105 protein-coding genes, 2 tRNA genes and 1 pseudogene (1 of these 108 running past the window's edge) are annotated in these 115,343 nt (G+C 48.1%); 58 read left to right on the forward strand and 50 right to left on the reverse strand.

The window, feature by feature from the left end:
• Positions 1–486: 486 nt before the first annotated feature.
• Complete coding sequence (locus tag KME11_18695) at positions 487–654, reverse strand: hypothetical protein (GenBank protein ID MBW4517240.1); 168 nt, start codon at positions 652–654, stop codon at positions 487–489.
• 351 nt (positions 655–1,005) lie between these two features.
• Here KME11_18695 and KME11_18700 point away from each other — a divergent pair, with 351 nt between their 5' ends.
• Positions 1,006–1,827 carry a D-alanyl-D-alanine carboxypeptidase family protein gene (locus tag KME11_18700; protein ID MBW4517241.1) on the forward strand — a complete coding sequence of 274 codons (822 nt, stop codon included), beginning with the start codon at positions 1,006–1,008 and terminating at the stop codon, positions 1,825–1,827.
• A complete protein-coding gene (locus tag KME11_18705) occupies positions 1,824–2,516 on the forward strand; it encodes an ATP-dependent Zn protease (GenBank protein ID MBW4517242.1) in 693 nt (230 codons plus the stop codon). The genes KME11_18700 and KME11_18705 overlap by 4 nt, the downstream gene beginning before the upstream one ends.
• A 91-nt stretch (positions 2,517–2,607) precedes the next feature.
• Here KME11_18705 and KME11_18710 read toward each other — a convergent pair whose 3' ends face one another.
• Positions 2,608–3,093: an allophycocyanin gene (locus KME11_18710; protein ID MBW4517243.1), complete on the reverse strand. Its 486-nt coding sequence runs from the start codon at positions 3,091–3,093 to the stop codon at positions 2,608–2,610.
• 317 nt (positions 3,094–3,410) lie between these two features.
• On the opposite strand from KME11_18710, the gene miaB reads away from it, so the two are divergent.
• Both miaB and KME11_18720 read left to right on the forward strand, forming a co-directional pair.
• Positions 3,411–4,769: a tRNA (N6-isopentenyl adenosine(37)-C2)-methylthiotransferase MiaB gene (miaB, locus tag KME11_18715; GenBank protein ID MBW4517244.1), complete on the forward strand. Its 1,359-nt coding sequence runs from the start codon at positions 3,411–3,413 to the stop codon at positions 4,767–4,769.
• A 113-nt stretch (positions 4,770–4,882) separates the two neighbouring features.
• Positions 4,883–5,122 carry a hypothetical protein gene (locus KME11_18720; protein ID MBW4517245.1) on the forward strand — a complete coding sequence of 80 codons (240 nt, stop codon included), beginning with the start codon at positions 4,883–4,885 and terminating at the stop codon, positions 5,120–5,122.
• 63 nt (positions 5,123–5,185) lie between these two features.
• On the opposite strand, the gene KME11_18725 is transcribed toward KME11_18720, so the two are convergent.
• A complete protein-coding gene (locus KME11_18725) occupies positions 5,186–6,004 on the reverse strand; it encodes a nuclear transport factor 2 family protein (GenBank protein MBW4517246.1) in 819 nt (272 codons plus the stop codon).
• Positions 6,005–6,216: 212 nt separating this feature from the next.
• On the opposite strand from KME11_18725, the gene murG reads away from it, so the two are divergent.
• Both murG and KME11_18735 read left to right on the forward strand, forming a co-directional pair.
• On the forward strand, positions 6,217–7,344 hold the full coding sequence (murG, locus tag KME11_18730) for an undecaprenyldiphospho-muramoylpentapeptide beta-N-acetylglucosaminyltransferase (GenBank protein MBW4517247.1): 1,128 nt from the start codon (positions 6,217–6,219) through the stop codon (positions 7,342–7,344).
• Positions 7,345–7,955: 611 nt separating this feature from the next.
• Positions 7,956–9,443, forward strand: a complete 1,488-nt coding sequence (locus tag KME11_18735; GenBank protein MBW4517248.1) for a CoA-acylating methylmalonate-semialdehyde dehydrogenase — start codon at positions 7,956–7,958, stop codon at positions 9,441–9,443.
• 188 nt (positions 9,444–9,631) lie between these two features.
• Here KME11_18735 and KME11_18740 read toward each other — a convergent pair whose 3' ends face one another.
• On the reverse strand, positions 9,632–11,437 hold the full coding sequence (locus KME11_18740; GenBank protein MBW4517249.1) for a polysaccharide deacetylase family protein: 1,806 nt from the start codon (positions 11,435–11,437) through the stop codon (positions 9,632–9,634).
• Between the two features lie 180 nt (positions 11,438–11,617).
• On the opposite strand from KME11_18740, the gene KME11_18745 reads away from it, so the two are divergent.
• The gene (locus KME11_18745) at positions 11,618–14,857 is read left to right on the forward strand and encodes a glycoside hydrolase family 15 protein (GenBank protein ID MBW4517250.1); all 3,240 of its coding nucleotides are present in this window, start codon (positions 11,618–11,620) and stop codon (positions 14,855–14,857) included.
• 20 nt (positions 14,858–14,877) lie between these two features.
• Here KME11_18745 and KME11_18750 read toward each other — a convergent pair whose 3' ends face one another.
• The 5 genes from KME11_18750 to KME11_18770 form a co-directional block, all read right to left on the reverse strand.
• The gene (locus KME11_18750; protein MBW4517251.1) at positions 14,878–15,684 is read right to left on the reverse strand and encodes a cyanophycinase; all 807 of its coding nucleotides are present in this window, start codon (positions 15,682–15,684) and stop codon (positions 14,878–14,880) included.
• Between the two features lie 36 nt (positions 15,685–15,720).
• Complete coding sequence (locus tag KME11_18755) at positions 15,721–16,155, reverse strand: Uma2 family endonuclease (GenBank protein MBW4517252.1); 435 nt, start codon at positions 16,153–16,155, stop codon at positions 15,721–15,723.
• 105 nt (positions 16,156–16,260) lie between these two features.
• The gene (locus KME11_18760; GenBank protein MBW4517253.1) at positions 16,261–16,488 is read right to left on the reverse strand and encodes a hypothetical protein; all 228 of its coding nucleotides are present in this window, start codon (positions 16,486–16,488) and stop codon (positions 16,261–16,263) included.
• Between the two features lie 255 nt (positions 16,489–16,743).
• Positions 16,744–18,081, reverse strand: a complete 1,338-nt coding sequence (locus tag KME11_18765; GenBank protein MBW4517254.1) for a DEAD/DEAH box helicase — start codon at positions 18,079–18,081, stop codon at positions 16,744–16,746.
• Positions 18,082–18,285: 204 nt separating this feature from the next.
• Complete coding sequence (locus KME11_18770) at positions 18,286–18,777, reverse strand: hypothetical protein (protein MBW4517255.1); 492 nt, start codon at positions 18,775–18,777, stop codon at positions 18,286–18,288.
• Between the two features lie 59 nt (positions 18,778–18,836).
• Between KME11_18770 and aroA the strand changes: the two genes are divergently transcribed.
• From aroA to KME11_18785, 3 genes are all read left to right on the forward strand, one after another.
• The gene (aroA, locus tag KME11_18775; GenBank protein ID MBW4517256.1) at positions 18,837–20,180 is read left to right on the forward strand and encodes a 3-phosphoshikimate 1-carboxyvinyltransferase; all 1,344 of its coding nucleotides are present in this window, start codon (positions 18,837–18,839) and stop codon (positions 20,178–20,180) included.
• Positions 20,181–20,293: 113 nt separating this feature from the next.
• The gene (locus tag KME11_18780; GenBank protein MBW4517257.1) at positions 20,294–20,866 is read left to right on the forward strand and encodes a hypothetical protein; all 573 of its coding nucleotides are present in this window, start codon (positions 20,294–20,296) and stop codon (positions 20,864–20,866) included.
• A 171-nt stretch (positions 20,867–21,037) separates the two neighbouring features.
• Complete coding sequence (locus tag KME11_18785) at positions 21,038–21,715, forward strand: (2Fe-2S) ferredoxin domain-containing protein (GenBank protein ID MBW4517258.1); 678 nt, start codon at positions 21,038–21,040, stop codon at positions 21,713–21,715.
• Between the two features lie 111 nt (positions 21,716–21,826).
• Here KME11_18785 and KME11_18790 read toward each other — a convergent pair whose 3' ends face one another.
• The 3 genes from KME11_18790 to rsmI form a co-directional block, all read right to left on the reverse strand.
• Positions 21,827–22,033, reverse strand: coding sequence for a DUF1049 domain-containing protein (locus KME11_18790; protein MBW4517259.1), 207 nt, complete (start codon positions 22,031–22,033; stop codon positions 21,827–21,829).
• 5 nt (positions 22,034–22,038) lie between these two features.
• On the reverse strand, positions 22,039–22,872 hold the full coding sequence (locus KME11_18795) for a hypothetical protein (protein ID MBW4517260.1): 834 nt from the start codon (positions 22,870–22,872) through the stop codon (positions 22,039–22,041).
• Positions 22,873–22,957: 85 nt separating this feature from the next.
• Positions 22,958–23,830, reverse strand: coding sequence for a 16S rRNA (cytidine(1402)-2'-O)-methyltransferase (gene rsmI, locus KME11_18800; GenBank protein ID MBW4517261.1), 873 nt, complete (start codon positions 23,828–23,830; stop codon positions 22,958–22,960).
• Between the two features lie 346 nt (positions 23,831–24,176).
• Here rsmI and KME11_18805 point away from each other — a divergent pair, with 346 nt between their 5' ends.
• The 3 genes from KME11_18805 to KME11_18815 all read left to right on the forward strand — a co-directional run bounded on the left by KME11_18805 (position 24,177) and on the right by KME11_18815 (position 26,843).
• Positions 24,177–24,872, forward strand: coding sequence for a sugar transferase (locus KME11_18805; protein ID MBW4517262.1), 696 nt, complete (start codon positions 24,177–24,179; stop codon positions 24,870–24,872).
• A gap of 102 nt (positions 24,873–24,974) precedes the next feature.
• On the forward strand, positions 24,975–25,826 hold the full coding sequence (locus KME11_18810; protein ID MBW4517263.1) for a sugar kinase: 852 nt from the start codon (positions 24,975–24,977) through the stop codon (positions 25,824–25,826).
• A 144-nt stretch (positions 25,827–25,970) separates the two neighbouring features.
• On the forward strand, positions 25,971–26,843 hold the full coding sequence (locus KME11_18815; GenBank protein MBW4517264.1) for a 3'(2'),5'-bisphosphate nucleotidase CysQ: 873 nt from the start codon (positions 25,971–25,973) through the stop codon (positions 26,841–26,843).
• Between the two features lie 104 nt (positions 26,844–26,947).
• On the opposite strand, the gene KME11_18820 is transcribed toward KME11_18815, so the two are convergent.
• The gene (locus KME11_18820) at positions 26,948–27,412 is read right to left on the reverse strand and encodes a hypothetical protein (GenBank protein ID MBW4517265.1); all 465 of its coding nucleotides are present in this window, start codon (positions 27,410–27,412) and stop codon (positions 26,948–26,950) included.
• A 376-nt stretch (positions 27,413–27,788) separates the two neighbouring features.
• Between KME11_18820 and KME11_18825 the strand changes: the two genes are divergently transcribed.
• Positions 27,789–28,568: a PEP-CTERM sorting domain-containing protein gene (locus tag KME11_18825; protein ID MBW4517266.1), complete on the forward strand. Its 780-nt coding sequence runs from the start codon at positions 27,789–27,791 to the stop codon at positions 28,566–28,568.
• A 118-nt stretch (positions 28,569–28,686) separates the two neighbouring features.
• Here KME11_18825 and KME11_18830 read toward each other — a convergent pair whose 3' ends face one another.
• The gene (locus KME11_18830) at positions 28,687–29,145 is read right to left on the reverse strand and encodes a hypothetical protein (protein MBW4517267.1); all 459 of its coding nucleotides are present in this window, start codon (positions 29,143–29,145) and stop codon (positions 28,687–28,689) included.
• 126 nt (positions 29,146–29,271) lie between these two features.
• Positions 29,272–30,972 carry a VCBS repeat-containing protein gene (locus tag KME11_18835; GenBank protein ID MBW4517268.1) on the reverse strand — a complete coding sequence of 567 codons (1,701 nt, stop codon included), beginning with the start codon at positions 30,970–30,972 and terminating at the stop codon, positions 29,272–29,274.
• A gap of 491 nt (positions 30,973–31,463) precedes the next feature.
• On the opposite strand from KME11_18835, the gene KME11_18840 reads away from it, so the two are divergent.
• Entirely contained in the window at positions 31,464–31,838 is a 375-nt protein-coding gene (locus tag KME11_18840; GenBank protein MBW4517269.1) for a DUF2358 domain-containing protein, read from the forward strand.
• A gap of 20 nt (positions 31,839–31,858) precedes the next feature.
• On the opposite strand, the gene KME11_18845 is transcribed toward KME11_18840, so the two are convergent.
• Complete coding sequence (locus tag KME11_18845) at positions 31,859–33,424, reverse strand: FAD-dependent oxidoreductase (protein ID MBW4517270.1); 1,566 nt, start codon at positions 33,422–33,424, stop codon at positions 31,859–31,861.
• Between the two features lie 243 nt (positions 33,425–33,667).
• Here KME11_18845 and modA point away from each other — a divergent pair, with 243 nt between their 5' ends.
• The 3 genes from modA (at position 33,668) to KME11_18860 (ending at position 37,222) form a co-directional block, all read left to right on the forward strand.
• A complete protein-coding gene (modA, locus tag KME11_18850; GenBank protein ID MBW4517271.1) occupies positions 33,668–34,462 on the forward strand; it encodes a molybdate ABC transporter substrate-binding protein in 795 nt (264 codons plus the stop codon).
• A gap of 12 nt (positions 34,463–34,474) precedes the next feature.
• Complete coding sequence (modB, locus tag KME11_18855; protein MBW4517272.1) at positions 34,475–36,292, forward strand: molybdate ABC transporter permease subunit; 1,818 nt, start codon at positions 34,475–34,477, stop codon at positions 36,290–36,292.
• Between the two features lie 90 nt (positions 36,293–36,382).
• On the forward strand, positions 36,383–37,222 hold the full coding sequence (locus tag KME11_18860) for a HAMP domain-containing histidine kinase (protein MBW4517273.1): 840 nt from the start codon (positions 36,383–36,385) through the stop codon (positions 37,220–37,222).
• On the opposite strand, the gene KME11_18865 is transcribed toward KME11_18860, so the two are convergent.
• Positions 37,219–38,919: an FAD-dependent oxidoreductase gene (locus KME11_18865; GenBank protein ID MBW4517274.1), complete on the reverse strand. Its 1,701-nt coding sequence runs from the start codon at positions 38,917–38,919 to the stop codon at positions 37,219–37,221. The genes KME11_18860 and KME11_18865 overlap by 4 nt on opposite strands.
• A 267-nt stretch (positions 38,920–39,186) precedes the next feature.
• Here KME11_18865 and der point away from each other — a divergent pair, with 267 nt between their 5' ends.
• The 14 genes from der to KME11_18935 all read left to right on the forward strand — a co-directional run bounded on the left by der (position 39,187) and on the right by KME11_18935 (position 54,955).
• Positions 39,187–40,551 carry a ribosome biogenesis GTPase Der gene (der, locus tag KME11_18870; GenBank protein ID MBW4517275.1) on the forward strand — a complete coding sequence of 455 codons (1,365 nt, stop codon included), beginning with the start codon at positions 39,187–39,189 and terminating at the stop codon, positions 40,549–40,551.
• 9 nt (positions 40,552–40,560) lie between these two features.
• Positions 40,561–41,490 (forward strand): CbiQ family ECF transporter T component, encoded by a 930-nt coding sequence (locus KME11_18875; protein MBW4517276.1) that lies wholly within the window; start codon positions 40,561–40,563, stop codon positions 41,488–41,490.
• Between the two features lie 314 nt (positions 41,491–41,804).
• A complete protein-coding gene (locus KME11_18880) occupies positions 41,805–42,077 on the forward strand; it encodes a PipX family protein (GenBank protein MBW4517277.1) in 273 nt (90 codons plus the stop codon).
• A 6-nt stretch (positions 42,078–42,083) separates the two neighbouring features.
• The gene (locus tag KME11_18885) at positions 42,084–42,779 is read left to right on the forward strand and encodes a YggS family pyridoxal phosphate-dependent enzyme (protein MBW4517278.1); all 696 of its coding nucleotides are present in this window, start codon (positions 42,084–42,086) and stop codon (positions 42,777–42,779) included.
• A gap of 885 nt (positions 42,780–43,664) precedes the next feature.
• A complete protein-coding gene (locus tag KME11_18890; protein ID MBW4517279.1) occupies positions 43,665–44,198 on the forward strand; it encodes a cell division protein SepF in 534 nt (177 codons plus the stop codon).
• Between the two features lie 183 nt (positions 44,199–44,381).
• Entirely contained in the window at positions 44,382–45,182 is an 801-nt protein-coding gene (gene proC, locus KME11_18895) for a pyrroline-5-carboxylate reductase (GenBank protein MBW4517280.1), read from the forward strand.
• A gap of 93 nt (positions 45,183–45,275) precedes the next feature.
• On the forward strand, positions 45,276–46,700 hold the full coding sequence (locus KME11_18900; GenBank protein MBW4517281.1) for a BCD family MFS transporter: 1,425 nt from the start codon (positions 45,276–45,278) through the stop codon (positions 46,698–46,700).
• Positions 46,701–46,718: 18 nt separating this feature from the next.
• Positions 46,719–47,555 (forward strand): inositol monophosphatase family protein, encoded by an 837-nt coding sequence (locus tag KME11_18905; protein MBW4517282.1) that lies wholly within the window; start codon positions 46,719–46,721, stop codon positions 47,553–47,555.
• Positions 47,530–47,946 (forward strand): DUF4168 domain-containing protein, encoded by a 417-nt coding sequence (locus KME11_18910; GenBank protein ID MBW4517283.1) that lies wholly within the window; start codon positions 47,530–47,532, stop codon positions 47,944–47,946. The genes KME11_18905 and KME11_18910 overlap by 26 nt, the downstream gene beginning before the upstream one ends.
• Positions 47,947–48,018: 72 nt before the next feature.
• On the forward strand, positions 48,019–48,993 hold the full coding sequence (locus tag KME11_18915) for a carbohydrate kinase (GenBank protein MBW4517284.1): 975 nt from the start codon (positions 48,019–48,021) through the stop codon (positions 48,991–48,993).
• Positions 48,994–49,021: 28 nt separating this feature from the next.
• Positions 49,022–51,037 carry an FAD-dependent oxidoreductase gene (locus KME11_18920; protein MBW4517285.1) on the forward strand — a complete coding sequence of 672 codons (2,016 nt, stop codon included), beginning with the start codon at positions 49,022–49,024 and terminating at the stop codon, positions 51,035–51,037.
• Positions 51,038–51,722: 685 nt separating this feature from the next.
• A complete protein-coding gene (locus KME11_18925; protein ID MBW4517286.1) occupies positions 51,723–51,920 on the forward strand; it encodes a hypothetical protein in 198 nt (65 codons plus the stop codon).
• Between the two features lie 504 nt (positions 51,921–52,424).
• Positions 52,425–53,336, forward strand: coding sequence for a heterocyst differentiation master regulator HetR (hetR, locus tag KME11_18930; protein ID MBW4517287.1), 912 nt, complete (start codon positions 52,425–52,427; stop codon positions 53,334–53,336).
• Between the two features lie 338 nt (positions 53,337–53,674).
• On the forward strand, positions 53,675–54,955 hold the full coding sequence (locus KME11_18935) for a S41 family peptidase (GenBank protein MBW4517288.1): 1,281 nt from the start codon (positions 53,675–53,677) through the stop codon (positions 54,953–54,955).
• Between the two features lie 314 nt (positions 54,956–55,269).
• Here KME11_18935 and KME11_18940 read toward each other — a convergent pair whose 3' ends face one another.
• The 4 genes from KME11_18940 to gyrB form a co-directional block, all read right to left on the reverse strand.
• Complete coding sequence (locus KME11_18940; protein ID MBW4517289.1) at positions 55,270–56,847, reverse strand: NAD(P)H-quinone oxidoreductase subunit 4; 1,578 nt, start codon at positions 56,845–56,847, stop codon at positions 55,270–55,272.
• Between the two features lie 35 nt (positions 56,848–56,882).
• Positions 56,883–58,955, reverse strand: a complete 2,073-nt coding sequence (locus KME11_18945; protein MBW4517290.1) for an NAD(P)H-quinone oxidoreductase subunit 5 — start codon at positions 58,953–58,955, stop codon at positions 56,883–56,885.
• A gap of 289 nt (positions 58,956–59,244) precedes the next feature.
• On the reverse strand, positions 59,245–59,397 hold the full coding sequence (locus KME11_18950; GenBank protein ID MBW4517291.1) for a hypothetical protein: 153 nt from the start codon (positions 59,395–59,397) through the stop codon (positions 59,245–59,247).
• 1 nt (position 59,398) lies between these two features.
• On the reverse strand, positions 59,399–61,339 hold the full coding sequence (gene gyrB / locus KME11_18955; protein MBW4517292.1) for a DNA topoisomerase (ATP-hydrolyzing) subunit B: 1,941 nt from the start codon (positions 61,337–61,339) through the stop codon (positions 59,399–59,401).
• A gap of 229 nt (positions 61,340–61,568) precedes the next feature.
• On the opposite strand from gyrB, the gene miaA reads away from it, so the two are divergent.
• The gene (gene miaA / locus KME11_18960; GenBank protein MBW4517293.1) at positions 61,569–62,489 is read left to right on the forward strand and encodes a tRNA (adenosine(37)-N6)-dimethylallyltransferase MiaA; all 921 of its coding nucleotides are present in this window, start codon (positions 61,569–61,571) and stop codon (positions 62,487–62,489) included.
• A gap of 112 nt (positions 62,490–62,601) precedes the next feature.
• On the opposite strand, the gene KME11_18965 is transcribed toward miaA, so the two are convergent.
• Positions 62,602–64,335, reverse strand: a complete 1,734-nt coding sequence (locus tag KME11_18965) for a mechanosensitive ion channel (protein ID MBW4517294.1) — start codon at positions 64,333–64,335, stop codon at positions 62,602–62,604.
• Positions 64,336–65,001: 666 nt separating this feature from the next.
• Between KME11_18965 and KME11_18970 the strand changes: the two genes are divergently transcribed.
• Entirely contained in the window at positions 65,002–65,466 is a 465-nt protein-coding gene (locus KME11_18970) for an SRPBCC family protein (protein ID MBW4517295.1), read from the forward strand.
• A gap of 33 nt (positions 65,467–65,499) precedes the next feature.
• Here KME11_18970 and KME11_18975 read toward each other — a convergent pair whose 3' ends face one another.
• Together KME11_18975 and KME11_18980 are read right to left on the reverse strand one after the other, a co-directional pair.
• Positions 65,500–67,302 (reverse strand): aspartate kinase, encoded by a 1,803-nt coding sequence (locus tag KME11_18975; protein ID MBW4517296.1) that lies wholly within the window; start codon positions 67,300–67,302, stop codon positions 65,500–65,502.
• Positions 67,303–67,575: 273 nt separating this feature from the next.
• Entirely contained in the window at positions 67,576–68,706 is a 1,131-nt protein-coding gene (locus tag KME11_18980) for a Gfo/Idh/MocA family oxidoreductase (GenBank protein ID MBW4517297.1), read from the reverse strand.
• Between the two features lie 197 nt (positions 68,707–68,903).
• Here KME11_18980 and sbcD point away from each other — a divergent pair, with 197 nt between their 5' ends.
• The 3 genes from sbcD to KME11_18995 all read left to right on the forward strand — a co-directional run bounded on the left by sbcD (position 68,904) and on the right by KME11_18995 (position 73,897).
• Positions 68,904–70,223, forward strand: coding sequence for an exonuclease subunit SbcD (sbcD, locus tag KME11_18985; protein ID MBW4517298.1), 1,320 nt, complete (start codon positions 68,904–68,906; stop codon positions 70,221–70,223).
• A 522-nt stretch (positions 70,224–70,745) separates the two neighbouring features.
• Positions 70,746–71,975, forward strand: a complete 1,230-nt coding sequence (locus KME11_18990; protein ID MBW4517299.1) for a septal ring lytic transglycosylase RlpA family protein — start codon at positions 70,746–70,748, stop codon at positions 71,973–71,975.
• A gap of 323 nt (positions 71,976–72,298) precedes the next feature.
• The gene (locus KME11_18995; GenBank protein MBW4517300.1) at positions 72,299–73,897 is read left to right on the forward strand and encodes a serine/threonine protein kinase; all 1,599 of its coding nucleotides are present in this window, start codon (positions 72,299–72,301) and stop codon (positions 73,895–73,897) included.
• A gap of 10 nt (positions 73,898–73,907) precedes the next feature.
• Here the strand turns inward: KME11_18995 and KME11_19000 are convergent, their stop codons facing one another.
• From KME11_19000 to ruvB, 3 genes are all read right to left on the reverse strand, one after another.
• A complete protein-coding gene (locus tag KME11_19000; GenBank protein MBW4517301.1) occupies positions 73,908–74,780 on the reverse strand; it encodes a universal stress protein in 873 nt (290 codons plus the stop codon).
• Positions 74,781–74,966: 186 nt separating this feature from the next.
• The gene (locus KME11_19005; GenBank protein ID MBW4517302.1) at positions 74,967–75,164 is read right to left on the reverse strand and encodes an NblA/ycf18 family protein; all 198 of its coding nucleotides are present in this window, start codon (positions 75,162–75,164) and stop codon (positions 74,967–74,969) included.
• Between the two features lie 349 nt (positions 75,165–75,513).
• Complete coding sequence (ruvB, locus tag KME11_19010) at positions 75,514–76,617, reverse strand: Holliday junction branch migration DNA helicase RuvB (GenBank protein MBW4517303.1); 1,104 nt, start codon at positions 76,615–76,617, stop codon at positions 75,514–75,516.
• A 443-nt stretch (positions 76,618–77,060) separates the two neighbouring features.
• On the opposite strand from ruvB, the gene KME11_19015 reads away from it, so the two are divergent.
• Together KME11_19015 and KME11_19020 are read left to right on the forward strand one after the other, a co-directional pair.
• The gene (locus tag KME11_19015) at positions 77,061–77,306 is read left to right on the forward strand and encodes a hypothetical protein (GenBank protein MBW4517304.1); all 246 of its coding nucleotides are present in this window, start codon (positions 77,061–77,063) and stop codon (positions 77,304–77,306) included.
• Positions 77,307–77,394: 88 nt separating this feature from the next.
• Positions 77,395–77,904, forward strand: a complete 510-nt coding sequence (locus tag KME11_19020; protein MBW4517305.1) for a hypothetical protein — start codon at positions 77,395–77,397, stop codon at positions 77,902–77,904.
• Positions 77,905–77,991: 87 nt separating this feature from the next.
• On the opposite strand, the gene KME11_19025 is transcribed toward KME11_19020, so the two are convergent.
• The 3 genes from KME11_19025 to KME11_19035 form a co-directional block, all read right to left on the reverse strand.
• Positions 77,992–79,269, reverse strand: coding sequence for an O-antigen ligase family protein (locus tag KME11_19025; protein MBW4517306.1), 1,278 nt, complete (start codon positions 79,267–79,269; stop codon positions 77,992–77,994).
• A gap of 5 nt (positions 79,270–79,274) precedes the next feature.
• Entirely contained in the window at positions 79,275–80,717 is a 1,443-nt protein-coding gene (wbaP, locus tag KME11_19030) for an undecaprenyl-phosphate galactose phosphotransferase WbaP (GenBank protein MBW4517307.1), read from the reverse strand.
• 125 nt (positions 80,718–80,842) lie between these two features.
• A complete protein-coding gene (locus KME11_19035) occupies positions 80,843–81,964 on the reverse strand; it encodes a glycosyltransferase family 4 protein (GenBank protein MBW4517308.1) in 1,122 nt (373 codons plus the stop codon).
• 291 nt (positions 81,965–82,255) lie between these two features.
• Here KME11_19035 and KME11_19040 point away from each other — a divergent pair, with 291 nt between their 5' ends.
• The 11 genes from KME11_19040 (at position 82,256) to KME11_19090 (ending at position 93,908) form a co-directional block, all read left to right on the forward strand.
• On the forward strand, positions 82,256–83,077 hold the full coding sequence (locus KME11_19040) for an ABC transporter permease (protein MBW4517309.1): 822 nt from the start codon (positions 82,256–82,258) through the stop codon (positions 83,075–83,077).
• Entirely contained in the window at positions 83,074–83,916 is an 843-nt protein-coding gene (locus KME11_19045) for an ABC transporter ATP-binding protein (GenBank protein MBW4517310.1), read from the forward strand. Before KME11_19040 ends, KME11_19045 begins: the two co-directional genes overlap by 4 nt.
• Before the next feature lie 4 nt (positions 83,917–83,920).
• Complete coding sequence (locus KME11_19050; protein ID MBW4517311.1) at positions 83,921–85,687, forward strand: sulfotransferase family protein; 1,767 nt, start codon at positions 83,921–83,923, stop codon at positions 85,685–85,687.
• Between the two features lie 32 nt (positions 85,688–85,719).
• Positions 85,720–87,501 carry a sulfotransferase family 2 domain-containing protein gene (locus KME11_19055; GenBank protein ID MBW4517312.1) on the forward strand — a complete coding sequence of 594 codons (1,782 nt, stop codon included), beginning with the start codon at positions 85,720–85,722 and terminating at the stop codon, positions 87,499–87,501.
• Positions 87,502–87,538: 37 nt separating this feature from the next.
• Positions 87,539–89,293, forward strand: coding sequence for a sulfotransferase family protein (locus KME11_19060; protein ID MBW4517313.1), 1,755 nt, complete (start codon positions 87,539–87,541; stop codon positions 89,291–89,293).
• A complete protein-coding gene (locus KME11_19065) occupies positions 89,283–90,377 on the forward strand; it encodes a glycosyltransferase family 4 protein (GenBank protein MBW4517314.1) in 1,095 nt (364 codons plus the stop codon). The genes KME11_19060 and KME11_19065 overlap by 11 nt, the downstream gene beginning before the upstream one ends.
• 37 nt (positions 90,378–90,414) lie before the next feature.
• Positions 90,415–90,864: a hypothetical protein gene (locus KME11_19070; GenBank protein ID MBW4517315.1), complete on the forward strand. Its 450-nt coding sequence runs from the start codon at positions 90,415–90,417 to the stop codon at positions 90,862–90,864.
• Between the two features lie 42 nt (positions 90,865–90,906).
• On the forward strand, positions 90,907–91,365 hold the full coding sequence (locus tag KME11_19075) for an NUDIX domain-containing protein (GenBank protein ID MBW4517316.1): 459 nt from the start codon (positions 90,907–90,909) through the stop codon (positions 91,363–91,365).
• A gap of 36 nt (positions 91,366–91,401) precedes the next feature.
• On the forward strand, positions 91,402–92,064 hold the full coding sequence (locus KME11_19080) for a hypothetical protein (GenBank protein ID MBW4517317.1): 663 nt from the start codon (positions 91,402–91,404) through the stop codon (positions 92,062–92,064).
• Positions 92,065–92,191: 127 nt separating this feature from the next.
• Positions 92,192–93,364 (forward strand): amidohydrolase, encoded by a 1,173-nt coding sequence (locus tag KME11_19085; GenBank protein ID MBW4517318.1) that lies wholly within the window; start codon positions 92,192–92,194, stop codon positions 93,362–93,364.
• A gap of 37 nt (positions 93,365–93,401) precedes the next feature.
• Positions 93,402–93,908, forward strand: a complete 507-nt coding sequence (locus KME11_19090) for a DUF4079 domain-containing protein (protein MBW4517319.1) — start codon at positions 93,402–93,404, stop codon at positions 93,906–93,908.
• A gap of 50 nt (positions 93,909–93,958) precedes the next feature.
• Here KME11_19090 and KME11_19095 read toward each other — a convergent pair whose 3' ends face one another.
• From KME11_19095 to KME11_19110, 4 genes are all read right to left on the reverse strand, one after another.
• A complete protein-coding gene (locus KME11_19095; GenBank protein MBW4517320.1) occupies positions 93,959–94,927 on the reverse strand; it encodes a GNAT family N-acetyltransferase in 969 nt (322 codons plus the stop codon).
• Between the two features lie 79 nt (positions 94,928–95,006).
• Positions 95,007–95,186, reverse strand: coding sequence for a hypothetical protein (locus KME11_19100; GenBank protein ID MBW4517321.1), 180 nt, complete (start codon positions 95,184–95,186; stop codon positions 95,007–95,009).
• A 348-nt stretch (positions 95,187–95,534) separates the two neighbouring features.
• A complete protein-coding gene (locus KME11_19105; GenBank protein ID MBW4517322.1) occupies positions 95,535–95,921 on the reverse strand; it encodes a hypothetical protein in 387 nt (128 codons plus the stop codon).
• A 124-nt stretch (positions 95,922–96,045) separates the two neighbouring features.
• Positions 96,046–96,330, reverse strand: a complete 285-nt coding sequence (locus KME11_19110) for a hypothetical protein (GenBank protein ID MBW4517323.1) — start codon at positions 96,328–96,330, stop codon at positions 96,046–96,048.
• Positions 96,331–96,455: 125 nt separating this feature from the next.
• On the opposite strand from KME11_19110, the gene KME11_19115 reads away from it, so the two are divergent.
• Complete coding sequence (locus KME11_19115; protein MBW4517324.1) at positions 96,456–96,788, forward strand: hypothetical protein; 333 nt, start codon at positions 96,456–96,458, stop codon at positions 96,786–96,788.
• 58 nt (positions 96,789–96,846) lie between these two features.
• Positions 96,847–97,380, forward strand: coding sequence for a prepilin-type N-terminal cleavage/methylation domain-containing protein (locus KME11_19120; protein ID MBW4517325.1), 534 nt, complete (start codon positions 96,847–96,849; stop codon positions 97,378–97,380).
• Between the two features lie 36 nt (positions 97,381–97,416).
• Here KME11_19120 and lipA read toward each other — a convergent pair whose 3' ends face one another.
• Positions 97,417–98,388, reverse strand: a complete 972-nt coding sequence (gene lipA / locus KME11_19125; GenBank protein ID MBW4517326.1) for a lipoyl synthase — start codon at positions 98,386–98,388, stop codon at positions 97,417–97,419.
• Positions 98,389–98,634: 246 nt separating this feature from the next.
• Here lipA and KME11_19130 point away from each other — a divergent pair, with 246 nt between their 5' ends.
• Positions 98,635–99,192: a response regulator gene (locus KME11_19130; protein ID MBW4517327.1), complete on the forward strand. Its 558-nt coding sequence runs from the start codon at positions 98,635–98,637 to the stop codon at positions 99,190–99,192.
• Between the two features lie 91 nt (positions 99,193–99,283).
• On the opposite strand, the gene KME11_19135 is transcribed toward KME11_19130, so the two are convergent.
• The 3 genes and pseudogenes from KME11_19135 to KME11_19145 form a co-directional block, all read right to left on the reverse strand.
• Positions 99,284–100,663, reverse strand: coding sequence for a DUF697 domain-containing protein (locus KME11_19135; GenBank protein ID MBW4517328.1), 1,380 nt, complete (start codon positions 100,661–100,663; stop codon positions 99,284–99,286).
• A 115-nt stretch (positions 100,664–100,778) separates the two neighbouring features.
• Positions 100,779–101,450 (reverse strand): annotated as a pseudogene (locus KME11_19140) (Uma2 family endonuclease).
• Between the two features lie 220 nt (positions 101,451–101,670).
• Positions 101,671–103,164, reverse strand: a complete 1,494-nt coding sequence (locus KME11_19145; protein ID MBW4517329.1) for an SUMF1/EgtB/PvdO family nonheme iron enzyme — start codon at positions 103,162–103,164, stop codon at positions 101,671–101,673.
• A 343-nt stretch (positions 103,165–103,507) separates the two neighbouring features.
• Here KME11_19145 and KME11_19150 point away from each other — a divergent pair, with 343 nt between their 5' ends.
• Positions 103,508–103,651 carry an Rpn family recombination-promoting nuclease/putative transposase gene (locus tag KME11_19150; protein MBW4517330.1) on the forward strand — a complete coding sequence of 48 codons (144 nt, stop codon included), beginning with the start codon at positions 103,508–103,510 and terminating at the stop codon, positions 103,649–103,651.
• A 258-nt stretch (positions 103,652–103,909) separates the two neighbouring features.
• On the opposite strand, the gene KME11_19155 is transcribed toward KME11_19150, so the two are convergent.
• Both KME11_19155 and acsF read right to left on the reverse strand, forming a co-directional pair.
• Positions 103,910–103,986: transfer RNA gene (locus KME11_19155), tRNA-Met, on the reverse strand.
• Between the two features lie 124 nt (positions 103,987–104,110).
• Complete coding sequence (gene acsF, locus KME11_19160; protein MBW4517331.1) at positions 104,111–105,187, reverse strand: magnesium-protoporphyrin IX monomethyl ester (oxidative) cyclase; 1,077 nt, start codon at positions 105,185–105,187, stop codon at positions 104,111–104,113.
• Positions 105,188–105,538: 351 nt separating this feature from the next.
• Here acsF and KME11_19165 point away from each other — a divergent pair, with 351 nt between their 5' ends.
• The gene (locus KME11_19165) at positions 105,539–107,479 is read left to right on the forward strand and encodes an N-acetylmuramoyl-L-alanine amidase (GenBank protein ID MBW4517332.1); all 1,941 of its coding nucleotides are present in this window, start codon (positions 105,539–105,541) and stop codon (positions 107,477–107,479) included.
• Between the two features lie 80 nt (positions 107,480–107,559).
• On the opposite strand, the gene ychF is transcribed toward KME11_19165, so the two are convergent.
• The 3 genes from ychF to KME11_19180 all read right to left on the reverse strand — a co-directional run bounded on the left by ychF (position 107,560) and on the right by KME11_19180 (position 109,506).
• Complete coding sequence (gene ychF / locus KME11_19170) at positions 107,560–108,654, reverse strand: redox-regulated ATPase YchF (protein ID MBW4517333.1); 1,095 nt, start codon at positions 108,652–108,654, stop codon at positions 107,560–107,562.
• Between the two features lie 74 nt (positions 108,655–108,728).
• On the reverse strand, positions 108,729–109,334 hold the full coding sequence (locus KME11_19175; protein MBW4517334.1) for a MarC family protein: 606 nt from the start codon (positions 109,332–109,334) through the stop codon (positions 108,729–108,731).
• A gap of 4 nt (positions 109,335–109,338) precedes the next feature.
• Positions 109,339–109,506, reverse strand: coding sequence for a hypothetical protein (locus tag KME11_19180; protein ID MBW4517335.1), 168 nt, complete (start codon positions 109,504–109,506; stop codon positions 109,339–109,341).
• Between the two features lie 90 nt (positions 109,507–109,596).
• Here KME11_19180 and KME11_19185 point away from each other — a divergent pair, with 90 nt between their 5' ends.
• Positions 109,597–109,794, forward strand: coding sequence for a hypothetical protein (locus tag KME11_19185; protein MBW4517336.1), 198 nt, complete (start codon positions 109,597–109,599; stop codon positions 109,792–109,794).
• A gap of 59 nt (positions 109,795–109,853) precedes the next feature.
• Here KME11_19185 and KME11_19190 read toward each other — a convergent pair.
• The 5 genes from KME11_19190 to KME11_19210 form a co-directional block, all read right to left on the reverse strand.
• Positions 109,854–109,927, reverse strand: a tRNA-Pro gene (locus tag KME11_19190).
• Between the two features lie 62 nt (positions 109,928–109,989).
• Positions 109,990–110,355 (reverse strand): DUF1818 family protein, encoded by a 366-nt coding sequence (locus KME11_19195; GenBank protein ID MBW4517337.1) that lies wholly within the window; start codon positions 110,353–110,355, stop codon positions 109,990–109,992.
• A gap of 9 nt (positions 110,356–110,364) precedes the next feature.
• Entirely contained in the window at positions 110,365–110,883 is a 519-nt protein-coding gene (locus KME11_19200) for a hypothetical protein (protein ID MBW4517338.1), read from the reverse strand.
• A gap of 187 nt (positions 110,884–111,070) precedes the next feature.
• Positions 111,071–111,346, reverse strand: a complete 276-nt coding sequence (locus KME11_19205) for a DNA-directed RNA polymerase subunit omega (protein MBW4517339.1) — start codon at positions 111,344–111,346, stop codon at positions 111,071–111,073.
• 30 nt (positions 111,347–111,376) lie between these two features.
• Complete coding sequence (locus KME11_19210; GenBank protein ID MBW4517340.1) at positions 111,377–113,512, reverse strand: flavin-dependent dehydrogenase; 2,136 nt, start codon at positions 113,510–113,512, stop codon at positions 111,377–111,379.
• Positions 113,513–113,690: 178 nt separating this feature from the next.
• Between KME11_19210 and KME11_19215 the strand changes: the two genes are divergently transcribed.
• Positions 113,691–113,924 (forward strand): hypothetical protein, encoded by a 234-nt coding sequence (locus KME11_19215; protein ID MBW4517341.1) that lies wholly within the window; start codon positions 113,691–113,693, stop codon positions 113,922–113,924.
• A gap of 12 nt (positions 113,925–113,936) precedes the next feature.
• On the opposite strand, the gene KME11_19220 is transcribed toward KME11_19215, so the two are convergent.
• Positions 113,937–114,290 (reverse strand): hypothetical protein, encoded by a 354-nt coding sequence (locus KME11_19220; GenBank protein ID MBW4517342.1) that lies wholly within the window; start codon positions 114,288–114,290, stop codon positions 113,937–113,939.
• Complete coding sequence (locus KME11_19225) at positions 114,291–114,530, reverse strand: TIGR02450 family Trp-rich protein (protein MBW4517343.1); 240 nt, start codon at positions 114,528–114,530, stop codon at positions 114,291–114,293.
• A 655-nt stretch (positions 114,531–115,185) separates the two neighbouring features.
• On the opposite strand from KME11_19225, the gene rpoD reads away from it, so the two are divergent.
• Positions 115,186–115,343: the 5' portion of an RNA polymerase sigma factor RpoD gene (gene rpoD, locus KME11_19230; GenBank protein ID MBW4517344.1), read on the forward strand. Its footprint extends 979 nt past the window's final position; only the first 158 of its 1,137 coding nucleotides appear in the window; it begins with the start codon at positions 115,186–115,188; the stop codon falls past the right edge of the window.

The raw sequence follows: 115,343 nt of genomic DNA on the forward strand, positions 1-115,343 counted from the left end.
TCCAGTAGTCAGATTGCTGGGATATGCTTTACTCATATTGCTTTCTCGGTGCTGCGTGCTTTCTATTCGCAGCTTACACTGAGAGAGCTTTTTTACCGACTAGCTGACTTTTCAAACATCCTCTTAAGCGTCCTTACAAATATCTCAATGAAGTTCTCTTGCTGCTGGACGGACAAAAGTAACTTAAATACTATCTTGAGTTTCACTGACCTGTTTTAATCAGCAGACAGCAAACCTGTTAGGAATTCTGTCCAAAATTGAGCAAAGATTGATAGCGAGATTAAGATCAAAGGGAAGTCGTTGCTGCAAGAGGTTGGCGAAAAGATTAGTGAAAAGCTAAGGTTTGTAGAAAAGAAGACGGCAGGATCTGGGCGCATTCCTCCAAATTTGATGTAGCAGACATCGTTGACTGCCTCGCTGCTTGCCCCCTATGACAAACTGCAAGTCCTGCCAAATCTGTTTTATCCCCCAGCAAAATAGTATCCCCTAAACTTTGCTCCTCAACGCAACAATCTCACGCGATACATCTAGCCCAGCATAGATAGCATTCGTCAGTTCAGCACATGCCTTAAGACATTGCGATCGCTGCTGGGGGTTTTGAGAGGATTTTGTTGCTCGCAAGTCTTGCTGATGTGGCTGAATTGGTTTTGCCATGATGAAGGTGAGGAAACGTGGGTAGAACCCAAATTTCTGATAGAGTGCGTGGTGCTTTCGGCTGTTGGGAAAAGTAAACAACCCTATCTGCCACGTCCCCCTTTGCGCAAATTGAGCCATCTACTCAAAGCTCCCTTCCTTCAGGAGAGAAATTGGGGCAGAGATCTATCTACCTGCGTTGCCGCCCCAACCTAATCCCTAGCTCCTTTTCTGCGAGGGCAGGGGAACCGGGTTTTCATACTACAATTCAGCAACGTCAATTTTTATACGGTAATGTGGGATTTGGTTGTCCTTGTTGCAAATCTAGTATCCTGAGAAGGGTCTTTGTCGCGCAGGTTGGAGGATAGCTTTGTGGATGATGCAGGTTTACCAAAAGTACCTAAGCGCTTGTCGGAATACTCTGCCTCACAGCATGATGACTTGCCTGAAGCTTATCGAGAATTGCGTGATGAGCCTCGGAAGTCTAAAAAATCGTTGAAGTTCATTGGGTTGGCGATCGCCGCTTTTCTTTTAGTCATCCTACCTTTTATCTGGTTCAACCTCCGTCCTCAACCGACTGCTCTAAGCGCAAATTCTACAGAGCAGCGATCGGGTCAGCCATCGGGAGCCGTTATCTCATCTTCTACTACAGTTCCGTTACCGTCTTCCAGCAGTGCCACCGCCTCCCCCGACCAAGTCTTGGGGCATTACCGCTATGCCGAAGTGCCTTTATCTGACCTAGAGCCAGTTGCCAATGACATTAAGATGCATAAAGCGGCTGCCCCTAAGTTTCTGGCAATGGTGGATGCCGCCCAAGCAGAGGGTGTTAGCCTAACTATCCTTTCAGGGTTTCGCTCGGTGGAAGAGCAGACGCATTTATTTTTTGATGTCAAAGCCGAACGGGGACAAAATACCGATACTCGCGCCGATGTCAGCGCTCCTCCAGGCTACAGCGAACACCACACCGGATATTCTGCCGACATTGGCGATGCTAATGAACCTGGAACTCATTTGAGCCAAAGTTTTGAGCAAACTGCTGCCTTTAAGTGGCTTCAGCAAAATGCGGCATACTATAGTTTTGAACTGTCTTTTGCCAAAGGCAATCCCGAAAAGGTAAGCTACGAACCGTGGCATTGGCGCTATGTGGGCGATCGCAAAAGCCTAGAAATATTCTACAGAACCAGAAAAAAGTGAATCAAGCCTCTCTTAACCTCGTCGCTATCACTCTTTTTTCGTTAGTCATGATGAGCCTACTTGGGCCCATTCTGCATTTGTCGCCGACTGTTCCAGCGATCGCCACTTTCGCCATCCTCAGCTTTATGGCGGTTGATACCTTTGGGTTGCAAGGACGGTTTGGGGCGATCGTCATTGATGGTTTTGCCCGCCTATCGCCAGAGCATCGGGCGCGGGTCATTTGCCATGAAGCTGGGCATTTTTTGGTGGCGCATCTGTCGGGTATTCCTATTACGGGCTATACCCTAACGGCTTGGGAAGCATTTCGCCAAGGGCAACGCGGTCAAGGTGGCGTTAGCTTTGACACACAGGAGTTAGACCAAGAGTTAAAGCAGGGCATCTTATCGAATCAACTGATCGATCGCTACTGCACTGTTTGGATGGCGGGAACTGCTGCCGAAACCTTGATCTATGGCAATGCTGAGGGCGGCGCAGACGATCGCCAAAAGTTCCGGACGCTGTGGTTTCAGCTTAAACGTACTAATGCTGAGGGAGCGCTGAAAGAGAAAGGAGCAATTTTCCAGGCGAAGTCATTAATTCAAGGGCAGATGCAGGCGTTTGAAGCATTAGTTGCGGCAATGGAGCAACGTGCCCCTGTTGAAGATTGTTGTCGGGCGATCGATGAGCAGCAGACACCTCAAGCAACATAGACACCCCAAACAACCTAGCTCTTGCTTTTTCAGCAAAAAGCCCCGCTGTCCACATAACAATGACAACGGGGCTTTTGATGACACTCTAATCTTAAGACATGGACTGAATGATGTAGTCGAAGTAAGGAGCCGCTTCAGCCGCATCTTCGTCATTCAAGAGTGCTAAAGATGAAGCCTTGAGGCAACGAATGGATTCCACCATGCCAGGAACCGGAACGCCGAGAGAGTTGTACATTTCTCGCACACCCACTAGACCAATGCTTTCAATCGGGTCTTTGTCGCCTGCCAAAACGCCATAGGTCACTAGGCGAAGATACCAGCCATAGTCACGGAGACAGAGGGCACGTTGGCGATCGCCGTAGGCATTTCCGCCCGGAGCGATAAAATCTGGACGCTTCTGCCAAAGCTGCTTGCTGGCAGCTTGAACAATTTTCTTTTCGTTATCGGCTAAGGTCGCCGCGATGCGAGTTCGCTTCTCGCCGGTTTTTAAAAAAGCTTGAATACTCTGCAACTCGCCACTGCTGGGGTAGCGAAGTTCTTCGTCGGCATTAAGAATGACTTGGCTAACTACACTCATAAATGGTTGGGATGATTATTGAGATGGTTTGGCTAATGCTTGTATCTTACCGAGATTAGGGGACGGAAGGAAAGAGAAAATTATTAAACTCATAGAAACTGCCTATCAATGAATCTTTAAAGAGTTTATAAACTTTAATATTTGAGTTAACTTCAGCAGATTCGTTAAGGAGACGTTTCGATCGCCTACTCTAATATCGTGTTTTTGATGATATTTCAAAATATTTCAAAGACATTAGTTAGCCTGCGTTAGGGATTTTTTTGCTCATCCTCCTGAACCCGATAAAATAAGAGACTATCCTCTTTCCATTTCTTCCCATGTCTTCTTCTCCCAAGCTATATCACATCACCACCTTCGGCTGCCAAATGAACAAAGCCGACTCCGAGCGGATGGCTGGCATTTTGGAGGACATGGGTTTTCGCTGGTCGGAAGATCCCAATCAAGCCGATCTCATTCTCTACAACACCTGCACCATTCGGGACAACGCCGAGCAGAGGGTTTATTCGCACCTTGGCAAACAGGCAAGACGCAAGCACGAAAAGCCTGACCTGACTCTGATTCTTGCCGGATGTGTGGCGCAACAGGAAGGTGAAGCTCTACTGCGGCGAGTGCCCGAACTAGATTTAGTGATGGGCCCGCAGCACGCCAATCGTTTGCAGGATCTGCTAGAGCAAGTGTTTAACGGCAACCAGGTTGTTGCTACTGAGTCGGTTCATATTTTAGAAGACATTACTCAACCGCGTCGGGATAGTCACATTACCGCTTGGGTTAACGTCATTTATGGCTGTAACGAACGCTGTACCTATTGCGTTGTGCCTAATGTGCGAGGCGTAGAGCAGTCGCGTACACCGGAAGCCATTCGGGCAGAAATAGAAGAATTGGGTCGGCAGGGTTTTAAGGAAATCACGCTGTTAGGGCAAAACATTGATGCCTACGGACGCGATTTGCCAGGATCTACTGCTGAGGGTCGCCATCAGCATACGCTGACTGATTTGCTGTACTTTGTCCACGATGTTCCTGGTGTTGAGCGTATCCGGTTTGCCACTAGCCACCCTCGCTATTTTACCGAGCGGTTGATTCGGGCTTGTGCCGAGTTGCCCAAGGTGTGTGAGCATTTCCATATTCCCTTTCAGTCGGGCGATAACGAGGTGTTGAAAGCCATGTCGCGCGGCTACACTCACGAGAAGTATCGGCGGATTATCGACATGGTGCGCTACTATATGCCCGATGCTTCCATTAGTGCGGATGCGATCGCCGGGTTTCCGGGTGAAACCGAGGAACAGTTTGCCAATACGCTCAAACTGATGGAAGACACTGAGTTTGATATGGTCAACACTGCCGCTTACTCTCCCCGTCCTGGCACTCCTGCGGCACTGTGGGAAAACCAGTTGAGTGAAGAAATTAAGAGCGATCGCCTCCAACGCCTGAACCATGTGGTCAACACCTCAGCCGCCGAGCGATCGCAGCGCTACTTGGGGCGCACCGAGGAAATTTTAGTAGAAGCACAAAACCCCAAATTTCCAACCCAAGTAATGGGCAGAACTCGAGGCAACCGCCTCACCTTTTGCACCGGCGATATTCAGGAGCTACAGGGAAAAACCATCCGGGTTAACATCACCGAAGCCCGCTCCTTCAGCCTAACGGGACAAATGATGGTTCCCCTCTCTTGCGGATAAATGCTACACTTTCGCCAAGTTTCTCGCCAAACTTTAGCTGCCAGAATCCTGTGATTGCAACACTGTTCATTCTGTTTCTAGGTTTAACGCCCTCTCTGCTGTCCCTGTGGCTCATGCGGCAAGCCGATGCACGAGGGCAAGCACGCCTGCGTCTAGCCATGGATGCCTTTGCCACACGCGGGATGCCCTTACGGCTACAGCCTGATCAGCACTATGTTGAAGGCATCGGTTACATCATTGGAGACTTTACTTGTCGGTTCAATGCCCGCTCCAATCAAATTCGCTGTGCCATCAATCCCTTTGGGCCCTGTCAAGACTGTTCTCATTATCAGCAAAAACCCCTAGAGGATTAAGAGGAGTCGTAGACTCCTCTTAATCCTCTGCCGCTAACAATTTAGTACCATTCAACAATTTACTTACCGTCCAACAATCCGCATCCGTTGAGTCACTGCGGTCATACCATCGTTGCGAATGATTACTGCCGAAACCCAGCGATTCTCAGGAAGGAGCGGAGCACGCCCGATTTTGAAAAGCCCCCCGGATGACAGTAGCTCCAAGTTGATTGGAACTGCATTGAGGTAACCGCCAGCACTGATTGTTTCTTCCAGCGCTGCGCCTAACAGCAGACGATCGCCCAACGGCTCGGTAACAATGGCATCAAAAGCATAGCTGCGTCCGATGGTTATCTGTTCGGGCAAGTTAACCTGCACCGTGGGCGGCGTTTGACCCATCGTCACCTGGCTTTGCTCTGACAAAATTTCTTGCTGAACAATTTTTTGACCTTCAAATCGTTGCCGCGAAGCAATAGTCGCAGTCAAATTAATGGGGCGATCGGGCGTGGTCTGGGTGCCAGTAATGGTTGTTGTTGTCTCCACCACTAACGCACTGCCCTCTGCCTTCCAAGAATTAATCTCAGTTTTGTAGACCATGCCGGGGTAACGCTTCCAAAACTTTGACAATGCGTCTTGAAAAGAGCGGTAGGTCAACCCATCAGAATTTGTGAATTGAGGGTCATAGAACGCCATAACAGCGGGCAAATTACCCCCACTAGCCGCCGCGTCAATTTGAGCTAGGGTCTGGGTCAAAATGGCAGGAGCCGGACGCACAGCAGGCGCGGCAGCAGGCGCTTGAGCAAGGGCTTGATCTGTCCAGCCAGTTATCCCTAGGCTAAAGGGCGCAATTCCTAAGGCCCAAATTAGGGCACAGCTAGACCAGGAGGTAAAACAATAACGCATGGAAATTCGCTCAAAATGAGTGGAACAAGGTGACGCAAAATAGCAACTTAGCCCTAATATTAATTGTGCTTCTTTGCCCCAAAAGTGGAACGAGCATCTGCAAATGATTCTAGGGTATCTTGATTCGTCTCCTAGCGAACAGTAAAAAGGTTTCAGAAAAAGGTTTCAGGTTCTCACCTCAGGTTCTCAATAATAGCCAGTCAGGTAAAGTTATGTCGGTCGCTACCTCTGCAAAAATGTCTCAAGAATTATCAGAAGAACTGCCTCAACGGCTGTTAATTGCAGCCAGCGGCACGGGTGGACATTTATTCCCAGCGATCGCCACTGCCGAGCAACTCCCCCAGACTAAGATTGAATGGCTAGGCGTGCCCGATCGCCTCGAAACCCAGCTTGTGCCTGCAACCTATCCGCTTCACACCATTGACGTTGGGGGCTTTCAGCAAAAATTTGGACTAGGCACCCTGCGCATTTTTACCAAACTGCTGCTGTCGGTGCTACAAGTGCGCAAGTTACTTAAAAAAGGTAAGTTTCAAGCGGTGCTAACCACAGGGGGCTACATTGCTGCCCCTGCTATTTTGGCGGCGCGTTCTTTGGGTTTGCCCGTGGTGCTGCACGAGTCTAATGCGCTACCTGGCAAGGTGACTCGGTGGCTCAGCCCACTCTGTACGCGAGTGGCGATCGGCTTTGAATCGGCGGCGCAATACTTGCCCCGTGCCCAAACGATCTATGTCGGTACGCCTGTTCGGGCACAGTTCCGCACCCATCCACCGCTAGATCTAGCAATTTCCTCAGAGGCTCCCTTAATTGTGGTGGTGGGCGGCAGTCAGGGAGCCGTCAGCCTGAATCAAAAGGTACGGGAGTGTGCTCCCGCCTGGATCGATGCTGGAGCGTGGATCGTTCACCTGACTGGAGAAAGTGATCCTGAAGCTAATAGCTTTCGCCATCCCCATTATTTTGGGCTGCCGTTTTACAACAACATGGCAGCGCTACTTCATCGGGCAAATCTTGCCATTAGTCGAGCGGGTGCAGGTTCGATGACCGAGTTAGCGATGACTCAAACTCCTGCAATTCTCGTTCCCTACCCTTACGCCGCCGAAGATCATCAGACTTACAACGCCAGAGTATTTGCTGATGCAGGAGCCGCACTGCTATTTCCTCAAAACCTGCTCACAGCCGAAACTTTGCAAACGAAAGTGTTGGAATTATTACGATCGCCCGAAACCCTTCAAGAAATGGCAGCCGCAGCCGGAAGCTTGGCGGTTCCTAATAGCGCTGAATTGTTAGCAGCTTTGGTTAAAAATTTGATTGTTGAGAAGTTAGTTCAATTAAAGATCTATTAAGGCAGCCCTGTAAAGAATCATAGAGACAACTGAATTCTGAGGTGAATTCTTCTATGATGCAATTAGGCAGGTTAACTAGATTGAGGGAGCGTACCAGGTTAGGTGCGATCGCAGCATAAAATTCTCATCTGGTTTCTGTTCTTCCCTTCATCAACTTAAAGGTCATAATTATGAACATCATCCAAGCGATCGGCGTTGCGATTTCATATTTTTTTGATGGCTGCATCGAGCTTTTTAGCCCTAATCATGATGATTATCCCCAGAGTGGTGTTCAGCCCTTTGAAGGGGAGAGTCATCCCAAGAAGTCACCCTTCTCAAGGCATAAGTACTAGCCTTAAGACCAGCAACATAATTGGGTTAAAAGCCGGACTTCCTTGGGAAATCGGGCTTTTTTCTAGTGCCATGGCGAAGCGGTTAGTCCGGCATCAGGATGATAAACCTTGGGTATCAGTTCCGCTGAATCATTCTGCTATCTCAGTTAATCGGCTCCTTTAACGCACTTAAATTTGAATTCGCTTTATTGTTTTGAATTCGCTTTATTGTAGTGAAAGCTGCTCTTGGTTCATCCAGACTGATCCAGCAATTTTGCCCTAGCAATTGAGTGATTCCCCATGCCCCACCCTTCTCTGCCTGTCGTCAAAAACTATATCAATGGTCAATGGTGTGTCTCTACTGCCACCGAGTTTCTAGCGGTAATTAATCCTGCTAATGCGCAAGCGATCGCCCAAGTCCCATTGTCGTCTGCCCATGAAGTTGAGCAAGCCGTCGCTTCAGCCGCAATCGCCTTTCAAACGTGGCGACGTACTCCACCTTTGCAGCGCGTGCAATATCTCTTCCGACTCAAAGTATTAATGGATGAACAGTTTGAGGATCTATCCCGCACTGTGGTGGAAGAATGCGGTAAAACGCTGGATGAAGCTCGGGGCGAAATGCGACGGGCGATCGAAAACGTCGAGGTTGCCTGTGGCATTCCGATGATGATGCAGGGCACTAACCTGGAAGATATCGCAACGGGTATTGACGAGATTATGATCCGTCAACCGTTGGGTGTCGCAGCGGCGATCGCGCCCTTCAACTTTCCGGGCATGATTCCTTTTTGGTTTATGCCCTATGCCATTGCAACGGGTAACACTTACATTGTTAAGCCTTCTGAAAAAGTGCCGTTAACAATGCAAAAAGTCTTTCAACTAATCGATCAATTAAACTTGCCTGCGGGCGTTCTCAATCTTGTTAACGGTGGAAAGGAAGCCGTTGATGCGATCCTCGATCACCCGCAGGTTCGCGCCATTAGCTTTGTGGGTTCTACTCCCATAGCGCGCTATATCTACAGCCGTGCCTCAGCCAATGGTAAGCGCGTTCAGTGTCAAGGTGGCGCAAAGAATCCCGTGATTATTCTTCCCGATGCTGACATGGACATGACTACCCGCATTACTGCCGACAGCGCCTTTGGCTGCGCCGGGCAGCGTTGTTTAGCCGCTTCGTTAGCTATTACGGTTGGCGATGCGCAGGACAGCTACACGGAGGCGATCGCCCATGCTGCATCCACTCGCATTGTGGGTAACGGCTTAGACGCAGGCGTACAAATGGGAGCCGTGATTAATGCTGCCAGCAAAACCCGCATTGAGCAACTCATTCAACAGGGAGCCGACGAAGGAGCAAAGGTTTTAGTAGATGGGCGATCGCCCCGCATTCCCAGCTATGAGCAAGGCTATTTTGTGCGCCCCACGATTCTGCAAAACGTTGATCCCCACAGCGAAATTGCCAAAACCGAAATTTTTGGACCTGTGCTGAGCTTGATGCATGTAGAAAGCATTGACGAAGCGATCGCCATCATCAACGGCGGACAATACGGCAACATGGCTTGTTTATTTACCAACAATGGAGCCGCCGCCCGCAAGTTTCGCTACGAAGCCGAAGCGGGCAATATTGGCATCAATGTTGGTGTCGCCGCACCCATGGCGTTCTTTCCCTTCAGCGGTTGGAAAGACAGCTTTTTTGGCGATTTGCATGGACAGGGCAGTCATGCAGTTGAGTTCTTTACCCAAACAAAAGTGGTTGTAGAGCGATGGAGTCAGAAAGACTGGTCGCGGCAGTTCTAAGGTTGCAGTCTTAGGAAGTTGCGTGAAAAAAACCCCGGTAGGATGCATTGACTTTTCAGCCTCCTAAATTCCTCATTTTGGGCGAATAGGTTCGGAAGACCCCCAAAATGGGGGATTTAGGGGGCGATTCGGGGCGTTATTTAATTGCCACTCCCTTAGCGTTCAGCTATTCGTTACCACCGCTTCCGCTACTGACACCCTGCCAACCCGGCTGGCGGCACCAACCCCACAATATGCGGCAAGGGACGCGGCTCAAAGACACCCAAAGATTGCCCCTGGTAAACCAAGTCTGTACTAGCTCCCGAATCGACCATAATTACATCTCTAAAGCCTGCCTGAGCCAACAGCTTACCCAGCCGCACCGAATCTAGCCCTACAGTTGAAATGCCCACCGTAGGACGACCTTGGTGGTCAATTCCCCAAAAAGCGCGATCGCGCTCAAAGTCAAAGCCATAGAGCTGACCAAATGCTGATGCGGGTCGAGGTAGACTGTCCTTAACCAACCAACCTGCCGCCACAAACCCATCGGTCACGCCTGGAAGTTCTGCTTGAAAACTCTCTAGGGTGTTGTGCCGTTGTGGATCAAAAGGTAAGAACTTTACGCCTTGTGAATTGATCAGCACGAGCGGACGATCTTTGAGCTTAAGGTTTTCACTAGAGTTACCAGGGATAAATTTTTGGGTGTTTTGACTGATTACCGGACCAATGATCACGTTAGTATCAAGACTTTCTAACGAAAAGAAGCTGCCCCCCACAGCCGCCACTGCATTGGAACGAGCCAAGATTTCGTTAATGCGATAACGCTTATCAGAATGAATAGTGATGGGTCTGCCGCCTGACACAAAAACGAATGGAATATCTTCGAGGGTTTCGCGCCTCACCTCCATAGGAGCCTGAAGATCTAGCCGATCGCTCCAACTTGGCAGCGGAGATCCCCCATAGGCTTGAGCCATCACTTCATCTAACTCAGAAAACCCAAACCGTTCCACGGTTAGTAAGTTAGCTGACTCTCCGGCGAATTTACCATCACCATTTCGCATAATTAATGCAGAGGTATATCCTGCCTTCTGAACGCTCGCCTCTACCCGTTCATCAAACTTTCCTTCAGGATAAACAAAGTGTTGAATCGGTATATTTAACGCCTTTTCTAACGTTTGTTTGGACTCAATGATTTCTTGGTCAAGAAGATCGCTCGGTTGCTGCGTCAAGTCAGGATGGGTGAGCGTGTGGGAGGCGATCGTCACCAGTGGATTTTTTGACATTTCCTCAAGCTGTGCCCAAGTCAGGCTAGAGCGTCCTAGTTTTTTGCCTACTTTAGCAGTGTAAATGGCAAACGTTGCAGGGTAGCCGTACTTTTTCAGTAGTGGGTAAACGTGTTGATAGTGTCCAGAGTAGCCATCATCAAAGGTCAGCACAATGGGCTTGGGCGGAAGGGGGATGCCTGTTTTGAGATGATTAACCAAATGATCGAGACTGACCGGGGTTAAGCCGTTCTCTCGAATACGCTGTAGATCTCCCTCGAACTCTTCACGAGTAATATCAAAAAAAACTTCTTTTTCGGGCAGCACATCGTGATACATCATGACAGGCACTTTTGCAAGCTGCGCCCGTGAATGAATGTTAGGGGCAGGGGCTGCTGAAAGATAAGCCTTGAGTTCGGGCAATACTGTTTCAGCCAAAAGGCTCACACTAGCATCAGGCTTAGTACCACAAGTGGGTAGGGCAACTCCCTGCGGGTTGCTAGAGGCGATCGGTTGAGCGTTTTGAGAAATGAGTGAGAGGGGCGATCGCTCTATAGATAAATTAGGCGATCTTTTTTGACTCAGTGTCTGTTGAAAAATCGGCAGGAGCTTCAGCAACAGCGGGCTTGCCAAAATTGTGAACAGCGAAATCCAAATCAGCAACACCGAGACTTTTCTGAACCGACGAACCCATCGAATAGCAGACCCTTCTTGTTGAAGCGCTTGGACTTTTGCCCAAGAGGACAGTTTCATATTAGCTAAGATAGATTACCGTCCGTAGTTCTAACCGATCTTAAATAAAATGGAGCGTTTTGTAGACGACACTTTACCAGAGAATTATTGTTTTATTTAACCTCTTCCAAAAGAAAATCTTCTAACTGTACGCTTCTATCCCTAACCAGCGATAATCAAAACATTCTAAAAACCTCAACGATGCGGACAACCTCCTCTTCCTCTGACTCCCCATCCTCTAGACTTGACGGCTCTGGACTTGACGGCTATTACCATGAAGTCAAAGCCGTCATCTTGGCGCGCCAAAACCCTGTTACTGGGCTCATGCCTGCCAGTACCGCCATCAACGCCCACGGCGACTATACCGATGCTTGGGTGCGCGACAATGTGTACAGCATTTTGGCAGTCTGGGGGCTAGCGTTAGCGTATCGCAAGCTAGACGATAATCAGGGCAGGGCTTACGAGCTAGAGCACAGTGTTACTAAGCTCATGCGGGGTCTGCTCTTTGCCATGATGCGACAGGCACACAAAGTAGAGAAATTCAAAGTCACCCAGGCTCCTTTGGATGCTCTCCACGCTAAGTATGATACTGACACGGGCGACACCGTGGTAGAAGACCATCAGTGGGGACATTTGCAGCTTGATGCCACATCTTTATATCTGCTGATGTTGGCACAGATGACTGCTTCAGGGCTGCAAATTATTTTTACTCTTGACGAAGTTAACTTTATTCAAAACTTGGTTTACTACATTGGGCGCGCCTACCGCACCCCTGACTACGGTATTTGGGAACGGGGCAACAAAATTAATCATGGCAACCCCGAACTCAACGCTAGCTCTGCGGGCATGGCGAAGGCGGCGCTAGAGGCAATGAGCGGACTAGATTTATTCGGCGTTCATGGCAGTCAAGCCTCTGTTATTCATGTGCTACCCGACGAAATTGCTCGGACACGGATGACCTTAGAATCGCTGTTGCCTAGAGAGTCGAGTTCTAAAGAAGTAGACGCAGCGCTCTTGAGCGTGATTGGCTTTCCGGCATTCGCCATTGAGAATTCCGCTTTGGTCAAACGAACCCGTGAAGATGTGGTGACTAAGTTGCAAGGACGATATGGCTGTAAGCGATTCTTGCGGGATGGGCACCAAACGGTTATTGAAGATGCGACGCGGTTGCACTATGAGCCGAAGGAACTCAAACAGTTTGAGCATATTGAGTGCGAGTGGCCTTTGTTTTTCACGTACCTGATGTTGGATGCTTTGTTTCGGGGCGATCGCGCTCAAGCCGACGACTACCACCAACGCATTCAACCCCTCTTTGTCGAGCAAAACGGCTTCCATCTCCTTCCCGAACTCTACTACGTTCCCGCCGAAAAAATTGATGCAGAACGCGCTGCCCCTGGCAGCCAGACCCGTCTTGCCAACGAGAATACTCCGCTTGTCTGGACACAAAGCCTCTACTTGCTCGGTCAACTCATCCGAGAGGACTTTATTGCCCTAGGCGACATTGATCCCCTCGGTCGTCATCTGCGGCTAGGTAACCGTCAAGCGCCCCTTGTCCAAATCGCCCTTCTTAGCGAAGACGAAGCGCTTCAAACCGAGTTAGCCACCTATGGCATCACCACCCAAACTCCTAGCCAAGTTTCTCCCTTGCAGGTGCATCCCATTGGCGAACTTTCCGCCATCTATAACCAAATTGGACGCAACGATAAGTTGGGGCTAACGGGTCGCCCAGTGCGGCGGCTCAGAAGTTTGGCACCATCACGGATCTTCCGAATTCGGGGTGAGGTTGTGGTATTTTTGCCCTCCTTCCTTGACCAACAACAGTTCTATTTAACTCTCGACTATCACTTTTTGGTGGCCCAAATTCGGGGTGAATTGTCCTACATTCAGCGGCACTGGGATCAACTAGGACGACCAACTATGACGCTATTGCTAACCCACGCCATGTTTGAACTAGAGCGAGTGGGCACGATCGACCAATCTCCCTTGCTGATTCTGCTGCGAGAGTTGCAAGAAGGAAGCTGTAGTGGTGTTGCGGTCAAGCTAGGGCGATTGAATCAACTGATGCTAACCGCAGGAACCGAGCGGATTGAATTCATTCACGATTTTAATTTTGCATCTCCGGTTCAAGATGTCATTCCTAATTGTTATTACTTGTGCTCTGAGACTAGCTGCAATGTTCCTCTGAGTAATACCGAGGAGTTCCTGCTGGCGTACGAAACAGATGTTTATAGGCTGATTAATCAGCTTCGCCAATCGTATAATTTGTACGAACAAACCGATTTATTGGAGACGTTAACTCAGCTTAAAGGATTGTCCTTCAATACAGGTTTGGGCGAACCGGAGCAGAAGGTAACAGTAGGCGATTTATTAGAAGAAGTTTATACCAAAGCCAGCCAACTTCGGCTATGGGGAGTGATTCGACGGGCGGCAGGCTTGCTGAACAAAGTAGACTTCGGGCTGTCGGATGCGGTCACCGATATTTTGGTACGGGGTAAACAAATCGCAGTCGGAAGAGCTTACAGCGAGGCATCGTTAATTACCAGTGCTATTCCAACCGGAGAAGTGCTGGAAAAAATTCGAGAGTTCTGCGGCAATGATGTGCGCGATCGCCCCCTGACACAAGAGGTTTTAATCTACCTCAGCATCCTTCTCAAGACCGATCCATCCTTGTTTGACGGGTTGCTCACCTTACGAGTGGGTTACCTCATCCTCCTGCTCACCAGCGAACTTGCTAAAGAACTCAACGTTACCCAAGACGAAGCTCACGAACACTTAATGCAGCTTAGCCCCTTCGACATTAAAACTCGTCTTAGCGAAGTTTTGGCAGGCTACGAAGATTTGAACCAAAATCTATTTCGGCAAGAGTCACTACGAGTGCGTCAGCAACAGGCAATTCAGTGGGTGGTACTACCTGCCGAAGCGGAAGCGGAAGCCGAAGCTTGGTGGCAAAAACGCCAGCGCGATGGCGCAATTAACCGCGTGCCCAAGGGCTTTTACCCAAAGGTATGGAAAGTTTTAGAACATTGTAAAGGCTTAGTGATTGGCGATAAGCTCGATCGCCGTAACCGTTTAGATAGTGAACTGTTACTTGCAGAAATGACACCCGGAGAAAAGAATTTTGCACTCCGAATTGAACACTTATTAAACAACATTCAAGCCCCCGAATACCATCAGGTTAACGTAGAGGCATTAATGGAGCTAGCTGCGATCGCGGAACGAAACCCAGAACTACAGATTGAAGAATATATTGTTTTAGATGTTTTGATTGGTCACGCAGTGCGGCTAGCTTGGCTCGATCGCAATCCTAACCTGTCAGATCAGTACACCGATTACAAAGGAGTAGCCTGGCGATCGTTCTATGAAAGCTCTCCCCATGACTGTTCTAATTACATTGCCAAAGCCCTTCGATTCCTAATGGAACTGGGGCAGGTGTCCGCTTAAAACTTTACCTAAATCTCTGTCTAAACAAATGGGGGAGTCGCTTCTCTTGTCTTTAAATTAAACCGATATCCCTGCGGCAAAATATGAAGCTTCACTCCCAACACTGCCAAGGGTTCATCCTTCAACAACTTCTTCTCTAAATTATTGTGAGTCGTTGCCGACTCATCCACCACCGTCACGGCTCCTTCGCCCATTACAATAAACTCGTCATTATCCACCACCATTGCCGTATTTTCATCAATTCCAAAGCCCAACACGCTTGGCTCTAGTAACAGTGCCGACAATAAGCGCCCTAAGCGACCCCGTTGAGAGAAGTGTTGATCGATGACTACATTGGGCAAAAAGCCCATCCCTTCTGCCATTTTCACCAAATCGGCGTGAGGGCTGCTGACAGAATTACCATCTACAATCATTTTGTCGGGCATCATGGCAGCCCCAGCACTAGTTCCACCCACCACAATTCCGGCTTGATAGCGCTTGCGAATAGCATCATCTAGAATCGTGTCTTTGATGGCGCGGACAATGCGGGTTTGGTCGCCCCCCGTAAAGAAAATACCCGATGCTTGAGCGATCGCCAGTAACCCATCCAGCTTTTCCGCATCCTGGCGATCGCGCGTATCTACAATCTTTACATCCGCCGCACCCAGCCGCTTAAAGACGCTAATATAGGTTTTTCCAGCCTCTTCTGGTTCACTCGTCGCTGCTGTTAACACCACAATTTGAGCCGCTCGACCACCCGCCCGCCGCACAAACTCGCGCAAAATCTGGCAATCGCCCGATCGCTCCTCTGCTCCACCAATAATTACGAGTTGCTGTACAAACGCCATTAAGCGCTCCATTGTAGATCTTGCTTATGTTAAAGCCTAACGATTTAGGTGGGCGATCGACTTGTCAAGTGGATCAGTCTCAGAGCGCAACTCAATCAGAAAATCTGGTGCGACCGGAGGAAATTTGCGGCGTTGTTCAGATGTTAACGCCTCCCACCGCGATCGCTTCACCCAGGCTGCATCTGGCGATCGCTGCCCTCCCAACGACAGCTTGAAACCAGTGGATGAGCTAAAAACTTTTCCAAGTTCAGTGCGACGATTCCAAATTGTCAGATCTGCTCCTAGTTCCAGTTCATAACTGCCACTTTCGCCGCCAACAGGAGACATAATGATCAGCACTCCTGCTGAGGTTAGTTCGAGCCGTTGCTCTGGATTTGCAAGACACAGTTGATAAAATTGCTCGTCTGTGAGATGAAGAGTACTGAGGTCGAGCAATAGGGGTTCCACAAGCAAGGATTCCGCCAGGGGCATACAACCTCCAAATCTTTGCTAGAACTGTTTTTCAGATGTGACGATTATAAATTGGATTGGAAAGGATTTGTCCTTCCCATCTAAGAGTTGCTATAAGTATCCTTGTTAGAGCGCTTCAAACGCGGCAAGAAATCCTTCTAGTGTCATGCACTCCGCCACAAAGTCTTCTGCATCGCCCACATTTTCCAGTCGATACTCCATAATGCGACGCTCATCGCCTTTCATTTTTTTGGACGCGATCGCCTCACCCGGATATTTAATCGCCATAGCTTTAAACGCTTTGGCATGAGTAGCCCAGCTTTCTGCCGAACACTGAATAATGACCCGCCACATGTTTTAAATCCTCGCTGTTTTTACAGGTAGTTTCTACCGGATATTTTGGCATTGCTAAATGCAGCTATGAATTTGTTCAAAGCCCCTTTCCTTTAGGAGAGGGGGTGGGGGGAGAGGTTTATCTCGCTGCGTTGGCAGCTAAATCTAATCCCTAGCCCCTTCCCTGCGAGAGGGGAACCGAATTTTCAAACTACAATCCAGCAACGCCGAATATTTTTGCAGAGTACGTGCTTAAAAAGATCTCAAAGCGATCGCCTAGGCACTCCGAAGCCGCTTCCGGGCACGACTTGCCGAAACAGGTTTTTTGCTCCGCGTCGGTGGATCTTGAGGCTTAGAAGATTGGGACTTAGAAGATTGAGGCTTAGGTGCAGCTTGGGAGTTTGACCTTGCTCCTTGACCGCCCCGACCCTGGTTCGATCGCTGGCGTTTCTCTGGCTCTGGCTGCGCTTGGGCTGAACTCTTCGGCTCGTATCCTGGAACCACAATCTTGGCAAGAGTTTGGTTAAGCAACATCTCAATGCCCTTCAGAAGCGGATTTTCTTCTCCAGAAACTAAAGAAACCGCCTTGCCGCCGTAGCCCGCGCGCCCTGTGCGACCAATACGATGCACGTAATCTTCAGGCACATGGGGTAGCTCGAAGTTGACGACGTGGGGAAGTTGGTCGATGTCAATTCCACGGGAGGCAACGTCAGTGGCGACCAGGACGCGCACCTTGCCTAGCTTAAAGTCGTTGAGAGCACGGGTACGGGCAGCTTGGGTTTTGTTACCATGAATAGCGGCAGCTTTCAGTCCATCTTGACTCAGTTGCTCGGCTAAACGATTCGCCCCATGTTTAGTGCGGGTAAAAACTAAAACCTGTTGCCAGTTGTGAAAGCTAATCATGTAAGCCAATAGCTCGCGCTTGCGATCGCGATCTACTAAATGCACAACCTGTTCCACCCGCTCTGCGGCTGTGTTACGAGCAGCAACCTCAATTAAAGTAGGATCTCTAAGCAGCGTATTTGCAAGCTGTTGAATCACCTTTGAGAACGTGGCAGAGAACATTAGCGTTTGCCGAGATTGAGGTAACGCTGCTAACACTTTGCGAATGTCGTGGATAAAGCCCATATCTAACATGCGATCGCATTCATCCAACACCAAAATCTCAATTTGGGAAAGATCCAATGTCCTTTGCCCCAAGTGATCCAGTAACCGACCAGGCGTTGCAACGACAATATCAACGCCGCGACGCAGCGCCTGAATTTGCGGCACAATGCCAACTCCACCATAGACAACCGCCGATCGCAGCGATAAATGTTTACCGTAGATCTTAACGCTATCGCCAATTTGGGCTGCCAGTTCACGTGTAGGAGTCAGAATCAGAGCGCGCGGAGTGCGCTGCACTTTATGGGGTGGAGTAGCGCTTAAAAGTTGCAGCATCGGCAGCGTGAACCCTGCTGTTTTGCCTGTTCCAGTTTGGGCACTCGCGAAAACATCATTCCCTGCCAAAACAGCAGGAATTGCCTGCTGCTGAATGGGAGTAGGCTCGGTGTAGCCCTGCTCAGCGACAGCGCGAAGAAGGTCGGTCGAAAGACCGAGATCAGAAAATTCCATGAATTAACATTGCTCCGAGTAGTGCCCCTATCCCAAATCGAACGATTGGGGCCAGTCTAAGAGCGATAAATGTGTGGTTTGCTGATAAAACGAATTATCTTGCAGCCGCAGCAGACCGGAATGTGCGGGTAGCAATTCACTTTAACAGAAATTGCCATAAATTACCGGCAGCAGGTAAGCGATCGCCAATCCGTCGCTTCTCAATCACCTGCAATCATGCTCAATATCAACATTCATGACATAATGCCCCACCTGCACTTTGTTTGACCAAAGCTCATACTCCACCCGCAAATGGTGTGGCAAACCCTGACTTTTTAGGCTAAGGCTGCGAGTATAGTTGTGCAGTTGAAACTGATCTTTCCGCACTGAAGACGCGGCTTGCAGCCAATAGCGGCTCACCCCATAAATCCCTTGCTCCCAATAGTGCCGATAGCTAAATCGCCCATTTCCCTGCATCGTCATAATGACGCGGTAAGGCGAAAGTTCGAGCCACAGCAATCGGGGCGTTGGAGGCGATGACAAATCTGCCTGCTCCGTCTCCTGCAATCCATCCACCACCAACGGTTCAGTTAAGAGAAGATGAAAATGCTCTGAGTCTTTTTGATAAAGGGTTGCGTCTGTTTCCACCACTGACCACACTGGCAAATCAAAGGATAGTAATGAAAGACAGACGGGAATGCGGTGCTGGGTCAGCATAAGTAAAGACCGAGGGATGGGGTAGGATATTGAGCGCCCCCTTTGTCAAGTCTATTCCAATGACTGCCACTGTCTCCCTTAATTGCACTGAAACGCATCACACCTTAACGATCGCCCCATCTTCTATCGGGCTATCCGGTCAAATTCAAGTTCCTGGCGACAAATCTATTTCCCATCGGGCGCTGATGCTAGGGGCGATCGCCCAAGGCGAAACTCAAATTCAGGGCTTGCTGCTGGGCGAAGACCCGCAAAGTACGGCAAACTGCTTTCGGGCAATGGGTGCAACCATTTCGGAGTTGAATACCAAACGGGTGACGGTACAAGGAATTGGCTTAGGACAGTTGCAAGAACCCGGTAATATTTTAGAGTCAGGAAACTCTGGCACCACTATGCGGCTAATGCTAGGGCTATTGGCTTCGCAACCACAGCGGTTTTTTACCGTCACGGGCGATGTTTCCTTGCGATCGCGCCCCATGTCTCGCGTTATTCAACCCTTACAACAAATGGGTGCCCAAATTTGGAGCCGGGCGGGCGGCTATGCGCCACTGGCAGTACAAGGACAATTTCTCAAGCCGATTCATTTTCATTCGCCGATCGCCTCTGCTCAAGTTAAATCCTGCATTTTGTTAGCAGGACTGCTGACCGAAGGTGCCACGACAGTGACCGAGCCTTCCCTATCCCGCGACCACAGCGAACGAATGCTGAGGGCATTTGGCGCGAATCTGACCGTTGACCCCGAAACCTACAGCGTCACCGTCACGGGGGGAGCCAATCTTTTAGGGCAGTCTGTGATTGTGCCAGGAGATATTAGCTCAGCGGCGTTTTGGTTGGTTGCCGCATCTTTAGTACCTGGCTCGGATTTACTGGTTCAGAACGTGGGGGTGAATCCCACCCGCACCGGAGTATTAGACGTTCTAGCGGCAATGGAAGCCGATATTACCTGGGAAAACCAGCGAGAAATTGCAGGAGAGCCTGTTGCCGACTTGCGAGTGCGATCGAGCGCTCTCAAAGCCTGCACCATTTCTGGAGAAGCACTGATTCCTCGCCTAATTGACGAAATCCCGATTCTGGCGGTCGCGGCAACTCTAGCGAAAGGAACCACGATCATTCGTAATGCAGCAGAATTGCGCGTCAAGGAGAGCGATCGCCTCGCCGTAATGGCAGCCCAACTCACTAAAATGGGAGCCAAAGTCACCGAACTACCCGACGGACTTGAAATTATCGGCGGCACTTCCCTCATCGGCGCAGAAGTAGATAGCGATACCGATCATCGAATTGCCATGAGTTTGGCGATCGCTGCCCTCGTTGCAAAAGGCACCACCACAATTCACCGCGCCGAAGCTGCCGCAGTCTCCTATCCCATGTTTGTCAGCACCTTACAACAGGTTTGTGGAAGTTTGTGAAAGTGAGACTCTAAGTTCTCTAAAAAAATGATTCTATTTTGTCAAGTCCCTATAGAGTTAAGATATCAATCATCTTTCGTTTACTTTCTTTTACCTATAGAAAAGCCCTCCGAATGATGTCCTCTAGAAAAGACTCGGCAAATTTTTCTCCTCCTACGCTTCAAAGTATTTCTACCCTTCACTTGAGAGAAGCACGCCTGCCTGGGAATAATAAAAAGAATGGACGAGGCTGGATTAAGCCTAAAAACTGGGCAACTTTTCTAACGGCTATGTGGCATCGGTTTAAGAATCTTTTTTTTAGTCTTAAGAACTACGACATCCTGAGTCCAAACCTAGCAATGCGACGACGGGTAAAACGGTCATTGCGCCATCGCCCTACTTTAGGGGTAAGTGACTGGTTTGAGTCTTTCTGTCGGTCTCGCCCCATTGCTTACCCCGTTGTTAATTTTCTTTATACTCGCCTAGAAACTTACTCTGGTATTGAGCCAGGAAAATTGCTACCCAGCGATCGCCTTGAAGAGGATTTACGCTGGACAGACCTTTGTGGCTTCGACTGGCAAGTTATGCTGTGCGACGATTTTATGCAGCAATTTAATGTAGACATGACCCGTTGCATTGAAGATTTTAGCCCCAACACCCTTGAGGATTTAGTGCTGCTGCTGCATCAGCAGTTTAAACAAGGGTAAGGCAGCTCCCATCAGCCTTAAATTCTTGATGTTTAGAAGAGTTAATACTTAGAAGAATTAACCTGCTAGAAGCTTCTACGCTAGCTTAATGAAAATAAATTGCAAATAGTAACGCAATGAAGTAACTTAAGAAAGTCATTATTGAATAAGATTCTCAATAGCTTAATCGCCATGAGTAAATACGAAGCGATTCATAACCCGGTCATGCAAACCTCATTTGCGTTAGAAGGACGGTTTTTGGACTATGCAGCAGACGATCGCGGTAAACTTAAATATATTCGGCTAGCCAACACCAGTGAGCACCCCATCAAGCTCTCGAAACATCTGCGATCGCAGCGCCTCATCCCTGGCGAATGGATTCAGGTTACAGGGACTCGTCAGGTAAACCCGGTGACTGGGCAAGTCAAGCTCAAAGCAAAAGATTTAACGATTGTTCGTCCTCTATCGTTAGCTCCGATATCGTTAGCACTGACAGATGCTTCTCCAATGGCTGCCTCTAAGTCGTCCAAACCAGAGACAATTTTGGTTTGCCAAAAGTCAGACTGTTGCAAGTTAGGTGCAAAAGCGATCGCTACTGCTCTGCAAACTGCCATTCAAGAACAGGGCTTAACGAATCAAGTCATTGTCAAAGGAACGGGCTGTATGAAACGGTGCAAAGCGGGCCCCAATTTGGTCATGCCTGACAAAACTCGCTACACCAAAATTTCACCCAAAGCAATTCCTGCCCTGATTGAGCAGCATTTTGCGCCTACGGTTCCTGGATCGGTGCCTGCTACTAAGCTCGTGCCCGTTAGCCAACCTGCTGCCATCACTTCTCCGTCGCCTGTTGCAGAACGAGTAGCGTCTTAACTGCAATGTTTAGATTGTTAAGGTGAAAGTGCTAGCTGCGCGATCGCCTAAAATTTTGACTTAAGCTGCCCCTCCTACCCGTACCTTAGGGCTTTAGCAGGGGCATAACTTCTATCTAGACCAGCGTAGTAGGGGCAGCGCGATCGCCATGCCCACCATTCCCAGCCCTGCACTCAGCGCCAAAACCATCCCCACCGGAATTTGTACCGTTTCAAACACTAAGAACTTAAGCGCCACTGGAGTCGCATTTTGCACTGAAATGAGGGCGATCGCCACAATCCACACTGCAAAAATCAGAGCCGTTAAAAACTTAGCCATGGTGTTTAAGGAGTGGGTAAAGAACTGGGAACATTTGGAGAAGCTGGCGGTGATGTTGGAAGTGTCGGAGATGCCGTTGGACTCGGTGAGCCTGAGGTGGGTGACGGGGGAGCGCAAGCTTCGGTTAAGCACACTACAAGCACTGACTCAATTTTGGCATCTTCCTTAAATTTTTGGGTTTCATTATACTCGCCCGTAGGAGAGGCATAAATGCCGGCTGCCTTGCTAGAGCCATTGCCTGTTGCAAAAGAAATATTATTGGCGGGCTGGCGTTCAAACCGGGCATATTCTCTAGACTCGTTTTGAGTATTGTAAGACAGGGTAGCTTTGCCGTATGCCTGCTGGGCTTTTGCTAAAGTGCTGCCTGCTCCAATCCCCGCTGCTGTTAAAAACTTTGGATTTTTAGTAAGCAAGCCTTGAATGGTATCGGCGTCGGTAAAAGGCTGCTTAGCTAAATACAAGATATAGTACTGAACTTCCCCCGATCGCTGAACTGCGATCGCATCAAAGTCAACAATGAAAGGCGACTGCACAACAAATTCTACGCCTGTGCCCAGAGCTTTCTTCAAATTTCCAAACGTCATCCCTAGCTGAGCCGCGCCAATTGCTTTGTCCGAAATTAACAGGCTATCAGCAGAGATTGGGCTAACGCTGGGTGTTGCTTCAGCGAGCGCTGGGATAGGCGAAGAAAAGTCAACGGAGTTAGGGGAGGCAGTTGGGGAAGCAGTTGGGGATGGTTTGCCGCAAGCAGTCAGCGTGAGCATCAGCCCAAAGACAAGCAGGCTAGGGCAGTTACTTTTTTTGTAAAGGATAAATCGTTTAGACCTGGAAAACATCATAGGTTGCTCTCACTCTCGAATCGCTCTAAGCTTTAGGACTTCAAAAAAATAGGTGTTTCCCAAAAACATGATGCCTCAGATTTCACTAGATTTCACTTTCCGGTTCAGGGGCAACTTCATCAGGAATAGTTAATGCCAATTGGTAGATTTGCCGCCGTGAGAAGGAAGTTTGCTGCGCTAGTTGCCGACTCGCTTGAGAACGAGAAACGCCTTGGTTCATAATTGCCTTTAGCTCTGCTTTCAAGTCTTCTTCGGAAAGTAAAGGCTGTGATAGTGTGGCACCTGCTACCACAAAGGTATATTCTCCTTGCGGCTCCCGAGTTTGGTAATAGGCGATCGCCGCTGCCAACGTGCCTCGCCAAAACTGTTCATGCAGCTTCGTCAACTCCCGTCCTAAAACAACGGCTCGCTCTGCCCCCAGCGCCTCTGCTAAATCCTGGAGCGTGGTTCGCACCCGATGAGGAGCCTCATAAAACACTAGTGTTCGGGCTTCTGACTGAATTTCTTCTAGGCGATCGCGCCGCTCTTGAGCCTTCACGGGCAAAAATCCTTCAAACACAAAGCGATCGGTGGGTAACCCTGCCGCACTTAGGGCAGCAACCACTGCACAGGCTCCTGGAATGGGAACTACCACAATTCCCGCTTCAGCACAAGCCTTAACCAGTTCGTAGCCTGGATCAGAGATGCCAGGCATCCCGGCATCAGTCACCAACGCCACCTTCTGTCCATCTTGCAGGCGTTGCAGAATGTCTGGCAGCCGACTCAGGCGATTATGGTCGTGATAGCTGATTTGCGGCGTTGTAACTTGAAAGTGGTGGAGCAATTTTCCTGTATGTCGTGTGTCTTCGGCTGCGATCACATCTACACGCTGCAAAGTGGCGATCGCTCTGAAGGTCATGTCCTCCAAGTTACCGATCGGGGTTGCCACCACGTAAAGAACTCCATGCTGCGCTTCCATGCCACACTCTTAATCTGCCAAATCACTCTAGCAATTTTCCTACTCCAAAACTCCTGAGAGCAAAATGCAATTCGCAAAGCAAGTATAAATATAGGTTTTAGGTATACCAGACAGCATTCATTCAAAAAAGATACGCATATATTTAAGTCCACACTTTATAACGATAAAGTTAAGCTCCACCTAACTTTGCTAGAACCATTAAGTTTATAAAGACTTGTTGAAGCGCAAAGTGGGTTAGTGAGTTTCTAGAGATAAAAGTTAATACTGAGAACAAGGCTGGTCTCAAGGCTGGTCTTTAGTATTCAACTTAGACACCCCGTTCATTACCTTATTGCTTCCTCCTCTCATGACTACGACTCCTAAGGTGAATCTTCTATCCTCCTCAACTCTGCCCGACTTCAGGTTTAATTCCCATGGCAATCATGCCGTAGCGGTTCATGCATCTCTTGACAGTAAAATGAAGCGCTGCATCGATATTGTTGGGGCACTGGTAGGGTTAGGGCTGACGGCTCTCTTAGCCCTGCCCATTGCGATCGCCATTTATCTCGATAACCCCGGTGCTATCTTCTATCGGCAAGAGCGCTGTGGCTTTCGGGGCAACCGCTTTGGCATCTGGAAGTTTCGCTCTATGGTGACTGATGCCGATTTGCTCAAGCATACGGTTGTCAATCAAGCCAAAGGACATATCTTCAAAAACGACAATGATCCTCGCATTACTCGGGTAGGGCGGTTTCTGCGACGCACTAGCCTTGATGAACTGCCTCAATTCTGGAACGTTTTGATGGGAGACATGAGCCTGGTCGGAACCCGTCCTCCTACTCCCAACGAGGTCAAAAACTATAACAATCGCCACTGGAGACGGCTTGAGGTTAAGCCTGGCATGACGGGCGAGTGGCAAGCCAATGGTCGCTCTAGCGTGTCTGATTTTGAGGCGATCGTAGATATGGATCTGTCCTACATTCGCAACTGGTCAGTTCTTTATGATCTACGGTTGATTCTGAAAACCATCCAGGTCGTCTTACATCGTAAAGGCGCTTGTTAAGCTAGGCAGTCAGGTATTCCAAGTCTAGAGGAAGATAGCGTAATGATGAGATGTGGGAGCTTGGCAATGCTAAGTGCCCACATTTTTTTGAGGGACTACCTAATGTCAAAACAGGGACTTTTCGTAGGATTAGTGACGCTCGATCTGATTTATCTGGTGACAGAGTTACCTCAGTGCAATCAAAAAATCGTTGCCTTAGAAGACTTAATGACTGCTGGCGGTCCTGCCACCAATGCCGCTGTTACTTTTAGTCATCTAGGCAATTCGGCAACCCTACTAGGCTCTGTAGGTCAGCATCCAAGCCGCCATTTGATGTTGGCAGACTTGCAAGGTGTCGCGATCGCCGATCTAACGCCCAACCGTACTCAATCGCTCCCCGTTTCCTCTATTTTAGTGACCCAATCGACAGGAGAACGGGCGATCGTCTCCCGAAACGCTGTCCAAGCCCAAGCACCAGTGACAGCAATTCCATCTGACATTTTGAGGGAGGTAGAAATTGTCTTGATTGACGGTCATCAAATGGCAGTGGGGCAGGTTATTGCAGAACAGTCTAACGCCCAGAAGATTCCGATCGTGGTGGATGGGGGAAGCTGGAAGGCTGGTTTTGAAAAAGTTTTACCCTATGTAGACTACGCCATCTGTTCGGCAAACTTTCGCCCCCCTCAATGCACCACATTGGCTGAGGCGTTGGACTACCTGATCGCACTAAAGATTCCTCACATTACTATCACGAACGGTAGCCAGCCGATCCAATATTTCTACCAAGGCATTAAGGGGCAAATTGCTGTTCCTCAAGTTCAACCCGTTGACACATTGGGAGCAGGCGATATCTTTCATGGAGCCTTCTGTCACTTCATTCTAAGCACCCATTTTTTAGATGCTCTGACTCAAGCCGCCGCCGTAGCAGGACGATCGTGTCAATCCTTTGGGACACGACAGTGGATGAGTCGATAAGATATCCTGCCACCCGAGGTTAAGCTGCCTAGTATCAACTCTATAAAGGCGAGTACGTAAAGTTTGACCTCAAGCAACATCCTTTTATAATTAGCTCGGCAAAAGTACAGAGATTGGGGAAAGAAAGTGGAAGCATTGCAAGCAATGACGGAGCAGCCCGTAACAGAAATTTTAGCGATCGCCCGTTCTTTAGGCTGGGGAGCCTCTAAAATTTTACGATCGTACTATCGGGGCGAACCGACCCAAGACGGCGCAGCACGAAATTTAGAGATCCAGGATAAAAAAGATGGGCCCGTCACAGCCGCAGACCTGGCTGTAAATGAATACGTGCTGAACAAACTGGAAGCGATCTTTGGCGAAAACTTTGGCTACCTCAGCGAGGAAACCTATAAAACCACCCGCGAAGCCATTCCTCAAGACTGGGTTTGGATTCTTGATCCGCTAGATGGTACCCGCGACTTTATTGATAAAACGGGTGAGTATGCCTTTCACTTAGCGCTGGCTTACCAAGGTCGTCCGGTGTTAACGGTAGTCGCTTGTCCTGAACTCGAAAAGCTTTACTATGCCACACTGGGCGGTGGAGCATTTGTGGAAACGCCGGATGGAGCTAATCGGCAGATTCATGTATCAAATGGCGATCGGATTCAGGACTTAAGCGTTGTCGTCAGCCGCACTCATCGCGACGATCGCTTTAATGCGTTGCTGCAACAACTCCCTTGCCAAAAGTTAGTTTACGTAGGCAGCGTAGGAGGAAAAATTGCCGCACTCGTAGAGCATCGCGCAGATGTCTACATTTCCCTGTCGGGCAAATCTGCCGCAAAAGATTGGGATATGGCAGCCCCAGAACTGATCTTGACCGAAGCTGGTGGACGCTTTACCCATGAGGATGGATCTCCGCTTTTATACAATCAGGGAGACATAAACCAATGGGGGTGTCTCATTGCCAGCAATGGGCATTGCCACGATGAACTCTGTGCCGAGGCAACCCGTATTCTGTCAAAAATCGACCAGCCTTAGAACTTGAACTCCTCTCGTTCTGTCTAGAGGTTAGGATTCCACCTGCCAAGCTAGGACGAGGGAAGTTGAAAAAAAGTCTGGGGCGATCGCCCATTCTAGAGATGCTACTTAGACTCCTCAGCTTCTAACGTTTGCAGCACGGTTTGCAACTCCTCTGGAGAAACACGCTGCTGCAAAGCTGTCCAACAATGCCCTTTACCGCTGTTCAACTTACCACTGGTCAACAAAGATTGGCTGCGCACTCTGCGTAAAGCACTGATGCAGGAAGAACAATCACAGCCGAAAAGTGTGACCGCAGCGTCGCTTTCTGCTGTCGTAAAATCTGCTGGAGGAACATCAATGGGAATGCTAACCGAAGCCATCGATTTGACATTTCCTTCATGCAAGCTCATTCTGGCAGACTTAAGTTGAGAATCTATGGAGACATCACAAGAGGCTTGTACTGGAACAGAACTTCTAGCCAGCACTAATTCAGAAGCCGAAGCTAGACCCGTCGTCAGTAACATCATTAGCACTGAACTCGCCAGAGTTGGAATAGCCACCAAGCTCAACAGGAATCTGTGGTTCATCAAACAAGTTCCTCACATCATTTTGGAAGATTGTCATCAAAATCATATCCCACTTAATCTGATTTGCAGCAAATCATCGACCTTCAGCCCTGCTCCAAAACTGCACCCGACTTGATGAAGATTAAGGCTAAAACTCGTTGAACACAAACCGTCTCTAGAATGTCATGCAGTTCTCTCTCCCTAGCGCAAGTAAGGGACATTACAGACTCCTTACACCAGTAGAATTTTTGTAAACTTAGTATAAAGCACTACTCCATTTAGAGACATCTACGTGTGCACTGCGTATTCTTGATTCATAGAGGCACAAGTGGATACACGGGTTTATCCCAGGCTCCATGACTTCCTGGATACTCTTCTTACGTCATACAGAAAAACTATGAAACTGCAAATCGCTTCCACTCTCTCTTTGATCGCTGCCACCTTGAGCTTAGCAACCGCTCCGGCTCAAGCCTTCTCTGGCTTCGCTTTTACGACCGACTATTCTCCTAAGCCTGCTGATCCTAAAAGAGACATCATGCTGGAGTCTGTAACAATTAAGTCGACTGGCGAAAAGATTGGTCATTTTGAACTAGTGAATAAAGCAACAATCATCACCAATGGAACAGCTATAGGGCCAGGTAGTTCTGACCGAGGAGATTTGGCAACAGGGCAAGCTCCTTTAGAAAACGCAACTTCTGCAAGCGTAGTCGGTAGCCTGGGCAACTTGAATCTCAATAATATTATTGATACCGAAGACAACCTAGGAGAATCAGTCATTGATGTCTATTTCAAGAGCGCTGCGAAACGCTTTTTCTTCTTTGAGCGGGGAGTTAATAGCGACTTGAAGGTTGACGCACTAGACAAGGATGGAAATGTCGTGAGTACGTACACGATTACTCGTGCTCTGTTCAAAGGCGACAAGGGTGCAAATCTAACAGGCTACAGCATTGATACAACAGAAATTGGTGGAGCACAGAAGGTTGGCAGCTATGGTTTAGAACTCGGTTACAAAGTGGCTGGGCTGCGCTTATCTAGCAATAACACAATGAACGGCCCCGACTACAAAGTCGTTGCAGCTAAGGTTCCTGAGCCTGCAACGATCGCGGCTTTAGGCGCAGTTGTGGGTCTTGCAGCACTGACTCGTCGTCAGAAAAAGCAAGCGGTTTCTGCACAATAAGTTACAGCAAGTCGTAGTCAATCAGAGTTTAAGTCAGTTGATCATTCAGGGAAGTTGGAGGATGTCTAAAGGTTTAGACATCCTCTTTTTTATAATTGATGGGGGAAATGGGAGCGAGTTAGTGGCGATCGCGCTCTAAATCATAGATTACTTTTTCGACATACCAATCTGGCGCTTTACCCGGATATCTGAAGGAGGCTTGGGTAATTAGGCGATCGGCAACTCGTGCGTCTTCGTGGAGGAGGCGGAGAAGTTTGCGTTGAAGTTTAGGGTTAGCCCGCGCGGAACTTGAGGGGATACTAAAGCGGCTGTTGGAGGTGCGCTTTGTAGAAGGACGATTGCGTTCATGAAGTGCTGTTAATGCAACCCCAACCCCAGCACTACCTAAAGCAGCGATCGCTAACACAGCAGCGCCATTAACCTCTGGCACTTCCTCAGTATTTGGACGAGTCAGTTGCATTAGTGTTTCGGATGTAGCGGCAGGCATTGCCTCAGCAACCAGCACGCTACTAACAATTCCAGCTAGCAGCAAAGAAACAGGGTGCGTGAATTTGGCTAGGGCAGCAAGGTGAGGCATCGTAGTTGATCCCGAGGATGGGCGTTAATACGTCTCAGTATGACGGGTCACTATGACATTAGTGTGGCGATTTTGCCAAGCATCATTGTCGAGAATTGGATTGCAATTTAGTCTATCAATTCTCGACTACCGTTGAGTAGCAAAGCTTGCTGCTGTGAGGCTACTGGAGTTTTTGAGAATGGCGAATAGTCCGCCGTTGCCTAAGCCTGCGGTTGCTCCGTTTTCGTTGTAAAACAATTGACCCTGCGAGCGAACATAGGTGATGAGGGCACTGCTAGATTCGGCTTCGGCAAAAGTTGTCACTGTCGCAAAGCTGACTTTGCGAACTGCCGCAAAAGTGGTGCGGTCTAAAACGATGCGATCTTGACGGCGATTAAAATCAAGGATGCGATCGTGCCCATCTGTTGCTTTAAACACTGCCTGGGTATCAAACACAAAACTATCTTTTCCGTCTCCGCCACTTAAGACATCTTTTCCACTTCCGCCAGAAATAACATCATTGCCTGCCAGTCCAGTAATGGTGTCGTTTCCAGCATTACCACTGAGTATATTTCTCTCATTGCTACCGATAATGCGATCTTTCAAGCTCGTTCCCCGGACGTTATTGTAGCCCGTGATCGTTCCGTTCAATTTAGGTGAGCTTTTGACGGTCAATTGACCTTTCGCCAAATTGACTTCAATAGCGGCGCGAGTTTCTTTAGAACCATCCACTTCTCCGGTATCGCTAGAAGTCGATCGCAAGATCACAAGATTGACTTGGTTGAGCAAAACTGCTGCGTTACTCGCACCACTATTAACGACTACAAAGTCTATTTTTTTATCATTATCAAGATCGCCTAGAACTAGGCTTGATGGCTCTAAACCCGCTGTTAATTGAACTTTGGCTGGAAATTCACCATTGCCATTGCCTAACCAGACCGTGGCTAAGCCTGTGCTAAAGTCGGGTGTGGCAATGTCGAGATTGCCGTCGCCATTAAAGTCTGCCGCCTGAATTGACAGGGGCTTGCCATTGGTTGAAAGATCCAATCGGCTCTTAAACGCGCCTTCACCATCGCCTAACAGGACTGAGACATTTTTGCCGCTCGTTGAAAAGTTAGACACAACCACGTCTAGCTTGTTGTCATTGTTGAAGTCCCCGATCGCTGTTGCATTGGGCGCAGTGCCCGGATTACCCACAGAATAGCTGGTAGGGCTACGAAACTCGCCGTTACCTTTGCCCAGTAAGACCGTAATAGAGTTGGCGTAGAAGTTGGCGGTGACAATATCGAGGTTGCCGTCGCCGTTAAGATCGCCCAGCGAAACAGAGTACGGCTGAATGTCGCCTGCTGTCACGCTGCTGCTCTGAAATTCGCCATTGCCTTGATTAAGCAGGATAGAGGCGTTAGTTTCGCCAAAATTAGCGATGACTAGATCAAATTTGCCGTCGCCATTGAGGTCGCCAGCGACGATCGCATTAGGCTGATTACCCACAGTAAAAGCTTTGCCGTTAGTAAAGGTGCCATCACCATTTCCCAGTTGCAAAGAGACTTGATTGGAATTGCGATGGGCGATCGCTACATCTAGTTTGCCATCCCTATTAAAATCCTTTGCCACTATGGCGACAGCGCTAGAGCCACCGGATTCAGAAAGAACAGCATCTGAAAAACCGCCATTGCCATTCCCTAAAAACACAGCCAAATTCTGGCTCAATGCATTCCGCAACGGCACCCCTAAGTCTAGATTGCCATCTCCATTAAAATCACCCAACACAGAAGCGATCGCTTTGCCGCCAAGGGGTAAATCGGCGGTAGTAAAACTTAAAGGGAAGGGATTGCTGATACTGACCATAGAGATGCAAATTAAGGGTAGGAAAGCAGTTGATCGGTAGGGAAATGAACTTCAACAAGCAGAGGATCAGGAGAGAGCATTGAGCCAGTCGCATCCTAATACACTGGGGCGGCATCCCAACCGATCAACTACATATAGCGTGAACTCCGGAAGTGTAGATGCTAATTATGGATTTCACAACACTTTGTTGCAGAATATACAGCATGTTTAGAAGATTACCTTTGGTAAAATCTTAATTATTTCTGCAAGTCTGCCTCTTTAGGGGGAATTCTACTTTTTGACTTCCTACCCTTGAACATGAGAGTTGTATTCTGATGAAACGAGTTCTGCCCTGTCGCCCTGTGGTGTCGATTTTGCTTTGGGCTATGCTAGGGTTTGCTCTGGTCAATTTGATTGCCTGCAATTAACCGATAAAACCCATCAAAGAGTGCAACAAAGGTTATCTGTGCGAGATGCAAATCTATACTCAGTACTGAATTTAACTGAAAATTATGGACATTCTAGAAGTTCTGCAAGCAGACTATCAACGTTTTCCAAAGAACCAGACCTACAGCATTTATGCAGAAGATGTCTATTTCAAAGACCCGATGAGCCAGTTTCGGGGGCGCGATCGCTATCAACGCACGATCCAGTTCATCGACACCTGGTTTACCAACCCAAAGCTTGATCTTCACAAAATAGAGCGCAACGGCAACCAAATTCGCTCCGATTGGACGTTAAGCTGGACAACGCCCCTACCCTGGAAACCCCGAATTGCGATTGGGGGTTGGAGCGAACTTGAAGTGAATCAGCAAGATCTGATCATCTCACACATTGACTATTGGCATTGCTCTCGCCTTGACGTTCTCAAACAGCACTTTAGATGATGTAATTTTTGGTATATCCTCTAAGCCATGCGGCTTTCAAAATCATTTAATTTTTCTGATGCGATTAAATCTGCCTTACCGTAAATTTTGGGAAGCTGCCCTGTTTTCTCTAGGACTTTTCTGACTTCGTGATTGGTAATATCTGCTAACTGGCGATCGCTCCTTAGCGCCAAGCTACAGGCAATGCCCACTCCTTGCCCCACTGCCACATTAAATTCAACGATCCGCCCTGTCGAGCAAGCGTAGCCATCAAACCCCGAAGCCGGACTAACGACTGCTAAGTTAGGGATTTTTTTCATTAAAGCGTGACGAATACCAATGTTGAACAACGGAGGTTTAAAGGATAAATCGCTATTAATTCCTTTGTCATTGGCAAGCTTTTCAATTCCGGCAATCCCACCTCGCACATCAAACGCATAGCCAAAGGTGCCTAATGCTTCGGCATCAGGTACGCCCCCCGCTAACATTTGAGCACCGCTTAGAGGTTCCACAAACCCTGTAAGATTACCGACATGGCGAATGTAGAGTTCAGATCCAGGAACAACGGCTGTAGCGCCTAGAGTTTTAAACCATTGCTCTACAAATTTGAATTCTTGCAGAATATTGGGAGTAGGTTTGGCATCGGCACGGGCGATCGCTTCTGCCTCAGATGCACTCACTTTGCACAACAGCGCATTCCACGAAAGTCGCCCACCCGAAAGAATCGCAATGTTACCATTATCGAGAATAGCCCCGCTCTCCTCTAAAGACAACGAAGTACCCCGGAAAGCATGATAAGCCACCGATAGGGCTTTACTCCGAACATCAATGTAGTCAACGCCTGCAAACATGGGTCGTAGCTTGCCTTGTGCATCGATCATGCCTTTATGAAGCTGTTGAACGAAGATAGAATTATCACCCGCCACAAGATTCAAGGTTTTCTGAGCAGAAACATCAGCGCGGTTCGTATATCTTTGCAGATAGTCATATTCAATTTGTTGGAGTTTTTGAACGGTAATTCCTTCCGTTTCAAACACTAAAGTTACAGGCAATTCCGAGTCAGCCAAGCCCATTCCTGCAAAACCTGGCAGCTTCTGTGCGCCTGCATACTGAGCAAGTTCGGCATTTACCGTCGCATCAACAAACTGTTTGCCCAAATACGTATCGCCATTAGTCAGCCGAATCCCCGTGATCAGGTTACCCTCTTTCACAACTGATTCAATGTCAGCACGGCTGAGAATGGCGGCGTTAACTTCTGTTAGCATTTTTCGCAGCGTGGCATCTGCCTTACGCGGATCAAGGGCAATGCGAACAACGCCCGATCGCTGCAAAAATTCTTGATAAATTGCCGAAGGATCGCCAAACGTATCTAACCCCAAAGAGCGGCGAAGGTCGGGTGGAACGCTGCTGCGATCGAGATAGGCTAACTTGCCGCGCACTAAATGCCCGCCAATTCCCTCCAAAGAACTGCCTTTAAACAGAAGCAAGCTGCGAGGATATCGCCTTGTCTGCCGCCGATGTTCCCTTGCTGCTGCCACCAGGGCAAGCACACCTGGAACCTCATCACCAAAAACAATAAAGTCGTAGGAGCGTGGATTAGAAGGCATAATCAAGAACGTGAATAAGTGAACGACGGTAAACGACCCACCAATTTGTCTTATTTCCCCAACACAAGTACCGTCAGCCGTATCACAAACACACGGCTTTTGTCTTTCTGTTAGGCTCCTTGACAATCAATTTTCTTATTACCAAAGTTTACCTGCCTTCATCCGTTTCGGATCTGTTCTAATGTTATTAAAATCTGTGTTGTTAGAATCGTTAATCATTGAGACTTCCACAGTGTATGGTTTATGAAACGAAGTCGCTTGGCTTTTCTCGGAATTATCTTTGTAGGTTTAGCGATCGCCCTAAGCTGGCGGTCAATGATGCCAACTCCTGCTAGTAATCTCGTTCAAACATCCTTACTGATCTCAGCAGCAGCAAGCCTTAACGACAGTCTGAAAGAAATTAAGCCTCTGTACCAAGCCCGCAATCCCAGTATAAGCCTGACTTACAACCTCGGTGCATCCGGTGCATTGTTGCAACAAATCCAGAATGGTGCCCCGGCTGACATCTTTATTTCGGCAGCAAAGCAGCAAATGGATATTTTAGAAAAAAGTGGAGAACTGCTGTCTGAAACGCGCAGCGACTTAGTAAAGAATCGGCTGGCTTTAATTGTGCCAACGAACTCGCAAGTCGTGACGAATTTCAGCAGTTTACAGAATTCAGCCGTTAAGCGGATCTCGGTTGGAGAGCCTCGCAGCGTTCCTGCCGGACAATATGCAAAGCAAGTTCTCCAGAGGCTAAAGCTCTATGATTTATTAAAGCCTAAGTTCGTTTACGCTAACAATGTGCGCCAAGTGTTGGCAGCCGTCGAGAGTGGCAATGCTGAATCGGGTATCGCTTATCTTACCGATGCCAAGATCTTAGATAAGGTAAAGGTTGCAGTCTTAGCCGCCGAGACAGATCATGATCCAATTGTCTACCCGATCGCCGTCCTCAAGAGTAGCAAAAATCCGCAGGCAGCCAGGGAGTTTGTGCAATTTTTAGAGAGTGATCAAGCACAGTTAGTGTTCAAAAAACATGGATTTATTGTACCGAAATAAAGTGCTTTAGCTATGCCCTCCGATTTATCTCCGCTGTGGATTTCGCTAAAAACAGCGTTACTAGCTACGATCGCTACCTTCTTTTTAGGAATTACCGCTGCGTATTGGATGCTGAACTATCGCGGTAAAGGAAAGCTTTTACTAGAGGGTATTTTAATTTCGCCATTAATTCTGCCACCTACCGTTTTAGGGTTCCTTTTACTGCTACTCTTTGGCAAAAATGGTGCGATCGGCAAAGTTCTGGCTTATTTTAACTTAAGCGTTGTTTTCACATGGTATGGCGCAGTCATTGCCGCGATCGTTGTGTCATTCCCTTTAATGTATCGTGTAGCATTAGGCGCATTTGAACAAGTTGATACTAACTTTCTTGATGTTGCTCGAACTTTAGGTGCATCTGAATGGACAATTTTCCGGCGAATTCTAATTCCCTTATCCCTTCCAGGTATTCTTGCTGGAACGATGCTAACGTTTGCGCGCGCCCTGGGTGAATTTGGCGCAACGCTAATGTTGGCAGGTAATATTCCGGGAGAAACGCAAACTATTCCAATGGCGATTTATTTTGCAGTGGAAGCAGGGGCGACAAACGAAGCAGGTTTTTGGGCGATCGCCATTCTCTGTATTTCAATGTCTGGAATTGTTGCTGTTAATTTTTGGCAAGCCCAAGGGAAATCCCTAAAGCAACGAAAAAAAATAGAGAGGTGGCGCGAAAGACCTTCTGAATCTCCTTCCCCATTTTTAGTTTCTCATTCCTCTGCCCTAATTGTTGATATTCAAAAACAGTTGCATCACTTTCCACTCAATATATCTTTCAGTGCAGATCAAGATCCACTAGGAATGTTAGGTGGATCTGGAGCAGGCAAAAGCATGATTTTGCGCTGTATTGCTGGGGTTGAAACACCAACTCAAGGGCAAATCGTTCTCAACGGGCGCGTGTTGTTTAATTCCGAACGCAAAATCAACCTTCCGAGCCGCGATCGCCGCATTGGATTCTTAGTGCAAAACTATGCGTTATTCCCCCACATGACCGTTGCCCAAAACATTGCTTTTAGTCTGCCAAAAATGCGATCGCAGCAAGTACAGCAACAAGTCAGTGCCCAGTTAGCAGCCATGCAATTAGCAGAGTATGGCGATCGCTATCCTCATCAATTATCGGGTGGACAGCAGCAGCGAGTTGCGTTAGCCAGAGCGTTAGCCAGTCAACCCGAAGCACTCTTGCTTGATGAACCTTTTTCGGCACTCGACACATTTTTACGAAGTCAATTAGAGCAGCACATGATTACTCAATTAACAGACTATCCAGGTGTGACGCTATTTGTGACGCACAATTTAGAGGAAGCCTATCGTGTGTGTCCAAACTTACTTGTGCTACATCAAGGACAAGCGATCGCTCAAGGCGCAAAGCAAGCTATCTTCGATCGTCCGGAAACCTATACCGTCGCCCAACTCACTGGATGCAAAAATTTCTCTCGTGCTGTGGCTCTATCTTCAACTCAAATTGAAGCGATCGATTGGGGTATTCAGTTGCAGGTTGCAGAACCGATTCCTCGCGCCTTGGCTTATGTTGGCATTCGCGCTCATCAAATTATTTTTGTCAAACCGTCAGTTAGCGATCGTCTTGCCCCCAATCTGTTTCCCTGCTGGCTGGCAAAAACCAGTGAAACGCCTCACCGTATGACTATATTCCTTAAATTTAATTCAGCTTCAATTGAGAAACAGGACTATCATCTGCAAGCGGAAGTCTTTAAAGAGACTTGGTTAACATTGAAAAATCGCCCCCATCCCTGGTACGTAAAATTAGATCCATTGCGACTCATTTTAATGAAAGCATGATGAATTGAGTACACTGCATGAGGAAATCGATTTTTACTTATACGATAGAATTCTTGAGGTTTATTCTTCGCACATAATTCGCACATACAAATGAACGATGACTCTGTTCCGCTCAACCCTGCTCAAGAACTTCAAGCCCTTAAAGCTGAACTTCAACGATCGCGCTTGGCTTACCAAATGGCAATGGAAATGGCGCAGTTTAAAGCCGGGTTTCTTGCCCGCGCCTCCCACGAACTGCGATCGCCCATCAACAGCGTCATCAGCCTGCACCAACTCATCCTGGCTGACCTAGCAGATAGCCCCGCAGAAGAACGCGAGTTTATTTCCCAATCCTACGGTGCCGCCGAAAAAATGTTAGACGTGTTAGACCAACTCATTCATATCTCTAAGACAGCGCACGGCACCGAACAACTCCATCTTCAGCCCGTGTCCGTGCACAGCATTTTAGTAGAAGTAAAAAACCTAACGCACTTGCAAGCTCAAAATCGCAATCTGCGTTTGGCGATCGCCCTGCCTAACCCGGAGATTTACGTCTTGGCTGATCCGGGGTGGTTTCAACAAGTGTTGGTGAGCCTGGTTGATCTGCCCATTCGTCTGATGCAAGAAGGCACCATTCGAGTGACCACTGAGGAAGTATTGGCTTCCCAAGAAATCCGCATTTGCATTGAGGACGATCGCCCCAAAAGCTTTTGGAGTGAACCGCTTGACCTACTGCAATTGCTGCAAGCCAAGCAGAACAATCCCTCGCAAAATAACCACTCTAACCACTCAGAGTCTACTCTTCTGCCTTCTCCTGGATTCACCCTACTGATGAACCAAACGCTCATGGAATTAATGGGAGGCAGGCTAGAAGTTTTAGCGGTGCCTTCAGCAGACTCGAACGTCACACGCATTCAATGCTCGATTCCGTGGGTAGCAGGCGAGGATTAGGATACAACGTTTTGTAGTGCCGAAGAACGATGTTCGTGCGTTATTCTCCCAGACGATCGCACCATCCGTAGGGGCTTGCGTTCCGGTACGGCGATCGGGCTATCTGATGGGCTGTCTGCACGGGCGATCAGAATCGTCGTATCCCCCAACTGTTGCTCTGCTCTCGCCAAAAGCTGGGCTTCGGCTCTGCCCTGTCCATAAATCCGTGATAGTCGTCCGGTTTGCGCTAAAACTTGGCGAACCTCGGTGTTGGCAATCTCTGCTAAGGTTCTGCCGCTGAGTAAGGCAAGACTACAGGCAATGCCAACCCCTTGCCCCACTGCCACGTTAAACTCAACAATTCTGCCTGCCGAAGACGCAAAACCCGTAAACCCAGAAGCAGGGCTGACGATCGCCAGATTAGGAACAGAGCGGACGATTGCATGACGAATTCCGACGTTAAATAAAGGCTCTCGGAAGCGTAGGCTGGTGATGCCCTGCTGACTTGCCACCCGCTCAATTCCAGCAATGCCACCTCGCACATCAAACGCATAGCCAAACGTGCCTAATGCCTCAGCCTCTGGGACACCACCCGCCAACATTTGCGCCCCACTCAACGGTTCCACCACATCTGCCACATTTCCCGCATGACGAATGTATAGCTCAGAAGCAGGCGTAACGGTCGTTGCCCCCAAGCTCTTAAACCAGCGCTGCACAAACCCCATTTCTTTCAGCATTGCGGCAGTCGGTTGCGCCGAATTTCTGGCTAAAGCCTCAGCCTCAGACGCATTTACATCAAATAGCAGCGCATTCCAAGACAGCCGATTTCCTGGAAAGACGGCAATATTCGCATTATCTAAAATCGTCCCACTTTCAGATAACGAAAGTTTGGTTCCTCTAAAAGCATGGTAAGCCAATGACAGCGCTTTACTCCGCACATCGGCATAATCATTTCCTGCCCACAACCCTTTAAGATTGCCCTGACTATCTCTCAAATCCTGACGAAGTTGTTGTGCCAATGCCGCATCATTTCCTGTGGCAGCCCTTAACCAATTTTGCGCCTCTTGATCGGCTGGGTTGGCAAAGCGCTGAAGATAAATGGATTCGATCGCCTGTAACCGAGAAACGCTCAACCCTTCAGTTTCAAAGGTGAGCGTTACCGACAATTCTGAATTAGGCAAGCCAAACGTTTCAAACCCTTTAAGCTTACGAACTCCAGCAAACTGCGCTAATTCAGCGTTCACTGTGGCATCAATAAACTGTGTCCCCAAGTAGGTTTCACCTTTGGTTAGATTAATTCCCGCTAATCTGTCGCCGTCTTTCACCACCGAAGCAATTTCCACACCGCCTAACGTATCAACATTAGCTTCCGATAACATTTGTCGCAGAGTCAGATCTGCTCGACGGGGATCAAGGGCAATTTGATTGACACCTGCTCGTTGCAAAAATTCTTTATAAAGGGAAGGTGCATCGCCAAAGGAACCTAGCCCAAAAGATTGGCGAATGTTGAAGGGAACGTGGCTGCGATCGAGATATGACAACCGACCGCGTACCAAATGACCGCCAATACCAAGCTGCCCGTTCCCTTTAAAAATTAACAGGCTACGAGGATAGGAACCCGTTTGCCGACGGTGTTCTCTGGCAGCAGCAACCAATGCCAAAATGCCGGGAACTTCGTCACCAAACCCAATAAAGTTGTAAAGGCGGGGAGCAGGCATAGGGAAATCTCCTGGGTGTGGGTGATGGTTTTAAAAGTCACTACACCCGATAATCTCAGGCTATCCGGGAAGTATCGATTCCCCAGAAGGGTACTTTCTATGATTTTTAATCATAATGCGCCCTGATTCAAGTCCTAACGACATCACGAATCAAGAACACATCACGAATCAAGAACGATTAGACGCAGATTAAACTTTTTAAGCCACAATAGTTAAGGTCTGTCGCTAACCCTAGCCGACACTCGTTTTCCCATCTCCCCATTCCCCATGTCTCTCCCCGTCGTCGCAATCATTGGTCGTCCTAACGTTGGCAAATCCACCATCGTCAACCGTTTAGCCGGAGTGACTGACTCCATCGTCCATGACGAGCCGGGAGTGACACGCGATCGCACTTACCGCGAAGCCTTCTGGCGCGATCGTGATTTTTTAGTCGTGGACACAGGTGGATTGGTCTTTGACGATGACACAGAATTTCTGCCCCTCATACGGGAGCAAGCTATGCTGGCATTGGCAGAAGCCAGTGCGGCAATCATGGTGGTAGATGGCAAGGTGGGGCCTACCGGAGCCGATGAAACGATTGCAAGCTGGCTGCGACAACAATCTGTTCCTGTGCTGCTGGCAGTGAATAAATGTGAATCGCCCGACCAAGGCGTTATGCAAGCCTCTGAATTTTGGGGCTTGGGCATTGGCGAACCTTTCCCAGTATCGGGAATTCATGGCAACGGCACAGGCGAATTACTCGACGAACTAGTAGGCTTTTTGCCCGAAACCGACATTTTAGAAGAGTCGGATGAAATTAAGGTGGCGATCGTGGGTCGTCCCAACGTTGGTAAATCTAGTTTGTTGAATGCCTTTGTGGGCGAAAATCGCGCCATTGTTAGCCCTATTTCTGGCACTACCCGCGACACGATCGACATGGTAGTAGAACTGGAAGGACAGAAATTCCGCATTGTCGATACAGCAGGCATTCGCAAGAAAAAACAGGTAGAGTATGGGCCTGAGTTTTTTGGCATCAACCGAGCTTTTAAAGCAATTCGGCGATCGAGCGTTGTTCTGCTCGTCATTGATGCGTTAGACGGCGTTACGGAACAAGATCAAAAGCTGGCAGGACGCATTGAGGACGATGGTCGGGGCTGCATTATCGTAGTCAACAAATGGGATGCCATTGAAAAAGACTCTCATACAATTTATGAGTACGACAAAATTATTAAAGATCGACTGCACTTTACTGAATGGGCAGAGTCAATCTACGTCAGCGCCGAAACAGGGCAACGGGTCGAAAAAATTCTTGAACTGGTCAAAACTGCCGCTGAACAACATAAGCGCCGCGTCAGTACTTCGGTGATTAACGAGGCGCTGGAAGACGCAATGAAATGGCACAACCCACCGACAACCCGACAAGGACGACAGGGCAAGATTTACTACGCCACCCAAGTTTCGAGCCAGCCGCCTTGTATTGCTTTATTTGTCAATGATCCCAAGCTATTTAATGACAACTATCGGCGCTACATTGAACGCCAGTTTCGGCAGAACCTGGGCTTTACCGGAACGCCGCTGAAGTTGCTCTGGCGCGGTAAAAAGGTTCGGGATGCTGAATTAGCCAATAACCCTAATCGGGCGACCAAGGTTTAAGGTTAGGGCATGGATTTACTGCGATCGCTCCCCATCGGTCTCTATCTGGAGCAACCTGTCACTTGGCTTCACCGCATTGACTCTCGCGTCAAACTGGGTTGGTTGCTGAGTTTTCTATTAACCCCAATCGCTGCTACGCCTGAATGGCGAGTGGCGATCGTTGCGGGCTTAATCTTGTTAACCTTTGCCAGTGGGTTACCGTTTCGGGCTTGGCGAAAACAGCTTGGATTGATTTTAGGATTTGCGCTGTTGCTCTTTGGCATCACCCTTTTTGCTCCCGATGGCGTTAATGTGACGACTCAACCCCGCCTACCTGTCAATGAGTTTGCCATTGGTCAAGCGGCATCAAATTCTTCCGCCCCGCTAGCCGCAGATCAAGCGATCGCCTCCCTACCTCAGCCGACGAACTATCAATATGTATTGTTAGAAAGAGGCAGCATCCGCATCACGCGGCGATCGGTTGAACTCGCGATTCGAGTAGGCACCCTCATGTTCACTCTGATCTACAGCACCAACCTCTACCTGCTCACCACGGCTCCCGAAGAAATTACGGCAGGACTTGATTATTTAATGCAGCCGCTTCGTCGCTTCCTGCCCGTCACTGAAATTGTCTTAACCCTGACCCTTGCCCTTCGCTTCATTCCCCTCGTGCTTGAAGAAGTGCAAAATTTAGTGCGCTCGGTTCGTACGCGTGCCATCAATTGGAAAAAGCTGGGCTTTCGAGGAGCCACCCAAGTTTGGAGCGCGATCGCAGAACGCCTGCTCGACAATCTTCTTCTCAGAGCCGAACAAATTGCTAGCGCTATGCAAGTACGCGGATTCACAAGCCCAAATCAGCATCAAGTCAAGTGGCATCAATTCCGTCTGAGATTTCTCGATCGATTAGCACTGGCAGGGATAGGAGTATTTTGGGGAATTCGTTTTTGGGTAGGCGGCTAAGTTGTCTCTATTGGGGAATCCTTAGCAAATCCTGGTGAAGGGTTGATCCCCATAAAGTTTTTATCCTGATGCCTTAGGTTTCTACTGGGGCGATCGCGGCGAGAACCTGCCCAGGGTTTGCTCTCAGCTAGAAACTAATTTAGCCTAAGATGTTTTGTAGCACAGATGTACATTTCCACATTAGAGTAGGGATTAAATCTATCAACTGTTTACCTCAAACATCTGCAGTTATCGAATTACGCTCTTCCCATCTGCACTGAATCTAAGATACTTTAATGCTTAACCCGATCGTCCCAGATGTCTACTCAGCCCGAATGAACACCGAAGAATACCTCAACCATCCGACGTTTGGGCTACTATACAAAATTTGTCTAGTTGAAGAAAATCGTGGACTCTTCGCCACACTCTATGCCCAGCGTTTGTTCTTTATCGTCCTCACCAGCGTTGAAGGAATGCAGTTCGATGCGATCGGGCGCACCAATGCTCGCATTCTTCTCGAAACCCGGTTACGAGAATTGCGCCGCACTGGACAGGATTTAGAATACATCAAGCTTCAAGCTGCCCATAAAAAGACGTTTCTTCAATAGATAGCAATGGCAGGCTCCCTTCAAACTCAAATTGCTGAACGTCTAACCCAAATTCGCCAAACCCTCCCAGAATCGGTCAAGCTAATTGCCGTTACTAAGCAGGTTTCGGTTGAGGTACTGCGAGCAGCCTATGCAGCAGGAGTGCGGGATTTTGGTGAAAGTCGCATCCAAGAAACCGCCGATAAACAAGCTCAGCTTGCCGACTTACCCAATATCACTTGGCACTTAATTGGGCATTTACAAAGCAATAAAGTCGCCAAAGCCTTAGAACTTTTTCAATGGATTCATTCAGTCGATAGCCTCAAGCTAGCGCAACGGCTCAATCAAATTGCTGCCGACTTCCCTCAAAAGCCGACTTTGTGCCTCCAAGTCAAAGTTTTGCCTGACCCGACCAAGTACGGCTGGACGATTCCAGAGTTACTCAACGATCTGCCTGCGCTAGATCAATGCACTCATCTCAACACAGTCGGCTTGATGGCGATCCCTCCTTACGGGCTTGAACCCTCAGAAACATTAGCCGTGTTCACTCGCACCCGCGATCTGGCAGAGCAGATCCGACAGGATGGAGAGAAAATTAGACATTTAAAGATGCAAGAGCTTTCGATGGGAATGTCGGATGATTATCTGCTGGCTGTTGAGGCAGGGGCAACGATGATTCGTTTAGGAAGGACGTTGTTTGGCGATCGTCCTAACATTCCTTAGTGGGTTTTGTGCCTTCTTTTATGCGACACGCCTGAGAACATGTCATTTTGTGAACCAAAAGTAACCGATTGAGTTAATGTAATCTACACTAACTTTTCGTTGGACTTCCTCACGGTACAAAAAATGACCTCTATTGTATTTAGTGTTGGAACCCCAACGTATACTCTATGCGTAGAGTGAGCCGTTTAAGCGGCAGGTAGCTGATTGCAGTTTTCTTCCAGGGTAGAAGTAGGTTGGCATAAGCGATATAAGGGTTTGCATCCTGAGGTTGCTCAAGCTAATGTTCTCTTTAAATTAAAAAACTAAAGATGAATGCTTCTATTTATCGTCAATGTCTTAGAGGATTCTTAAGAATTACTTCCTAGTCAAACGCTCAATCTAAGGATTTAATGTCCTCGATCGATTAAAGAGTTGTTGATGTGTTGGGTGCTACTTTAACGAGTCTATTTAGGTCGTTTAAAGTCAAACCGTTTGCCTACCAAGCAAAAGTTTAGGTTTTCTTAATTTTCTTGGAAATGTTTCTACATTATTTAGTTCAGTAATTTCCTGGAGTACACACAATCTTGTTTCCAGTAAGGTATTGATTCTGTAGAGATTGCATGTATCATTTACTCAAAATCGAAAGAATCTGATGTAGAATGATGCGATTTCAGGGCAGTATACCGAGTAGTTTGGGTGGCATTACCTAAATGTTTATGAGGCAAAGCATCTAGCTAGATATTTCGATTTAATTGAGCTTTACCTGCGTGTGTCATCGATCGGTTAGGGACTGTTCCTTGAGTTTTTAGTTTTGCTGCGTAAAAAGTTAACCTTAGTTTCGTTGGAGCGTGAACAGTGAATACAATTTTTTCTAAGTTAAGAGATTTTGTGGGTCTGAATGAGCCGATGGAGTATGAGTACGAATATGCAGAGGTAGATGGCGAAGAGTATCGCAATCTTTACCAAGAAGAGCATCCTCAGCCTGTGGTTCAAGAAGAAGAGCCTCGTCGTCGTCGGGCTCGCGAACGGTCAATGCTATCCAATGAATCTGGAGTAGGGTCTACAACAATGAATAATGTAATTGGAATGCCCGGTGCTGCCAACGGTATGACTGAAGTCGTCGTCGTCGAACCTCGCACTTTTGAAGAAATGCCCCAAGTGATTCGTGCCTTACGTGAGCGCAAGTCAGTCGTATTGAATTTGACTGTGATGGATCCTGACCAAGCTCAGCGCGCAGTTGATTTTGTTGCAGGCGGCACCTATGCGATCGATGGTCATCAAGAGCGGATCGGCGAAAGCATTTTCTTGTTTACTCCTAACTGTGTTCAAGTTAGCACTGGCAATGCGACCAATGATGTAGTTCTACAACAGGCTCGGACGGCTCGACCTGCGCCCCCTGCTCCGGCTTGGACTGCCGAGCGAACGGCTCGCATGGGATAAGATTTGTTGAAATGGGTGGATTAGTCGGCAAGTTGAAATTCTGGCAAGGTTTGTTAAACGCAGGTTGTCATGATTCGCCCTAGTGTTCTCACCGCCTTGCTAGTGTTTTACCTGAAGGTTTAGTTCAGTTCGTGTTCCCGTTGCATGAATTCAGGCTTAGATCCTGAGTCTAGGAGACTAAGGTTGTCGGCAAAACTCGGAATTATTGGTGGCGGGGTAATGGGGGAAGCTCTCTTATCCCGCCTTATTGATCAAAATCTTTATTTACCCGATCGCATCTATGTCAGTGAGCCTCAAGCCCCACGGCAAGATTTTTTGGCGACAAAATATCAGGTTAATGTGACTGCTGATAATCAAACAGTAGTAGCGTTTGCAGACGTGTTGCTATTGGCAATTAAGCCCCAGGTTTTTGATTTAGTTGTAGCACCTCTGGAATTGGGGCGATCGGAGCAACTTGTCGTTTCAATTTTGGCAGGTGTGCCCCTTCATCGATTAGAGGCTGCATTTCCGGGACAACCCATTGTGCGGGCAATGCCCAACACGCCTGCAATAGTTGGAGCCGGGATGACTGCGATCGCATCGGGCAGTCATACCCAACCCCAGCATTTGCACCTGGCTCGACAGCTTTTTGAAGCCGTGGGCGAGGTTGTGGAAGTAGCTGAGCCTTTAATTGATGCAGTTACAGGGCTTTCTGGGTCTGGCCCTGGCTATGTGGCAGTGATGATTGAGGCACTCATTGATGGTGGCGTTGCCGTGGGTTTACCCAGAGCGATCGCGACTCAGCTTGCCATTCAAACCGTTCTTGGCACGGCTGAATTACTACAGACTACAGGCATCCATCCGGCAGAGTTAAAAGATCGGGTGACCAGTCCGGGCGGCACCACGATCGCGGGCATTGCTCATTTAGAAAGGGTCGGTTTTCGATCAGCGTTGATTGGGGCAGTTCGAGCGGCTTACGAGCGATCGCAGGAGTTGGGCGGCTAGAAACGGCGGCTCGTCTGCCTGTAGAGAAGGTCATGTAGGGAAGGTCGAATAGACGATATCGTAAGAGAAAGATTCCAGCCCCTTAAAAATGCCATGGCGACCGATCACTTTCCCAACTCCACCCCATCCATTCCCGCATCGCTCCCTCATCTTAAAATCTTCACCATGTTCCGCCTGGGGTTATTCCAAGCTGGATTAGGGATTATGTCGCTCCTGACCTTAGGCGTACTTAACCGGGTCATGATTAAGGAATTGGCAATTCCAGCCACGATCGTAGCCGGGGCGATCGCCATGCACCAAATTGTTGCGCCTGCCAGAGTTTGGTTTGGGCAAATGTCAGATGCCAAGCCGATTTTGGGTTATCACCGCACAGGCTACGTTTGGATAGGTTCAGCCTTATTTACGATCGTCTCTTTCCTGGCAGTTCAAGTGGTTTGGCAGCTAGGCAACAGCGTTGAAACCTACGGCTGGACAGCCCCAACCTATGGTTGGATAGGACTTTTAGCCTTTGTATTTGCGCTGTACGGCATTGCACTCAGTTCTAGTTCCACGCCGTTCGCAGCCTTGTTAGTCGATATTTCCGACGAAGATAATCGTCCCAAGCTGGTTGGGATTGTGTGGTCAATGTTAATGGTCGGCATTATTGTCGGTGCCATCATTACTGGAGGCTTGTTAAAAGCGATCGATTTAGACACGCCTCTAGACGTGGTGCAGGCATCCATCAATCGGATTTTTACGATTATTCCTGCCGTAGTTTTTGGTTTAACTCTCATTGCCACTTTTGGGATTGAAAAAAAATATTCTCGATATCAAACTCGTTCTGCTTTAGTCGATCGCGAAGATCAAATAACTTTGGGTCGTGCCCTTAAGGTCTTAACTGCCAGCCGTCAGACCGGGTTATTCTTCGTCTTTTTGTTAGTTATGACCATTTGCTTATTTTTTCAAGAGCCAATCTTAGAACCTTATGGGGGTGAGGTTTTTGGCATGACGATCGCTGAAACCACTAAACTCAATGCTTTCTGGGGCAGCGGTACGCTGATTGGCTTAAGCTTTACCGGGTTCTTAATTGTGCCTCGCTTAGGCAAAAAAAACACGACAAAGCTAGGCTGTTTTCTAGTTGCCGCGTCGTTTATTTTAATTATTTTGGCAGGCTTAACCCGCACTCCTGCAATGCTTAGAACGGCGGTTCTAGTCTTGGGCTTTGCCTCTGGCATTACCACGACTGGAGCATTGAGCCTCATGCTAGATTTAACCGCTGCTGAAACTGCCGGAACCTTTATCGGCGCGTGGGGTTTGTCGCAAGCCTTAGCCCGAGCTACCGCTACCGTTGCAGGCGGAGCACTGTTAGACCTGGGACGGAGCTTTTTGAGTACCCCAATTCTGGCTTATGGACTAGTGTTTGCAATGCCTATTTTTGGGATGATGCTGGCCGTTAGATTGTTGAGCCGCGTCAATGTTCAAGAGTTTCAGATCGAGGCAAAGGCAGCGATCGCCAAAGTCATGGAGCAAGAGTTATGAGTAAGAGCCATAAAAAACATGACCGACTTTTGGATATCCATCCTTAATTTCTGCGAAACCGCCGTTCTGCCTATTGGAACACATCTGATGCAAGAGTTTGGGCAAGTATCTGCTGTCGAGAAACCAGATGGTAGCCTCGTTACCCGCTCTGACCAATGGACGGATGCAGAATTGAGAGCCGCGATCGCCCAAGCATTTCCCACCCACGGAGTGCTGAGCGAAGAAGCCGAACACCAATTCCCAGCACAAGACTGGTGTTGGGTCATTGACCCGATTGATGGCACCACTAACTTTACCCGAGGCGTACCGCTCTGGGGCATTTCCTTAGGGTTGCTGTATCAGGGCACCCCCGTCTTTGGCTATGTCCACCTTCCTCCCATCCATCAATCGTTCCACGGATTTTGGCTAGGCGATTCGGGGTTAGAAGGAACTAACGGAGCATTCCTCAACGGTCGCCCGATTCATACTCGCCCTGATGATCCATCAGGCAACCAGCTTTTCAATATCTGCGCCCGCAGCATCAAAGTTTTGCAACATCCATTCCCCTGCAAAATTCGGATGCTGGGTGTAGCAAGCTACAATCTATTGACTGTTGCTGCCGGAGTCACGTTAGGCGGCGTTGAAGCCACACCCAAAATTTGGGACATTGCCGCAGTTTGGGCGATCGTTCAGGCAGCAGGCGGGGCTTGGGTGCCGCTTCAGCCAAAGCCAATTTTTCCGCTTCAGGTGGGGCAAAATTATGGCGATCGCCCCTATCCCACGCTCGTCGTCAGTCGGGCTGAACTAATTCCTAAATTTCGCCCTCTCGTTGAATTTTTGGGTACATCCTATGGAGCAACTCCTGAAAAGTCTTAGAAAATTACTCCTGTCTCTGCTAATCTCCTTTCTTTTTCTATGGCTGAGTCCAGTAAGCTGGGCAGATTCTACCGAACCCCCAGCCGCCATCATTGAGCAGTCTGCCCCGTCAGGCGTTAATGCCAACGCTATCTCATCTGAAAAAATTAGCCAATTTGTGCAAGCCTATTTGCAAGTCGTTGCACTGATTGATCAGCGCGAAGGCGAACTTCAAGGAGCCGAAACTGAATCTGATTCGTTACGCATTAAGCAGGAAATTGAAGCCGGAGCCATGAGCTTAATTGAAACGGAAGGCTTAACCCTTCAAGAATATTTACAGCTTCTCACGCTGGCTAACGTTGATCCAGAGTTTAGCGATCGCATCGTCGCCCAGTTGCAAACCATAGACTGAATCATGAACTAACCTAGAAGACGTTTCGGCTGTCCGCTCACTTAGGCTGTCTGCCAACCCAGAACAACCATGATCCACAATCCCCGTGTCATTTGTATTGGTGAAATCCTCTGGGATTGTCTAGCAGATCAACCTGCCAATTCAGTCGATGCAGTTACTTCTTGGACAAAGTATCCGGGTGGCGCACCTGCTAATGTTGCCTGCGGGTTAGCTAAACTGGGCGTGCCAACCGCCTTTATTGGCTGTATTGGTGGCGACGATTGGGGTGAAAAATTGGTCGAGCAATTACGATCGCTCTCCATCAACACGGCTGGCATTCAACGTTACCTTAAAGCTACAACACGCCAAGTGCAGGTTTTACGGACAGAAACGGGCGATCGCCAATTTGCAGGCTTCATGGGTAACTCTAACTTTGCCGATACTCACCTTCAAGCCCAATTCCTACCCGTTAAGTTGTTTGAATCGGCTGAATTCTTAGTCATTGGCTCCCTTGGGTTTGCCTACCCGGAAACTCGACAAGCCATTCAAGCGTCATTAAATCTTGCCGATCGCCATTCTCTCAAAGTTCTTATGGATGTAAACTGGCGACCCATGTTTTGGGCTGACCCAGATGCCGCCAAGCCTATGATTCAATCCGTTTTGCCCCAAATCGATTTTCTCAAGCTCTCTGTTGAAGAAGCAGAGTGGCTATTTGGCACCACTCATCCAAGGGCGATCGCCTCTCTGAGCGATCTCGAAGGCGTTCTGGTTACTCACGGTGCTGAAGGTTGTACCTATTCCCTCAGTGAGAACGAGGGCAAATTGCCAGGTTTCGCTGTTGAGGTAGAAGACACGACTGGAGCCGGAGATGGCTTTGTAGCAGGATTTTTGGCTCAGTTATGCCACTACGGTGCGCCTGCCTTGCGTAATCCTGCGATCGCCTGTCAAGTGGTCAACTATGCCAATGCCGTGGGCGCAATAGTGACGACCAATGCAGGCGCGATCGCCCCACAACCCACTGATAAGGAGGTCGAAGCCTTCCTCTACCTCAATCAAATTCGAGAATAATCTTTGATTAACCTATTCTGAGTAACCCATGTTGACCCGGTCTCTCTTTGCCAGTCTATGCATCTCGCCATTGCTAGTTTGGGCGAGCCCAACCCTCGCGGCTCCGCCCAAGATTAACCAAACCGTAGAATGTGAAGTTCTGATTGTAGGAGGTGGTTTAGCCGGAACTGCGACCGCCTACGAAAGTTTATTGAGAGGCAGAACGGTTTGCATGACCGAAATTACCGATTGGGTTGGAGGACAAATCTCTTCTCAGGGCACCTCGGCGCTAGATGAACGCACCACTCAACGACAAAAGCAATTCTTTCCTAAAGGATATTTAGAATTTAGCGATCGCATTCAAGAGTTTTACAACAGACCTAACCCTGGTGATTGTTGGGTTAGCTCCTTTTGCTTCCTGCCTAGAGACGGGCATACCATTCTCTTAGAAATGCTGGAAGATGCAGCAAAGCAAGGAAAGGGCACTTTGCATTGGTACCCTGCAACCGTGATCAAAGATCTTACTGAAGCAGCGGGACAAATTGAGAAGGCGATCGCCATTCAGCACCAGCCCGCTCCCGGTGCGCCGCCCCTCAACACCGAACCCCTTTCCCAAACCCTCGAAGATGCTTACCAATACGAAAATTCTTCCCGCTTCACCAAACAAGTCATCCAGTTCCTCCCCAAACAAGCTGCTGTAAATAGAGCAGGTAAAACCCAGTGGTATGTTGTGGATGCCACCGAAACGGGCGAACTCCTTGCCCTTGCCAACGTTCCTTACCGCGTTGGCATTGATCCCCGCTCCTACCTCGAACCTTCCTCCGCCAGCGAAACCCCTATGCCCTACTGTACCCAGGGCTACACCTACACCTTCGCCATGGAGCAAACGGCAGAACCTCAGCCGCAAACCGCACCTAGCTTCTATTTCCAATACGAGCCTTACTATAGTTACGAAAAACCTATCTTCGCCAACGTCGATTTGCTCTTCACCTACCGCCGGATTTGGCGACCCAAAGGGCAAACAACTATTGATACAGGATTCGGCAACATTAGTTTTATTGCTCCCCAACCCGGCGATATTTCCATGCAGAACTGGACTTGGGGCAACGACTATCGCCCTGGCACCGCCACCGATAACCTTATTCTGACTCCTGAGCAACTTCAGGAAACAGGGCAGCTTGCCCCTGGTCAATGGAGGGGCGGCTTACGAGTTGAAAGTTTACGACGCGCAGAAGAATCATCATTGGGTTTCTACTATTGGTTAGTGGCAGGCACTACCGACTCTCAACTGGGTGCAGGCATCAAACAACCCAGTCCGAATCATCGCCTTAACGCTGGGTTAGACTCTCCGATGGGCACCATGCATGGATTGTCTAAATATCCCTACATGCGTGAAGTGCGGCGGCTTATTGGTCGTCCGAGTCCGGGTTATGAGAACGGCTTCACCATTTCAGAGGTCGATGTCACCCGCAACAACTTTACCGACGACTATTACCGTTACGGTCTGAGCGATCGCGCCTACCGTGCCCTCGGCATTGGCTTAAGTGGACTAGAAGCCATTCAACGGATCCGTAGCAATGATCTCCCTGATCCGGTGCGCCTCCGTACCCGCTCCCGCATCTATCCTGACTCAGTAGGCATCGGTCACTACCCCATCGACTTCCACCCTTGTATGCAGTCCTATCCCGCCGAGGCTCCTGGCAACATTGAATATCCGGGTATTCGTCAAGGACAAGGGACAACCTATCCCTTCCAGGTGCCTCTGCGTGCCATGATTCCCCAACGCATCAATAACCTTATTGTGGCAGGTAAAAGTATTGCCACCAGCCAAATTGCTGCCGCTGCCTACCGCGTCCAATCTTTTGAGTGGTCGTCTGGCGCTGCCGCTGGAACCCTTGTAGACTTTGCCCTCGATACTGGCTCTGCTCCCTACGAATGGGTGGATGACCTGCCTCGCAAAGAACCCTTACTTGAGCAGTTTCAACAACGCCTCAACAACGCCGGAAACCCAACAGCTTTTCCCGAAACATCAATCTTTAATGAAGATTGGCAGGATTGGAATTAAAGACATATTGCAAAGCGGCTGATTCCAGTCACTTCCATCAGCCGCTCTCACTTACAAAGAATAGCTAGAAAGTTTCTGACCTAATTAACCCCTGCTTAACATCCAATATTCTACAGATAGTTTCAAATTGAGTTAGGACAGGATTTGTATCAGTAATTTCATCCTATCTTTATCAATTTATAAAGCTATTAATTACAAATACTCTATAGCAGCTAAACTAACGCTTTTTAGATTAGTTAATTGCTTTTCACAGCCAGAAACGAATCAAACATTCAAAGCGTTTTTGATTGTCCAAGTAAAGTCATGAGCAGAGTGCTGTGCGTTGCGTCAACAGTTGCTAAACCGTTTGCGGAAATTCATAGAACTGATTAGGGTAAGTCATCTCAGAGCCAAACTCGGCTTAAGTCAAGGAGGCGATCGGAGCAACGTACGGGTAAAGAATTCTTCTCTGTCTTCATCCGTATATTTACCTGACAAATTCACAAGAGTTCAATAAATGACTGAAAATTCAATTATTTTTAAGAGTTTTATACAGAGATCTTAGGTGAGGAGATAGGGTAAAAACTTCTAAAGTTAGCGTTCTTAATTTCAGCCTTAAGTTAATCTAGTGTTCTTCTAAAAATCATCCTGATGAACTCACAAAAGCAACGTATTAGGGAGTAGAAGCACAATATGGAGCCTTACCATGCTGACCTATACTTCGGCTGCTTTAGTGAGCTTGCTGTTCTCCTGGGGTTCAGTTTCTGTTGCAAAAACTGCCGACCATACTGTGAAGTTACAAGCCGCAAACCCGTCTCAAGCCCTAGAATTGTCTTCAGCCCGATCGCCTCATTCTCTCTCTCATCGGGGCAGCGGAAGAATTTACGATAGAGCTATTAGCTAACTTAATCATCTTATTAAAGAGTTAATTTAGTTATCTCTAAATCAGATGATTAGGAATAGCTCAATCTCAAGCTAATAGAGGTTGAAAAGTTTTTTGGAGTCTCTTAAATTCACAAGTTAAACTCACAAGAAAGTAGTCAGTAATCATTTATTTAGGGAATACTAAACAGGAACGTAAAAGTTTGCTGACAAGAGAAACCTGTCAGTGACTTACGTCACAGTTTACATTCATTAGTTTTGATCCATTGCTAATATTTTTTAAGAGTGATATAGCTGATCTAATTTGTAGATCTAGGGGTAATATGGACAAGCTAGTTCAGTTTCTATCCTAGAACTAATTAGGCGATTAGTATTTAGTTTTGGTACAATCAAAGCTAAGCATTGGTCAACTTCTGCCTTCTAAATCTCTGCTTCGTGTGACCAGGGATTCTAAGTCAGACATAATGAGCAAATTAGCTAAATCTGATGCGCTGCTTTTCTATAACTCTTTGCGATCGCCTCCAACATGATTAAAGACATAGATCTGATCAAACGCCTCGGTCCCAGCGCCATGGATCAGATTATGCTGTATCTGGCTTACAGTGCCATGCGCACAGGCGGGCATCGGCATGGTGCTTTTTTAGATGCAGCAGCAACGGCTGCTAAATGCGCCATTTACTCAACCTATCTAGAGCAAGATCAAAACCTCCGGATGACCGGACATTTACACCATATAGAACCCAAGCGGGTTAAGGTCATTGTTGAAGAGGTGCGGCAAGCATTGACAGAGGGCAAACTCCTGAAAATGCTAGGTTCTCAAGAACCTCGTTATTTAATTCAACTGCCCTACGTTTGGTTAGAACAATTTCCTTGGCAGCCGGGTCAGTCACGGATTTCTGGAACAAGCCTTACCCTGGAAGAAAAGCGGCAAATTGAAGAAAAGTTGCCTTCTAACTTGCCTGATGCGCGGCTCGTGAACTCGTTTCAGTTTATGGACATTATTGAGTTTCTCCACGAGCGCTCCCAAGAAGAACTTCCTCTAGAACAGCAAATGCCCATGAGTGAGGCACTAGCAGAGCATATTAAGCGACGGGTGACCTATTCCGGCACAGTTACCCGCATAGACTCGCCCTTTGGGATGCCTTTTTATGCCCTAACCCGCGCCTACTACTCTCCTGTTGATGAGCAGGAACGCACTTTTATTATGGTGGAAGACACTGCACGCTTCTTCCGCATGATGAAAGACTGGGCAGACCGAGAACAGGGAGCAATGCGGGTTCTGGAAGAATTAGACATCCCTGTAGAGCAAATTCCTCAAGCTTTAGAAGAGCTTGATGAAGTCATTCGTGGCTGGGCAGACAAATATCATCAAGGGAATGGGCAGTCTTTCATTTTGCAAATGGTTGTGGGTTTTAAGGAAGAGCAATCTAATCTTTAAAGGGATTTTTAAAGGGCGCTTAAAAGACATTGGAATACGCTTCAGAATTACTGAAATCATCCTATGCAATCTTAGAAGTTCCGGCTTCGGTTGCAGTAGCTTCTAAATCACTGAAGTGACGAAATAACTACCGTATCTCCTTTCAAACCTCTTCTCAATTGTTTTTTACTGCTGATGACAACGCCAAAAGATTAAGTAAAAATTAATTGTTACTCGGTCTAGACGGCAACATTATCAAAGATTGAGTATTCTGGAATTACCGTTGAGTCTGCTGTAGACATATTGAATTACTGCCCAGAACTTTTGACTCCCTAACTCTTACTGCCAGGTTGATCTTTATGAATCAAGCCCATCGCTTTTCCCGCCTGATGCAAGCAGCGTTGTATGGTGGGGCGATCGCCACAACCACTGCAATTTCTCTGCTCACATCTCCTTCAAGCCCCGCTGCTCAACCCACTTTTCAAGATAGCCCGAAGGCAGTTTTGGATGAAGCATGGCAAATCATCAACAGAGAATACGTCGATACCACTTTCAACAAGGTCAACTGGTTAGCCTCTCGTCAAGTTCTTCTGAGCCAGGAATACTCCTCTACTCGTGAGGCTTACGCTGCCCTCAAAGAACAGATTCAGAAGCTGGACGATCCCTATACGCGTTTCATGGATCCTCAGCAGTATCAATCTTTGACCAATCAAACATCGGGCGAACTATCAGGCGTTGGGATTCGGCTACAGGTTGATGTCACGACCAAAGTTTTGACTGTTGTTGAACCCATTGAAAATTCTCCAGCAAGTGCCGCAGGAATTTTGGCAGGCGATCGCATTGTGGCGATTGATAGCAAGCCTACAGCAGGCATGACCGTTGAAGATGCCTCTCAGCTTATTCAGGGCGAAGTAGGCAGTCCGGTTACTCTGCGAATTGAACGAGGCGCGACCCCTGCTAGGGACACGCTTCTGACTCGGGCGCGAATTGAGGTGCCTAATGTCATGTCGTCGGTGAAACAAGAGGGTAATGCTAAGATTGGCTACATTCGCCTCACCGAGTTCAGCAGCCATGCGCCCGAACAAATGCAGCGAGCTATCAAGAAGCTGACCGAGCAACAAGTGCAAGGCTTTGTCCTAGATTTACGAAATAATCCAGGGGGTTTATTACAAGCTGCCGTTGAAATTTCCCGGATGTGGATTGACAGTGGTTCTATCGTTAGGCAAGTGAATCGGGTGGGTGAGAGTACTGAAATGTCTGCCAACCAAACCTCTCTAACCAAGCTTCCGCTAACAGTTTTGGTCAATGGCAATTCTGCAAGCTCCAGTGAAATTTTGACAGGCGCTTTACTCGATAACCGCCGAGCGACGATTGTGGGGAGCCAAACTTTTGGTAAGGCGTTGGTGCAATCGGTTCATGGGCTTAGCGATGGCTCTGGTCTAGCGGTTACAGTGGCACATTACTATACCCCTGCTGGGACAGACATTAGTCAAAAAGGTATTACGCCCAATATTAGAATAGACCTGACCGAACAGCAGCAAATGGCTTTCTCAGTGAACCAGGCGCTAGTGGCAACTCAAGCTGACCCGCAGTACAAGGAAGCCGTTAAGGCTTTGCAAACCTCTTTTGCCATGAGCTGACCCCAAGGTTCAGCTAGTAGCTTGGTACAGGAGGTTGGGGGCGGCAGTCAACCTTCTAACTAACTTCTAACTAGTAGACTGCGGCGTAAGTACAGCCATCATTATCACGTTTAAGATGATAGGCAAGGAGTTTAAGCCTCTTGTTCGTTAGTAGGTGGTACGGCAGGGGCTACTAGCTACCTTTTAACTCATAGGTGTCTTGGGGTTAATATTTTCTTAAGTTTGCTGTTTAAGGAAAAAGGGAATTAGGTAAGGTAGGAAAGGCGGCTCTAGAGCCGCCTTTCCTACCTTACGAGTTAAAAAGACTTCCTTTCCTAGTCAAGTGCTGGGGCTTGGAGAACAGCAATTGACTTTGATTGCTCTTGCCATTCTGCCACCGTGGTCAACGATCGCTGTAACTGAGCCGTAATGGCTTGAGTCTTAACGTCGTAAATCTGAGTCAACAGCTTAGGATAAAAGCCAATCCCAATGATGGGGATCAAGAGACAGGCAATGATAAAAACCTCACGAGGCTCAGCGTCAATTAGCGCTTCATGAGACGTGAGTTCTTTATTTTCAGGGCCATAGAAAATCTCCCGCAGCATAGAGAGTAGATAGATAGGAGTTAGAATGACCCCAACCGCCGCCAAAAGCACCACAATAACCTTGAAGGTCAGGTCGTAGGCAGAGCTAGTAGAGAAACCTACAAACACCATGAGTTCTGCCACAAAGCCGCTCATTCCAGGCATTGCCAAAGATGCCATCGAACAAGCGGTAAACATGGCAAAGATGCGAGGCATTTTTTGCCCCACTCCACCCATTTCATCCAAGATGAGAGTATGGGTGCGATCGTAAGTTGCCCCGACTAAGAAGAAAAGACTAGCGCCAATCAAGCCGTGGGAAACCATTTGCAGCACCGCACCGCTTAAGCCCAGGTCAGTAAAGGACGAGATACCAATCAGCACGAATCCCATGTGGGAGATAGAAGAATAGGCAATTTTACGTTTGAGGTTGCGCTGGGCAAAGGAAGTTAACGCTGCATAGATAATGTTGACGATTCCTAAAATGATCAGCACAGGGGCAAAGTAAACGTGCGCCTCTGGTAACATCTCCACGTTCATCCGAATCAGGGCATACCCGCCCATCTTCAGCAAAATACCTGCTAAGAGCATGTGAACTGGGGCAGTTGCCTCGCCGTGAGCATCGGGGAGCCAGGTGTGAAGGGGGAATATAGGGAGCTTGACCGCGTAGGCAATGAGAAATCCAGCGTAGGCGAAAAGCTGGAACTGCAACGGAAAATCCTTTTGCATAAGCGATCGCATATCAAAGGTGACGGTATCACCATAAAATGCCATCGCCAGTGCCGCTACCAAAATAAACAGTGATCCCCCTGCCGTGTACAAAATAAATTTGGTCGCTGCATACAACCGCTTCTTACCACCCCAAATTGACAGGAGCAGATAAACCGGGATCAGTTCTAACTCCCACATGAAGAAGAACAGCAGCATATCTTGAACCGCAAAGACTCCAATCTGACCGCCATACATCGCTAGCATCAAGAAGTAAAAGAACTTCGGCTTGAGCGTAACAGGCCAAGATGCCAAGATAGCCAGGGTCGAAATGAAGCCTGTCAGTAAAATGAGCGGCATGGAGATGCCATCTGCCCCGACCGACCAACGCAGATCGAGAGAAGACACCCAGGAATAACTTTCTACCAACTGCATCTCAGAGCTAGAAAAATCGTACTGGGTGTAGAAAGCGTAGACCATGAGAGCGAAGTTAATTAACCCCACTATCAAGGCATACCAGCGAACCGTTTTACCATCCTTATCTGGAATTAGTGGAATGAACAACGCTGCAATAATAGGGAAGAGAATTAGGGTGGTTAGCCAAGGAAAAGTAGCAGTATTCATGGCGATTTTGTCTCAGTAGTTTGTCATTGCAGCCATTAGGTAATACCAGAGACGAGGACTAACCCTAGCACTGCCCCAAATACAATCAAGGCGTAGAACTGTACCCGTCCACTCTCTAGATACTTTAGGGATTCACCAGTGACAAGGGTGACGAAACCCGCGAGGTTGACTACCCCATCGACAATGCGAATATCTACTTCTAAGACCTGACGAGCTAGGCGACGGCTCGGTTGAACAAACAGGGTGTCATAGAGTTCGTCAAAGTACCACTTATTAAGTGAGAACTGATAGAGGGGTTTTATTTGGCTCACAAATACCCCGGCATCAATCTTCCGAGTCAAGTAAAAGAGCGAACTTAACGTAATCCCAATCAACGCAATCCCAACGGAGCTACCTGCCATCGGCAGAAACTCTGCCCAGTCCACCTCATGGGGCACCTCGGTAATCACTTCGCTTGCCGGATGAATAAAGGCTTCAAAGTAGTTGGCAAAGGGCGTGCCGACAAGACCAATAACTATTGAGGGAATGGCTAAGGCAATTAAGGGCAGGGTCATTGAGAGAGGAGATTCATGAGGAGAACCCTGATGATGTTCGCCATGATCGTCATGCTCCCCATGTGCCTCAGAGTCCAAGGTTAGTTCTTGAGGATTCATGGCACCCGGACCTAAGGACATCCCCATTTTTTGCAGTTGAGCAACCTTAAGCTGTCGCTTAATGTCTTCATTATTACCTCGGAAGTCGCCTTCAAAAGTGCTGAAATACATTCGAAACATATAGAAAGCAGTAATTCCAGCCGTTAGGAAGCCGATGCCCCATAGCATTGGATTGGCAGCATAGGTTGCGCCCAAAATCTCGTCCTTTGACCAAAAACCGGCAAAGGGAGGAATCCCGGAAATTGCTAAAGTACCAATGAAAAATGTGATGGAAGTAATGGGCATATACTTCCGTAAGCCACCCATTAGCCGCATATCTTGAGCCAATGCCGGGTCATGACCTACTACTGATTCCATGCCATGAATGACCGAGCCTGAACCCAGAAACAGCATTGCCTTAAAGTAGGCGTGAGTCATCAAGTGGAAAAGTCCTGCTCCATAAGCGCCAACGCCCATAGCCATGACCATGTAGCCTAATTGCGACATAGTGGAATATGCCAGCCCCTTTTTAATGTCGTTCTGGGTGATGGCAATGGTAGCGCCGATAAATGCTGTGACAGCGCCTGTCCAGGCAATCACGCTCATGGTTGCAGGCAAATTTTCAAAGACGGGGTACATCCGCGCCACGAGAAAGACACCAGCCGCTACCATGGTCGCTGCGTGAATGAGCGCCGAAATTGGGGTGGGGCCTTCCATGGCATCGGGCAGCCAGACGTGAAGAGGAAACTGAGCAGACTTTGCTACAGGGCCTAGGAAAACCAGGATGGCAAAGAACGAGGCTAGACCTGCGCTGAGAGCGCCTGACTCAACAAGTGACTGCAGACGATCGCCCATGACATCAAATTCAAAGCTGCCCGTAGACCAGAACAGTGCCAATATTCCTAAAAGCAGCCCAAAGTCACCAACGCGGTTAACAACAAACGCTTTTTGACAAGCATCTGCCGCAGCTTTGCGATCGTACCAAAAGCCAATAAGCAGGTAGGAACACATGCCTACCAGTTCCCAAAAAATGTAAACCTGCAAAAGGTTAGGACTAAGAACTAAACCCAGCATCGAAGAAGTAAACAGGCTGAGGTAGGCATAAAACCGGACATAGCCCGGATCATGTGCCATATAGCCATCCGTGTAAATCATCACAAAGAACGCTACAGTCGTGACAATCACTAGCATCATTGCTGTCAGGTGATCGACCGTATAGCCCATCTTCAGGTGAAAATCTCCTGCTGCTGCCCAGTCAATTAAATGCGTGTAGGGCGCATGTCCTTGAAGCTGACTCGACAGCAGGGCAAAAGACAGCACCATTGCCGTTCCACAAAGAGACACAATAAACCCTGAACTTAAGCTCCGGAGTTTATTGACCGTTTTACCGTAAGAAACTAAACCTAAGCCTAACAAAGTCGCTCCTGCCAGAGGCAGAACCGGGATAATCCAGGCAAGTTGATAAATAAATTCCATAAGTCACGCCCACTCCACAGCGCTCTATCGAGCTGGCAAAACCGCTTTTATTGTGGCATACCTAAGCTCTATAAAATTCTTAAACCAAGATGAAGTTCTCTTTAAAGTAATGACATCCAGGTTTGTAACGATAGGTTAAGACAAACTTCACCCAAGCCCTGTTCTAGCACAGTGTGGAGTAGGTGAGGGGAAAGAACTGTTCACAGACAACTTCTTAAGAGAAAATCCCCAGTTTCTCGAAAAAGTTGGGGATCATCAATTTATAACCATTCTGCTTTGATAAATTCCTCTAAGCTTGAGGCAAATTTGGAAACTCAAACAGCCGACTGACCTTAATCCAAAACCCTTTGACCACATCTTCGCCGATCGCTCCATATTCTAAACTCAGAATCTCCTCTACCGCCTCATCTTCTAATTCAAGTAAGGCGGGCTGAGTATCCATGTTAGATATCTAGATCCATGAGGTTGAGTCTAGGACCATAGGTTTCGATAAACTCGCGGCGAGGTGCCACCCGATCGCCCATCAGCACGGTAAAGATGCGATCGGCTTCGGCAGCATCTTCAATTTCAATCCGCTTCAGTGTCCGGCTTTCGGGGTTCATGGTGGTATCCCACAACTGCTGCGGCATCATTTCGCCCAAACCTTTGAACCGCTGGATTTCGTACTTGGCATTTTCAGGAAATCCAGCAATGATCTGGTCGCGTTCGCGCTCACTATAACAGTAGTAATGGTTGCGTCCGCGCTCTACTTTATAAAGAGGAGGGCAAGCGATATAAATATAGCCTTGCTCCACCATTGCTCGTCGATAGCGGTAGAAAAACGTCAGCAGCAGGGTGCGAATGTGCGAACCATCTACGTCAGCGTCGGTCATCAGACAGATCCGGTGATAGCGGAGTTGAGTAGCATCAAACTCTTCGCCTTTAATGCCTAGCCCTAGAGCCGTAATCAGCGCTTGAATTTCGGTGTTTTTGTAGATCTTGGCATCATCGGTTTTTTCGATGTTGAGGATTTTTCCCCGCAACGGCAGGATTGCTTGGAACCGACGATCGCGCCCTTGTTTTGCCGATCCTCCTGCCGAGTCTCCTTCCACAATAAAGATTTCCGACTCTGAAGGATCACGTGAGCTACAGTCTGCTAGCTTACCCGGCAGCGTTGAAGACTCAAGCACCGACTTCCGCCGCACTAGTTCACGAGCACGACGTGCCGCCTCAGCCGCGTTAAACGCTTGAATGGCTTTATCAAGAATTGAATCAGCAACGCCTGGGCGAAACTCCAGGTATTCACTGAGGACTTCACCCACCAAAGAATCGACAATGCCTCGGACTTCGGTGTTGCCCAGCTTGGTTTTGGTTTGTCCTTCAAATTCAGGATCAGGAACTTTAACCGAAATAACGCCTGTTAGACCTTCCCGGACGTTCTCACCCGCCAGGTTAGATTCACCTTCTTTGATTTTGTTGCGTTTGCGGGCGATCGAGTTCATCGTCCGCGTCAGGACTGCCTTCAAGCCTTCCAGGTGAGTCCCGCCATCAATGGTACGAATATTGTTCGCAAAGCCCAGCAGCGTGTCGGTGTAAGCATCTTCACACCATTGCAGCGCCACTTCAATTTGGACATTGTTCCGCTCACCTTGCACATAAATCACCTCGTCATGCAAGGCTTGCTTGTCCTTGTTCATGTAGGCGATGTATTCCCGAATGCCACCTTCGTAGTAATAGGTTTCGACATGGGGCTGATGGTTAGGCAAATCCTCAATGCGGTTGTCGGTGAAGATGGTTTTGACACCGCCATTGAGGTATGCCAATTCCCGGAGACGACCCGCTATCGTGGTGTAGTCAAAGGCAATACCTGTGGTAAAAATAGTCGTGTCGGGCAGGAAGGTGACCGAAGTACCTGTACGATCGCCCCCAATCGATTCGACCTGAAGTTCGCCCGTAGGAGCACCGCGATGATATCGCTGGGTATGCAGCTTGTGGTCACGCCAGACTTTAACTTCTACATGCTCAGATAAAGCATTAACGACAGAAACACCGACTCCGTGCAGTCCACCCGAAACCTTGTAGCCGCCGCCGCCAAATTTACCGCCTGCACCTAACACAGTCATAACTGTTTCTAGGGCAGATTTGCCAGTTTTGGTGTGAGTATCGATAGGAATACCGCGTCCATCATCAACTACCGTGACGGAACCGTCAGCGTTCAAAGTCACCAGAATTTCCTTACAATGCCCGGCAAGCGCCTCATCAACGGAGTTGTCTACAACCTCGTACACTAGATGGTGCAACCCTCGTGGGCCAGTGCTGCCAATGTACATGCCCGGACGCTTGCGAACATGCTCAAGCCCTTCTAAAACTTGAATCTGATCAGCACCATAATCTGTCGTCGTCATAGGATGAAGCGCTCCTCTAGCTCGTTTGAAGCCCCGTTAGACTTCAAAACATCAAAATATACCAAAATTATAACACAAAAGGGTTTGAGGGGATTTTAAGACCGTTTGAGATAAAGTTTGAAACCTGGATGGATCTGGAGTGTTTCCAGAGCATTCTTAATTCTTGCCTACTGAATTCTAATGAAGAAAACAGAATTTGCTACATCAATTTTAGCGGGGGGAGCAGCTTTTGAGTACTGAAGTACTATTTTCTTCACCCTTGATTGTCATCTGTGGCCCAACAGCAACTGGAAAATCGGGTTTAGCGATCGCCCTAGCCCAGCATCTCAGAAGCGCCATCGTTAGCGCCGATTCACGCCTGGTCTACCGAGAATTCAATATTGGCACCGCTAAACCATCTCCTAGCGAACAACAACAAGTCCCTCACTACTTAATTGACATCTGTGAACCGACAGAGACTTTGACCCTGGCAGAATATCAACGGCAGGCACGATCGGCGATCGCCTCCATCGAATCGCCTGCTCTATTAGTGGGCGGCACAGGCTTGTACATTCGCTCGATCGTCAAAGGGCTAAAGATTCCGCAAGTACCGCCTCATGCGGAATTGCGATCGCAGCTTCAAGCCTTGGGGCAGCCTCAGTGTTACGACTTCCTCTGCCAGGTCGATCCGGCATCTGCCTTAAAAATTCATGCTAATGACCAGGTGCGAACGTTGCGGGCGCTAGAAGTATTCTATGTAACAGGGCAACCCATCTCTCGGCAACAGGGCGAAGAGCCACCTAGCTATCCTATTTTGCAAATTGGGCTGGATTGCTTTGAGCCAGAGGCATTAGAGCAACGGATTGCCCAACGGACAAGTGACATGGTAGCCGCTGGGTTCGTGACAGAGGTGGAAGCGCTGTCAGAGAAATATGGGGATCTTCCACTGCTGAAAACCTTGGGGTATCGGGAGATGCAGCAATATTTGGCAGGTGAGGTGGATTTAGAGACGGCTAAAGCTTTGACAGTGCTGCATACTCGCCAGTTTGCGAAGCAGCAGCGCACCTGGTTCCGGGCTGACCCAGCGATCGCCTGGTTTGATTCAGCGTCCTCCGATCTGCTGCCTAAAGTCTGGGATTACATTCAGCATTTTTTAACTGAAGCCCAGTAGCACTGAAGCCCAGCAGCACTGAAGCCCAGCAGCAAAGCTCCCTAGACCATTAGAGAATCCAGGGAGCTTTTGTAATGCATTCTAATTTCGAGTGTTACCCACGAGTGTTACATCAAGACTTGCCATCTTCAAAGGAGTTGAGGAAGCCCCGAATTTTTTCTGCGGCAATGTCCCGACCGCCCAAGCCAAAAGCTAGCGCTACGGCGACTGCCACCGCACCCAGCAACAAACCAAAAGCCAGGTTAACAATGCTGCTAGCAATGCCCATTTGTTGAAGAGACATTGCTGCAACAAATGCCAAAATGCAGATGCGAGCAGTTTGACCCAGCAAATTAGCCTGACGCCCCCCCGAAAGAGTAATCAGTTTGAATGCCAGGTTAGCTAAGTACAGACCTACTGCAAAGATGGCGATACCAACCAAGACGCGCACAGAAACTGCCAAAATGCCATTCACTAAAGCGGTCAGGGCAGGCAGTCCTAAAACTTCTGTAGCAGTTACCACACCAAAGAGAATGATGCCAACCAGGGTGACAATGCCAACGATTTCCGAAGGGGTGCGGCTAGGCAGCAGGGCTTCAGTACGGGGGGTATTGATGCCCATGCCTATTTCATCAATCGGTTGGTCAATTGGTTGAACGGGTTGAACCACGATTGGTCGGACAGGGCGAGGCAGAGGGGGAATACCTAATAAAGAAGTAATATTGTTGAACCCAATGCTGGTCAAGATGTTAGCCACCAAGTCGGAGACAAATCGCCCAATAAAGTAGAATAGCGCCACGATTAGCCCTGCCGTTAGAATCTGGGGCAGTTTCGTGAGCACTTGGTTTAACATTGCCACCGCTGGAGTAGAAATGGCGGCAATGTCGAGGGCATTGAGGGCGGCGATCGCCGTCGGAATTAGCACCAGCACATACACAACCGTACCCAGCAGCGTCGAGAGCGACATTCCGCCCGCAGAACGGTTAAAGCCCATCCGTGCGCCTAATTGATCGGTGCCGATCGCTGCCAGCAAGTTAGTTGTAATGCCCTTGACGATCCGAGCCACCAACCAACCGATCGCCCCAATAATAATCGCTGTCAAAATCTTCGGTAGAGCCGACAGAATCTGATCAAGCAGATTTTGTACCGGAGTCAACGGCCCTTGCAGTTGCAAGACATCCAGCACTAACGGCAAGAAAAACAAGAATACAAACCAGTAGAGGGCGTTCCCCAAAGTTTCGCTAACAACGATTGGGCTTTCTCCACCCATGTCGCCAGTCTGCTGTCTCAACTTGTCGTCTAAGTTAAAGCGAGATAACCCAGTCGTCACTAGCGTCTTTGCCAGCGTTGCAATAATCCAAGCAACTCCTAGCAGCACAGCCGCAGAACCCAGACGGGGCAGATAGCTGAGGATCTGTTGCAAGAAGGCATTGAGGGGAGTTGAAACACTTTCAAGACGAAGCGCATTGAGGAATGCCACCAGTGTAAACGCCAAAATTAGCCAATAAACGGCTGTTGCCACCCACTTGCCAATCGGAAAGGGCGCTTCACCTCGGCGCTGACCCGCCATCCCTGAGACTCGGTGATCAATGCCCGTCTTTTTCAAAAGGCTTTGAATCAAACTCGCAACAATAGTTGCAACAAGCCAACCCACAATCAAAATAACCAGCGCTCCCAAGAAGCTGGGAATGAACTGACCAAACTGAAAGCCAGTCCCTTGAAAAAGTCCAGATGCCGCACTTGCTCCTGGCTGAATAGGTGCCGACTGAACAGGTACAGGCTGAACGGGTGCTTGAGCTAACCAAGATATCTGAAATAGATAAGACAGGTCTAACTCAGGGAAAACACCGAAACTGATTGCATTCATAATGACCTTAAACCGTAGATGGAGAATTCATCAAGAAAACATGAAGTCCGTTTGAGCGCTTATTGTAGAAGAGTTTGTCAAAAACCTCAAGATTTAGGTATAAGTGGGGAAAGTAGGATCTAAGCAAGATATCTTAACTAAGGTAATTTAGAATAATCAAAATCAGGGTGACTCAAGCTACTGCTGTCGAACGTTTAAGGCTGTTGTTAAATGTTTGAGAATATAGTTGGATTTGAGCGATCGCCAATCGCTTTCCTTAAAATCGTCCAAGTTTGTGCTAGAAGTCATTTTTCTAGGAGCTTCGACCCAACGACTTTAGAGCAAACGGATTGCTTTTCTAAAGCACACAAGACTAAAGCAAACAGGACAATGACGCAAATATTTTATGAAACCCACGTCACGATTTCACAATCAGACAATAGTCTTCGACCACTCTATTTTGCAACCGCCCCTTAGTAAGATGTAACCTTCCCGAACATTAGCCTTGGCAGAAAACCCTAAACCTTACAAAAACTGCACAGATTGCCGAAACCCACCGAGAACTTATCACTAAATTTGATCTGCAACTAGTGTTTTGCTTTACCAATCTCAAAAATAAAATCACAGAAGGGTAAATCTAGTTAAAGTAGCGTTAGTGGCATCCCGCATGTGGAGAAGATTACCCAAATGTCGTCTCACCAAGTTTTTGAACAATCGATACAAGTACGTGCCAGCGCCACTGCGGTCGAACAGTGCATTACCGATCCGGTATTAATGCATCGTTGGCTTAACCCGGCTCTTCGGTGTGAACCGATTGGAGAGTGGAGCACAGAGTTAGGGGCAAAAAGTCGATTTGTGATTCAGATTCCCTTGCTGCAACCCAGCCTCAACAGCGTCGTTGTAGAACGGAAGCCAGGACTAGTGGTATGGGAATTCTCGGGTTTTTTCCGAGGACGCGATCGCTGGGAATGTTTACCGACTGAAAAAGGCACCAGCTTAGTCAACCGCTTCGAGTTCCAGATTCCTAATGCGATCGTGCGCTATGGTTTCAACACCTTTGCCTTTAATTGGACAAAGCAAGATATGCAGACCCAGTTGCGGCGCTTAAAGCGAGTTGCTGAGCAAGAGTATCTCAAGACTGCTACTCCTTGAAGCGACTCCCTAAAAAGCTACTTTCCAAAACAGTCAGGCAGGCACGAAAATTCGTTCAGTCCCAGAAAGCTCAAAAGCCGCGTGAACTGCCTTTAACGCCTTCACCCCATCTTCTTCAGGCACCACGCAACTAATTTTAATTTCAGAAGTTGCAATCATCTGAATATTGATTCCTTCCTGAGCTAACGCCTCAAACATGCGTCCCGCCACTCCCGGACAGCCGACCATGCCCATGCCCACGATGCTAACCTTGGCGATCGCCTGATCCACCACCACTTCACCCATGCCCCAGTCCTGAGCCGCCACTTGCAGCAATGCCTGAGCATCCGTTGCATCCACCTGCGTCACCGTAAAGGCAATATCACGGGTTGCAACTCCATTGACCAATCGGCAACGCTGAGACTGAATAATCATATCAACGCTAATGCTGCGATCGGCTAACAGACGAAAAATCTTCGCTGCCATCCCCGGGCGATCGGGCACCTGCCGAATGGCTAGCCGCGCTTGCCTCAGGTCAAGAGCCGCGCCGCGTACTGGAGCCGATGAGGCTAGTACAGGGGCCGCAACCGGAGAACTGCTAACTTGGAACGTCTGGCAAAGAGCCGCGATCGCCCGATCGCAATCTGCGGCATCAATGGCGCAACTCACCTTTACCTCTGAAGTCGAAATCATTTGAATATTAATTCCAGCATCTGCCAGGGTAGAGAACAGCGTTGCGGCAACACCCGGTCGCCCAATCATGCCTGCGCCTGCAATGCTAACTTTGGCAATTTTGCGTTCTACTAATACCTCTGCTTCTCCAGCCGCCGGATCAAGATCGTGGCGCAACGCTGGGGCGATCGCTTCGGCAACCGCTTCGGCACGGGTCAAAGAATTGTGGGTGACAGTAAAGGCAATATCATTGGTATTCGCTTCATGAATCGATTGAATGATCAAATCAACATCCAAATCTTGCGTCGCAATTTCGCCAAATAACCGCGCTGCAATGCCAGGGCGATCGGGCACTCGCAGCAAGGCTACTTTGGATTGATCTAGATCGAACTCTACGGCATCAACCGGATGAGCAATTTCTAGTCCTGCCAGCGATCGCGGCTGAGGAATGGGCGATATGACGCGCGTTCCCGGCTCATCCGTCCAACTCGAACGCACCACCAGCAAAACGCCATAGTTCCGTGCAATTTCTACTGCTCGAGGATGCAGTACTTTTGCTCCCAAACTTGCCAACTCCAGCATTTCATCCGACGTAATTTCCGTCATCAGATGGGCATCTGGCACTATCCGAGGATCGGTAGTGAGAATACCGGGAACATCGGTGTAGATTTCGCAACAGTCGGCTTTCAGAGCAGCGGCTAGAGCCACGGCTGACGTATCAGAGCCGCCACGCCCCAACGTCGTAATCTCTAGTTCATCCAAGCTGCTTGTGCCTTGGAAGCCCGCAACTACCACCACTTTTCCATCTGCCAAATACCGCTCTATCCGCTCAGTTTGAATGCTGAGAATGCGGGCGCGGGTGTGTTCAGCTTCAGTAACAATGCCCACCTGTCCGCCCGTCATTGATATCGCTGGCTGACCCATTTCTTGCAGCGCCATACTCAAAAGCGCGATCGTCACTTGTTCGCCAGTAGACAGCAGCATATCCATTTCCCGCCGATTAGGGCTGGGCGAAATGTCGTGTGCCAATTTCACTAGTCCATCAGTGGTTTTGCCCATCGCCGAAACAACCACAACCACGGAACGACCTGTCTGCACAGTTTGTTTCACCCGCTGTGCCACAGCCTGAATCCGCTCAACTGAACCAACCGATGTGCCGCCATACTTTTGAACAATCAGTGCCATATTTTCTGTGTTGTGAAGCGATCGCCAAATTCTAAAATCGCTTGCCCCTAGGCTACAACCATACCAAGATTTATTCCGGAAGTCTTAAACCGCTCTGCATTCTGCTGCTTCATGATACTTAACCCGCAATTCCTTGCCCGATTTACCATCGCTCCGCATAATGCTGTGAAGAGGTGCTGCTTCACCTTCGGGAGCGTCGGATGAAGCAGTGCTTCTCATTACCTATAGATCATGACCTATAGAGTCAAGGCTTATAAATAATTTCAGTTAAGCCTAAGTCAAAATCTTCTCTAAGTTTGGCACTTCCATCCAAGCATTTGCTTCATGGGACTGGTGCGTTAAGTCCATGAGCAACTGAGAATACACGCCTTCTCGCAGTGAGGGTGTCGGCGATTTCTTGCGGATATCTTGGAGCGATCGCCCTAACTCTATTCCCTGCACCCATCGATCAATCACCCGAATAAAGGGTGCCAGCCGCCCATCTTGATAAGTCTGCGAAAACGCTAGTTGCTCCGGAATTTCTAGCGCTTGCAAAGGCTGTCCGTTTTGGCTGCCCATGATGCGGAACCCGTGCACATAGTCAGTTTGATTATCGCTGCCTAAAATGAGCGTGCCCCGATCGCCATACACCTCGACCCAATGTCCCCGCCCTTGATAAGTAACTGCACTCAACGCCACCTGACACAATACGCCGTCTGCTAGTTCTAGCGTGATGCAGCAAGTATCGTCGGCATCTACAGGTTTAGCTTTTCTATCGGTAGGGTCAATGCGGGTCGGAATCGTAGTGCTGAGCCGACCGCTTAAGCGTTTGGCAGGCGCAAACAGCCAAGCTAAGTAATCAAAACAATGCGAGCCGATCGCCCCCAACGCTCCGCCTCCCTGGTCTTTGCGGGCGTACCAGTTCCAGGGCTTACTGGCATCGGCACGACCCGAAACAAGCCAATCGACTTTAACTAAGCGCTTTTGCCCGACATAACCATCTGCTAACAATTCGGCGAACCGCTGCCATGCCGGGACAAACCGAAACTCGAAGTCGAGGATGACGATCGCCCCATTCGTCTCCGCTAACTGATAAAGTTCAACGGCTTCTTGCACATTCAACGCTGTCGGTTTTTCCAGCAACAAATGTTTGCCCGCTTGCAGCACTTTTTTCGCCATGTCGTAGTGCAAAAAAGGCGGCGTAGAAATCGTGACGGCTTGTACTTCAGGCAGGGCAACCAGTTCTTCAATAGTTTGGCAAGCACGGGGAATAGCATGAGTTTGGGCGATCGCTCTACCCTTTTCTAAATCGCGGTGATGAACCGCCACAACTTCCGTGTGCGGATGAATTTGCAGCCCTGGAATATGAATTTTTTGACCAAAACCTGTGCCAACAACTGCAACGCCGATCGGAGAATGAGCCATGATAAAAGCCAGCCAAATTGAATCTCATTATGGTAATGGTTTTCAGGCTTAAGCCTAGAAGCCTTGCCAGAGAAGTCAGATCTAAAAACGTCTCTTAAGTCAAGCCAATCTAAAGCCATCTAGAATAGACGCAGACCCTCACCCGCTAAATGTTTGAGCAACTTCTAAGTACAGTCAGACTCGTTAGAAGCATCCTAATGATCAAAATTCTCCATCTTTCCGACATTCATTTAGGCAGCGGTTTTTCCCATGGACGAGTTAACCCCGAAACAGGTCTGAATAGTCGGCTAGAAGATTTTATTCAAACCTTGAAACGTTGCATCGATCGCGCTATTGCAGAACCCGTTGATCTGGTACTCTTCGGCGGCGATGCCTTCCCTGATGCTACACCGCCTCCCGTTGTGCAAGAAGCTTTTGCGCGGCAGTTTCGGCGACTGGTCGATGCTGATATTCCTACTGTTCTATTAGTGGGCAATCACGATCAGCACTCCCAGGGATCGGGCGGAGCAAGCCTGTGTATCTACCGAACTCTGGGCGTTCCAGGTTTTGTAGTGGGCGATCGTTTGCAAACCCACACCCTTCAAACCCGCAGCGGTGCTATCCAGATTATGACGTTGCCCTGGCTAACCCGCTCTACTCTCCTCACCCGCCCCGAAACTGAAGGACTCTCTCTATTAGAAGTGAATCAGCTGTTAATCGAGCGCCTCCGAGTCGCCATGGAAGGCGAAATCCGGCGGCTCGACCCTAACTGCCCCACTGTATTACTGGCGCACCTAATGACAGACAATGCCCGTTTGGGTGCCGAGAGGTTTCTAGCGGTAGGCAAAGGGTTTACTGTTCCCCTATCCCTACTGGCGCGCCCGTGTTTCGACTATGTGGCATTAGGACACGTTCACCGCCATCAAGTTTTGTCAGAGCAGCCCTATGTGGTTTATCCCGGCAGCATTGAACGAGTAGACTTTAGCGAAGAGTCAGAAGATAAAGGGTTTGTATTGGTAGAGGTGGAGCAAGGCAACACGCGCATGGAGTTTTGCCCATTGCCCGTGCGCAAGTTCTGTACGATTCGGGTTGATTTGTCTAAAGCTCATGATCCTCAGGAAATGTTGCTGCAAGCGATCGCCTCAGAAAATATTCAAGATGCTGTCGTCCGCCTGATCTACCAGCTTCGCTCAGAACAAATTGATCAAGTCGATAACACAGTGCTTCAGCAGGTCTTAGCCGTAGCACACACCTACAACATCCATGCCGAACTTGTCAGCCAGCTTGCTCGTCCACGACTGCCCGAACTCGGCACAGGGCATCACCTTGCGCCATTAGACGCATTGAAAACCTATATTGCAAACCAGCCTCACCTCGAAGACATCGCAGCAGACATGGTTCATGTGGCACAAGCTCTACTGTTGTCTGCGCATCAAGAGCAGGAAGAGACAGAAAAAGACCACCTTCTTGCTAAGGAAAGCAGCAAGCCAAATCTCAGATTTATAGAAGATGAGCCTGCTCAGTTAAGGCTGTTGTAGTACTAAGTTAATTGATGAGGAGAGATTATTCTGACAACTTAGTCCATATTGCTTATTTGCTTAATTAACAAAGAGTAAAGTTAACATAAAGTTTTCATGAAGTTGTTTTTACGCAAAGCCGAGCGATCGCCTTGCTAGAGAGGGATTAAGGTCTAAATTGAAAATGTAAAGATTGTGTAAAGTTAACTCGGCTTTTCCGTAACCCTGATCCCCACGGCAAAAGCTTCGTGTTAGTCTGTTGCAGTTCAGGAACAAAAGTGAATGCGTAACGAGTATGAGTTGGGTGTTATCTATGTTGATTCTAGTGCTCCCATTAACTTTCTCGAATCATGCTTCCGATAGAGCCTTGGTAATGCTGTTAAAGCATTTTGTATTGACAGCATTAGTTGAAATCTAAATCAACTCTCCTTTGCGCCGATTAAAGCAGTCCCTAGCTTCAATTCCTACGCTTTGCTTCAAGGTCTAATACCTTGCTTCAGGGTGGCTGCACTGGTTCTGTCTTGTTCTTTTCACAATGGATCTATGAATTTTAAAATTTGGAGCGGTCTTGCCGCTGTCTCTCTACTGATGACAATATTGGGACTTGCACTTCCTATCTATGCAAACCCCATAGCAGCATCGGCTGTAGAACCAGAGGATAATGTGACCAATGAGGTGGTTCAAGCGCCCCTTAATTCCCCGATCCAAGGTTCGGTGGTCAGCCCTTCTGTTGAAGAAACCAAGGTGGGTCAAGTAGCTTCTATGCTATCTGACGTTCTTGCAGAAGTTGAGGTTCCCCCAGCACAAGGCGATCGAGCTAATTCTGGCTCCTCTACCCCTGCTTCCGAGAGAACTGTAGCGACTCAAGCTAGCGTTGAAGCAGTTAAGGTGGGAGAGTATCAGTCTAGTGAACAGGCTGAAGACTCAGTAGCTGTTATGCAGTCTTATCGGTCAGAGGGTCGTCAGGCTGCAACAATCTATGTTCGCAATATTCCAGTCCTTTCGTTTTTAGGTTCGGAAGGCAACTCTAGCGGGGCTTCTAGCTCTTCCCTAGATACTGGTGTAAAGGTTGCTAGTTCTGCCGCCAACAGTGCTGTTAATGAAGTTGCAGTGCTTCAGTCTCGACCAGCAGATGCCAGCAGCGCCCCGGTTGAAAGTTCTAATGACCCGGCTGTGAGAGCAACGGCGATCGCTGCTCAAATCAATCAACTCCACCGTAATAGTATTGATGCCAGCAGCATTCGAGCCGTATGGGATGAGCCCAAACAACGCTACTTGATTAAGGTAGGCGAGGACACGTTAACCGCTATTGATCCAGCTACTATCTTGGCAGACACGACCCATAATGCAGAACAAGATGCTCTACAAGTGACTAATCGGTTGCGCCGATTACTAGGTGACGCTGAACCTTTGACAGAAGTTGAAGGTGCACCCCGGCGCGTCACTCAGGTTTCGGTAGGTTCCCTCCAACTCACAGTCAGCGGTTATGCCTCTTGGTATGGGCCTGGCTTTAATGGCAACATGAGTGCTAGTGGCGAGGTGTTTAATGAAAATGCCTTGACCGCGGCTCACCCCAATTTGCCGTTTGGGACACAGGTGCGCGTCACTAACATGGACAATGGGTTATCTGTACTTGTGCGGATTAATGACCGAGGGCCCTACGCAGGCGATCGCCTCATTGACCTTTCGGCAGGAGCCGCCCAAGTCATTGGTTTGATTAACTCAGGGGTTGCGCCAGTTAAGTTGGATGTACTGGGCACAGCGAGTCGTTAAAATTGCATTGAAATCTAGTTAAAGCTACATCCTTTCAACCTTGTTGAGAGGATTTTTTGTTATTTCCTAGGAGCGATCGCCTTTCAACCTGAGTGAGCAGAAATTGCCAGAATGAGTTCAATATTCTGCATTTGGGCACTCTCTACCTATTAAGAAATTGTTTCTGGTAACAGCAACTTTTCTAGGTGGTCTGACCTCGGTCGTCTGACATAGAGTAGACAGGACATTGCGGTTCATCTTTCTATTCGGTTCGCCACTCCACTTAGCCACCGATTAGTCCGACGTTTCAACAGTGACAGCTTTGGGTTGTTCAAATTTGCATGATGACAACAGACTATAATTTGGGTCGCACATTGCGCGATCGCTACAGATTAACCCGGCTACTGGGGCAAGGCTCGATGGGTCGTGTCTACGAAGCCGATGATGACGTTTTAGGCGATGTCCCTGTTGCAGTCAAATTTCTTTCACAAACTCTCCTAACCCGAGGAATGCTCGCTCGCTTTGAACAAGAGGCAAAAACCTGTGCTCAACTGGGGCAGCGCAGTATGCACATTGTCCGGGTCATGGATTATGGTGTAGACGAAGACGGCATTCCGTTTTATGTGATGGAATATTTAAAGGGTGAAAGTTTGACTGAAGTTATTAAACGCCAAGCGCTTCTACTTCCTCGCTTTTTAAACTTAACTCGCCAAATTTGTCTGGGGCTACAATGCGCTCACCAAGGTATCAAAATGGACGGGATGACTTATCCCATCGTTCATCGAGATATTAAGCCTAGCAATATTTTGGTGAGCCAGGATGATAGCCTGGGCGAACTGGTCAAGATTTTAGACTTTGGCATTGCCAAAATTCTTCAGTCTGAAGTTAGCCAAACGGGCTGTTTTATGGGCACCCTAGCGTACGCATCACCTGAGCAAATGGAAGGGCATGAGCTAGATGCTCGCTCTGATATCTACAGCCTCGGCATTATGATGTTTCAAATGCTGACAGGAGCGATGCCGCTGCTAGCGAGTACCCAGTCCTTTGGCGGATGGTATAAAGTTCACCATTTTCATCAGCCTAAGTCGTTTGAAGAGGCAGACCCCAATGCGAAGCTGCCTAAGCTGTTGGAAGAATTGGTAGTGGCTTGTCTAGCAAAAGCGCCCAGCGATCGCCCCCAAAATGTTGCACAAATCCTAGAGGCACTTAAGCCGTTAGAAGAACGCTATGGTGCGGGTCGAGAGGTTGCTCGTCGCATTGAAGCTTCTCTGAACCGCAAATTGCCTATTAAATCCGTTGCCCAAGATTGGGTCGAAGAGGCGCGCCCTTCGAGATACCCGCAAGGGGTCGTCTTGCAACCGAAAGGGTCAGATATCCTCTCTACCGATGAGGTTTTTCAGCTAGCTGCCTGGCCCAAAACCATGCCGATTGCCGAGATTGTGTTTCCAAGAGCCCTACCCTCACAAAATGGCAACTTGGCAACCCTTTGGGTCATGCTGCCCAAAGCCGAGATTGAGAAACGGATGGTTTGCACTCGCTACAATCAATTTTTGTTTATGGAAGCCCCTCACCCAATGGTGCTGTGGTTAACCGTGCTCTACAACCGAGAGCATGGGCCCCGCTGGTTGCCGTGTTACTTAGACCTGAAAACTACTTCAGGTAGACAAATGACAATGCTACTGGGCAATGCAGGCAAATACAATGTGCTTTTTTTCCAAAAACAGTCACCTGAGCATTGTATTAATGTGCAAGCCTCAAGCATTGCACCCGGACAATGCAAACTGTTGCGCGACTGGGCTAACCTAAGTACTTCAACACAGTCTCAACCTGTGCCAGATATCAGTAAAGAGCACCTAAAAGCAGCACTTGAAACTCTGAAGCCTAAAATTTTGATGAAGCTTGAGAGTATCCATAACAAAGGTGATGAGAGCTTAAGTTATTAAATAGATTGGTTTAGCCTTGGGCGGGTGGGAAGTAAATGACAGGGTGCCAACTTTTTCGGAGGATTTCGCCTGCAAAGCTAGGAGAAGAAATCTCAATGATTTTGCCTAAACTACCCGATGAAATGGCGATCGCGCTGACATTATGCTCCTGCGCTGCCACTAAAACTTCTTGAATGGCAGTTCCTTCTACAACTTCAGTGCTAACTCGTAAGTCCAACGCTATTAGCTCTTTTGAGGCTTCTGCTAACTTTGCCTGAGAAGCTTGTGAAAACTCAGTTTTGGGTAAATCTCGTCGTCCAGAAGTTTGATAAACCCAGCATAATAAACATTCTTCTAAAGAATCTTTAGGGCGGTTTTGAGCTTTTTGCTTAACTTGTTTTAACAAATAGTCTGCTGTTTGAGTACCGTCATAAGGAATTAGTAAATAGCGAAATAAGTGCCGACAGCGCAGATCTAGCTCTTCATCAGTGTATGCTCCTACCAATTGGGGGCGCAAAATCATTAATGGCACCGAAACCTGCTGGCACAGATCCATCAGAGTGCTACCCATCAGTTTTTCGGTGAGTAAACTGCGGGTAGGCGTACCTACTATGAGCAAATCAGGCTGGTAGGTTTTGATAGCGCTGAGGATCTGAGCAATAGGTTTTCCCCACTCTACCTGAACCTTAATATCTATGCCCTCGTAAGGAGAGAAAGTGAGGCGATCGCGCGCTGCTGCTACTTTCTGCTCATCAACACGAGGAATTTCGCGCGTGTCTAAAATAGGAATAACATGTAAAAAAGTAATTTGCTTAATGCCGCCTGCTGCCAAACTAGGCACAAAGTTACGCAGTCGATGTAAGCCATCTGACAAATCTGTACAAACTAAAAGGCGTTGAAACATGGCTAAAGATCCATTCAGCGAAGGTCAATGTCTCTTCCTCTTAACCTTAACACTACTGAATCCAACTGAAGGTTAGCCTGAAAACAATGCTTCTATTCTTGTATCGCAGCAATAGCGCCCCAGCATCACTAGCTCCTTTCCAATTAGGAACAAAGCTAAAGAGGGAGGTCGCTGACTGCAACCAAGCTAGTCGAACCGAGGCTGAGGTTCAAGACCCCATTCATGCTTGAGAAAATGCTTGTACATTGTTTCTCGCAACATCATCTGTTCGTAGAGCTTAACCAGAAAGTCTTGAGCTTGTTCATGGCTCATCCGATCAACCTGGGTTTCAAAGGAACGCAAACTAAACTGCTGTTCAAGCGATAACGCAATAGATTCATCCATGATCTCACTCCAAAGTGGTGAAGTAACAGAATAGTTGAAACAAACAAAATTACACCTGCGCTTATCTCGGGGTTGCCGCTAAGAATACCCAGAAGTAACCTTTGCTTCACTATATAACAAAAGATAACAATCGTTTGACAAATCAACCACCCTCCTATGGAGTATTTTTTGAATTGAGGTAGTTGTAGCAATTCCAGGTTGGAAAAGAAGTTTGCCTTGAACCATTTTTTTGAAGAAAGCTGCATTGCGCTCAAAACAGTTCCCTGCTTAAGGAGTTTGATGCTTACCTTTAATCTCTTAAAAAAATTAATCTCTTAAAAAATCTTAGAGAGTCCAGCCCAGCCTAGCCTTAAAATATTGGCAACTGAGTCTCGGGAAGCTCGTACCCCAAATGCTTCCAGGCGGCTGGAGTCGCAATTCTTCCCCTTGGCGTTCGTTGCAAATAGCCAATTTGCAATAAGTAGGGCTCATAAACTTCCTCAATGGTCTGGGCATCTTCGCCCGTAGCTGCTGCTAGCGTGTCTAGACCGACTGGACGACCGCCGAATTGCTCAATCATGAAGGACAATAACCGCCGATCTGTCCAATCTAACCCACAGGGATCAACATTAAATAACTCCAACGCCTCCGATGCGATCGCCCCACAAATTTTTTGTCCTGTCGCCTTGACTTCTACAAAATCCCGAACTCGACGCAGCAGCCGATTCGCAATTCGCGGGGTGCCCCGCGATCGCCTGGCAATTTCTTCTGCTCCATCCCCAAAAATTGGTGTATTCAAAATCTCTGCCGTTCGCAGCACAATCTCAGTTAGCTCATCAATTTCGTAAAAACGTAACCGTTGCACTAAGCCAAAGCGATCGCGCAAGGGTGAACTTAATGCCCCTACCCGCGTCGTTGCTCCCACTAAGGTAAATTGCTGCAAGGGAATACTGCGCGTCCTGGCACTCTGCCCTTTACCGATCGTAATATCTAACCGATAGTCCTCCATTGCAGGGTACAAAATTTCCTCTGTCATCCTCGGCAATCGATGGATTTCATCAATAAATAAGACATCTCCCGGCTGTAAATTGATTAGTAGTCCCACAATATCTCTCGGACGCTCTAGGGCTGGGGCGCTCGTAATTTTGCAGCCCACCTCCATCTCCGCCGCCAAAATTAGCGACATAGTGGTTTTTCCAAGTCCAGGTGGACCATACAGCAGCAAGTGATCTAACGTCTCATTACGAGATTTTGCCGCCTGAATTGCGATCATTAGTACTTCTTTGAGTGCCTTTTGTCCAACATAATCTGAAAGTTTTTGAGGGCGAAGAGTATCCTCGTGCTTGCCATATTCATCAGGAGTGACCGCTCCTTGCAAAATATCAGGCTCCATAGGCTTGCGCGGCGATCGCGCGGGCAGCAGATCGTCGTTGGAATGAGATTCGGGAGAAGGCTTTGAGGAAATGATCGCCATGATTGTCCATGGTACAGGCGTATCTCATCTTTGCATCATCTTTGTATCTACTAATTTTTTATCATTTTTCAGTAAATAGACTGAGAATAAATTGATTTTATACCAAGTAAGTCTCAGTATGTAAAGTTAAGAGGATGTCTGAGAAGTATCAAAGATTCTTACACTCGCCCCCTAACCCCCCACTTTGGGCAGTAGGGCTGATTCGTTAGTTGGAGAAAAAACTTAAATCCCGCATTGTTACGTTGCTCCTATTTTGATGGCTAACGAGATTATGGGATTCAAGCAGTTTTTCTCTTCTTAGAGAATCGTCCCTACCCACTTTGGGGGGCTTCCGAGCCACTCCTTCTTCAAAGTCCCCCAAAATGGGGGATTTAGGGGGCGGATTGGATAGCAACCTAGACTTCTTAGACAACCTCTAAGAACCTTGTAACAGGAGTAGGCTTTTGAGATCCCGTCATCTTCGTCTCAATCTCCATCAGTTTATTAGTATTGGACTTTTAGGTGCTACGGCAGTAGCGCTAGGACTGGCATGGAATTATGTTTCCACTGCCGCATACCCAACGGCTTCACCCATTGAAACTCATTCTGCAAGTATTCCGTGGCTGCAAGACCAAGCGACTTGCGAAAAGACCGATCGCTCTTGGTACAACGAACAATGCTGGGACGACCAACATGACCCTAGCTTTTGAGGAATTTTTAAGGGAGGCTCTGTACACGATCATCACGGTGTAACAGATGCTACAAGTAAAGGATACTCCTTAATTTTTATCTAAAAATATGACCGAAGCCATCACCTTTGAGCAAGCGATCGCCCTGACTCAAAACTTGCTTACCCAACTTGAGCAACTATCAGAACCAGAAATTCAAGCTGCTATTGCCACTCTAGTCAGCACCGAGAATGGCGCTAGGGGCTTTTTCGTGACGTATCTCACAGACGATCGCTCCTTTGTCGACCAGCCTACTGACGCGGTGATTAAGGCGCTCCAGACCTCGCCCTTCATTGTGGCTGAACTATTGGTCAAAAACTTGGCAATGTCAACCGGTATCGCGATCGCCCATCGTCGTAATAGTAACGAAGCCATGGCGCGAGGCTCAGACCGGGTACAGCGACGAACGGCTGAGTTAATTCAGCGCGTCCAACTGCCTGAAGTAGCGGAGAAAGCAGCCCAGCTTCAAGCCAGTGCCGAAACCGGAGTGGGTGAGTATCAAACTTTTCTGGAGCGTTGGGGATATGACGCAGAGCAACGGCAGCAGATTGCTCAGGTGATGGGATTAATCTGTGGGTGAAGAGACGAAGCTCTGGGCTGAGGAAATTTAACCTCTGGCAATGTACCCGTATTGTGCTTGCAAGTAGAGTGGCTATGGCGATCGCCGTTAGCTCTTTTCCCCCTCTCGTGTCGCTGAATAAATCCCAGCTAGAAGCAGCCAATTTGTAGCATTCAACCGTACATCGTAGAACGTTACATCCATGATGGCGAAACTTATGCAACCGAAGAAGGCAAAAAGATAAGCGTACAAAACTGAGCGCGACCAGCCGCTCAACTGAGCCGTCATCACACGGAGAACTCCCTGCCAGCAAATAAACCCAACCCACAGGCTAAACCCTAGCATGATCCCAAGACCGACCTCAGAACTTAGCAGTAGCCAGAAGTTATGGGGATGATTAACATCAGCACAGTTGGAAGGAATGACCTTGTAGGTGCGTTCCATCAAGCAGGACGGATATTGGGCAAGCAGGCGAGGCACAAATTCTAGCTTGTAGTTACCGAGTCCCCAGCCCATGACAGGTCGCTCTTTAATTAAATCCCAGGCAATGCTCCATACTCTGGGTCGGGGGTCATCTGCCCAGTGCAGAATGTCGAGCGATCGCCGTCCGATGCCCAACACAGCCGAGCCAGCCAGCAAAGCCAATACGCTGAATAGACCTGGCAACAGAATTTTGCGATTCCCTTGAACGCAAAGGCAAAACAAAATTATTTGAACGATCGCCACAAGTAGCCCATTGCGCGACCCTGAACAAAAGATGCCGACTAGCGTTAAAAAGGTGCCAACATACAGCAAAACTTTTCGGGTTCTACCATATTGCTGCGGCTCCAGACGCTCTGAACTTCGGCTCGCATCATACAAAATTAACCCCAGCCCCAATCCCAAAATCAACACTAAATAGTTGGCTAGCGAATTGGGATGGGTAAACACTACCATTGCTCGACCTTTATGGGGCGCGTTTCGGAGCGATCGCACCGACGGAATCCGTCGAATGACGCGAGGGATAAAAGTAGATTTAAGAATGTACTCGCACAAAGCCAACAAATTTAGCGGAATTGCTGCAATTACCAGATCCAGCGCCAATTGCCCCAAGCGCTCTGTTCCTGTTAGCACGTACGGCAGCACAGAGAAAAAGAGGAAAAATGGTAAAAAATTAGCGAGCTGAAGCAAAGCCTCTGAGCGGTTTTCTGCAAAGCCACAACTCAAAATCAGCAGTCCGCCAATAATAGCCAAGCTGTTGCGGGTTAATGGATCGAGGGCGACGCGTCCAAACCGGAGGCGATGGAGCAGCATGACCACAAAGATGCCAACAAAGCTGACGTAGAACAAATAAGGAAGTGTGACGAAGCTGAGGCGAAAGATCTGCCAGATTTTGAATTTCTGCATTCTTTCTAATAAGCTCCTTCTCCAGTGATGACCACCAAAATTGTCCGCATCAGGATGTACAAGTCGAGCCATACCGACCAATTTCTAACATAGTAGGCATCCAAATTTACCCGATCTTGGTAGGTAATATTGTTGCGTCCTGAAACTTGCCAGAGTCCTGTGATGCCAGGAATAACACGAGTGTATAGGGCAAACTTGTCACCATAGCGATCGATTTCCTCATCGACAATGGGGCGAGGTCCGACCAGGCTCATTTCTCCACGCAAAACGTTCCAAAGTTGCGGCAGTTCATCAAGGCTAGTGCGCCTGAGGAAACGCCCCACCCGCGTTACCCGTGGATCTTCACGAAGTTTATGATCTTTGACCCACGATTCTTGAAGCTCAGGATGGCGATCGAGATAATTTTGTAGCGCTTGGTCAGCATTGCGAACCATCGATCGGAACTTCCAGGCAGTAAACCGTTCGCCGCCTTGCCCAATTCGAGTCTGCCCGTAGAAGATCGAACCGGGAGAATCTATCTTAATGAGCAGGGCAATGATTCCGACCATGGGCAGCAAAACAACGCCGCCCAACAAAGTCAGGAATAGATCAATAGAAAATTTAGCAAGCCGAGGGCCCGGCAACAGCAGCCGTTGTCGGACTTGTAGTCCTAAAATGCCGCCCATATCTTTTGCCGACACCCAAAGACTAGAAAAATCAAACAGGTCTGGAATAATCAGCAGATGAGCGAAAGTGCTGCCATATCGCTCTAGAATTTGCAGCATTCGCTCCCGAGGCACCCCTGGCATAGCAATGATGGCGTAGGGAATGTGGCGAGACTTGGCTAGAGAGGGCGCTAACGCCACGCCGCCCACAACGGGTACTCCGCAAATAGAGCCATGCTTAGCCGGATCATCATCTAAAATTAAGACGGGTTTTAGCCCTACACCGGGGCGACTTTTAAGCGTGCGAATTACCATTTCACCCGTTACTCCAGCACCTAAAACCATAACGGGATATCCCCACCAACGCTTGTGGGCAAAGAGCGATCGCATTAACGCTCGACCCAGCAGCACCAGGGCGATCGACAAGATCCATGCCGTCACAAACACGCCCCGAGAATAGACCTCGCCTTCTCGCCGTAAAAATACTGTTGCCCCTAGCGCCAGATAAATCAGCGTTGTCGATAAGCTAATCCACCGCAGTTCATCGACGGGACTAATTGCTACCCCTGGATATAATCCCCCCGCCGCGTAAGCCACGATAAACAGAATTAGGACGGGATAAAGTTGCCAGTAAAGGGAAGGATGAAATTGTCCATCTAGATACAGACGAACATAAACGCTCATCATTGCTGCCAGACTCAACGCCATAAAGTCAGTGGCAAGAGTAATTGCCAGCGTAGGCCATGAGCGTGTAGACACAGTTAAGGCGGAAAGCGCAGGCTGTAACGTTCGGTTAAGTTGCATTGCAAATCGTTTCTCCTCACGCTAATACTCTATGCCATTCCGGTAACGTTTCAAACCTATAGGCAGCCTGAAAGGAAGCAGTACAAAGCCTTGCTTCTGTTCAAACCGCCTCTAAATCTAGTAGATCACGCACCTTTTTCGCATATAAAATCTGACATTTTTTTATCAATAAACTCGGAGAACTGCTGCCGAAAGTTTTCTGGAGAAAATCGTTCGGCATTTTGGCGCATCGCCTCGACATCAAAAATGTCAGCCTTCGACTCAAACCTCAACACTGCCTCAACGAGGCTTTCTACAGTCTGCTCAAGGAAAAATACACCTGTTTTATCTGGAATTACGGTTTCCGTGACTCCTCCTTTGGCGTAGGCAATCACGGGCGCTCCTGCGGCTTGCGCTTCGACAGGGGCAATCCCGAAGTCCTCAACTGCTGCAAACACAAAGGCTTTACAGCGCTGCATATAATCGACGACGATCGCATCAGGTTGGTGCCCCAAAAGCTGAACATTCTCTCCAGCCAAGGCTTTCACTTGTTTCCAGTTTGCTCCATCGCCAATGACAACCAGTGGTAATCCCAGGCGCGTAAATGCCTCGACCACTAGATCAACACGCTTGTAGGGCACAAATCGGGACAAGATGAAATAAAAGTCCTCTCGCTGGCTTTTCGGCTGAAAGCGATCGACCGCTACGGGCGGATAAATCACCTGTGCGGGTCGGCGGTAGGTTTTCCAAATTCGTCGAGCGACAAAGTGAGAGTTCGCGACAAAGTGATCGACTCGGTTAGCACTAGTAACGTCCCAAAGTCGTAGGTAATGCAGCACTAACTGCACAAAAAAGGAGCGAATCCCTCGATTAAGCTGCGCTCCTTTCAAATATTCCTGTTGCAAGTCCCAAGCGTAGCGAATGGGCGTATGGACATAGCAGATGTGCAGTTGGTCGGGGTGAGTGAGGATGCCTTTGGCTACGGCGTGATTGCTGGAAAGGACGAGATCGTAAGCTGAAAGATCAAATTGCTCGATCGCCAATGGCATTAGCGGTAAGTATTGCCGGAATTTGGGGTTGGCGAAGGGTAGTTTTTGAATGAAAGACGTTTGGACAGACTTATGTTGGATAAAATACTTCAGTTCATCTGGCAAAAATTCTACCAAGCTGAACAAATCAGCTTCTGGATAGAGCGATAGCATCTGCTCTACAACTCGCTCTGAGCCTGCATACGTAACCAGCCATTCATGAATGACTGCGGTTTTCATGCCCCACTCCCGAGCAAACAATGACACAGGAACGTCATCGAACCAATGTCGTCTAAAAGACTAGATGGAGTGAGCAAACTTTGCATCGAGTTAAAGGAGTAGAGTATTATCGTGCTTTGGATCAGGGTTGAGAGCGTCAGGCAAAAATCACTGAAGCTAGAAGATGTTACAAGGTAGATTAATGTTCTGGCAACTAAAAGCGTCAATTCAGAAACATATTGATTGAGGGAATTCTGAGCAACTGGTTCGAGATACCTTCAAAGAGTCGCTGGTGTGTAGGGAGTAAAACTTGTGAGTGTAAGCGGCAGATGGGTTCGGGGTATTAAAAAAGTTAAGCATCTGAGTCAACGCCGAGACTGGGAAAACTATCGTGATTTGGTTACGGTGCTGGTGCAAAAAGAGCTAAAGGTGCGGTATGGCAACAAGCTACTGGGCTACCTTTGGTCGATCGCCAATCCTTTGGCTGCCGCCTTTGTCTATTACTTCGCCTTTAGCGTCATTCTCAAAGTGCAGATTGAGAACTACGTCGTAGTCGTGATTTGTGGACTATTTCCCTGGCAATGGATTGGCAACTCGGTCGGGGCAGCGCCCAATATGTTTATCAGTAACGCCTCCATTATTAAAAAAGTTAGCTTTCCCACTGCGCTGATTCCTCTTTGCACGACGTTGAATCATTTGATTCATTTTGTGATGTCTTTGCCCGTGATTATGCTGTTTATTTTGTTGTATAAACTGCCTCTCCATGGGTCTTGGATTTATGGCATCCCCCTACTGATGCTCATTCAGTTGGCGTTGACCTACGGCATCTCGTTGATTTTGGCATCAATCAATCTTTTCTTTAGGGATTTGGAGCGGTTGACGGGAATTATTATGAACTTTATTTTTTACTTTACGCCTGTCATTTACACTAAGCGCCAAATTCCTGAGGAATTTACGAAATTCTTGGGACTCAATCCGTTTTTCTATTTGGTGTCGAGCTGGCGAGAGTTGCTCTTAGAGGGCACAATTAACCCTGAGCACATCTTGGTCAGCGTCACCTACGCCATGCTATTTTTGGTGATCAGCTATTGGGTTTATCGAAAGCTTTCTTGGAAGTTCGCAGAAGTGATATGAACGATCCGATTATTAGTTTTAGCAACGTCAGTAAGTCCTATCCCTTTTATCGTCATGTGCGAGGGATTAAAAACGTTCTGTTTAATTTTCCAAAGAGTCTGCGATCGCTCCAGGAAGATCAGTTTGAAGCACTTCACGACATTTCTTTTGCTATTAGTGAGGGCGAAAACTTTGGAATTATTGGCAACAATGGCGCAGGCAAAAGTACAACTCTGGGACTCATTGCAGGCGTGTTGAAACCCAACAAGGGGAAAGTTGTGGTTAAGGGCAGAGTTTCGCCTTTACTGGCACTCGGCGCTGGCTTTCACCCAGAGCTAAATGGCAAAGATAACATCATCCTTAACGGTATTTTGATGGGGCTAACTCGCCGCCAAGTGCAAAGCAAATTAGAGGAAATCATTGAATTTTCTGAGTTAGGAGAATTTATCGATCGCCCCATCCGGGTCTATTCCAGCGGAATGTTGGCACGCTTGGGCTTTTCAGTCGTCGCTCACCTTGACCCCGAAATTTTGCTAATTGATGAAGTATTGGGCGTTGGCGATATCCGGTTTCAACAAAAGTGTCAGAAAAAGATGCTGGCTTTTAAGGAAAGTGGTGTCACCATTGTCCTCGTCACCCATTCGATCGCCAGCATCATTGAACTGTGCGATCGCGCCATGTGGATCGAGAACCACGTCATTAAAATGATTGGTGATCCTAGAGAGATCGCCGTCAAATACTCCAGAGCTTCGGGCGTTGACCTTGGGTTAGATGCCATTCAGCCTCTAAGTTCTCAATCCAAAGTGAAACCTAAAGGAAAACCCGCGACTGACAGCCCCTTTGGACAAGTTGCGCGGTAAGTCTATGAGCCAACCCATCGAACATCGGCTGACTTCAGATGAGCAATTGTGCTTCATCCACATCCCCAAAACCGCAGGCACCACCCTAACCTCACTGCTAAACTCAAAGTTTCATCAATCTAAAATTTGCCCCGCTGAAGTGTGGAGCGAAATAATAGAGATTCCGAGACAGGAATTAGCTCAATATCAGCTTTTTCGGGGACATTTTTTTTACGATATTGGTGAGTTGCTGCCCTGCAAGCCCGTTTACATCACCATGCTGCGGCATCCGATTGAACGAGTGATTTCTGGCTATGAATTTATGCGGCGCAATGTTCCTACCCGCACTGAGGCACTCCTCAACCATCACAAAGCCAAGACAATGAGCCTGATGGAGTACGTTAGCGACCTGGAAAACCCCAGTATGTCGAATTCCCAAACGCGCCATTTGTCGCTTAGCCGTTATAAAGATGAGCCAGACAAATGGTTAACTATGGCAAAGCAGCACCTCACAGAATTTGCCTGTTTCGGCTTAGTTGAACGCTTTCAAGATTCGATAGCGCTTTTATCCTACACGTTTGGCTGGAATCCGTTAGCGGAGTACTCTAACTTAATGATTGGTTCCCGTAAGCTAAAGCAAGATCAATTAGAGCCAGAGATACTGGAAATGATCGCCAGTCGCAATTCCCTAGATCTTGACCTTTACAAGTACGCTCAGGAACTTTTTGCAGATCGCCATGCCCAAATGGTGCAAACTTTGCAAGAGCGGTACAGCGATACTTCTGGCGATCGCTTCAAGCCAACCGCCATCCCAATCTCAGATCTATTAGAGCAGCATTACCGCGATCGCTATGCCGAACAACCGCAATCGCTCACCTCTCATCTGGACTTCGACTTTAACCAGGCGCTCTCTGGCTCCGGCTGGCATCTGCGTGAAGGCAGCGAAACCACATTCCGCTGGACAGGTCCCGGCATCACCTCAACCCTAGACTTGCCGTTGGCGATCGAGCAAGATCTCACCGTCGAATTCTGTATCATCAATACCCTTGCCCCGGACATTTTGCAAAGCCTCACCCTGCAAGTCAACGATCGCCCCATTCCTCTGGGTATTCTCTATAGCCACGGCATTACCCTGGTTCAAGCCCTTATTCCTCGCGTCGCCCTAATCAGCAACACACCCTTTACACGCCTCAAGTTCCAAGTCAATCGCACCATTTCCCCGCAAGACCTCAATCCCCACGACCCCGATCGCCGTCCCGTTGGCTTAGCGTTTAGCGCTATTCAGAGTTTTCCAGCCCAAGCCTTTCCAACGGTTGAACCTGGTAAAATTGCTGCGGCTCTGTTTGAATCGCAGCCCTGGAAAGAAACTATTAACTTTGTCCAACAGCGTCTCCAGCCCCAGCAGCAAATCCTCGCTCCTACTGTCTTTCGGGCATTCTTCCCCCAACACATTCCGGCATACACCTCGTCTTTGCCCGACTTGCGCAACTACAATCCCAGCTTACAGAAGTTCCATTGGACAATTCTCCACAAAGGCATGGTGTCGGAAAATGGCGCACTTCTCGGTAAACTAGCCTGGATGGGATTGGTGCCGCTGTATGCCAATGAGGTATTTGTCGTGTTTGGAAAATCTCATAAGGTCAGCCTGGCGGCGATCGCCTACACAAATCCTCACGTCAAATCCCTTTACATCAGCAGCCTCAAATACTTTTGGCAAAACCCCGATCGTCCCTGGAACCAACTTCAAACAAGCTTTAAACGCATTGTCAAGCAAAACATAAAAGTCCGCTAAACCCTCAAGTCACCCATCCCTAGCCCCGCATCATGAGAGCCTTTCCCAACCAATACCACCTCAAAGAAGCAGACGTGCTCTACTTCTCCCATATTCCTAAAACCGCAGGCATGACGTTTCGCACCATTGTGGAAGACCATTTCCATTGTCACGAAATTTGTCCCGCGACCCTAGGTGAACACATCGCCAGCATTTCCTCCGAACAACTCAAGCAATATCGCTTATTTCGAGGGCACTTAGGATTTGTAGACCTGTCCAAATTACTTCCAGGCAAACGATTTATCAACGTCAACATCCTCCGCGAACCTGTTGCCCGTGTTATTTCTCACTACGACTACATCCGCCGCACTCCCACAGACCCGCGCTACGACTCGCTCAAAGACATTACCTTAGAAGAATTTGCCGAGAAGCTGACCCTCGGTAAATTTGGCAAGAATATGCAAACCTATCGCGTCGCTAAGGTTGCCCAATTTAACCTGAACGACCTTTCTCCCGAAGAAATGCTAGAACTAGCCAAGCAAAGCCTCGATCAGTTTGCCTTTGCTGGAATTCTGGAAAAGTTTCAAGATTCTCTCTTTCTCCTATCCTACATTTTTGGTTGGAAACCCATTCTCAACAGCCGCAAAGAAAATGTCTCGAAAAGTCCAAGAACTGAAGCCGAGCTATCTGCCCAAACTCTAGCGGTAATTCGAGAACAAACTCAACTCGACCAGGTGCTTTATCAGTATGCCCAGGAGATTTTTGACAGTCGCTTTGCGCAAATGAAAGAGGCATTAACTGAGCGCTACGGCTCTGAATCAGAGACAGCCTCCCTCGTTACCCTCCTAGAGAAACACGCCGAACACCGTTACAACGAACTGCAAATTTCTCCTGCCTCCACCCTAACCTACCACTTCTGCCAACCCTTACGCGGCACCGGATGGCAGCGCCGAGAATTCCCCGATTCCAGTACCGTTTTTCGGTGGACAGGTAATACCGTTTCCACGATCGACCTTCCTTTAGCGATCGATCAAGATTTGCAGATTGAGTTTTGTATTATCAACGTTTTAGAAGCAGATGTGCTGCAAAGTTTGACATTAGAGGTTGGTGGAATGGCGGACTCTTCGAGATACCCGCAAGGGATCGCCCTCTCCGTTCTCTACCACTACGACTCTACCACCATCATAGAAGGCACCCTACCCCGCTCTGTTCTGACCGCCCCCTTCACTCGCCTCACTTTTAAGGTTAACCGTACCCTCTCCCCCCATTCCATCAATCCTAACAGACCTGATACGCGCGCTCTTGGTTTAGCCTTCACTTCTATCACAACTTTTCCGATCAAATCTGATAATTTTGGCGGTACAGCAGCATTTCTATTTGAATCTCAACCCTGGAGCGAAACTGTATCATTTGTAAAACAGCATCTTCAACCAGGGCAACAAATTCTTGCTCCCACCATTTTTCAGGAGCAGTTTCCTAGCCATGTTTCTTCCTATCGCAGTACCTTACCCGGTGTCATTCGTAATTACAATCCTGAGTTGTTAAATACATCTGAGTTTGACTGGGCAATTATACATAAAGGTATGAAACAAGATCTGGGGGGAATTATGACCACTCTGTTCCGCCAGCGATATCGTCCAGTTTATGCCAATGATGTGTTTGTGGTGTTTAGTAGCGATCGTCGACTATCAGCTTTAGCAATGACCAGCGTACACGTTAAAGCTCTCTACATTGATGGACTCAAGTACCTTTTCAACCAATTAGTTAAGCCCTTTCAGCCCCTCGCCAATCAATTGAAATTTAGAGTGAAACAGATTATTCGCCCTCAAAATTAACAGTTTATAGAAGATCACTTAAGCAGGAGTAACCTCTTTGAGAGCCTTTCCCAGTCAATATACCCTTAAGGAAAATGATGTCTTTTACTACATTCACATTCCAAAAACGGCTGGGATGACCTTTCGGACAGTTGTAGCAGACTATTTTCACAGCGATGAAATCTGTCCCGCAACGTTGGGTCACATGATGGCGCAGGTGAACCCACAGGACTTGCCTAAATATCGCCTCTTGCGAGGACACCTGGTCTATGTAGACTTTAAGACTTTGTTACCAAAAAAGAACTTTGTCCACGCCACAATGTTGCGCGAACCTGTTGCTCAACTGGTTTCGCATTACGAATATATTCGCAGGATGCCAACCGACCCAGACTACGCCAAAGTCAAAGAAATGTCACTAGAGGAGTTTGTGCAGTATTTTACGATCGCCAACTTGCGCAGAAACACCCAAACCTATCACGTTGCCAAAGCTGCTCGCTTTGATATTGAACATCTTCCTGCACAGGACGTATTTGAAATCGCCCTAGAAAGCCTCGATCATTTTGCCTTTGCCGGATTAGTAGAGCGGTTTCAAGACTCGCTGTTTTTGCTGTCTTACATTTTTGGCTGGCGACCCATTATGAATACCCGCAAAGAGAACGCTAGTAATACTCAGGGCGACCCTCGCGGTATTTGCGGAGCAGCGCGCAGTTTGCACAAAGAAAGTTACGCCGATCGCCTTTCGCCTGCAACGCTTCAGCTTATTAAAGAAAATACCCAACTCGACCAACAGCTTTACGATTATGCCAGTCAAATCTTTAGCGATCGCTTCACGCAAATGATTGAAGACTTACAACAGCATTATCCTATTTCTATCTCTACACCATTCACCACTCCATCACCTGAAGCATTAACGGTTCAGTTAGAAAACCATTACGAGCAACGGTATCGTAACTTAAATATTCCTACGGCTCAAACCTACCGCTATGACTTTTCCCAAGCCCTACGTGGCTCCGGTTGGCAGCGTCGAGAACAACCCACGGAAGGACTCACCTACCGCTGGACAGGCTCAGATACAGTATCAACCTTAGACTTGCCGATCGCTATAAACCAAGATCTTATCCTCGAATTTCGGGTCATCTGCACTAATTCCATTCCTCCTGATGTTCTCAACAGCCTCATTGTGCTCGTCAACAATACAGTCATTCCTCTCAAAATTCTTCATTTAGATCCGGTGATGCGGTTATTCCAAGGAACTATTCCTCGGTCTGTCTGCCAGCCTAGCCCCAATCAATCCTTTACTCGGCTGACGTTTCAGGTTAATCGAGTTGTGGCGTTCCGAGATCCGCGTAGTACTGATAGGCGATCGGTGGGAATTGCCATTAATGAAGTGCAGGTTTTTCCAGTAACAATGAGTGAACGAACCCTTGCGCTACAGATCTTCAACCGAGAGTTTTGGCAAGAACCTATCAGTTTTTTACAAGCCCATCTTCACCCTAAAGATGCAATCATTGCGCCTCTCTCATTCCAGGTCAAACTCTCGAATCTCATTCAGCCCAATGAAGCGATCGCAGCCCAAAACATTCAATGGGTAGTCCTTCAAAAAGATCAGACCCAAGACATTATTTCTACGTTATTCAAACTCTTTACCCAAGGCTTTCATCCCGTCTTTGCCAATGGGTTATTCGTCATTTTTACAACCTATTCCCAACTTCCGAAAGTACCCTATAGCTCAATAGATGTTAAGCCTCTATATGTGGACATTTTGAAGCGAAATTTTCGTAAAATCGTTGCTAAATTTACCCATGCCTCCTGAATCTAACGCTCTTGCCATCAATCTCTCCTTTGTTGGTAAGAAACCTACAGGACTTGCCAACTACGCTCTTAATCTCCTTCCAGAACTCCCCCTTTCTGGACTCACCTTACTAGCCCCCAAGCACTTTCCCCATCTTGAACAGCATTCTTACTATTCCATTCCCAACACGCTCACCCCAGAACAAGGAAAATCAGGGCACTTTCGCCGCCTCGTGTGGACACAACTGCAACTCCCCAAAATCTATAAGGAGCAACAATTCCAACTCCTGTTTTCCCCCATCCCAGAAGCCCCTTTAAGATCTATCTGCCGCTCTGTTGTCGTCGTTCACGATCTCATTCCGCTACGGTTCCCAAACTGGAAATCACCCCTTACCCAGTATGCTCGTCACTATATTCCTCGTGTTTTGGAACACGCTGAACACATTATTTGTAACTCCATTGCCACTGCCCAAGACGTCACCCAATTCTTTCAAATTTCCGCCCTAAAAATTACCCCTATTCCCCTCGCTCATAACGCCCAACATTTCCGCGTTTCTACCACCACATCACCGCCCGATCGCCCCTATTTTTTCTACATCGGTCGCCCCGATCCTTACAAAAATCTGCATCGGGTCATTTGGGCACTCACTGCTCTCTCTGCCGATTACCAACTCCTCATTGCTGGCTCTCCCGATCGCCGCTACACCCCTCTCCTCCAAGCCCAAGTGCAAGAACTCGGCTTAACCGATCGCGTTCAGTTTCTCGATTACGTCACCTACGACCAGTTGCCCCAGCTGTATGGACAAGCGATCGCCCTTGTCTTTCCTAGCCTGTGGGAAGGTTTTGGCTTCCCTGTTCTGGAAGCTATGTCTTGTGGTACACCCGTCATTACTTCTAATCTATCATCACTTCCTGAAGTCGCAGGCGATGCCGCAATTTTGGTAAATCCTTATGATAAAAACGCGATTGCCACAGCCATGCAGCAAATCGCAATGGATGATGAAGGGCGATCGCAACTTCGAGCCGCTGGATTAGTCAGAGCCAGTCAGTTTAGTTGGGCAAAAACAGGGCAGGCAACAGCAGAGGTGTTGAGTCAGTTTCTTTGAGTTTTTAAACTGGTGGGTAACGCAATTGAGATCTGATATGTCTACGCTAATTCATCGTCGAGTGGAAGCCGCACGTCAAGGAATGAACCCCACTGTTATTTGTCGTGTTAAATCAGGCTGGGTTGTATTAGGAGATGTACAGTTCTTGCCAGGTTATTCCCTGTTGCTGCCTGACCCCGTAGTTGCTGACCTCAATGCTTTAGCAATGAGCGATCGCCTCAATTTTTTACAAGATATGACGATTTTAGGCGATGCCCTACTTGCTGTGACGGGTGCAGCACGCATCAACTACGAAATACTAGGAAATAGTGAGGCAGCCCTCCATGCTCACGTCTTTCCAAGATATACAACAGAACCTGAAGACAAGAGGCAAAAACCAGTTTGGTTTTATGATTGGAAGAGCGCAGTAGAATTTAACTTAGAGCGAGATCGGCAATTAATGGACGAGATTGCAGAAGCGATCGGGCAACGTCAAGGCTTTGCATAATGGCAGCAACATAACAAGTAGTTTGATATTTTTGGTTATCTTATGAAAAAAGATCACATTCGTACTGTAGTTCGGGGTGTCATCTTAGTGGAGGGTTATGTTCTAGTTGCTCATGACAAGGAAAGAACTAATAATTTTTTACCAGGCGGACATGTTGAGTTTGGAGAGAGCTTACCTGTTGCACTTGCCCGCGAACTTCTTGAAGAGGTAGGGCTTTGTATTCAAGTTTCTAATTACATTGGCATGGTTGAACATCGATGGATGGAAAGCGATCGCCATTTGCACCAAATCAATCATGTTTTTGCTGCGTTGCTTCCCCATGTAGAGGCTCTACCCTCCCTCGAATCTCGTGAAGATCATCTTGAGTTCTTCTGGTTGCGACCCTCCGAGTTATCCAAGCAAAAGCTCTTACCATCGCCGATTATAGGATTGATAGAGCATTTTGTTAGCGGCGATCGTAGCGCATTCTGGGATTCTACCTTTGCAACCCCTAAGTTTTAGTACCATTGAACTCTTAACCTTACCCAGCACTTAGTCATGAAATTTCAAGATTTACTTGGGCGACAACGGGATGTGCTGTCCACCCTAAAGGGAGCGATGACCCTAATCCGCGACCCCGAAAAAACGGATTCTGTTTACGATATTGAGGATGGTTTGCGACATATTGAAGCAACTCGTCTGGCTGTAGAGTTTGCTAAGTCTAAGCCGGGAGTTGCCCCCCTCTTTGAAGAACGCTATTTGGCACCTCCCCCAGATATTGCAGCGCTGCTTCAATTTTCACAAGAATCTTTGGGTTATGCCTATGCCAGCTACATTACCAACGCTGGATTTGACCCCAATTTCTATCGCAAAGCAGAGGTTACTGACGACGTTACCTATTTTCTGATGCGAATGCGACAAACCCATGATATTTGGCATATCGTCACCAATTTTGGCGTAGATGTCATGGGTGAATTAGGGCTAAAAGCATTTGAATTGGCGCAAGTTCGTCGTCCGTTGGCAGCAATGCTGGTTGCCGGAAGCGTAATTGAAACACTGCTTAAGAAACCCGCAGCCCTGGATAGGTTGCTTGATGTCATTCCTGCTGGCTGTCGGATGGGGACTCAGGCGCAGCCCTTACTGGCGCAAAAATGGGAAGAAGATTGGGAGAAATCCTTGGCAGAGTGGCGATCGCAATTAGGGATTAAACTCGGTGCATAGGAAGCGATCGCGGCATGGCGTTTCCCTCTACAGAGGCTTGAGTGGAACGTTCAAGCAGGCATAATTCCTCCAATCCTTAGAGGTTACCTTTATGATCAGGTAACACGTTTCACCTAGAACCCGCCTAATGCTGAGCCAAATTAAGGAGACTGCCGCTAAGCTTGCTCCTCGTTTAATTGAAATTCGTCGTCATTTACATAGCCATCCTGAACTGAGCGGTCAAGAATATCAAACTGCTGCCTATATTGCTGGGGTGCTTTCCTCTTGCGGGTTACAAGTCCAAGAACTGGTAGGGAAAACGGGTGTTGTTGCAGAACTCTTAGGTGCAGAGAAAGATTCCCGATTGCTGGCAATTCGGACAGATATGGATGCATTGCCGATTCAGGAGCGGACAGGTTTGGCGTTCGCCTCTCATCATCCTGGCATTATGCACGCTTGTGGGCATGACGTTCATACGACGGTGGGCTTAGGAACGGCGATGGTCTTATCGCAAATCACTGAGCCGTTACCGGGAGACGTGCGGTTTTTGTTTCAGCCTGCTGAGGAAACGGCACAAGGAGCAAGTTGGATGGTGCGGGACGGGGTGATGAATGGCGTGGATTCTATTTTTAGTCTGCATGTGTTTCCCACCATTCCGGGAGGTTCGGTAGGCATTCGGTACGGGGCGCTGACGGCGGCGGCAGACGACCTGGAGCTAACGGTTATTGGGGAGTCGGGGCATGGGGCGCGCCCTCATGAGGCGATCGATGCCATTTGGATTGCATCACAGGTGATTACAACGTTGCAACAAGCGATCAGCCGCACTCAAAATCCGTTGCGTCCCGTGGTATTAACAATTGGCAAAATTGAGGGAGGACGAGCGCCAAATGTCATTGCAGATCGGGTGAAAATGTTGGGCACCGTGCGATCGCTCCATCCTGAAACCAGCGCGATGTTACCTGCCTGGATTGAGCAAATAGTAGCAGGCGTATGCCAAACCCACGGCGCAAAATATACATTGAACTACAGAAGAGGCGTGCCTTCGGTACAGAACGATTTGGCTTTGACGCAAATTGTGGAGGCGGCGGCGCAGGAAGCTTGGGGGGGCGATCGCGTGCAGATTCTCCTCGAACCTTCCCTGGGTGCAGAAGATTTCTCACTTTATCTTGACCATAGTCCTGGCACGATGTTCAGGTTGGGTGTCGGACACACCGATCGACCGAGCTATCCGCTGCATCATCCTCAGTTTGATATTGACGAAGCTGCCATTGTTACAGGAGTGGTGACAATGGCATATGCTGCCTGGAAGTATTGGCGTTAAATTAGTGAGTGAATATAGGGAAATACAAGGAAATACAATGCCAGAGATTACATTAGCAACCCTCTCAACTCAATTGAGCGAGATATTAGAACCGATCGCCGCCTGGTTTCGCACTTTGGGCACACCCGAACCCATAGTGCATTGGGGGCACCCTTTAATGATGGGCATTGTTGTCGTGGTACTAGGCAGCTATGTTGGCTTGGCAGGCTGGCGAGGCAGATTAGTTGAAGATCAAGATGCCGCGATCAAGAGCCGATTGGATCACCGTAAGTTAGCACCACTAATGTTTTTGTTTATTGCCCTAGGTTATACGGGTGGAGTGCTGTCATTAGTTATGCAGCAAAAACCTATTTTGGAAAGCCCACACTTTATTACAGGAACGATCGCGTTAATCCTATTAGCGACGAATGGAGCGATCGCAGCAACAGCTTTTGCAAAGGAAAAAGGAATCTTCCGAAACATCCATGCTTACCTAGGAAGTGCAGCATTAGGCTTGCTATTTCTGCATGGATTATTAGGTTTAAAGCTAGGGCTATCTATCTAGAAAAATACGGTTAGGAGTAGCAATAAAACAACGTCCCGATCCGCCCCCTCTCAAACTTCAGCTTTAATCTCCTTCACATAAGTCAAATTCGCAAAAACCCTGCGAAAGCCCACCGACTCATATAATCCCAGCGCCAAGTTCACATTCTCCGTATCCACTCCCAACTTAGCGACCTCCATTCCCTCTAACCGCAGCTTCTGCAAGCCCGCCAGTAACATCGCTCGCCCTAGCCCTTGCCGCCGAAACTCCCGTCGAGTTCCCAGCACCCCAATCCAACCCTCTTGGCAATCTCGTTGAGCATTATCCTCACGATTGATTTCACAACAGCAAAACGCAGCATACGAACCATCCAGCGCGATCGCCAATAACTCTAACTCCGGTCGATAATTCTCATCAGTTTCCTCATGTATTAACTCTTCGATCGTCGCCGGATAAAAGTTCCAATGATCACTAAATGCCTGATTATGCAAATCTACTCGTGCCTCAATATCCTGCCGACCTTGGCTATGGGAAAGCGTGAAACCTGTTGGAAACTGCGGCATTAGCAACGGCTCCATCAGCGATCGCTCCATTCTTAAAAAGCAACGTTCATAAACAAAGCCGCAGTTTTGCAGTAACAAAATGCGATCGCTCTGACTATCGCGGCAACTTGAACGCAACCGAGCAGGCAGATGCCGCGATCGCCCCACCTCCCAGATTCTCACCTCACCCCAAGCCAAAATATTGGGTTCTAGCCCCAATTCTCTTACCGTTGGATGAACACGAAACCACAAGAAACCATCCGCCGTAATACTCTGCTCCGATTGTCTCGGAATCCACATTTGGGCATACGCCACGAGTTGTCCCGTTTCGTCTGTCCACAAACGCACATCTTGTTCCGGATCAAATCCAGGCTCAGATAAATCGCGGCGTATCTCTGACACGCTGTAATAATGACCCAGTTGATCAACCGTTTCACACAGATTTAGGAAATTGGCGATCGTCTGCAAATCACAGTCCCCTGCATAAGAACGCGTCATGAATGTATCTACATGAAATTCTCTTCTGAACACCGTAATCATTTTGAACCACCCCTCAAGAAACTTAGTGAAACCAACCTTAGAAAAAGATGCGCCGCTCCAAGTTGTAATCCGCCCTCACCTCGCGCAAACGCTTTACCACTGGCTGATGACGGCGCTCAACTTCTTCTCCTGAATTCGGTTGATTTAAAGGAACCTGCTTCTCAGGGAAAGCTTCAGAATTAGAACGATCAAACAAACGAATAAATAACAGGGTCATAGATTCAGCCTCATAGATGCAGGTCTGTATCTTTATTATACTACAACATACTACATTAGACTACAAGTCATTCCAGAAGCGATCGTTTGAACTGAGAGTATTTTAAGCAACCCAATAGAAATACAAAATTACTCTCAAGGGTTAAAAGTTCTATCGTTATAGTTTTTGGCTCAAGTCTTCAGGCAATGACTAATAAACAAACAAACTTTTGAACGTCATTGCTAATACAGTTGACGCACTCAAAGTAAACCTCTAAACAATCCTTATAGAACAAATCTAAACAAATGACTGTATCGCCCTTAGAGCATCAATAGATCCAGGAAAAATACAGTCACCCTTCAGACTTACTCATCTCCAAATTGGAGTGGGTGCAGCCTGCGACTCATGCCAAAGCCTGATTAGAAGAACCTCAGCCGCATGACTCATCATCATGACGAAAGATCCTGCCTCCGCGTCACCTGTAGAAATCCAAACTCCCTGTAAACTTACTTCTACAAACTCCGCATCGCAAACTGACAACCCAATTAAGCCCATCTCCTCAGTCCGAATCAACTGTTTCAAAACCCTTAATTCATCCAAATCTGCCCGCAACAATAACGAGGCTGAACAACGTTCTACCACTAACTTTTGAGCCGTTCTTACTGCCAAAATTGCCTGCGATGCAATCCAATCTTCTGTCGGCTGAGCCAAACACTCTAAGTGCAAGCCCGCCTCGCCATACATCACTTTTAACATGACCTCAAAACTCCGTTTTTTATGCGTTATTGAGTCGAAAACTGGAGCCGCTATCAGTTCAAACTAAGAACCCCCGTCTCCTTTCTGGTGCGGGAGCGGGGGTTGAAGAAACGGCTTAGTTCTTCTAATCCAAGGTCAGTACAGAAAATTTAAACCTGCACTTCCCGCTCCTCTGTTTTGGCATCGTGTCTTGGGGCAATCCAACTGGTTTCAGCCCACAAATAGAATTGCTTTCCAAAGTCAGATCTTGCCTATCAACAGACAGAATGCTGCCAAACCTAGCGACATTCTGCACTAGCGAACCCAAGCCAAACCCCAAGCCAAACCTTGCCACAGCCACCATTCCATACAAACCTCCGATGAGGTTCACGGTGTGCTGCAAAGTTGTAAAGGTAGTTTCTTGACTCATGGTTCCGCCTTGCAAGAGGTAGAAGTTACAATCAACAATTAACATACTACACTTGTATTACGAGAGTGTCTATACTTCATGTAGATCAATGAAACTTAGCATAAACCCCTATTGGAGGAACCCTAATGTACACAATTAATCGCACGACTGCCACAACCGAAATGGAAGTCACCAGCATTCGCCTAGAGCGGGAACTTAAGGAGAAGCTGAAAGACCTGGCAGGAAATCAGGGCTATCAGGCATTGATTCGCGATGTGTTGTGGAGTTATGTGCAGCAAAAATCCGGCGATTATCAGCCCCAGTTCACCCGCACTGATATCCGAGCTAGTGTAGAAGCGATCGCCCAACAAGAGGAACGCTGCGTGATTACAGGCGAGGTGATCAGACCTCGCGAAGCAATGTTGTTAGGATTTACCACCGATGGTGACATGGTGCCCTTGAGCCTAGGCAGCTTATAAAGCATTTATTTCTTATCTTGCTGGGCACCCTAGAAATCGTAAAAACCATTCTTAATTTATGGCTCTCCGATTCTCTAGACTATCGCCTAGCTCTTCTACCTCAGGCTTTACGCTCATCGAACTTCTAGTGGCGATCGCCATCATGGGAATCTTAGTGGCGATCGCTGCCCCTGCGGGGAACAGTTTTCTTGCCAGTCGCAACCTTACCAGTGCCCAAGATCAACTCCTCCAAACCATTCGACAAGCCCAAGTGCAAGCCATCCGCAACCATGAAACTTGGCAAGCCAGCTTTCGAGAACCGAGCGGTATCATTCAATTCGCCGTTCATAGCCTGGACGATGCCCCAGTTTGGCAAAATTCTATTCCCAAAATCCATATCGACACTGGCGAAACGACTCTTCCTATCACCACCAGCGGCTACCGTGTGCAGTTTAATCGCACCGGACAGGTCAACGGGCAACTCGGCAGACTAACACTGGTGGCTGACAACAGTCGCTCTAAGCGTTGCATTTTCGTCTCTACTCTCCTGGGTCTTCTGCGCAAAGGGCAAGAACAAAGTCGCCCTGATGCGGGTGGACGTTACTGTTACTAACGCAATACTAAGCCAACCTGCTGTTAACCAGATTCATCAATCCAACCTATCCACTTCACCCGCATGGTACGAACTGCGCACCAAAGGTCCCGATCGCACATGAGCAAAGCCTATCTCACGAGCGATCGCGCCTAACTGCTCAAACTCTTCTGGTGTCCAATATTTTTGCACAGGTAAATGCTCTAACGAAGGGCGCATGTATTGCCCCAAAGTCAGGCGATCGCACCCAACTTCTCGCAGATCTTCCATTGCCTCAATCACCTCAGCTTCAGTTTCGCCATGCCCTAACATCAATCCTGATTTAGTAGGAATGGTAGAGTCGCAATTTTTAACAAACTGTAGAACTTGCAGAGAGCGATCGTACTTTGCCCCCCGCCGCACTGGGGCTTGAAGGCGGCGAACGGTTTCGATGTTGTGGTTGTAACACGCCGGAGTGATCCGGACGATCGTCTCTACCCGTTCCCGCTGCGATTCCGTTCCCCCCAGCCCGCCCCAAAAGTCAGGGGTCAACACCTCAACTTGTGTCTGTGGCGAAACTTGCCGAATGGCGGCGATCGTTTGTACAAACCAGCCTGCCCCTTGATCTGACAAATCATCTCGCGCCACCGAAGTCAACACCACATACCGCAAGCCCAATAAACTCACTGACTCCGCCACCTTCTGTGGTTCCTCCAAATCAAGCGGCATTGGCGCATGACCCTTATCAACCTGGCAAAAGCCGCAAGCACGAGTACAAACTGGACCCATTAACAAAAACGTCGCCGTCCCCTGGGCATAACATTCCCCCCGATTAGGACAACGCCCTTCTTCGCAGATGGTATGAATTTGTCGCTGTTTAATAATTTTTTGAACCTTTGAAAGCTCACTCGCTTTACCAATAGGACGACGTAGCCACTCCGGCAAACTGCCCCATGGAGACTGCCGTACAGCCCGATTTTCCAAATCTTTATCAAGCAGAGTTTGAGAATCGCTAGCGACTTTTAAGAACTGATTTGTGTCCAAAGGCATGGCTTCACACGTCGATATTAAGTATTGCAGACTCGCCTCAGTTAGCCCCATCTTACGTTCACATTTAAGTTAGAGAGCAGCAAGATTTGGGATATCTAGGGGAATAGTAATATCGTAATCGGTTCTTCTTTAAGCTGAAATGGATACTATTCCTGAAGCAGGAAGATTCGATCGCTCATTAGGCAGTCTGTAGCCCTTTAGCTACCCGCTTTCATTTATAGTCAGTCACCGTCAGAGGAGTCCGTCGTGGCAAGTCACAAAATCCTAGTTATTGATGACAGTAGGGTCATTCGCAATATGGTACGGGATATGTTGCCCAAGGGTAACTTCCAAGTTTTGGAAGCCAAAGATGGTGTTGAAGGACTCGATTGCATTCGCCAGGAACGCCCTAACCTCATCATGCTAGATTTTCTGCTGCCTCGTATGAGCGGCTGGGAAGTCTTTCAGCACATCCAAGGACAAACCGAACTGCAAAGCATCCCCTTAGTATTAATGTCCGGTCGGCGGGAAGAAGTCACCGAGAAAATCCCTGAACCCTTCCAATTCTTTGAATTTATCGAAAAGCCTTTCGAGCAAAAAGAGCTAATTGAGGCTATTAAAGGAGCCATGGTCAAGGCAAGATTGCCCCGTCCTCAAGTCGCTTCTGCAACTCAGGTTGCCAATGCCGCCGCCGCCGCCGCTTCGGCAGGTGCCGACGATATTGCCGCAATGCAGCAGCGAATTCAAGCCATGCAGGTAGAAATCGACACTATTAAGAAGCAGATGACTCAAATGCTGATGTTCATCAAACAAAAGCTGAAGTAAAACCTTGTAGCTAATCTGTAGTAAGCTTTAAGCCTGAAAGCCCTCGAACTCTTAATGACTTCGAGGGCTTTCACATCTTTTACGAAAGTTTTTAACTAGCTGGCACCAAACGGTTCATGCCCTGGCTCACAAGAGTTTGTAGAAAAGCAGTCCGTTGATTTTCTTGGAACACTGCTTGGAGCTTTTGAACTAAAGAAGCAGGCTGGAAGCGAGCTTCGGCTCCAGGCTCTAATGACTGCACCTGCTCTTCAAAATATTCCACCAAGCTCAGCCCTGCTACCTGCGTTAAATGAGCCGCACTTAATCCTTGCAGCGTCCCCCCCGCCACGTAGGTAAGTACATTACTCTTGAGAAGCGGCGCGATCGCCTGGGTCGAAAGCTCTACTAGTCCCAGCTTAATCATTTGACTCGCCAAAGTCGCCGTTACGGTTTTAGCCTGATCTAACGAAAATTTCTGTTGGTAAACTGCGCCTAAATCCATCACCATTTGAGTGTTAATAGTAGTAGTCGCCAAAAGATCGAGGCTGGGAACAGGATTAGCGAAAGCCGCTGCTGCGGCAACCCATTGATACTGCTCAACAATGGGCTGAGCGCGATCGCGTCTAATTTTATTAAACTCGTCTTTCACTTGAGCATTCAAGGCTTGTGCCTGGCGGTAGCTAGTGGCAAAAATCAGGGATTGCGATTGCTGAGCCAGAATTTGGTTCAAGCGCTCTTGCAGAGGAGCGATATCTGCGCCAGGTTGTTCCAGTCGTTCTTGCACAGATCCATCGGGCTGATATTGACGTACTTTGAAGGCGGCGGGTTGAGTCGCGATCGCCACAATATCCTCAATACGCAAAATCTCCTGCATTTTTTCGTGGAACTGTTGCAGAATCACGGGGCGATCGCCAGGTAAATACTGGTCTTGCTTATTCAATGCCAAAATTACGCGGTGATTCTGAGCCATCAAACCTTGCACCGTTTGAAATTCTGAGTCGGTTAAATCACCTGTTGCAAGGAACATGACGACATCTGCGCCAACGACATCTTCTAGTGAATCAGTTCCCTCGATCGCCACACCTGGCAGCAGCTTTGCCAAAGTCGTTTTACCAACTGACTTCCCTCCCATAATCGCAGTTCGTACTTCTTGGCGATCGATTTCAGTTGTGAGTTGGGCAAGTTGCTTCCGTAAGGTCATGACAGGTTCAGACTCAGGTGCAGTCTCTTGCGCCAGCCGACTGATGTGAGCATCAACGGCTGCCAGAGCTTTTTCTGCTTTGGAACGATCGACAGAAAAAGTAAGGGGCGTTAGATCAATCTTTTTACTGCGCTTTTGGAAAACCCAAAAGCCAGAGCCAAGGGCGATCGCCAGCCACAACGCCGTCCCTGCAAAATCTGGAACTACTGGAACAAACTGATCCAACAGCCAAACGCTGAAGGTTAAGCCCAATCCACCTACCAAAATCGGTCGCTGCAACAAGGAAGTCATAGGAGTTAGCCAGAGGGTTTTCAATAACAGGATCAATATAGTTCAGAGAAACATCAATCCAGGTAGAGGATGCCCTACTCGATTTAGCTTGTTTCTTCTACTCCATAATATTGAATCATCTAAGATTGGGGGTTAATTCACTAAGTTGTGTAAACCACTCTCGTAGCGATCGCATTGCCGCAATTTCATCGTCCTTTGCCTCTGCCAAAAACATGTAAAGTCTTTCTTTAGGCACTTGCGGAAACGTAGGGCTGAACTCTACCTCTTGATACCCGCCTTTTTGCAGTTGGCAAATTCGCCACACGCTCCCGTTAAATCGTCAGAACTCAGCGACTCCAATGGCTGCATAAAACTTGTTCTTCTCGATATCAGTATGGGTAATATCCACTTCTACCACCAAATCAGGCGGCGGATCTTGAGCAAAATCAACATTCCGACCTTTAACAAGGGGCTGGTTCTGAATGTAGTAAGCGTTATCGGGTTCGGCTCCCTTTTTGAGCTTGGGATAGTTCATGGTTGTGGAACCCATTGTCTTCATGCGTAGTCCCATGACTTCAATCAGCGTTAGGATAAATCGCTCAATCAACCGAGCAGAGAACTCATGATCTTCTAACGGCATTGTAATTTCTAAAACTCCGTCGTCGTAAGTCAATCGCGCACCACGAGACTGGGGCAGTGCATTAAGAATTTGCAAGTACGCATCCCAAGATAAGCCGTGGAGAACGACGCGCTGTTCGCCGACAGGGTGTTGCTGTTCAGTTTTGGGTTCTGGGGTAGTTGTGATCATATAGAGCTTCCTGAATGTAGAGGCATCGTTTTGAACCTGCACGATACATTGATAGTCAGGATAACCTGTAGGGTGAGTCAGACAGGTCTTCGGCGTACCGACCAAACCATCTAATTCGGTTTATTTTTAGATGGTATCGGGGCGATCGCTGGATTAAGTTTTGAACTCTCTTAATGCGATCGATGAATTCCCATCCACCGATTCTGATGATAGGGAGTGCTCACGACAAAACCGCCACCACCCGAAAACCGATATCCTGAGCCAGATAGCCAGACGAGCGACGATGGCGATTTGCCGAACGACAGCCCCCAGGAGAGCCATACCATGAGCCCCCGCGTAGTAGCCTTGTATCCATCTCTCTGCCTGCTTTCCAGGCACTTTCATTCGTCGGTTCACCTTCGTAATTTTTGTGATAAATATCTTCGCACCACTCCCAAACATTGCCATGCATACTGTATAAACCAAAGGCATTAGGCAGAAAACTATCGACATCTACAGTCTGTTCTCTATATTCTCCCTCCGGCTCCGATTGGTAGGTGTATGTGCCATCGTAGTTGGCTAAAGTGCTGGTGATTGTCTCGCCAAAATGAAACGGCGTAGTTGTTCCTGCCCGACAAGCATATTCCCATTCGGCTTCGCTCGCTAAGCGATAAATCCGTCCAGTTTTCTGACTCAACTTTTTGCAAAACGCTTGAGCATCATTCCAAGAAACTGATCCGACCGGACGCTTTGCGCCTTTAGATCTAGAAGGATTCTTGCCCATCATTCCCTCATACTGGGCTTGCGTCACCGCATATCGCCCCATGAAAAATGCAGGTATAGTTACTGTGTGCTGCGGCGATTCGTCATTATCTCGCCCTTTTTCCCCAGCCGGAGAACCCATCTGAAAGGTTCCGCCTGGAATGGCAACCATCTCTAACGTCACCCCATTACCCAAATCCTCGACAAAGGCTTTAGCTTTCTTGGTCTGGCGTGGGGCTTCTTCTCCTTTTGCGTTGACTATCACCACTTCAAAACTGAAGGATTTTAGGGCAGGCGATCGCCCGTTTTTCAAAACATTTCCAACTAATACTAAAGCGAACCCGCCACTAACCCACCCTAACCATTGCAAAAACTGCCGTCGATTCCGATCAACGGTTTGAGGCACAGGCGTTACAAGCGGTTGACGTTTTTCAGGGAGATGTGATCTTTCAGGTGGAACAGTTTGTCTTGCTTCTTCTAGCTGCCTTGCCCGTTTTACTTCTTCCGATCGCTTTGCTTCTTCTGCTCGTCTAGCTTTTTCTGCCTCTGCTTGCCGCCGCTTCTCTACTCTAATTTGCTCTTGTCTCTGATTTTCCAACTGTTGCTCTGCTTTCCGGATCTTGGCTTGTTCCACTAGCCTTGCTTGCTCTGCCTGCCTTGCCTGCTCCTCTTGCTGCCGCCGAATCTCCTCTGCCTTACGTCTTTCTTGCTCCTGCTCTTTTCTCAGTTTTTCTAACACACGCCGTTCCTGCTCCTGCCGTTCTCGATCGCGCTTCTCCAACAGCTGATCAACCGCCGCCTGAATCCCTTCCGCCACATCCACAAATGCCCTATCCTGGTTACTCCATTCAGTAATCGGAATGCCGCCACTGGGATATACCTGGAGTTTGGCAAAGGGCAGCCTTTTCCAACCTGCCACCGGGCGCAGCAAAATCGGCACAACATAGGTTTCTCCTGCCTCATGCCGCTCCATCGCTACTGGAAACTCGGTGTCATAGCAATACTTAGAAGCGACAAAATCAGGGCTGATTAGCAGCAAAATAATATCAGCCGTTCGCATGTGGCGATCGATTTCTTCTTCCCACTCTGAACCAGCGACAATTTGGCGATCGTGCCAAGCGCTAATTACGCCCTGTCGCTTGAGACTGCTGAGATGAATTTCTAACTTGTCGCGCAGGGGCTTATCTTCGCGAGAATACGAAAAAAAGACTTCTATTGGCTGCTGCAACCTATCCTCCATCGGATTGCTCTGTTTATGGAGTAGAAGATTCTCCCTGACATTGTAGTGGAATGTTTATCCTCAACGATTAATCATTTTGAACAATGGCTGCAAAGACGAATTGCCTTACCAGGGCTTCTTTGCCGAAGCGTTCATCTATCTTTATCGCAACACTCAGCAATACGAAGACTGGCGCAACGTTCTGATTTTTCCTAGTCGTTCCCTAAAACCTTCCGACTAAACTACTCACAGGGCGCTACTCAACCATGCCTAAGTCATCCGCATTTTTTTAGAAGATACGCGCATATATCAAGAAGCAAAAGAAGAAGGACGCAAAGAGATTTTATCGACAGCCATTCCTCTCTTGTCACAAGCTGGATTGACTGTTGAGCAAATTGTCCAGCAGCTTCAGGTAGAAGTCGAAATGGTGCAACAGATGTCAAAGCCTCTTTAAAAAGCTTGAAGCCCCAGATTCAAAAGAATCCAAGGCTTCAAAATTTGGTGGCGGGGAGCGGATTTGAACCACTGACCTTCGGGTTATGAGCCCGACGAGCTACCAGGCTGCTCTACCCCGCGTCGGCTTATACAGTATAGCGACAGGTTCCAAATTTTGGCAAGTTGAAAGTTTTAGCTTTAAAGCAAAGCCGCCAGCGCTGAGGAAATCCAAGGCTGGCGGCTTTGTTTTGAGCAAAAGAATGGTCTAGCGGATTGAGCCTTCTAGCGATAGTGTATCGATCGGCTTCAAGAAATAGAGCCGAATTAGCTGAGTTGCAGTAGATGCGTAGACAGGTAGCTTCTGGAGAAACTGAATGGGCTTAGGCAGATTGGAATTAGATATTTTCGTTAACTTCTCCGTATTTTGGGTGCAAATATCCAGCCGTTCAAAGAATTCTGGCTTATTAACATCTAGCACTAAGGGAAACACACGACCTGCCGTTTCGTTGGTTTTGCGAATCACGTGAATATCGTATTCTCGGGCATCCAATCCAAGCGCCTCATAAAAGCCCGATCGCTGAATATCGTTGAGGTACATGGTGGCGAACACTGAAAGCAAAAAGAAGCGACACCATAGTTTTGCCTTCCAGTCGTTCAGAATACTGGGCTGAGACTTCATGATGGCATCAAAGAAATCGCCGTGACGGTTTTCGTCTTGACACCAGTTTTCAAAGAAGCGGAAGATAGGGTAAATCCGGTCTTCGGGGTGAGCTTCAAGGTGACGGTAGATGGTGATATAGCGCCAGTAGCCAATTTTCTCAGAAAGATAGGTGGCGTAGAAAATGAACTTTGGCTTGAAGAAGGTGTAGCTGCGGCTCTGAGTCAGGAAGCCCAGGTCAAGCGATAGGTTGAAGTCGGAAAGGGCTTTGTTGAGGAACCCAGCGTGGCGAGCTTCGTCTCGAGACATGAGAGAAAAGCCTTCTGCTAAAACGGGGTTTTTCCCTTTTAGCTTCCGAGCCAATTCTTTGTAAAGCAGGAAGCCCGAAAATTCAGCGGTGCAAGAGCGTTCTAGGAATTCAACAAACAGACGACGGGTTTCGCCATCCAGGTGATCCCAAGACTGTTGAAATTCTTCATCACGAACAAAATGATGGCGGTTGTAGTCTACCCGAAATTCTTCGATGATGGCGTTGAGTTCATCCTCGTTGATGGAAATGTCCATCGCTGCCATCTCATCAAAGTCTGTGGTGTAGAACCGAGGAGTGAGGATGGTTTCCTTAGCCGGAACCTTTACTCCAGGTCGAATTTCGTCAAGATTAGGTTTTTTAAGCGAATCTACCATTCTTTTGTATTACCTTTTTCAGTTCTGCGCCCAGACGGGTTCTGGGGTTGCCCCAAACGTGCGTCTTTATGTGGTCTAGTCTATCAAGCTGGCTTGTTGCAATAAAGCTGATTTTGTTAAGAGTTACAACGGTGCCGAGAATTTTACAACGCTTGAGCAGAGATTGGCGATCGCAGACGGTGTATCTAGAGCAAGGAGAAGCTAGACTTCACTGAGTCTTAATAAAGGCTTTACATAGATTTACATAGTTTTTGTGCCAGAATCTCCAGGGTGTGTCAATTTAGTGGGTCGGTGGGTAGCTTTGTTAGTGGCGAAGTGTTTTGTTGATGACGAAGTTAAAGGTGAACAGCTTTGAAGATGCACTGGTTAGCAGCAGGTTTGGTTAGTAGTACGCTCTGTCTGGTGGCACCAGCTTGGGCGGGCGAACTTTCTTCTTGGCGATTCGACGCTAGCAATAATCGGCTGGAGTTTAACACCGAAACCGGGGTGCAGCCTCGCGCTCAGTTAATTACTAGCCCGACGCGCTTAGTGATTGATTTGCCAGGAACCACTTGGGGGCGATCGCAAGTTTTAGAAGCATTAAGTGGTGGCTCTTTCAAAAATCTTCGCATTAATCAATTCGACGAAAATACCGCTCGGATTGAGGTTGAGCTAGCGCCCGGCTATACTATCGACCCAGAGAAAATTCAATTTCGTGGCATCTCGCCTACCCAATGGACGGTGCAACTTCCGCAGCCTCAGCTAGAAGAAGGCACGAGCGGCACGGCAATTACCCAGGCTCCTACACCCGAAGCCTCTAGCCGTCCCGCTTTTGGTTCGGCTAGTTCCTCCTCTATGCCTGCTACTGCCTCTGGTCGAACTGCACCGATCGCCAGAACCGAGCAGCAGACCTCGCAAGCACCAGCCCCCGCCGCAGCGCCGGTAGAAGATGAGTCCATCACGCAAGTAGATGTTGTCCGGATGGCAAGCGAGGGGATACTGGTGCAGACTCGGGGCGCAACACCAGATATTAAGATTGAGCCAGATGAAAATGATAGTCGCTTCGTGACTCTAACGATTCGCAATGCTCAACTAGCAGATCCAGAGCTTGATAATCAGCGTATTACGGTCAATCAATTCGGGGTTCGGGATATAGAAGTTGAGCAACGATCGCGCGATCGGGTTCGCATCAAAATTCAGGTAGCACGGGACAGTGGCGAGTGGCGAGCCATGAATATTAGCGGTGGAATTGCTGTGCTACCTTCTAGCCGCAGGGTGGTTCCTACAACAGCAGCGCTGACAACTCCTCGATCAGCAAGGGTTTCTCAAACTCCTCCAGCGGCTCCAACGCCCCCTGCGGAAGAGCCTGCTACGATTGAGGAAATTGGGTTTAACGATGCAAACTCACAGCTTTTGATTCGCAGCGATCGGACGATCAGCGCCAACGGACAGTGGAAAAATGGGCTGTACGAAGTAACTCTGTCTCCGGCGCGGCTTGGGAGCGGCGTTACTGTGCCACCTGTTCCTACGAATAGTCCTCTCCTGAGAGCGCGGGTTTATCAAGCCGATGATCAGACGGTTATTATCTCAATGCATCCTCGTGCTGGGACGTTATTTAGTGGGTTGACGACGGTGAGTTCTAACGTCCTGGCCTTGGGAATAGGGCGATCGACCACAGCTTCTTCTGCCCTGCGCTTGCCCAGCAATCGTCCTCAGTCGCCCGGTCAAGATCCCAATTCTTCTATCCCGTTACCTACGATTCAAAATGGGCGGCATGTAGTAATCATCGATCCGGGGCATGGCGGCAGCGATCCGGGGGCAGTGGGGATTGGCAATCTTCATGAAGCCGATGTAGTGCTGGAGATTGCCCAAGAAGTCGCAAGTATTTTGGAACAACAAGGGGTTCAAGTAATCATGACTCGCACTAGCGATGTTGACGTTGAACTTGAACCTCGGGTCGTTATCGCAGAACAGGCGAACGCCAGCCTGTTTGTTAGCATTCACGCTAATGCTATTGATATGAGCCGCCCTGAGGTCAATGGTACAAGCACTTATTATTTTTCGAGTGGTGAAGGTTTGGCCCAAACGGTTCAAAATGCCATCGTGCAGGCTCTAGGAATGAAGGATCGCGGCATTCACTCGGCTCGGTTTTACGTGTTGAGAAAAACTTCGATGCCTGCGATTTTGGTAGAGACTGCTTTTGTGACTGGAGCAGAAGATGCTAGGAAGCTAGCTGATTCAAGCTGGCGTAGTCAAATGGCAATGGCGATCGCCAATGGTGTTCTTCAATATTTACAAGGGCGATCGCGGTAGACTCCGAGCTATGGGTTCACTGCATTGAGTTAAGAGGAGAGCGATCGCCCACTCTTCTCAAAGATTACACGTTAAAAAGATTACACGTTAAACCGAAATAACAACACATCCCCTTCCTTCACCAAATATTCTTTCCCTTCACTTCGGACTAACCCCTTCTCCTTAGCTGCTGCCATCGAGCCTAGAGTTACTAAATCGTTATACGCCACTGTTTCAGCCCGAATAAAGCCGCGTTCAAAATCTGTATGAATCACACCTGCGGCTTGAGGCGCTAACATCCCCGCTCGAATTGTCCAAGCGCGAGTTTCTTTAGGGCCCGTAGTAAAATAAGTTCGTAATCCTAACAAATCGTAGGTTGCACGGCTCAAGGTCTTTAAGCCACCGTCCTCCACACCCAAAGACGCCAGAAAATCCTGCCGATCTTCGTCAGGCAGTTCTACTAACTCCGACTCAACCTGAGCCGAAACAATCACCACCTGAGCGTCTTCCTGTGCTGCTACACTGCGCACTTGTTCAACCCAATCATTGCCCGTTGCCAGATCATTCTCATCGACATTGGTAGCATAAATGATTGGCTTACGGGTTAGCAATCCTAGCCCTTTAACTAAAAGCTCTTCCTCTTCTGTTAACTCCACCTGACGAGCAGATTTGCCAGCATTAAGGGCAGCACTGAGCTTCTCTAGGACTTCTAACTCTGCTTGCGATTCCTTAGTGCTGTTACGAGATTGCTTGCGGGTGCGCTCAATCCGCTTGTCAATTTGCGACAAATCTGACAACGCCAATTCCAAGTTAATTACTTCAATATCGCGTACCGGGTCAACCGAGCCAGACACATGAATAATGTCATCGTTATCAAAACAGCGAACGACTTGAATAATTGCATCGACTTCCCGAATATTGGCAAGAAACTGGTTGCCTAATCCCTCGCCCTGACTTGCGCCCTTGACTAATCCTGCAATATCCACCAATTCAACCTTTGCCGGAAGAATGGCTGACGACTGCGAAATTTTTGCCAACACCGACAGTCGCTCATCAGGAACCGCTACAATGCCTACATTTGGCTCAATGGTACAGAACGGGAAATTGGCAGCCTCTGCCTTGGCATTGGCAACTAGCGCATTAAATAGAGTGGATTTTCCAACATTGGGTAGTCCAACAATTCCGGCTCTCAGCATAATGATTCAAAAGTAGTGGCAAGTTTAATGACAAATTCAACAGTAGCGAAGAATCCAAGCCTCAGGTTAGTCCTTTAAAGACCTGAAGGAACTAAAAATAATTCTCGAATCCCAGCACTACCAATCTCAACGGCTAGCGCTGCCAGCAAGAACCCCAGCAGTTTTGTGGCAATGATTGCTCCTTCTGCGCCCATCAAATGGTCAATACGAGAGGCTTGTCGCATAATGAGCCAGGTAATGCCCATGGCAGCAATAATTCCTACAATAACGCTGGCATGGGCATTGGGAGATTCTGACACCATGATCATTACGGTTGCTAGGGTTCCAGGGCCCGCCAATAGAGGCAATGCCAGGGGCGTAATGGCAATATCTCGCGCTTGCTCAACGATCGGCTCTGATAGCTCACCTTGCAACATTTCTAGGGCAACCAACAGTAGCAACAAGCCGCCTGCGACCTGCATTGAAGCAATGCTGATGTGCATATACCGAAGAATGGGCTGCCCGACAAAAGCAAACACTAGTAATACAACTGTGGCAACTAAGTTCGCGCGATCGACCACTTTATTTCGCTGTTCCGATTCCATTCCCTTGGTCAAAATCAGGAAGATGGGTGTATTGCCCAACGCATCAGCAAGGACAAATACTGCCACAAATGTCCTGACTAGAATTGAAATATCCATAGATTTACTCTTTCCAGCTTGCCACGAGCAACGCCTGCCTCAGCCCCTCATTGTAGAGTGTATCGGTCAGATACGCGTTGAGAAGAGGAAGGGAGGGTGGAGCGATCGCAATTTCCAAATAATTAGGTTTCAAACAATTGGGCAAGGTAGAGTAAAATTTACAGAACTTCATCAAGTTCCTTTAAAACCGTTTACAACAGTTGTCTGTATCTCTTTATAGATAATCAAAAACCTAAGTTGTAACCCACTCAAGAAGCCTCCTATGTCGCCTCAGGTAAAATCTCGCCTCACTGCGATCGCGCTTATCATTGCTTCTGTTTGCGGCACCTCTGCAATTTTTGGCTGTGTGCCCCTACTCGCCAACCTCACGTCGTCCCAGCCTAATTCTGCCGCACGTCCAGTGGCGCATCCAACTCCTCTCTCAGAAGCCTCATCTTCCCAGGTGCCTCACGCTCTGTAATGTTCAGAACTTCAAGTATAAAAGCCACACAGCCCTAAAGCTGCATGGCTTCTACCTAATCGGAGCGACAGGATTTGAACCTGCGACCCCTACTACCCCAAAGTAGTGCGCTACCAAGCTGCGCTACGCCCCGATACACTGATTTAGTGCTTAGCAAGCATAGCATAAGGGTACAGACATTGCTTAAAAAACTGCTTAAAAAACTTTGAGAACTTGTGTAGCTTGGAGCAACTCTGATACCGCCGAGGCGTTCCAAAACCCCTCTCCGCGCCGCCCTGTTAGGACAATTAATCTCAGGTCATAATCCTGAGGATAACCTTCCGCTTCGAGCCAAATTAGCTCACTCTCTACCTCACAGCTAATTCGTTCTTCACGCATCAAGTCTTGGCTCACTTGGCGTAGGGTTTCAGCCAACTGCGTCAATAATTTACAAAAGTCTTCAAGTTCCGCTGCGGTTAGCTCGATCGCCCACCCATCTCCGCCGATCAAGCCTTGAAAGGCGATCGCCTCATCATCCCAACCCAACCGCCAACCGCTACCACTCTTCAGTTGCCGAGGCATACCGACTTCCTAGGGCAATAGCAGATGCGCATCCCCAGGTTGAGGTTCCCGCTGAGGAACGACCAGGGGCGCAAGAGGCGCAGCAGGTATAGCATTTGGTCGCTGAGGTATAGGTGCAGAATCGGCTTCAGGAATAGTGTCTCTGGTTGTGAAAACATTAACGAGTGTCTGTACGAGTGCATCTCGTTGTGTGCGATCTAAGTTGCGGATTACAGCAACATCGTTTTGAAAAGGATTAGTGCGGAGTGTATCTGCACTAGGATAACTAGATGCAGGCATCATCCGCTCATTTGCACCCAAGTAGTCTGCTAAAGTTAGCTTCCAATCTAAGCGATAGTTAACGGGGCGAACTTTGACATAAACGTGATAACGAATCAAGCGGCTGATGAGGGTGTTGCTCTCGGCAACCTTACCATTTTCTCGGTTAACGTACTGGTTCTCGCGAGGAAAATCGGGCAGCAACTCATAGACTTGCTGCCATGCATCGCCCACCCGAACATCCTGTGCTACAAGGGGTTGAGTCCTCACCAATAAGACTGTGGCAAATGTCAGGAGCAGTAAAAGAAGGGGCGAGCTTTTCGAGATACCCTTAAGAGGTCGCTTGAAAGTATTCAGTAAAGAACGCCTCAAAAAGCGCAGCATCGTTTCACGCAACATCATTTTCACCTAAAAAGTTTGTAGAGGTGACCACTCATTAAGTTACCCCTAAGACAAGCTACTCGCCAATAATCTCAGGCTGCGTCAACTCATCCGACATTTCAATAATGGCTCGAATCACAGGCTTCATTTTCGGGTCATCAATGCTATCAAATTCCTCAAAACGGCGACGTTGCGCCCGGGTAGCGACCTGAACGGTAATGCGATAGCGATTTGAAGCGGCAGAAACCAAATCTTCAGCGCGACGCATCAGTTGGGTAGTGTCGAGATTGCTATTGGTTCGCTTTAGCAGGGCGCTATTACGGTTATTGGTGGTGGTCTTACTTACAAACATGGAGGTTACTCGTTTGATGAAAAATCGCGATTAATCAGACTCAGTCACGGGTGTGGTGACTAGGGTAGGAGAAGCTGAAATCTCAGTTATCTGAGGTCGTGGCTTTATCCTGAGGAGGTCAGGTCGCGGCTTCCCTACCCCATAGGTTAGAGCATAACTCTGGGTTAGCAGCCAAAGCCAGAGGACAGGATTACGAGGTTCTAGCCAAGACTGGATGGAGCGAGCAAAGTTAGGTAACTTGCTAAACACCCAACTCAAGCCAGCACTCAAGGTGAAATTGACATAGCTGCCGACCCAGCGTAACAGATCTTTTGTGCCAGCAAGTTCCCAAATCCATAGCAACAGGTAAGGATTGATGCGGGCAGCTTTTAGCGCCATTCGATTAAAGGCTAACCATCCAGCTTGATCCTTGACAAATCGCTCTGCAACTTCCAGGGGTTCACTAGCAAGGATGCCAAAAAATGTGTTTAGCATCGCGTTAACTTTGTATGGAGATAAAAATCGGTTAGTCGGAACCATCATTCCCTTAGAGAACATCCAGGTAACAGCAATGTTGCTCTGAAACGCTCGGATGGGGTTGAGGTGAGTGGCTTTGAGAAGATCGTGACGGAGGGCTGTGTCGAGTAAGTCAGTTAAGCGGGGCAGGTTACGGACTAGGGAACCAAAACCGGTGAAAACGAGGGGAGACTGAAGAGATGCTGCATCGCCGATCGCCATGAGGCGATCGAAAGCAGTTTGGCGATCGTCCCCGCTAACGCTAAAGTGTCCTGGGATATAGCCAAAAGTTGCCTTCTTCCACTTCATCTGGTCGAGGTTGCATCGGCGATACTCCGGCAGAATCGCGAAAAAGTCTTCATACATTTCCAGTAGAGAGCCAGGATTCTCAGGATGAATCTGATGGTAGTGAAAAAGATAAACCGTTATTTCACCGCCTCGTCCTGGAAATAGCTCCCAAATTAATTGCCGCCCTCGCGAAATGTCGCCGTGGCTATTCAAGACATCGCCAAACTGGCTATCCCAGACCCCAGGTTCAAAGCCACTTTCAATCACTGCACCCACCGTAGGACAAACACTGTCGAAAGTCCGTCCTCCATTGAGTTGCCAGGCGATCGGTGAAGCAGTTCCCATCGCATCAATCAGCAATCTTCCCTGTGTCTGCCGACTCACTTTGGTTGGTAAATGAATGCCCTGAACCTTCACACCATCTGCCGCAATATCAGCTCGAACAAATTCCGTTTCGTCCCAAATATCACCGCCTGCCGCCCGTAGTTTCTCACCACAAATATGCAGCAACTTTTCTGCATCGATCGCCACATTCAAAACCGTCGGCGTATGCAGCACCGGAGCCTTTGCCTGAGGCGGATTATTAGCATCAAAAAACTTATGAAATCCGTCTCTATATTCCCGCGCAATCACAGCCTCAAATTCTGCTGGCGTAAATAACCCCAAATCAATCAAACTCTGGAACTCGTTCCTCGAGATATTCCATTCTCGATTCATCCAGCCAAAGGGCAATCTTTCAATCAGCAGCACACGATACCCTAACTGTGCCATCACTGCTGCATGAATCACTCCCAGCGCCCCACCCACATAAATCAGATCATAATCGGCTGGTCGCTCCAACTGACTCTCTTGCTCAAAAATTACTGGCTGAGGCTGTTGAGGACTACGCACCCCCTCACGCCAGCGCTGCTCCCACCAGTAGACGCGAGTCAGGTCGTATTCACCATTGGGAATAGTACGAAAATGTTGAACGGTACGAGGATAGTGAGCGGCTAGAGCTTCAAAAATAGATTGCTGAGATAAGTCGATCGCAGGCGGCTCAGGATATTGATGGGGAAACTGTGCCCGCAACTCCTGGCTCAAGTACTGGAGAATCTTTGTTTCTTGAGGAAAAGGCTGAGCCGCCCAGCAAAATGCCTTGAGATAAGTGGTTCGTTGGAAAGACCAAACAAAGATAGAAAGTTCTTCCGATAATTTTTGTGTCTGCTTGTGACTTGTTTGACTTGAACCTGATGAAGCAGCGAACTTAGCAGACAACCGTAAACCATCTCTGGTTTTCTGACAATCAACTTCTGCCCACCCTAAATTGAAATCATGATGCAACCAGTACCGGACAGATGCCGTATCTGGTGTAGGAACCTCGACGTACAAGACCTCTCTCATCTCAAGCTTCATTAATTTTCCAGTAAATTCTAAATTTCTAATAATTTTTTCTGAAATCAGTAAATTTCTGATGAACTTCAGCTTGACAATCAACCAAAGTGCGTTAGACTTCCTATCACTTTAAGACTTTGATAGTTTTTACAATCTACACAAAAAGCTTACTCTCCGGTTTTCAGCAATGCATTATCCCATTCCCGCTAGTCCTCAAGAAATAGTTGCACTTCAGAAAAAAACTGTAAATGAAGAAGTCGTTGCTACTGCGATCGCTGGAGTCGTTCAGATGGCACGCTCCAAAGGGCAATCTTTAGAAGACCTGACTGCCGAAGTTTTGGCAGATGACCGTGTACTCGATCAAAAGTCTCGACTTCGACTAAGCCGTATTGTAGTTCAAGCCTGGAAGACATTGCCCTAGTCATCGTTTTCATCAAAATTCAACGGTTGTTTCATCTAGGCGCGGCTCAAAATACTCTACCCAACTTTCCCTATCCTCCACAGAATATCGGATTGTGTTATTGCAGTTCACATTTTGATTCATTTGGCAGCTCCAAGCCCTTGGCTCTAACTCAATTTTAGGTCGTAGGGGATTGTGACACTCAGGGTTAGAACTATTAATACAGGCAAAGGTAGGAGTCACTCGCCGCTCAGGGTTACGGCACTCAGGAGCCGGATTGTTGAGACAGACGTAATTCCCAGGAATCCGTTGGCTAGAATTCGCCTCAGATGCTTTACTCCAGAGCAGCAAAAATAGGGTCAGTCCTACCCTCAAAAGTATCTGCATCTAACCCTCCTGCATTTCTTCCAACGTTTGCCAGCCTGATTGCCAAAGCGATCGCTCCTTCAACTGCTGCGCATTGAGCCAAAACCGTACCGTAGGGTCGCAAGCCGCTACCATTTCGGCAAATACCCACTGCCCCTGATTTTTGCGATTCATCACCTGAAAATGCCGCCACCCCCAAGTCGCTTGTTGAGAAGTCCATTTAGAACCTACAAGATAGGGAAACTTCTGTTTCTTAGGCATTGTGAATAATCTCAGCTTGGGTTCCTCAAGATTTTCCCACTAATGCAATACCATCGCTTATGATGATCATCATCACAAGCATTCGGTTCTTTTGGCAAACTCTTAGGGAGACGAATCGGCAACTTTGCTTGTGAAATCCACTTAAACTTGACAGTTTAACGGGGTGAAAAGTCTAGGCAAATCAGATGAGTTAGAGCAAGCGTTAGGGAAGTTCCACCCTGGTATTGCAATCCGTGCTCGCTCAATCTGAGTCATGCAATAGGCTCAAAAAAATTGCTGAAAGGTTGCTTAATTGAACGGACTCGACTAACCGGGTTTACCCAAATTTAAGAAGCTTAATCACATTTCCGCAATGAAACATGGGAAGAGGGGTGCAACTTTTGTGAGAAAAGTTACAATCGGAAAGATCTTGGAACACTCCAAGGTCTGACAACTACCTAGTTCTCTGTTTTAGCGCTTCTACCCCAGTCTTTCACTGCGGAGAAGGAATGTGTCTTTTAGTTAACAAACTGCTAGTAAAGCTGAATATTTTATATTCAACTCGTGTTGCAAAATGTTAACTACTTAAAGTGTGATTAAAGTGTGTGAGTCGTGATGTTCTTCAAGGTTTTAGTTACTTTTCATTTTTTGTCACAAGGAGCATGAGGAGCGCGGCATGACCCAGGCTAACAATGTACTCGAAATTGTGAAGCAACCTGAGGGTGATTTAGATGACCCTTTGATTGAATCAAACGATGATCGAGACGAGTATTCAGATGCTGAGCCAGACGACGATGATGAAAAAACCGCTAAAGGCGGAACTCGTCGTCGGGC

Origin of the sequence: Timaviella obliquedivisa GSE-PSE-MK23-08B, assembly GCA_019358855.1 — a bacterium.
Lineage (GTDB): Bacteria > Cyanobacteriota > Cyanobacteriia > Elainellales > Elainellaceae > Timaviella > Timaviella obliquedivisa.

Coding starts and splice junctions, on each gene's coding strand:
- KME11_18695 (MBW4517240.1), bottom strand. CDS start 654: ATGGCAAAACCAATTCAGCCACATCAGCAAGACTTGCGAGCAACAAAA.
- KME11_18710 (MBW4517243.1), bottom strand. CDS start 3,093: ATGAGTGTAGTTAGCCAAGTCATTCTTAATGCCGACGAAGAACTTCGC.
- miaB (MBW4517244.1), top strand. CDS start 3,411: ATGTCTTCTTCTCCCAAGCTATATCACATCACCACCTTCGGCTGCCAA.
- KME11_18720 (MBW4517245.1), top strand. CDS start 4,883: ATGCGGCAAGCCGATGCACGAGGGCAAGCACGCCTGCGTCTAGCCATG.
- KME11_18725 (MBW4517246.1), bottom strand. CDS start 6,004: ATGCGTTATTGTTTTACCTCCTGGTCTAGCTGTGCCCTAATTTGGGCC.
- murG (MBW4517247.1), top strand. CDS start 6,217: ATGTCGGTCGCTACCTCTGCAAAAATGTCTCAAGAATTATCAGAAGAA.
- KME11_18735 (MBW4517248.1), top strand. CDS start 7,956: ATGCCCCACCCTTCTCTGCCTGTCGTCAAAAACTATATCAATGGTCAA.
- KME11_18740 (MBW4517249.1), bottom strand. CDS start 11,437: ATGAAACTGTCCTCTTGGGCAAAAGTCCAAGCGCTTCAACAAGAAGGG.
- KME11_18745 (MBW4517250.1), top strand. CDS start 11,618: ATGCGGACAACCTCCTCTTCCTCTGACTCCCCATCCTCTAGACTTGAC.
- KME11_18750 (MBW4517251.1), bottom strand. CDS start 15,684: ATGGCGTTTGTACAGCAACTCGTAATTATTGGTGGAGCAGAGGAGCGA.
- KME11_18755 (MBW4517252.1), bottom strand. CDS start 16,155: ATGCCCCTGGCGGAATCCTTGCTTGTGGAACCCCTATTGCTCGACCTC.
- KME11_18760 (MBW4517253.1), bottom strand. CDS start 16,488: ATGTGGCGGGTCATTATTCAGTGTTCGGCAGAAAGCTGGGCTACTCAT.
- KME11_18765 (MBW4517254.1), bottom strand. CDS start 18,081: ATGGAATTTTCTGATCTCGGTCTTTCGACCGACCTTCTTCGCGCTGTC.
- KME11_18770 (MBW4517255.1), bottom strand. CDS start 18,777: ATGCTGACCCAGCACCGCATTCCCGTCTGTCTTTCATTACTATCCTTT.
- aroA (MBW4517256.1), top strand. CDS start 18,837: ATGACTGCCACTGTCTCCCTTAATTGCACTGAAACGCATCACACCTTA.
- KME11_18780 (MBW4517257.1), top strand. CDS start 20,294: ATGATGTCCTCTAGAAAAGACTCGGCAAATTTTTCTCCTCCTACGCTT.
- KME11_18785 (MBW4517258.1), top strand. CDS start 21,038: ATGAGTAAATACGAAGCGATTCATAACCCGGTCATGCAAACCTCATTT.
- KME11_18790 (MBW4517259.1), bottom strand. CDS start 22,033: ATGGCTAAGTTTTTAACGGCTCTGATTTTTGCAGTGTGGATTGTGGCG.
- KME11_18795 (MBW4517260.1), bottom strand. CDS start 22,872: ATGATGTTTTCCAGGTCTAAACGATTTATCCTTTACAAAAAAAGTAAC.
- rsmI (MBW4517261.1), bottom strand. CDS start 23,830: ATGGAAGCGCAGCATGGAGTTCTTTACGTGGTGGCAACCCCGATCGGT.
- KME11_18805 (MBW4517262.1), top strand. CDS start 24,177: ATGACTACGACTCCTAAGGTGAATCTTCTATCCTCCTCAACTCTGCCC.
- KME11_18810 (MBW4517263.1), top strand. CDS start 24,975: ATGTCAAAACAGGGACTTTTCGTAGGATTAGTGACGCTCGATCTGATT.
- KME11_18815 (MBW4517264.1), top strand. CDS start 25,971: ATGACGGAGCAGCCCGTAACAGAAATTTTAGCGATCGCCCGTTCTTTA.
- KME11_18820 (MBW4517265.1), bottom strand. CDS start 27,412: ATGAACCACAGATTCCTGTTGAGCTTGGTGGCTATTCCAACTCTGGCG.
- KME11_18825 (MBW4517266.1), top strand. CDS start 27,789: ATGAAACTGCAAATCGCTTCCACTCTCTCTTTGATCGCTGCCACCTTG.
- KME11_18830 (MBW4517267.1), bottom strand. CDS start 29,145: ATGCCTCACCTTGCTGCCCTAGCCAAATTCACGCACCCTGTTTCTTTG.
- KME11_18835 (MBW4517268.1), bottom strand. CDS start 30,972: ATGGTCAGTATCAGCAATCCCTTCCCTTTAAGTTTTACTACCGCCGAT.
- KME11_18840 (MBW4517269.1), top strand. CDS start 31,464: ATGGACATTCTAGAAGTTCTGCAAGCAGACTATCAACGTTTTCCAAAG.
- KME11_18845 (MBW4517270.1), bottom strand. CDS start 33,424: ATGCCTTCTAATCCACGCTCCTACGACTTTATTGTTTTTGGTGATGAG.
- modA (MBW4517271.1), top strand. CDS start 33,668: ATGAAACGAAGTCGCTTGGCTTTTCTCGGAATTATCTTTGTAGGTTTA.
- modB (MBW4517272.1), top strand. CDS start 34,475: ATGCCCTCCGATTTATCTCCGCTGTGGATTTCGCTAAAAACAGCGTTA.
- KME11_18860 (MBW4517273.1), top strand. CDS start 36,383: ATGAACGATGACTCTGTTCCGCTCAACCCTGCTCAAGAACTTCAAGCC.
- KME11_18865 (MBW4517274.1), bottom strand. CDS start 38,919: ATGCCTGCTCCCCGCCTTTACAACTTTATTGGGTTTGGTGACGAAGTT.
- der (MBW4517275.1), top strand. CDS start 39,187: ATGTCTCTCCCCGTCGTCGCAATCATTGGTCGTCCTAACGTTGGCAAA.
- KME11_18875 (MBW4517276.1), top strand. CDS start 40,561: ATGGATTTACTGCGATCGCTCCCCATCGGTCTCTATCTGGAGCAACCT.
- KME11_18880 (MBW4517277.1), top strand. CDS start 41,805: ATGAACACCGAAGAATACCTCAACCATCCGACGTTTGGGCTACTATAC.
- KME11_18885 (MBW4517278.1), top strand. CDS start 42,084: ATGGCAGGCTCCCTTCAAACTCAAATTGCTGAACGTCTAACCCAAATT.
- KME11_18890 (MBW4517279.1), top strand. CDS start 43,665: ATGGAGTATGAGTACGAATATGCAGAGGTAGATGGCGAAGAGTATCGC.
- KME11_18900 (MBW4517281.1), top strand. CDS start 45,276: ATGGCGACCGATCACTTTCCCAACTCCACCCCATCCATTCCCGCATCG.
- KME11_18905 (MBW4517282.1), top strand. CDS start 46,719: ATGACCGACTTTTGGATATCCATCCTTAATTTCTGCGAAACCGCCGTT.
- KME11_18910 (MBW4517283.1), top strand. CDS start 47,530: ATGGAGCAACTCCTGAAAAGTCTTAGAAAATTACTCCTGTCTCTGCTA.
- KME11_18920 (MBW4517285.1), top strand. CDS start 49,022: ATGTTGACCCGGTCTCTCTTTGCCAGTCTATGCATCTCGCCATTGCTA.
- KME11_18925 (MBW4517286.1), top strand. CDS start 51,723: ATGCTGACCTATACTTCGGCTGCTTTAGTGAGCTTGCTGTTCTCCTGG.
- hetR (MBW4517287.1), top strand. CDS start 52,425: ATGATTAAAGACATAGATCTGATCAAACGCCTCGGTCCCAGCGCCATG.
- KME11_18935 (MBW4517288.1), top strand. CDS start 53,675: ATGAATCAAGCCCATCGCTTTTCCCGCCTGATGCAAGCAGCGTTGTAT.
- KME11_18940 (MBW4517289.1), bottom strand. CDS start 56,847: ATGAATACTGCTACTTTTCCTTGGCTAACCACCCTAATTCTCTTCCCT.
- KME11_18945 (MBW4517290.1), bottom strand. CDS start 58,955: ATGGAATTTATTTATCAACTTGCCTGGATTATCCCGGTTCTGCCTCTG.
- KME11_18950 (MBW4517291.1), bottom strand. CDS start 59,397: ATGGATACTCAGCCCGCCTTACTTGAATTAGAAGATGAGGCGGTAGAG.
- gyrB (MBW4517292.1), bottom strand. CDS start 61,339: ATGACGACGACAGATTATGGTGCTGATCAGATTCAAGTTTTAGAAGGG.
- KME11_18965 (MBW4517294.1), bottom strand. CDS start 64,335: ATGAATGCAATCAGTTTCGGTGTTTTCCCTGAGTTAGACCTGTCTTAT.
- KME11_18970 (MBW4517295.1), top strand. CDS start 65,002: ATGTCGTCTCACCAAGTTTTTGAACAATCGATACAAGTACGTGCCAGC.
- KME11_18975 (MBW4517296.1), bottom strand. CDS start 67,302: ATGGCACTGATTGTTCAAAAGTATGGCGGCACATCGGTTGGTTCAGTT.
- KME11_18980 (MBW4517297.1), bottom strand. CDS start 68,706: ATGGCTCATTCTCCGATCGGCGTTGCAGTTGTTGGCACAGGTTTTGGT.
- sbcD (MBW4517298.1), top strand. CDS start 68,904: ATGATCAAAATTCTCCATCTTTCCGACATTCATTTAGGCAGCGGTTTT.
- KME11_18990 (MBW4517299.1), top strand. CDS start 70,746: ATGAATTTTAAAATTTGGAGCGGTCTTGCCGCTGTCTCTCTACTGATG.
- KME11_18995 (MBW4517300.1), top strand. CDS start 72,299: ATGACAACAGACTATAATTTGGGTCGCACATTGCGCGATCGCTACAGA.
- KME11_19000 (MBW4517301.1), bottom strand. CDS start 74,780: ATGTTTCAACGCCTTTTAGTTTGTACAGATTTGTCAGATGGCTTACAT.
- KME11_19005 (MBW4517302.1), bottom strand. CDS start 75,164: ATGGATGAATCTATTGCGTTATCGCTTGAACAGCAGTTTAGTTTGCGT.
- ruvB (MBW4517303.1), bottom strand. CDS start 76,617: ATGGCGATCATTTCCTCAAAGCCTTCTCCCGAATCTCATTCCAACGAC.
- KME11_19020 (MBW4517305.1), top strand. CDS start 77,395: ATGACCGAAGCCATCACCTTTGAGCAAGCGATCGCCCTGACTCAAAAC.
- KME11_19025 (MBW4517306.1), bottom strand. CDS start 79,269: ATGCAGAAATTCAAAATCTGGCAGATCTTTCGCCTCAGCTTCGTCACA.
- wbaP (MBW4517307.1), bottom strand. CDS start 80,717: ATGCAACTTAACCGAACGTTACAGCCTGCGCTTTCCGCCTTAACTGTG.
- KME11_19035 (MBW4517308.1), bottom strand. CDS start 81,964: ATGAAAACCGCAGTCATTCATGAATGGCTGGTTACGTATGCAGGCTCA.
- KME11_19045 (MBW4517310.1), top strand. CDS start 83,074: ATGAACGATCCGATTATTAGTTTTAGCAACGTCAGTAAGTCCTATCCC.
- KME11_19050 (MBW4517311.1), top strand. CDS start 83,921: ATGAGCCAACCCATCGAACATCGGCTGACTTCAGATGAGCAATTGTGC.
- KME11_19055 (MBW4517312.1), top strand. CDS start 85,720: ATGAGAGCCTTTCCCAACCAATACCACCTCAAAGAAGCAGACGTGCTC.
- KME11_19065 (MBW4517314.1), top strand. CDS start 89,283: ATGCCTCCTGAATCTAACGCTCTTGCCATCAATCTCTCCTTTGTTGGT.
- KME11_19070 (MBW4517315.1), top strand. CDS start 90,415: ATGTCTACGCTAATTCATCGTCGAGTGGAAGCCGCACGTCAAGGAATG.
- KME11_19075 (MBW4517316.1), top strand. CDS start 90,907: ATGAAAAAAGATCACATTCGTACTGTAGTTCGGGGTGTCATCTTAGTG.
- KME11_19080 (MBW4517317.1), top strand. CDS start 91,402: ATGAAATTTCAAGATTTACTTGGGCGACAACGGGATGTGCTGTCCACC.
- KME11_19085 (MBW4517318.1), top strand. CDS start 92,192: ATGCTGAGCCAAATTAAGGAGACTGCCGCTAAGCTTGCTCCTCGTTTA.
- KME11_19090 (MBW4517319.1), top strand. CDS start 93,402: ATGCCAGAGATTACATTAGCAACCCTCTCAACTCAATTGAGCGAGATA.
- KME11_19095 (MBW4517320.1), bottom strand. CDS start 94,927: ATGACGCGTTCTTATGCAGGGGACTGTGATTTGCAGACGATCGCCAAT.
- KME11_19100 (MBW4517321.1), bottom strand. CDS start 95,186: ATGACCCTGTTATTTATTCGTTTGTTTGATCGTTCTAATTCTGAAGCT.
- KME11_19105 (MBW4517322.1), bottom strand. CDS start 95,921: ATGTTAAAAGTGATGTATGGCGAGGCGGGCTTGCACTTAGAGTGTTTG.
- KME11_19110 (MBW4517323.1), bottom strand. CDS start 96,330: ATGAGTCAAGAAACTACCTTTACAACTTTGCAGCACACCGTGAACCTC.
- KME11_19115 (MBW4517324.1), top strand. CDS start 96,456: ATGTACACAATTAATCGCACGACTGCCACAACCGAAATGGAAGTCACC.
- KME11_19120 (MBW4517325.1), top strand. CDS start 96,847: ATGGCTCTCCGATTCTCTAGACTATCGCCTAGCTCTTCTACCTCAGGC.
- lipA (MBW4517326.1), bottom strand. CDS start 98,388: ATGCCTTTGGACACAAATCAGTTCTTAAAAGTCGCTAGCGATTCTCAA.
- KME11_19135 (MBW4517328.1), bottom strand. CDS start 100,663: ATGACTTCCTTGTTGCAGCGACCGATTTTGGTAGGTGGATTGGGCTTA.
- KME11_19145 (MBW4517329.1), bottom strand. CDS start 103,164: ATGGAGCGGCATGAGGCAGGAGAAACCTATGTTGTGCCGATTTTGCTG.
- acsF (MBW4517331.1), bottom strand. CDS start 105,187: ATGGTAGATTCGCTTAAAAAACCTAATCTTGACGAAATTCGACCTGGA.
- ychF (MBW4517333.1), bottom strand. CDS start 108,654: ATGCTGAGAGCCGGAATTGTTGGACTACCCAATGTTGGAAAATCCACT.
- KME11_19175 (MBW4517334.1), bottom strand. CDS start 109,334: ATGGATATTTCAATTCTAGTCAGGACATTTGTGGCAGTATTTGTCCTT.
- KME11_19180 (MBW4517335.1), bottom strand. CDS start 109,506: ATGAAGTTCTGTAAATTTTACTCTACCTTGCCCAATTGTTTGAAACCT.
- KME11_19185 (MBW4517336.1), top strand. CDS start 109,597: ATGTCGCCTCAGGTAAAATCTCGCCTCACTGCGATCGCGCTTATCATT.
- KME11_19195 (MBW4517337.1), bottom strand. CDS start 110,355: ATGCCTCGGCAACTGAAGAGTGGTAGCGGTTGGCGGTTGGGTTGGGAT.
- KME11_19205 (MBW4517339.1), bottom strand. CDS start 111,346: ATGTTTGTAAGTAAGACCACCACCAATAACCGTAATAGCGCCCTGCTA.
- KME11_19210 (MBW4517340.1), bottom strand. CDS start 113,512: ATGAGAGAGGTCTTGTACGTCGAGGTTCCTACACCAGATACGGCATCT.
- KME11_19215 (MBW4517341.1), top strand. CDS start 113,691: ATGCATTATCCCATTCCCGCTAGTCCTCAAGAAATAGTTGCACTTCAG.
- KME11_19220 (MBW4517342.1), bottom strand. CDS start 114,290: ATGCAGATACTTTTGAGGGTAGGACTGACCCTATTTTTGCTGCTCTGG.
- KME11_19225 (MBW4517343.1), bottom strand. CDS start 114,530: ATGCCTAAGAAACAGAAGTTTCCCTATCTTGTAGGTTCTAAATGGACT.